The sequence below is a fragment of the Streptomyces sp. NPDC057617 genome (genome assembly GCF_042800555.1).
GTDB lineage: Bacteria > Actinomycetota > Actinomycetes > Streptomycetales > Streptomycetaceae > Streptomyces.
Map to the genome: position 1 here is coordinate 499,357 of NZ_JBHVGV010000002.1, position 112,779 is coordinate 612,135.

Here is a 112,779-nt window from a genome sequence, read left to right on the forward strand (position 1 = left end):
CTGACGGTCAACGACGTGAACGCCATCCTGGAAGTCCAGGGGTACGTCTGCGCCTTGTGCAGTCAGGGATCCCAGGGACACGACGGCCGTTCGTACTGGCACATCGACCATGACCACAACTGCTGTGCCTCTAAAGACTGGACATGTGGCAGGTGCGTCCGAGGGTTGCTATGCATCGGATGCAACTCGCGCGGAGTCGCCTGGTACGAGCGCCTACCGCGCAACCGGCAAGACTGGCAGCGCATGAACGACTACCTGGCGAACCCTCCGGCGCACCGCTGCCTTGAAACTCGGCAGTTCCGTGTGTCCCTGGGGGGAACGCCTCCCGACAGGCGCCGAATCATCTGAGGCCCAGATCCTTCTTGTAGTCGGCGATAGCGAGGACAGCCGCGGACTGCTCCTCGGGCTCAGGCTCATGCAGTTCAATGCGCACACGGCGCCGGTCGCCCTCGGCAACGAGGAGTCGCTCGAAGGCGCCGTAGATGGTCTGGAGCATCTGACCCGACCGCTTCCCCGACTTCTTGTAGAAGGAGAGGTCTTCGCACAGGGAGTAGGCGAGGGCCCAGTCGCTCGCCTGGTAGAAGTCGGCTTGGCCGGACTCCTTCAGGGCGTCCCACAGGCGTTTCGCGATCGGGTGCCAGTTGCGGTCCGCATTCGGCACCTTCGTGGGCCGGGCGACACCTCGCGTTACCGACTGCACATCGCTGCCCTTGCGCTCACGGGGGCGAGCGAGGTCGGCCTCGCGGGCGGGTACAGGACCAGGCAAGCGACACCTCCTACGCTTAAATAGCCTCTGTGGATCAAGGCATAGCTGGCCTCGTTGGGGCCCTATCAGGTGGCTTCATCGGGATCGCTGGCACACTTGGCGCCGCGCGCCTGACCGGACGAGACCAGAGACGCTCACAACATGAGCAATGGCGGCGTCAGGTTCGTCGGGATGCCTACGGGAAGTTCATTGCTTGCGCGTCTCGCGCGTTCCGGGCGGGGGAAGCCGCGCACGAGGCCGCACGCGAGGGCGATCTTAACGAGTCTCACTATCAACAGCTTGCTGTTGTGGCCTCAGAAGTCGAGGAAGCCTTCACCCTCGTAATGCTGGAGGGGCCAGAGGAAGCGGCGATTGCAGCCGACGAGGTGAACAGCCAGGTTCAAGGATGGCGCATCGCCATCGGATGGTTGCTCGGGAAAGGGGGCGGACGTCCTGTCCCCCGCGAACAGGCTGTCAGGCGTTCGGCTGACGCAAGCAATCTGGGCGCTGATCGCCTGCACGAGTTCACCGAGCTGTGCAGAGAACTGTTGGATTAGCAATGGCGGCTGAATCATCGAAGCCCAGGGTGCGGCTCCGTCCTGGGGAATTTCTGTGCATATTGGCGTCGAGCGGCAGCTCGCGCAGCTCCGCCTTCACTGGATGATTTAACCCGGTGATGCCACTCGCAGAGTGATCTCAGGTTGGCCTCTCGATGGTCTTCACCAGGTCGGATGTGGTCCACGTCAGTAGCAGGCTCGGCACATCGCACGCCGTACTGATCTCTGGCTGTGCACTGATGGCCGTCGCGGCGCAGAATCCGGAGACGTAGTTGAGGCCAATTCGCCGGTAGGCGCTGCCTGCGGTCGGAACTCGACCAGGACATAAAGCCTCCAGGCGTACAGATAAGAGGCTTTAGGCACCGGCGAAGAAGCATCAGAAATGGGCCCCCGGAGGGGGCCCACTGTCGAAGGTCTCAAGCCGTTGAGGCTCAACCTTCTACACATATATACGGAGCCTGACGGCGATACCGGAACGCAGTCAGGCGTGAGCCACGCCACACTCTTGCAGCCCAAGGTCCGAGGGGGTTGCTGGATCAACTCTTGCAATGTGGCCACACTCTTGCGTATGGTGCACGGCACAGCAAGCAAACGACCCCGGCTCGACGGTGCGCAAACACTGGCCGGGGTTGTCGACCGAGAGGGGTATCTCTCGATGCGAGTGCATCGCAATCGGCATGACCGGGCCTTCGTCGTCGTCCCCAACGCCGCCGCCCGCCACAACGCCCTGTCCTTGTCCGCCCGAGGACTGCTCGTGACCCTCCTGTCGCTCCCGGACGGCACCCGCGCCACCGTCGACACCGTGACCGATCAGGTCGAGGAAGGCCGTCGCGCCGTGGCCAAGGCGTTCACCGCGCTTGAGAAGGCTGGCTACCTGCGCCGTGAGCGCGGCCAAGACCCCGACACCGGACTCTGGGGAACGCAGACCCACATCTCTGACCTGCCGATGGACCGCATCCCGGCGGTCGGTGCACCGAAGAGCCGGAGCGTCGGCGATCTTCCCAAGGAGGAAAAGAACCGGGAAAAGGACCTCCTCCCCGAGCCCCGACCCCACGGCGAAGAGGCGGCGCCGCCGCGAGCCAAGGAGGAGGGAGATGCCTCCGACGACAACGACCCCCCCGTGACCGCCCGCGCCGCTGCGACCCTCGCGCAGCTTGGCGACGCGGACCGTCGCCTGGCACTCAGCACCAGCGAAGTTCTCCGCCTGGCCCCGCTCGCCGCCGCCTGGCTCGCCGAAGGCCACAACGCCACGAAGATCGTGGCGGCCCTGACCACCCGCCTGCCGGAGCGCGTCGACTCCGCAGCCGCCCTGGTCTCGTATCGGCTGAAGAACCAGATGCCGGCCAGGCCCGCGCCAAAGGCACCGCCCGCCCCGGACGTCCGCCATCGCTGCCAGTCCTGCGATGTCGTATTCCCCGCCGGGGTCACGCAAGACCTGTGCAAGTTGTGCCGCGCAGAGATGGAACGGGCCACCGCCCACGTCCTCGGAACCCCGGCTCCGGCAGCCGAGGACCAGCCCGCACCCACCAGCGACGAGGCGGCCGGACTGATCGCCGCCATCCGCCAGCGACGTGCCAGCGCGACTGCCACCCACCGCCGCCACGGCCGTCCGGCCTTCGCCGCCGCCTGACCCTGCCAGCGCTCGAACCCAAGGGAACACCCATGTCTACGTCCATGCAGATGCCCTGGTACGCCAAGACCGTCTTCGTGGCTGGCAGGCCGCTCGTCCTGGTGGCGGCACTCGCCATGTCAGTGCCCGGAGAGATCCAGATGGCACAAGCCGCGGGTTGGCACGGCTGGGTCGCATGGCTCATGCCCGTGTGCATCTCCGCCTACGCCGCCGCAGCCGCCGTCATCGCCGAAGTCCGCCGCCGGATGGCACTGCCAGGTCGCGTTACTGCCACCATCGGAGCTGGCGCCGCCCTCGGCCTGGCACTGTCAGCACAGGTCGTGGCGCACCTCATCGAGCAGAGCTACATGCACACTTCGGCCGTCTTGGTGGCGCTTGTCTCCGCCGTGCCGCCGCTCGTCGTGGCACACATGCTGCACATGGCGGCGACCCCGGCTGGCGAGATGACCGCCTCCGCGCAGATCCGCCAACTGGAAGAGCTGGTCGCCGCGCTGGCGGGCGAACTGGCAGATGCCTTCAGCCGCGAGGGGCGGGCGCTGGTGTCGAAGGCTCGCGCAGTGAAGAACTCGTACGATGAGCTGGCCGACGACATCGACGAACTGGTGGCCAGTGCCGACGCCATGGCGGACGAGCTTGCCGGGGAGCTGGCAGCGGCTGAGCGGGCGGAGCCGAATTCGCGCCAGCAGGGCAGTCCGCGGAAGGCCATCCCGCTGACAGTGGTCAAGGAAGCCGTCGCCGCCATGCAGGCCGAGGGGAAGAAGGTCACCGGGCCGACGCTGGCGGAACGGCTCGGTTGCTCCGAGCGCTCTGGCTACCGCTACCTTGGCGAGGCCCTGGCGGCCTGACCCTCGTGACGACCCAATCAAACACCGGAACTTGAGAGTATTAGTTACGCCGAATCGCTATCTTAGCTAAGACGGCACATTGCATAACTGGAAATACAGATGCAATGTGGTCGCCGCCCCGTTGGGGCCGTCTCCTGTCCGAGACGGCCCCAGGGCGGACCCATGCGGTCCGTTTAGAGGGTTTCCGTTCCGGCTGTGGTCAGCGCAACCAGCCTGCCACGCTGCGCAGCCAGTCTGCCGTGAGGCGACCGGCCAGCGACGCGAGGTAGGAGGCGGCGATAGGCCACAGCCGGGCTAACCTCTCCTTCTTCTTACGACGGCGCCCACGAGCCATGCGTGTGCTCCCTTCCGCAGAGGTGGTGCTGCCCTGGCGGCAACGCCGAAGGTGAGGGAGGGGAGAACTGTGCAGCGGTGCGAGGGCACTGCGCAGCATGAAGATAGTCCAACTCCGTTGCCGAAATGGTCGAAACGGTCCAAGAGTGGTAGCAGCGCGTTTCGGTGTTGGGATCTCAAACGACCTTGAAACCGTGGCAACTTCTGAGCTGCTAAGACGTGGCGGTGTCGGCCGTCGCGTACCGGGGGTCATACCCCCACCCCGCCGGGCGTGCTCTAGGATCGCGCGCTCCGCGCAGACGCACCCCCCCCGCACCCCCCAAGGCAGTGTCCGCCCGGATCGCGCCCGGACGCTGCGGAACGGCCGCAATCGGCCCCCAAGACCGGCACTCATGCCCTGCCGTACGGCCTTCGAGCTGCGCTTATGCGATCTGGTTTGCAAGAGTGTGGCTGGTGCCGTAGTGTTCTGCCTGTCGCCGCAACGGGGCGCCAGCCGCAAGGCGGGGCAACGGAGCGGGGGCAGGGACTCGAAGCGATTGCAAGAGTTGCTCACAATGGGATCGACCCGCTAGGGTTGGGACCAACGCCGAACGGGAACACCGGGCAGCGGTCAGGACACTGGGATTGCCTGGCCGACCGGCTCTCATGGCGGGTAGCAACGCAGCGATTGTAAGAGTTGCGCAGAACGGCCGAGGCCCGCTAGGGTCGGAGCCAAGCCAGACCGGCTCAGGCCGGTACGGCGCACGAACTGAGCTTGTCGCTCACCCGGCCCCGCCTCAAAGGCGGATGTCGCAACCGCATCGCGGTGTGGGTGGGTACGCAGGGCGCAGGTGGGCTTGAAGGTGCGTGATCCGGAGGCGGGGCATCCTGCCGATGATGGGAGCGTGTCGGAGACGACGCCGAACCCCTGGGGTACAGCCAACGTAACAGGCAGCGGCGCGGATTCTCCTTGTCCGCAGTCCCGCCCGTACGGTCCTGGTGAAGCCTGCGAACCGCCCCGTCCTCCGGGGTAGGCGCTGGGTGAGAAGCAACCCTCGGATGCCCGTGGGAAGCGATGTCAGGGCAGCCGTGTGGACTTCGGAGGTCAGGGCTCACCGTTCATTCGAACGGGCCGGGAAACCGGCCGGAACGAACCGAACGGGCCGGAGGAATCCGGCCGGTTCGAGAGGTGATGGAACGGTGAGCCCGATGGCTTGAGCAATCCGCCATCGTTACCCGAAATGATCACCTGACTGAACATCCGGCCCCATGGGTCGGGCCTCCCGGACGCCTTGGGCGTAGGTGCGAAGCCGCTGGGAGGCACTGATCGCAGCCCCATTGTAAGAGTGTGGCTGTGACTCATTGTCGCCCGAGGGCGGCGAATCCAATGCTGGACGACCGTCCGGCGAGTCCTGGAAGGGGACCGACATGGCCGTCACCATCAAGCCCGTGAACCTCGTCAAGTCCGACTGCATCGGTACCGGCCCGAGCCTGATCGAGCAGGCCGACAATCTCGCCGGGCGGGCGTTCGGCCTGGCCCTGGAGCTGGACGCCGCGAAGGTCGAGCTGGCGGAGCTGGAGAACGTCGAGATCGCGTGGATCAAGATCGCCCTTGGCCTGATGGTCGAGCGGGACGCCTACGCCGTGGCCCTGTACGAGGTGACGCGGGAGCTGGAAGCGCTGACTGCTTCGTAAGGGCCCATTGTAAGAGTGTGGCGAAACGTGACCCCTCCGGCCTCATGCCGGCCGAGGGGGAACGTCGTCGCGGGGTGGTGCCCGCGGCCTGACGATGCCAGCCGCATCCCTCCGACTGTGGGGAGCACATGTCCCGTACGTTCCGCATCACCCTCGACGAAGTGTTCGGCGGGGAGACGCTCGAAGCGTCGAGCATTCGTGAGCTGTGTGGAGAGGTCGCCCGATACGAACACGGGCAGTGCCAGGACAACTCGTGCGAGATTCCGAGCATGATCGAACACGGCCATTACCTCGCAGCCGTGCACGCCCTTGCCGGTGCCTCGGAGTTCCCGGCCGTCGATGCCCTGTACGCCAAGTACGCCAAATCGCTGACGATCAAGAGGTGCGACAAGGACGCCACCGAGTGGTGGGACTTCGTCTCCCCGTTCAGCGTCAGGTGTCACGACTGCGGCGCGATCGTGTACGGCGATCCGGTGGACGAGACCTTCCCGCAGAACGGCTGCGGTTCGTGCTGGAAGCCGCTCGACGTCGAGTCCTTCATCGACACCTTCCGTGACTCGGTGATCGAGTCGCTGCTCTGGGCCACCCTCGTCTGGAACGCCGAGGGCTGCGACGAAGGCAACGCCGAGGACCACTTCGACGCGAGCGACATCCCCTCCGAGAAGTACGACGAGATCGACGGCATGTGCCGATCCTTCGTCTCTGAGAACTGGGAGACGCTCGGCCACTACCAGCGCGAGGCACACAACCTCGGTCACGAGTACCTCGTGATGGCCGCACACCTGGACTCCGGCTTCTACCGCTACGTGTCCGCTGAACACGGCGAGACCCTGCGCGAGATGGCCAGGGCCGACACCCTTCCCGAGCTGCACGCCTACGTCGGCGACGACGGCGAGCTGTACATCGACTGAGGCAAAGGCGAAACGCCCCACTCGGGGCGTCCGGTCGGGGTGGTGCCCGACTGCTGACGATGCCAGCCAGCATTCATTCCAAGGACGACCCATGAAGATCCTTCGCGCCCTGAACTTCCGCGCCAAGCGCCGCGCTGAGCGCGCCTTCTACGCCGAGTTGCTCGAACTGAGCGGCCAGGTCGCCATGATCCATCAGGAACTCAGCACGGCCGTCGACCACTTCGCCGACACCTTCGACGACGGGATGTTGGCCTCGATGGTAAGCACCTCTTTCACCTGCACGGAGGTTGACGCCATCGCGGGTCTGCTCCTCGCGGCCGGCCGGGAAGAGGCTGGTGTGTCCTGGCTGGAGTGCCACGCCGAGGGTGACGAGTACGGCGACGCACACAACCAGGGCACCGAGGTCTGGGACGACCAGGAAGACTCGTGGCCGACCGCCGTCGATATTCGCGAGTACGCCCACGCCCTCGTGGCCTGAGTCGGGGGAGTCGACCGCAATGAGCGAGTGTGACTTCTGCTGCCTGCCCGGAGCCCGGTGGCTCTACGTGCCCAGGGACAGGGCCCACGTCGCCCTGATGACCGACGACGGAGTGGTGACCCCGATCCCGAACGATGGCCACTGGCGAGCCTGCGACTTGTGCTCGGATCTCGTTGACACGGACGACATGGAGCGCCTGATCGGCCGCTCCCTGAACACGATGCGCGTCCTCGGCGTTCCGCTGCCGGACGACGAAGCGGACCTTGAGGCGCTGGCCATGGTCGTGATGGCCAACTTCGCCACCGTGCTCGCCGGTAGGCCCACGAAGCAACCCCTGTAGGTGATTGGCGAAACCCCCTGTCAAGGGGGTCGGGGCGGGGTGGTGCCCGCTTCCTGACGATGCCAGCCGCATCAAGATCCACGAGGTACACATGAACGACAAGCCGCAGCCTCACCCCAAGCTCGCCCAGATTCGGGCGATGCTGGCGAAGGCCGAGGACCCAGCAGCAACCCCCGAGGAGCGGAAGGCGTACAACGCCAAGGCTCTCAAGCTGATGAGCAAGTTCGGGATCGAGCGCGCCATGCTCGCCGAGAAGGAGCCCGACTCCGACAAGGTGGGCGACCGCGCGGTAACGATCGAGGGCTCGTACGCACTGGAGCGTCGCGCCCTCTTGAACGAGATCGCACGGAGCCTCGGGGCCAAGGTCGTTTACAACCCCATGCGCAAGGTGAACGGCAAGAAGATCTACCGGATCCACCTCTTCGGCTATGCGAGCGACCTCGACCGCATTGAGATGCTCTTCGCGTCGCTGTCTCTCCAGGCCACGAACGGCCTTGTCGACGCCCGGCCGTGGGTGCCTGGCGAGAGTGTGGCCGCGTACCGGCGGTCGTGGCTGCGAGGCTTCACCACCGAGATCGGTGGCCGACTGCGGGGCGCGGAGAAGCAGGCGCAGACGGACGCCGAGGAGGAGCGGAGCGGCGCAGGGCGCTCGGTCGCCCTGGTGCTGGCCGACCGCAAGAGCATCGTCGAGGCCGCGCAGGCACGGGCATATCCGAAGCTCGGCAAGGCTGCGAAGCTCCCGAAGCTGACCGGGACTGGACAGCGCGACGGACGCGCGGCCGGACGCCGTGCCGATATCGGGGGACCGCGCGTCGAGGCCGCTCAGCGCCAGGCGGTCTCGGCGTGAGCGACCGCATCAAGGAGAAGGTCCGCGAGGTGCTGGCGGTCACCCGCGAGGTCGAGAAGTGGCGGGAGGACTACGACCCGGCTACCGACGAGTGGTACACGCTGTGCAACCTCGCCGACCTCACAGAGCAACTCGTGTTCTCGCTGCCGGGTGAGCTGCTGCCCGAAGAGGAGTTGCGTCACCCGTCCGGGCACGAGCACGCAACCGTCGACGAGCTGATGAAGGCGCTGGGGGTCGACTGGTGACCTGGCCTTACGACCTCTACATCTGCGACTGCGGATACGAGAACCCCGAGGACCACGACGGTTCGTGTGGTGCCTGGCGGCACGGCGGCACCTTCCACGACTACGGCTACCGAGAAGCGTTCCGGGCCGCCGCCCGCGAGAAGCACGCCTACGTCGAGTCAACCAGTCCGCACAACGGGGCGAAGGCCGTGGTCTTCCAGCACATCGAAGGCGGAGGGCTCTGCGAGCTGTGCGGTCCGACGACCGGCCGGCGTGGGCCGTGGACCCGATCACCGTCCAACCGCCAGTTCCTGTGTGAGGTGTGCGTCCGCGACCTACAGAGCGCGCTCGATGACCTGCACAAGTCGATCGGCGCCTACCGGTCACGGGACCTGTGGCCTGTCCTCGAAGACGCCGAACGCTGACCGACTCATCAAGGCGAAACCTCCGAAGGGAGGTCGCGGGGCAGTGGTGTGCCCCGCCTGACGAAGCCAGCCGACATCAACAGCGAGGACACATGAACACCCTCACCTCTCTCGACACCCCGCGCGTGTGGATCGGGTGCCTGGCCTGCTATAACGCCGGTCACCTGCAAGGGGATTGGTACGAGGCCGACACGGCAGACCTCGTGACCCCCGCGGACCTCCACGGCCGCGAGACCCAGCACGAAGAGCTGTGGGTCATGGACCACGACAACTTCCACGGCACGATCACCGGGGAGTGCTCCCCGAGCCACGCCGCCGAGATCGCCGAGGCCCTGGCCGGCCTCCGTGACGACGAGGCCCCTGCGTTCGGCGCGTGGTTCTCCGAGTTCGGCTCCGACATGGAGCCCGATCAGTGGGTGGACCAGTTCCGTGACGAATTCCGCGGATTCCACGACAGCGAAGCCGACTTCGCCCGCGAGTGGTTCGAGGCCACCTCCGACGAGGAGGAAAAGGCCCGCTTGACCCAGTGGCCGTTCAACGAAATCGACTGGGAGCGCGCATCGCTCGACCTGTTCACCGGTGGATTCCACGCCGAGGACGCGCTCGGCGGCATCTACGTCTTCATGACCCGATGACCTCCGAACCCTGCGTCGAGTGCGGCGACGTGCCCGTCCTGCTCGACGAAGACCTGACCTGCGGCCCGTGCCGAATCCGAATCCACCTGGGAGCCACTGTCATGAAGAAGATCGTCAAGTTCACGGTCGAAGAGATCACGCACGGAGATGTCGAGATCGAGATCGACGTGCCCGAGGAGTTCCTCGACGAGGACGGCGAGGTCTGCGACGACGACGCCCTCCGTGACTGGCTGGAGGACAACGAGGGCGAGTGGTACGAGTGCGAACCCTCCTTCTGCGAGATCCAGTCGAAGGAAGTCGTCGAGGTCGTCAACACCGTCTGATGCACAAGCGCCCGGCCCCTGCCATCCGAAGTGGCGGGGGCGGGCGCCCGGCGAAACCCGCTTGGTGAGGGCGGGTCGCGAAGCGGTGGTGCGCTTCGCCTGATGATGCCAGCCAGCATCGCCCCCAAGGATACCGATGCCCAACACCCCTGCCCCCGTGCAGACCGAACCACCCGTGAACGTCGTCCGCTGTGTGGAGTGCAGCGGCCCTATCCGATACATCGACCTGAAGCCATACGAGTGCGCCGACTGCGGACGCAACGTCTACATGCGCGACGGCCTGATACGCCCCGGCTACCACTGGGAGATCGTCGGAGACTGGCTGACCAGCGTGGAGACCGTCGACATCGGCTGGGACGGGGACGAGTGATGTCCTTCCGCTCCCTGGAGACGGCCGGTGCGCTCATCCCGACCTCCGAGCTGGACCTCGACCAGCTCTCCGCCGAGGAACTGGAGCAACTCGCCGCGCCTTGGCCGGCGCGGTGGCTCTACCCGCCCGAGGAGGGCGACCCCGACCGTGTGGTCTACCTCTTCTGCGGGCCCGGTGGCCTCGACGTTGGAGTCCGGGACGTTCTCGGCCACCAGCTCGACACCGTGGGCGTCGAACTCAACAAGGACGCCTCCGCCACGGCCCGCGCGGCAGGATTCCAGCGCATTGTCATGGACGTGCGGCTCCTCGACCCCAAGCACCCCGCCCTCCGCTGGGTGCGCGGACTGATCGTCACCGCGCCGTGCCAGTGCTGGACCCCTGCGGGCAAGCGGGCCGGGCAGGACCCGCGCAATCAGGAACTCCTCTTGGACGTGTTCACCGCGGCCTTCGAGGCGACCTTCGGGCACTGGCACGACTCCGGCCCCTGCGAATGGGAAGGCGAGTGCCTGATCTGTGCCGACCCGGAGTGGGACGGGTTCGGTGGGTTCACCGGCCCTCTTCTCACGCTGAACGAGGTTCGGGCACCGATTGCGCAGATGACGGATGAGCGGATCGGCCTGATCGCCGAGGTGCTGATCTGGTCGCTCAGCCTGACCGCGCAGTGGGACAACCTCCGGTGGCTGGCCATGGAGCAGTCCAGCGCACTGCCGGAGCTGGTCCTCGATGGCCTCCGCGAGGAGTTGTGGTCGGCGGACTGGTGCAGTGCGGAGTACCGCGTGCTGGACGCCGTGGACTACGGACTCGCCTCCCGCAGGAAGCGTGTGTTTCTCATGGCTGCCCGGCACTCCTACGTCGACCTCAACGCCCTCACCCCCAAGGCGCCGATGCCGACCACGACCGCAGCCGGGGCCCTCGACTGGCCGACCGGTATCCGGGTCAACACGCGGGGCGTCCGCAAGACGGCCGGCGGGAACTGCTGGAGCGCGGACAAGCCAGCGACCGGCATCACCTCGAAGATCAGGGGTTGGTACTGGGAGCATGACCAGGACCGCCGGTTTAGCCTCGACGAGGCGGCGCTCCTGGTCGGCTTCCGCCCCGGATACCCGTGGACCGGCTCTCGGTCGAGCTGCACCCAACAGATCGGCGATGTGGTCGCCCCACCGATGGGCGGCGTCGTGATCGGCAGTCTGCTCGGCCTTGACTGGGAGCCCCAGCTCCGTGCCTACCTCGCCGAGATCTACTCCACCACCGCAGGACGGCCAGCTCACGCGCTGGCCGCCTGACCCCAACTCACCTGCAAGGAGACACCATGCACGACATCATCGACACGACCGAGGACGGCCGCTTCCGGGTCCGCCTGGTCCAGGACGAGGATGCGATCAACCCGCGCGAGGACTTCGACCACTTGGCGCACGTGATCACCATCGACACCCACCTCGGTTGGTGCGCACCCGTCGACACGGACGGCGGCCCGCTCGCCGACGCCTGGGACCGCGTGAGCTGGAACCGGTGGAAGGGCGTCGACACATTCACGCGCTGGGCCCGAATCTTCCACAACGCCATCGTCATCGAGTCCCGGCCCGAGCGGGGCGCCGTCTCCCTCTGGTACCTGATGGGCGAGGACGCCGAAGATCTCGGCATCCTGCCGGAGGCGTACCTCGACGCCGAACGCGCCGAGTACCAGGCATGGGCCGATGGTGAGGTCTACGGGTACATCGTTGAGGAGGCCGTCGACTGGGTGCGCGCCGACGACGCGACCGAGACCAGAACCAAGTGGGAGGAGGTCGACTCCTGCTATGGCCACTACGGGTTCGAGTGGGCCGCCTCGGCGGCGCGCGATGCGCTCCGTTTCTACACCGCGAAGGCGCTGGTCGCATGAGCACCGTCACCTTGTCGGACGGAGCCGGCCTGCGCGTCCGCATCGAGCGCGGCCTCACCGGGGACGCCGTGTTCCATGAGCGGAACGCCAACAACCCGAGTGGGGGCGGCCGGATCTACTGGCGCGGCGAGCGCCTATACCTGATGTTCAATGACGAGCTGCTGGCCATGCAGGACCCGCGCTTCGAGTTCGCCGTCAGCGAGGCCGACGCCGCCGAGAAGGCCCTCGCCTTCTTCGTCCAGTGCGCCGAGGGCTGCATCGCCCACGCGGCTGAGTGGGGCATCCCCGTCGAGCAGTGCTATTCGCAGACCCCATTGTAAGAGTGTGGCGAAACCTCCTGGGAGGGGAGGTCGTCGCGGGGTGGTGCCCGCGGCCTGATGAAGCCAGCCAGCAACGAGGAGAGCAAGATGACGACGAATCCGCCAGCCACCCGGATCGAGACCGAGTACGGCACCATGCACGTGAGCCGCGTCCCCGACGCCCAGGTTGACTCCGCCAAGAAGGACTGGACCGCCTCGTACGAGGTCGCGGGCCGCCGCGTCACCGGCCTCGTCCACATTCGGCCGCAGTACCACCGAGAGTTCGAGCTGCTGCCCACCTTCTTCGAGGTGTTGGTCGCCGGAGGTGAGTACGAGAAGACCCCGGCCCACTTCACCGTCAACGGCGTCGACATCGACGACATGCGGATGCTCAGCGTCGCCGAGCCCGACGACGCGAGCCGATTCCGGTTCCGCCGCGCTCTGGCGAACTACAGGACCGAGGAGATCTCCGATGCGGCGAGTGCTCGGACGCACGCCGCACTGCGCGCCGTCCTCGAAGTCCACATCACCGACGCCCGTCTGGTCTGGGAGCACGCCACCGCGTACGCCCGCTACCGCCTCCCCTCGCGGCGCCAGGAGGCCACCTTGGCCATGAAGGAGGTGGAGAAGAAGGTCGCCGAGCTGGAGGACGGTATTGAAAGGTACCGCCAGCAGCTCGCCCTTTTGGCGAACTTTGACGAGCTGGCCGACGCGCTCCGGCCGGCCGCTCCCGAGTCCCGGCGGATCGACATCGCCACCCTCGCGGCCGGGGAGCGGGTGACGGCCACCGGCAACGACACCCGAGGGCACAGCGTGACCCGCGTCGGGCGGCTGCTCGCGACCCCCGAGCTGGTGACGGTCCAGGACTGGGGCAAGCGCGTCCAGAAGTGGCGCCTGCACATCTCCGACGAGCCGGACGCCACCCCGACCCGAAGCAACTCGGTGACACTGCACGCAGACGGCGATTTCGGCCGCCTCCCCGCTGTCGCGTGAAACACCATCTGCGGAAGCGGCCCGAGCAGCGTCTTCAGTGTCTGCGCTGCCGGGCCGCCTTCACCGACCACGAATCTGCCCGCGCGTCGACCTTCCCGTGTCCCGGCGGGCCCTTGGTGCACGGACTTCTCGGTCGCCGTGAGCACATCCGCTACCCCACCTGGTCCAAGGACCGGAGCTGCGAAAGCTGGGGCTGCCCGGACCCCGACCCAACCCACCAGTGGCATGGGCCTGACCCGTACTGCGACGAACTCGGCTGCTCGATCTGTCTGCATGACTGCGACTGCGACGTGTGCGAAGGCTCCGTGCACGCCCCCGGCCTGTACCGGCTCGTTGACAGCCTCGAAGGATAAGGAACCCAAATCATGAAGATCCCGCTGCTCGGACTCGCGGGCGCGGCCCGCTCCGGCAAGGACACCGCGGCCTCCTCCCTCGCGGACTGGGGCTGGCAGCGCCGGGCGTTCGCCAACCCCGTTCGAGAGGTGCTGTACCGCCTCAACCCAGTGCTGATCGCCCCTCTGGGTGAGGCCGGCACGACCACCGTCGCGTGGGAGGTCGACAATCACGGCTGGGACTACGTGAAGAGTGAGTTCCCCGAGGTCCGTGGATACCTCCAACGACTCGGCACCGAGGCCGGACGCCAGGTAATCGACGAGCGGATCTGGGTCGACACGCTCTTCAAGGACTACGGGAGCTGGGCGAGTCCGACCGTCATCACTGACGTGCGGTTCCGCAATGAGGCCGAGGAGATCAAGGCCCGTGGCGGCCTGGTGGTCAAGATCGTCAGGCCGAGCCAGGCCCTGATCGACGAGGCCGAGCACATCAGCGAGAACGCCCTCGGAGGGTGGGAGTTCGACGCCACGGTGCTCAACGTCGGCACCATCGACCAGCTCGGCGCCAGCATCCGTTCGATCGCGAAGTCAATGTAAGAGTTGTTCAGTCGGCATCATTGAGATAGTGTGGCATTCTGAAGGAGGGCGCACCCCATGAACGCAACCACCACCCTTATCGGCAGCCCCGCCGTGCTCGATGAACTCCCTGCCGGCACGGAGATCCAGGACGCGGACGGCGACAGCGGAACCAAGACCCGAGACGGCGGCTGGAAGGTCGTCGGCTTCGGCTGGGCTCTGGACCCGGACTGGTTCCGCTTCCCCGTCCGCGTCATCAACCCGACCGCCGCGACCGCTGAACTCGTCGCCGACCTCGCGGGCCCGCAGACGACCCACGTTCTCAAGTCGGAGATCCGCGGCATCCTCGCGGCAGTCCGGAAGCTGTGGGACGAGCAGGAGGCCGAACTCGACGAGCTTCGCGACGAGGACGGAGACGTACCCAGCGGCAACTTCCGCGAATGGGACGGGCTCCGGTACGACGCTCACCCCGAGCAGGACTCCGAGATGCTCGGCACCGTCGTGACCCGCTTGGAGAAGCTCCTCGACCCCGCTGGTGGCGCGTGAGGATCACCCCCCGCAAGGAAGAGGTCGAGGCGGTCAAGGCGCTGCTCGAAGACCCCGGCTTCGACAGCGCCGACCAGATGGCCAAGGCCCTCATCAAGGAGATCGGCGAGATCCTCCAGATGCGCGACTGGGTGGCCCTCGTCCACACCTGGAACGACGGAAGCCGGGGCCTCAACTGGGCCCCGTTCGGAAACGAATCCGAGGCCCGCGCCTTCGCCTCGAAGCTCTCCATCGGCGGCACCGGCCGCCTGGTCAAGCTCTACGCCCCCGGCGTGATGCTCGCCAACGTGGACGGCAAGAAGGGCTGGAAGGGGTACTGCCAGCATCCCGATTGTGCCCATGCACCCTTCACCCACTCCGCCGCCAGCGCTGCCCGAGGCGCCTGCCAGATACCCACCTGCCCATGCGACAAGTTCATGAAGTGAGCAAGGAGAAGCGTATGTCCATCACCACAGTCGAGTTCAGAACGTGTGAATGCGGTGCCAAACGCGGCTACGAGGATGAGCGGCTGGCCTCGAAGGCATTGGGCAAGGCTCAGGCCAAGCGCCACCGCGCGGGAGATCGCAAGGGGACGCGGCGCGGGCTGCTTCGCGAGAACCGCTTCTACGAGTGCGACTACGGCATGTACCACCTGACCTCCCAGTCCCGCGCGGCTCATTTCGGAGCCGCCGCCTGATGGAGTACAGCGAGAAGGCCCTCAAGAACGGATGGGGCTGGGTGCTCGGAGTCTCCGGTCAGGAATGCCGGGTGTACTCGCGCCACGTCCAGCAGTCTCCGGCGGAAGATCCGGCGGAGTTGCTCGGTCGAGTCGCGAAGCTCCTCGGCGTCGAGGACCCCGCACTCGTGCCGGCCGCCATCCGAACCCTTCAGGCGGACCGGAAGAAGGCGCTCGACTCGGCCGCCCTGGCTTGGCGAGCCGTCTATGACCTCACCGCAGCCGAGCAGAACCAGCGGACTGCCGGTTGACGCAAGGCGGAAGTAACCGGCTGCTAACGCCGGAAGAAGTCGCCGAATGGCTCAAGGTCAGCGACACCACGGTCAGAAACAAATACCGGACCTGGGGCCTGAAGGCCCAGAAGGTCGGTCGACTCTTGCGATTCCGCGAACGCGACATCATCGCGTACCTAGAAGACCACTACGAGTGACGGCATCCCCATGCCGAAAACCAGGGAAGGAGGCCCCATGGCCACCGTGTTTCAGCGCTGCAAGGAAGATAAGCGCAGCCCGCTCTACCCGTGCGAGAAGGTTCGCTGCGGCCACGACTGGACCGTGCGATACCGCGAGCCCGGCGGGCGGACTGGCCGACAGCGCGAGTCGAGCTTCCCTAAGAAGACACAGGCCGAGGCTTACGGGAACAAGATGGAGGCCGACAAGGACCAGGGCGTCTACGTCGACCCGAATGCCGGGAAGATCAGTCTGCGGGCATACGCCGAGGACTACCTTGCACGTCGAATAGTCTCCGACGCCACCTTCTCGAACTACAAGGCGTTCATAGACAACCACTTGATACCCCACCTTGGCAGGAAGACCCTGATCGGCATCACCAAGAGGGACATCGAGCACTTCAAAGCGTCCATCAGCAAGGTCCTGGCGGAGAGCACTGTCTACGACCGGATGAAGCTCGTCAAGCACATCTTCTGGACAGCGAAGGAAGACAAGCTGATCCAGGAGGACCCCACCAGAGAAGTGAAGAACACGCCGGCGAACAATGCCGTGGATGAGGACGAGATCCCAGAGCTGTTCGAGGTGAATCTCATCCATCAGCACATCTCGCCGCAGTACAAGTTCACGATTCCGCTCCAAGCAGGAGCGGGGCTGCGTATCAGCGAGGCTCTGGCATTCCATACCGGATGCCTGCGTGGTGACTTCATTCGAGTTCGGTGGCAAATCAGCTCGAAAGCTCATCGCGATGATTGCAAGACGCGGCTCGTGCCGCTCAAGCATAGACAGGAAGGTGAATACCGCGATGTCCCGGTGGCGCCTTTTATAGTCGACGAGTGTCACTCTCACGCAGAAGAGTGGGCGCCGATTCCCCTTGAATTCGAGGACAAGGGGGGCCGGAAACAGGTGGTCGAGGTCTACTTTGCGCCTCGGGAGCGAGGTAAGGGCATCATGCCCACGGCCAACACGTACTCGTACCACTTCCGGAAGGCGTGCAAGGCGGCCGGCCTAGTCAACCCGGACGGGTCCGCGAAGTACACGCCTCACAGCCTCCGCCACTTCTTTGCCTCGACCGCCCTCGCCAACGGGGTACCGATCCACGAGGTCTCCCGCTGGCTCGGCCACAAGTCGATCAAGACGACGGTGGACATCTACGGCCACCTCGTCCCGGAGGCGTGGGACCGCTGCCGCGACATCATGCAGATGGCCATGCGCCCGGAGGGGGAGGCGCCGCAGGACCCATCCCGGTACGGCGCCGCAGCTTGACCGGAGTGACAGAATTGCCCTGTGAGTGACGAGGACATGCCCGGCGATGCTCTTGCCCCGGTCCATGCCGCCCTTGGGCGAATGGTCTATACGGCAGCAACAGTCGAGATGGTGGTAGAGCTCACCGGCCTACTCCTGGCCGCCGATCAGACTCGGGCGGCCAAGCTCAAGGGCAGGACGATCAAGCCGCTCGTCAAGCTCACCTTGGAGTATGCAGCGGTAGCCGCATACCTCAACTCTTCCATGCGGAACGTTCTGGGTGTGATCCTTGCTGACGTGGAGGCTGGCATGGACCATCGCAATGCCTACGTGCATGGGCCTTGGGGGGAACTCGATGGCGTGCTCAGCGCGATGAACAGCAAGCCCTTCAATGTCGAGCCTGGCGGGTTCAGGATCAAGACGGTGAGCGTTGAACACCTTGACCGGCTCACCGCCGAGTTGGTTGAGCTGCGCGAGCGGGTGATGGTGTGGTGGACCCGGGCCTGGGCGCTCAAGCACCCTGACGCGAAGGTTGAGGGGCTGGAGCCCGACACGGCGCCGCCGTACCCGGAATGAGCATCATGGACGGGCGCCGATGAGGACCCTTGGACGATCAGGCGGTACGGCAAGCGGCCTGGTGTGCTGGATGATGTCCTACCGTGCTGGATCCGTGCTGGATCCGATCTTCCAGAACCATATTTTCGCAGGTCAGAGCGCCGCACTCAACGTTCCGCTTCAACGTGTAGCGGTGCGCGGTTCGGAAGGGGGCGGCTGCTCGGGAGCCGCCCCCTTCCGCGTTTCCGTGCCGGCTTTCAGCCGCTCCGGGGAGGGGCGAGTTTCGTCAGGTCGAGGTTGATCTCGAAGGGCACCGGGCGGTGGAGCGAGCCCCGGAAGATGCCGGCGGGAGCGTAGGAGCGGGTCGGCTCGTCGAGTTCGTAGGCATGTACGACGGGTGCGCCGTCCTCGTCCTCGATGCACCAGTAGTGGGGGATGCCGGCTTCCGCGTACTTGCGGAGCTTCACCGTGCGGTCCCGGTGGGCGGACTCGGGGGAGACGACCTCGATGACGAGGCGTACTTCGTCCGGTGCGAACTAGGTCCGGTCGGGGTCATACGAGGCTGTCGTCACCAGAAGGTCGGGCTCGGGGCGGTTGCGGACATCGAGCCGGATGGTCATCTCCCGCGCGGTCGCCATGCCGTCCGCTGTCTGCTCCATGAGAGCGACCGTCAGCCCGGTGACGAGGCGGCTGTGCCACCACCTCTGTGGCGCCCTGAAGACGAGCGCTCCGTCGATCAGCTCGGTATGGCGGGGTGCCTCGGGGAGGCGGTCCAGGTCCTCCGCGAACCAGCCTTCCGCGCGGGGCGGGCGCATCCAGCCGGGCAGTGCGGTCATGGCTTTACGGTAGCGCCGCGTCGACACCCTCGTCGTCCTGGCCGGGCGCTCGGCCGTCCTGGGGCATTTCAGGTGCCGAGATCGGCGAATTCCGGGGTTGATTCTCGGGTGACATATGGCAATGGCCAATGCCCCGGTCCGGAATCGCGGTTGGCGGAAACCTTGTTGCTCAGGGCCTCTCCCGTCCTTCCCGTAACGGATATTCTCGCAACTACCAGCGGGTAAAGGGGGGTTACCTTGACAAAGCGGAGCCGGAGCGTCCCCGGGGAGTGTGGGCAGGGGCATTTGCGGATGTCGTCGCAGGCCGGGATCGATGTTCAGGCGCATGTCGAGACGCTGATCCATGAATTCCGTACCAGTGATCCTTTGATGCCTGTGATCGTTCTGCATGCCGAGGAGTCAGCCCAGGACGAACAGATCGGGAAACTCGTCAAGGAATTACGCCTCGGGCAGGAGGAGCACGGCAGCCGTGTCGCCGAGGTGCCCGGGCAGGCGGCGCAGGTTGCGGGGGAGGCTGTGCCGGCCGCGCGGCTTGTGCGGGAGTTGGGGGAGCCGCGGCGCTGGGACTCGCCGGGGGCGCTGTACCGGCGCTACGCCTTTCCCCGGCTGCGGCTCGTGCGCGCCATCAACGATGCCGTACGGGAGGTGGACAGCGGCGCGTCCGCCGCGCCCGACGCCGAACGTGATCGGGAGCAGCGGCTGCTCGACCAGCTCGCCAAGCAGCGGTGGCGGCCCAAGCCCAAGGCGGGCTCGCCCTGGCGGATCGGTCCCTCCCTCTTCGACACCGCCCATGTGCTCCCGGCCAGTGTTGTCGCCGGACTCGCCGTACTGCTGGCCAGTGTCGAACTCTGGGTGGCGCTCGCCGCGGTCCTCGGCATCCTGGTGCTGCTCACCGCCCTGAACTACTGGCTGCCCGGCCGTGCCCCGATCTTTCTGTGGCTGCGCCGCGAGAGCCGCTGGTTCCTGACCACGACCTTCCTGCTGCCCGTGGCCGGCCAGCAGCCCTCCGAAGTGCGGATGCTGCACCCGGTCCGCTCCTGGAAGGCCATCGCGGCCCGCGCCAACGATGTGGCCGAGAGCCTGCGCGAGGGCGGTCAGGCGCAGCTCCAGCTCCATGTCCTGGCTCTGCTCGAAGATCTACGGGACAACCACCGCCGCCGGAGCTGGGACCTGCGCGGTCTCAAACGCATCCGGCCACCGGTGCTCTTCCTGCCCGGCGCCGATGAGCGGGGCGGCGGTATCGCGCTGATCAAGGCGGTCAGTGACGTACGGAGCGTCCGCAGCGAACTCGACCCGCTCCTGGTCGTGGCCTCCGTCGCCAGGAACGATGTGTATCTCCTCGACGAGAGCCACTCCGGTGCCCCGAGCAACCCGGCCGCTCCGGCCTCCGCCGGACTGCGGGACAGCATCAGACGGGCCCATCAGGCGTGGGAGCACGGGCTGCGGGCCGGCCAGTCGCCCAGCATGTCCGGCGCGGTGCCGTGGGAACTGCGGATCGCGCTGCCCACCGCGGAACTGCGGCAGCTTGAGGAGCAGCGCCGCTGGTGCACCCGGGCTCCGTCGCGGCCCGCCCTCGCCCGTCTCGTCTGGTCGCTGCCCGTCTTCTCCCTCGCCGGACTGATGATCGTGGGCCTGCTCGGGTATTCCTGGTGGGACCTCCGGCACCGTTACTGTTCCGCCGGGATTCTGACCGCGAACCATGACACCCAGCTCGTCAAGGGCGTGCGCGGCAGCGACGAGTGCATCGGGATCGCCACGGGCGGCGTACGGTTCGCCGTCAAAGGCGAAGGCGAAGGCGAAGGCGAAGGCGGCAGCGGGAGCGGGAGCGACGGCGAGAACGCCGACGCGGACGGTCCCCCCAGCCCCGCCGACCTGAGCACCGAGGACAGCTCCGTCCCATGGACCCTTGCGCAGGTGGAGGACCGGATCCACGCCGAGAACGCGAAGGTCGAGCGGAACTACCAGGGCTCCTACGTCACCGTGGTGTACGCCGGACCGCTGAGCAGCGACCCCGAGGACGGCCGCCCGCCCGTGAAGGGGGCCGAGGAGCTGGCCGGGGTCTATCTGGCCCAGGCGGCGATCAACAAGGAGAACAGGGTCAAACTCCGTGTCCTGCCGGCCAATGGCGGGCTCGACATGAGCCGGCAGCGGAAGATGGCCGACCGGATCGCCGAGTACGCGGAGAAGGACCCCACCGTGGTGGGCGTGGTCGGACTGGGGCGCGACCTGGAGACCAGTCTGGCCACCGCCGACCGGCTGGTCGAGGCGGGCCTGCCCGTGGTGTCGGGCACGAACTCGGCCTCGTACCTCCCGCCCCAGATGCCCAACTGGTTCAGCCTCGCCGCCCCCGACAACTGGCAGGCCGAGCAACTCGGCCTCCTCGTCGGCCAGCTCCGTACCCCGGGGAAGCAGCACGCCGTCGTACTCGCCCGGGACACCAGCGGCAGCGACGACCTCTACACCGACGAGCAGGCCTACTACGGCGCCAAGATGCTGAAGAAGCAGGGCTTCATCACGACGGTGGAGCGTTACCAGGTGACCGTCCGGACGGCGTCACTGGAGAACCAGGTCGAGGGGCTCTGCGCACAGGACACCCCTCCGTCCGTCATCTACTTCGCGGGAAGGACCGAGGACGTCGGTCCGCTGATGACCCAGCTCAGTTCGAGATGCGGCGATCAGGAGATTTCCGTGATCACGGGCGACGACCTGTCCAAGGCGGCTTTCGGACGCGGCGCGGACGTGACCAAGAAGGTGACGCTCTACCACGTCTCCCTGACCGATCTCGAAACGGCCGCGGAGGACGACCCTCCCTTCTATACGAACGCCGAGGACTTCCTCCCGGGGCTCCAGGGCAAGGACGTGTCGTACAAGAGCCCCTTTCTCAGCAACGGCCAGACCGCCCTGTCGCACGACGCGACCCAGGCCCTGTACGAGGCCGCGAGCCGCAGCCGCAGTCGGCAGCCGCAGCGGCTCCCGGCCGAAGACACCAGCCGCGGCCTGCGGCGGGAACCGCAGAACCGGGCCACCACCTGGGCGAACCTCAGAACGGTCAAACTCAAGAGCATGGCGACCGGCACCGTCGACTTCACCGAAGCCCCCGTGTACGACGAACGCGTGGGCCACGGAGTCGCGCTGATCCGTGTCCGGCAGGGCGACGACGGCGAGGTCCAGCGCACGAGGCTGTGCGGTAGGCCGGCGGGAGACCGCACCCCTCTCACGCCCCAGGCCTGCAACATCCGTCAACCCGACACCCCGGAATGAACCCTGCCGGGCTACCGCGCGGGCGCGAGGCCTGTCTTCGCGCCCGCGCCGCACAGCGGTACGACAACGGAGCGGCCGGTCCAGCCGCCCACCGCGGCCCAGCAGGCGACGCCGGTCGACTCCACGAAGAGGCCCCGGGCGGCGAGGTCGAGCTGTGCCGCGCGTAGCTGGTCCTCCGTCACGGTGAGGAAGGTGCCGCCGGACTCGCGTACGGCGCGCAGGATCTGCCGGGCGCGCGGCGGGTTCGGGATGGCGATGCCCTCGGCGAGGGTGGGGGCGGTAGCGGATCCGGAGTTGGCGGGCAGCTCGTCGGCGCCCGCGTGGAAGGCGGCAGCCAGCGGGGAGACGGCCTCGGCCTGGACGGCGATCAGCGCGGGGCGTTCGGCGATGAGCCCGTGCCCGTACAGCTCCGCGATGGCGAGCGCGGCGCCCAGCAGCAGGGTGCCGTTGCCGACGGGTACGGCGATCGCCTCGGGCAGGCGTCCGCCGAGGTCCTCCCACAGCTCGTAGACGTAGGTCTTGGTGCCGTGCAGGAAGTACGGGTTGTACACATGGCTGGCATAGAAAGTGCCGGGTTCGCCGGCGGCGGCGCGGGCGGCCAGGGCGGTGGCCTCGCGGTCGCCGGGGACGCGTTCGAGGCGTGCGCCATGGGCCCGGATCTGCTCGGTCTTCTTCGGTGAGGTCGCCTCCTGTACGAACACCGTGCAGGGCAGCCCGGCCCGCGCGCAGTAGGCCGCGACGGCCGTGCCCGCGTTGCCGCTGCTGTCGGCGACGACCCGCTCGGGCTCCAGTCGCCGCGCCAGTTCGGCCAGCATCACCGCGCCCCGGTCCTTGAAGGAGAGCGTCGGCATCAGGAAGTCGAGCTTGGCGGAGACGGACGGCGTCAGCTCGACCAGCGGGGTACGGCCCTCGCCCAGACTGAGGGCGGGCGCGGCGAGCGGCAGCGCCTCCTCGTACCGCCAGAGCGAATTGAGGCGCCCGGAAAGGGACTTCAGGGGTACGGGGGCGGCCTCGAAGCCGAGGTCCCAGGGCCCCCGGCAGACGGGGCAGCACCAAGGCGCCGTCGCGACGGGTGCGCGGGTGCCGTCGGCCGGGCAGAGGTACATCGTCGTCATGGCGGCCAGCTTCGCACTTTCCCAGGTCGGCGCGGGTGCCAGGGCCTTGCTAAACCCCAGGTCATCACATCGAGTGAAACTTTGGCCCATGCTTGCGGTCAACAACCCAGGGTTGTCAGGCTGTTGCTGTCTGTCAACCTGATGGGAGTGCCCGTGGCCTTCGGTGAGCAGCCCGCCTATCTGCGCGTTGCGAGCGATCTGCGCGACAAGATCGTCAATGGAGCGCTGCCGCCGCACACCCGATTGCCCTCGCAGGCCCGTATCCGCGAGGAGTACGGCGTCTCGGACACGGTCGCGCTGGAGGCGCGCAAGGTGCTGATGGCCGAGGGGCTGGTCGAGGGCCGCTCCGGGTCGGGTACGTACGTACGGGAGCGGCCGGTGCCGCGCCGGATCTCCCGGGCCGGGTACCGGCCGCCGTCCGGCTCCAGCCCCTTCCGCCAGGAGCAGGCCGAGGCGGGCGCGCGGGGCACGTGGGAGTCCAGCAGCGAGCAGGCGGAGGCGGGGACGGCGATCGCGCTCCGCCTGGGCATCCAGCCGGGCGACCGGGTGATGCGGACGCGCTATGTCTTCCGGGACGCGGGCGAGCCGATGATGCTCTCCACCTCCTGGGAGCCCCTGGCGGTCACGGGGCGCACGCCGGTGATGCTGCCCGAGGAGGGGCCGCTCGGCGGCTGCGGGGTGGTCGAGCGGATGGCGGCCATCGACGTCGTCGTGGACAACGTGCTGGAGGAGGTCGGCGCACGGCCGGGGCTGGCGGAGGAGCTGTTGGCGCTGGGCGGGGTGCCCGGGCATGTGGTGATGGTCCTGGAGCGTACGTATTTCGCGTCGGGGCGGGCGGTGGAGACGGCGGAGATGGTGGTCCCGGCCGACCGGTACCGCATCGCGTACCACATGTCGGTGAAGTAGCCCCGGCGAGCAGCCGGGCCGCCCGGCCCCGGCAAGGCCGGCGAGCAGCCGGCCCCCGGCCCCGGCGAGCAGCCCGGACGCGGGCGGTCGCGTCCCGGGTCGGGCAAGCGGCGCCCCGGACCCTCCAAGCGGCCCCGGGCCGTCCGGACGGCCCCGGTCCGTCAAGTGGCGCGGGCCGGGTAACTCTCTGTCAGGTAACTGACCGTCAATTTTCCTGTGCGCCGGGCCTGTCGACGGCGTACGCTCGCGCATGCCCCCGGTTTTCGGGCGCATTGTTGGCCGGATAGGTACCTGTTTGTGAAAACCCGTATCCGCTGAGTAAAGGTCAGGCGTAGGCTCGGGCATATGCGGAGTGCGGTTTCCTGGGGATCTTCACAGAGATGCAGGCCGGCGGCGGGAGGAGCTCGATGAACGACAGCACGGTCGCGCTCCCATGGCTGGTCATACGCGAGGACGACAACGGCAACCGCTACCGCGTCGGGCGATACGCCACCGAGGACGAGGCGCGGAAGATGGCCGACAGTCTCGGTGACCGCGGACACGAGGAGCTCTACTCGGTCGAGCACGTCGGCCAGACCACCCACTAGAGCCGCCCACTAGGGCCGTCCGCTGAGAGCCGCGCGCCGTTGCCGGACCGCCTGCTGAGAGCCGTGCGCCGGTGCCGCCGGACCGCCCGCCCGTGCCGGACTGCCCATCGGGCCCGGGCCGCGGTGGCGCTCATACCCGCGTTACGCTCCGGCGCATGAGCGATCGAGTCGTGGTGGCGGGCGCCCTGTGCCACCGGGGGCGGCTGCTGGCGGCCCGCCGCAGCGCGCCGCCCGAGCTGGCAGGCCGGTGGGAGCTGCCCGGCGGCAAGCTGGAGCCGGGCGAGGGTCCCGAAGAGGCGCTGGTGCGCGAGCTGCGGGAAGAACTGGGCGTGGAGACACGGCCCGTGGAGCGGATCCCCGGCGAGTGGCCGCTCAAGCCCGGCTATGTGCTCCAGGTGTGGACCGCCCAGTTGCTCTCCGGCGAGCCCCTGCCCCTGGAGGACCACGACGAGCTGCGCTGGCTGGGCGCTGACGAGATCCATACGGTGGACTGGCTCGACCAGGACCGCCCGGCCGTCGCCGAAGCCGCCCGCCGCCTCCGCGCCGGCCCCGGTGCGCCAGGACGGGGTGGCCCGTGCGTGTGCCGTGGCGATAACCGCCCTGAATATCGGGTATGAGCTGATTGAACCCTTCAGTCTTGAACCCCTTCAGTTCAGTCTTGAACCCCTTCAGAAGGGATGCGGCCCCGCCGTCGGTCTTGGGAAGTGATCGGCTTGCTCGACACAGAGGACGGCGCAGAGGCCGAGTGGACCTTCTCCGCCGAACTCGATTCCGTGCGCGCCGCCCGCCATGCCGCCCGCGACACGCTCCGAGCGTGGAAGGTGCCCCCTGCCGTCTGTGATGTGGCGGTTCTGCTGGTCAGTGAGCTGGTGACCAACTCGCTGCGCTATGCCTCAGGGCCTGTGGGGGTACGGCTCACTCTCCGCGCCCAGGATCCCGCCCCCGGTTCCGACCCCGTTGGCAGCCCCAGGTCCGACCCCGCCGGCAGCCCCGATCCGGTCGGCCCCGGCACCCCCGACCCCGCCCCCCGCCCCGTCGCGCTGCTCGCCGAGGTGTCCGATCCGCTGCCCGACCCCCCGACCGCGCGCCCCGCCGGGCCCGACGACGAAGGGGGCCGCGGGATCCAGCTCGTGGCCCGGTCGGCCCAGCGCTGGGGCACCCGGCGCGGGAAGACGGGCAAGACCGTGTGGTTCGAGCTGCCTCTGCCTGGTTAGAAGTGTGAGGGGACAACGATCACGTTCCGAGTCGGCTCAAAAAGAACGAGACCGTGCTGTGATCGTGAACGGCGTGTCGGCCGGGGCCGTAGTGCTGAATACTGCGGGCATGGCCGGTCCGGTGCGTGAGCTGGAGGGGACGGTCGCGTGAGCGAGATATCTGGGACGGCGGGCGACGTCGTATGGCAGAGCAGTCCGCCCGGCTCGATCTATGACTACGTCAGAGTCGCTTCGTTCTCGATCGGCCCCGACGGGCTGGTCGACCAGTGGAGCCAGCGGGCCGCCGAGCTGTTCGGAGTCGGTCCGCACCAGGTCAGGGGCAAGGACCCGGTCGAGGTGTTCGTACCGGCCGATCTGCGCCCGCGCGGCCACCGCCGGATGAGGGAGATCCTCGACGGCAAGGAGTGGACCGGCCTGGTCCCGTTCCGTAGCCCCGGCGGTCACGGGGCCCGCGCGGAGCACGGGCTCGCCGAGGTCTATGTGATGCCGAGCGAGACGGAGAGTGGCGAGCGGGGCGCGCTCTGTATAGTCGTCGACGTCCGGGCGCTGCGCCGGATCGAAACCGACCTCGCCTCCTCGCAGGCTATTTTCGGCCAATCTCCGTTCGGCTTCCTGCTGTTCGGCACCGATCTCAAGGTGCAGCGCGCCAACGAGCGGTTCGTCACCGTGTTCGGCGGCGAGGCGGGCGACCACCGCGGGCGTACGGTCCATGACTATCTGTCCCGCCCCGAGGCCGAGCGGATGACCGCCGCCCTCCAGCGGGTCCTCAGGACCGGGGAGTCGGTCACCGACCTCCAGATCGTCGGCACCCAGCCCGGCGGCAAGGAACGCAGGCACTGGTCGATCAATCTCTACCGGGTGCACAGCGGATCGGGCCGCCCCATCGGGGTCGCCGGGGTCGGCACGGATGTCACCCGCCGTCATATCGCCGCCCGCGAGGCCGCCAGCGCCCGCCGTAATCTGGCCCTCCTCAATGAGGCGAGCGCCCGGATAGGCAACTCCCTCGATCTGGAGACCACCGCCCGCGAACTGCTCGATGTCGCCGTGCCCGGCTTCTGCGACCTCGCGTCCGTCGACCTCTACCAGAGCCTGCTCACCGGCGACGAGGCCCCGCCAGGACGGTGGGGTTTCTCCGGCGAGGACACGGGCGGCGGCAGCGCGCGGCTGCGCCGGGTCGCCTCCGCGAGCGCCGTGTCCGACGTCCCGCTGACCGGTGCCGGCGGTACGGGGGACGTACCGCCGGAGCTTGGCGCCGTCCACCGGTTCCCGTTCACCTCCCTCACCGCGAACGCCCTGCGCACCGGCCGGGTGCAGTCCATCCCCGGTGAGGCCGGCAGCCTGATCCAGTCCACGCTGGCCGTGCCGATGGTCGCGCACGACACGGTCATCGGGCTGGTCCAGTTCTCCCGTACGAAGGGCAGCGAGCCGTTCGGCGAACGGGACCGGGCGCTCGCCGTGGAACTCGCAGCGCGCGCCGCGGTCTGTATCGACAACGCCCGCCTCTACCGCAGGGAGCACGAGCGCGCGCTGATCCTCCAGCGCAGCCTGCTCCCGCCCGGCGACCCCGAGGCGGCCGGACTGGACATCGCCTGCCGCTATCTGCCGGGCAATACGGCCACCGAGGTCGGCGGCGACTGGTTCGACGTCATCGAACTGCCCGGCCACCGGACCGCTCTGGTCGTCGGCGATGTCATGGGACGCGGGCTGCGGGCCGCCGTCGCCATGGGGGAGCTGCGTACGGCCGTACGCACCCTGGCGCTGCTCGACCTGGAGCCGGCGGAGGTGCTGTCCGCGCTCGACGAGATCGCGCGGGGCCTCGGCACCCCGAGCGGTGCCCAGCAGGCGTCGCGGGTCGCCCACAAGACCCGGGACGCGGACCTGGCCGAGGTCTATCTCGCCACCTGTGTGTACGCGGTCTACGACCCGGTCACCCGGCGCTGCACCTTCGCCAACGCCGGCCATCTGCCGCCCGTCCTGGTCGAGCCGGGCGAAGAGGCGCTGATGCTCGATGTGCCGCCCGGGATGCCCCTCGGGGTGGGCGGTGAACCCTTCGAACAGGTCGAGGTCGATCTCGCGGAGGGCGCGCTGCTCGCGCTCTACACGGACGGACTCGTCGAGTCGCGGGACCATCCGCTCGACGAGGGGCTGACCGCCTTCCGCGCCGCGCTCGCCAACCCCGGCCGCCCGCTGGAGGACGTCTGCGACCATGTCCTCGCCACGCTCGACACCCGGCACGGCGAGGACGACATCGCCCTGCTGATGGCCCGGATCCAGGGGCTGCCCGCCGAGGCGGTCGGCGACTGGCGGCTGCCGCGCGAGGCCCGCTCGGTGGGCCGGGCCCGCGAACTCGCCCGCGCGCAGCTTCTCGCCTGGGACCTCGAACCGCTGGTGGACACGGTCGAGCTGCTGGTCAGCGAGCTGGTCACCAATGCCCTGCGGTACGGCGAGGGCGAGATCAGGCTGCGGCTGCTCCGTGACCGTACGCTCGTCTGCGAGGTGTGGGACGCGGGCCTGGTCCAGCCCCGGCGGCGGCGGGCCCGTGACACCGACGAGGGCGGCCGGGGGCTGCAACTGGTCGGCCTGCTGAGCGCGGCGTGGGGGTCGCGTCGTACCCCGCGCGGGAAGACGGTCTGGTTCGAACTCGCGCTGCCCGGCGGGGACTCGGCGACGGAGCCGACGATCGAGCAGCTCATGAGCATGTTCTGACGGGCCGTCAGTTACGGTCGGGTCGCCTCCGGGCAGGGCCGCCACCCCGCCCGGCCGCAAGCCCTGCCCGTCCGTCACCCCGCCCGGCCGCCGCCCTGCCCGTCCGGACTCGCCCGTGGTGAGGCAGTGCGGTGAGGCAGGCAGTGCGGTGAGGCAGCGGGCTCAGGCCGCCTTCAGGGCCGCCAGCCGTGCCTCCACCTCGGCGCGGTCGCCGACGCTGTCCAGCCGTTCGAACTGCGCGTCCAGCGACGAGGCCGCCAGCTCCTGCTTGCCCATCGCTCTCGCCTCCTCGCGCCGCACCTTGTCCTCGAACCGCCCGATGTCGCTGGTCGGGTCGAGCACATTGATGCTCTTGACCGCGTCCATCATCCGGTTCTGCGCCTCGGCCGTCTTGGCCCGCGCCACCAGTTCGTCGCGCTTCGACTGCAACTGCGTCAGCTTGAACCTCATCCGGTCGAGACCGGTCTTGAGCTTGTCCACGACCTCCGTCTGGGCGGCGATGGCGGGCTCCGCGGTCTTCGCCTCCTTCTCCGACTGCAGCTGGCGCTCCAGTGCCACCTTGGCCAGATTGTCGAAGGTGTCGCCCTCGTGGCCCTGGCCCGACGAGCGCAGCTCGTCCGCCTTCTTGCTCGCCGCGAGCGCCTTCACGCCCCACTCGCGGGCCGCTTCGACGTCCTCGCGGTAGTCCTGCTCCAGCAGGCGCAGATTGCCGATGGTGCCGGCCACCGCCTGTTCCGCCTCGCTGATGTTGTTGATGTAGTCGCGGATGAGCTGGTCGAGCAGCTTCTGCGGATCCTCCGCCTGGTCCAGCAGCGCGTTGATGTTGGCCTTCGCGAGCTGGGTGACCCGTCCGAGGATGGTCTGCTTGGTCATTGGTCTTCTCCTTGTGAGGATCCTTGTGGGGAAGGTGAGTCGAGGGAGCTGAAACAGGGGCACCGCGTCAGAAGCGGCCGCCGCCGCCCATCCGGCCGCGCGTACCGCCGCCGCCGAAGCTGCCGGGACGCCCGCCGCCGCGGTATCCCCCGCCGAAGCCGCCGGCCGTGCCGAACCCCCCTCCGAAGCCGCCGCCGAACAGACCGCCGAGGAGGATCCCGCCGAGCATCGCGCCGCCGACCCCCGCGCCCGGCGCGCCGCGGCCCGCGTACTGGGTCTCGTACGAGTACGAGTACGACTGGACGTCCTGCTCGGCGAGGTACTGGGCCTCCCGCGCCAGCTCGTCCGCGAGCCGGATCTCGGCGAGCGCGGCCTGCGCGTCGACCGACGCCGCCGCGTGCCCGCGCTCCAGCCGCCGCTGCGCCTCCACCAGCCGGGTACGGGCCTGGCTGCCGACGGCGCCGCGATGGGTGGTGATGTAGTCGGTGGCGGCGCCGATGGCCGAGCGCGCGCTGAGCATGGCCTGGTCGAGGAGGGTGCCGGCCCGGCGGATGCCCTGTTCGTGCTCGCGCGCCCCGGTCAGCGCCTCGTCGAGGACCGCGTCCGCCTCCTCGACCCGGCGCAGGGCGTCGATCGGGTCGTACCGTCCGGCGTCGACCGCACGCCGTACCTCCGCCGCCACCGTTTCCGCGCGGCTGATCCGGCCCTGGAGGTCGCCCGTCGACACCCCGGGGGTGGTGCCGCGCAGCAGGCCGCGGGCGTCGGCGAGATCGGTCTCGGTCTCGGTGAGCGCGCCGGGGAGCTTCCCGGCCGCCTCGGCCAGTTCCTGCGCGCGCCGTTCCACGGCCTCGGCGAGGGTGGCGGCCTGGCCGACGGCGCCCTCGGCGGCCCGTACATGCACGGCCGCCCGGCCGTTGTCGCCCGCGCCGATCAGACCGCGCGCCTCGTCGAGGCCGGCGGAGGCGAAGGTCAGCCGGTCCTCGGCCTGCTGGACGTTGTCCGCGACGGGAGCGGAGGCGGAGTCGGCGTACCGTTCGCGCAGCGCGGCCAGCGTGGTGCGGGCCGTGGTGACGCGTCCGCTCAGCTCGCGGAACGCCTCGCCGGCCGACTCCAGGGCCTGGGGCGCGGTGCGCTCCAGGGCCCGCAGCCGGTCGAAGCCCTCGGACTCGGCGTCCAGCCGGTCGCTGGCCTCCTTGCAGCGGGCGAGGATCTCGTCCAGCATCCGGCGGCGGGTCTCGTCGTCCTCCGGAATGGCGTCGTCCAGTTGCTGCCGAAGCCGGAACGCCAAGGTGAGCTGCCCCTTCGCGAAGTGCACGGCGTCGGTGAAGGGCGCGGCGGCCTCCTCGCCGAACTGCGCGGTGGCGAAGCCCAGTTCCTCCTGGCTGGTGCGCAGGGCGTCGTCCGTCTCGACCAGGGTCTGTTTCGCGCGGGCGTCCAGCTCGGGCAGCGGGGTCGGCGGTGGCTGCGGGGCGGTGCCCGGTGAGCCCCAGCCCTGCTGGGCGGCGCGCTGGGAGGTACGGGCCGCCACCCGCCGTTTGCGCTTGCCGTAGACGTACGCGGCGATGAGCGCCGCCGCGACGATGACGGCGATCGGCAGGACCAGATTGGTCGCGGCGCCTCCGTTGGCCGCCCGGCCGCCGGGGTCCGGTTCGCCGGGGGTGATGGCGGGGGTGGGTACGGGCTGTCCCGCCAGTACCGCGCCGTATCCGTCGGCGGCGCCGATCGCCGCGCCCGCCCAGTCGTTCTGCCGCAGCGCGGGCTCGACGGCGGTGCTCGCGACCTCGGCGAGCTGGGTCTTGGAGAGCGGGGCGCCGGGGTCGGCCGAGTAGGCGTACTGCCGGGCGTGGGTGGCGATCGCCAGCAGGATGTCGTCCCGACCGAGGCCATTGCGTACGGCCGTGGTGTCGGCCCAGTTCTGCGGGGTGCGGCCGGAGAAATCGCGTACGTACGCGACGAAGAGCTGGACGCGGGTGTCGGTATAGAGCCGATCGAGTGAATCGCTCACCGCCGATCTGCGGTCGTCGAGCGCCCCCACATGGTCGGTGATCTGCCCCTGCTGGGACAGCGGGACCGGACCCTCCGCCCGTGCGCCCTGGGCCGGGGGTATGACCAGGCAGCAGACCAGGACCAGGACGGTCAGGAAGGCCCGGCCGGCTATGTGGGTCCGGGGCGAACTCACAACAGGCGTCACAATTGGGAGGTTATGTCCGCGATGAACCGTTCGCGACTGGGCCGTTAGTGACCGGACCGTTCGAGACCGGGCCTGACCTCGTGCGATCACTCACGGAATGGATCCTGATCGTCCGGTGCCCGGTTCCGGTGCGTAACCTGGACCCTTCGTGGCCGGTCGGCCACGGCGCCAGGGGGAGGGGACGGCTTTGCGGGGACGGCTGCGTGGATTCGGGCGGACAGCTGTACGGGTCTGGCGGAGCCGGCGTGCGAGATGGCCCAAGCGGATCGCGCTGGCGCTGGCCCTGCTGCTGGTCGTACCGACGGTAACGGCAGCCGTGGCACTGCGGATCGGTTACGCGGGCGACATCGAGGACGGTACACAGACCCGCGGCCGGGACGCGATCTGGCTCGGCCACGCCTGGGTCGACGGCCGCAAGGACGACGCCGATCTCGCGGCCTTCGCGGAGCGCATCCGCGGCACCGGGATACGCGAGCTGTACGTCCACGCAGGACCGCTGGAGCACAACGGCACCCTGCCCGAGGCCCGCTATCCCCGCGCCCGCTGGCTGATCGACGCCGTACACCGCACGATCCCGGGCGTACGGGTGCACGCCTGGCTCGGCGACGAACTGGCCACCGAGGGGCCCGAGGGGCTGCGTCTGGAGCTGGCCGCGTCGCGCGCGGCGGTGGTGCGCTCGGCGGAACAGATCCTGGACGCGGGCTTCGACGGCGTCCACTTCGATCTGGAGCCGCTGCACTCGGGCGACCAGGACTATCTCTCGCTGTTGGACGATCTGCGCGCGCTCACCAAGGCCCGGCAGGTGCCGCTCTCGGTCGCCGCCCATCAGATAGACCCGCTGCCCGCGCTGCACTCCGTCGCCGGAGCCCTCACCGGCCACCCCAAGTGGTGGTCGCAGGCCTTCTTCGCCCAGGTGGCCCGGCGGGTCGACCAGATCGCGGTCATGTCCTACGACACCGCGATGCCGCTGGAGAGCCTCTACGGCGGCTATGTCGCCCAGCAGACCACGCTCGCCCTGGAGGTCACACCCGAGAGCACCGATCTGCTGATGGGACTGCCCTTCTACTACGAGGAGGACATGAGCCATCACGGCCACACCGAGACCGTCGCGGCGGCGGTCCGTGGCATCAGGCTGGGCCTGGGGCGCACGGACCGCGACCGGGAGCGGTTCGGGGTCGCCATCTATGTCGACTTCGCCGCGAGGGAGGGCGACTGGACGGCGTACCGCGCGGGATGGGGCTGCGTCACGGCTGGATGCTGAAGCGCTCCTTCGCCAGCAGCGGCCGTACCCGCGAGGCGAATCCGCCCGTACGGAAGGGCCGCTGGAGCAGGCCCGGACGCAACTCCTGGGCGAGGGCGGCGGCGATCATTCCCTGATCGAGGGCGAGCACGAAGTCGCTGACCCGGCCCGTTCCCACATTGACGGAGTCGCGGAAGCCGTAGCGGTCGTCGTACGCGCCGAAGTCACGTGCGAGCGCCTTCAGATTGGCGAGGGCCTCCGTACGCGCCTGCGGGAGCGCGAGGAAGGAGGCGTGCGGCGTGACGACGCCATTGGTGTAGGCGGAGGCGGGCGGCAGCGGCTCGCCGTACGTGACGAAAGTACGGTCGGTGTTGGAGGCATAGCCGTCGATCTGCATGCCGATCGCGTCGACGCCGTACTCCTGATAGCCGCCCTCGGGCACATTGGAGGGCGAGAAGCCCCAGTAGCCGTAGCCGGTCTCCGCCAGGCCGTGTTCGATCTGGGAACGGACATAGCGGCTGTGGTTGATGCCCCAGGAGCCGGGCGACCACTCGGTCTCGGGTACGAAGAGAGGCACCATCAGCGCCTCGAACATCGAGCCGCCCCAGGTGGGAACGAGCTTGCGGCCCCGGTAGGTGTAGTGGCCCTGCCAGACACGGACACCGTCGATGGTGTCGTACGTTCCCTGCGGCGGCTGCTCCTGCCCGTTCTCGGGAACCAAGGTGCGCAGCATGTGCCAGTAGTGCTCGCCGGGCAGGGTGCCATCGGCTATGCCCAGGTAACTGGCCATGCGCGGCTCGGTGTTGAGGGCTCCGTAATGGTGACCGGTGGGCTCGCCGGTGTCGGTCCAGAAGCCGCCGCGGAGCTGGCCGGGCCGGGCCACCGGGTCCGCCGGGTCGTACGGCGTGTAGTAGTACGACCAGTCCGCGGTGGCGAGCAGCGCGGCGACGCGAGGGCGCAACGACGGATCCGCGTCGGCGGCGATACGCAGACCGGTGATGAGCCAGGCGTTGTCGACGGAGGAGAGGAAGGGACGGATCGGATCGCCGGTGTCCGGCCAGCTGGTGAGGACGGAACCGTCGTGGGCGTCGTACCAGTTGAGCCAGAAGCCGTGGTGGCGTTCGAGGTGCTCGACGGCCGAGACGGTACGGGCCAGCCGGCGGCGCATGGTGTCCTGGTCGATCACTCCGAGGCCGGCCGCGGCGACGGTGGACCAGAGACCGCAGCCGATATTGGTCGGCGAGGTGTTCCGGGACGGCACGGGCGTACCGGGACCGCTGACGTCGATCTTGTCCGCGGCGAGACCGAGATCGGTCGTCATTGCCTCGATCGAGTGATACGTATCGCGGAACCAGCGGCGCAGCAGCGCTGTGTCGGAGGTGTGGGGGACACCGGCACGCGACGCGGATACGGCAGGCGCGGCGAGTGCAGGTGCGGATACGGCTCCGAGGGACAGGGCGGCGGCCCCGGTCCCCGCGGCGGTGAGAAACGTGCGACGGTCCATAAGAGTCCAGCTCCTCTTGTCGGATGTGGAGTTGTGGCCATGACTGTTCTGTTGGCGGTGCGGTGGCGGTGCGGTGGCCGTGGTGGTGCGGTGGCCGACGGCGGTCGGATGCCGTCGGCCTGCGGATCGGCCGAAGCGCGGATCAGACGCGCGTGAAACGCAGAAAGCGGATGCCCGGATTGGGAAGACCGACGGTCAGCACGGCGGTGCCGTCGGCGTCCGCGGTGACGGGCGCGAGCTCCTCCGCGGGCAGCCGGTCGGCGGCGCGCAGCTTCGCCCACTGCTGCTCGTCGGGCCAGTCGCCGCCGTCCAGGTCCTGCCAGACGGCCCGGATATTGCCGTGCCGTTCATCGACGCGATGCGACTCGACCGTATGGACGGCGCCCGGTTCCAGCCCGCCGATCCGTACGGTCGCGGCGCGGTCGAGCACGGTGGCGCCGTCGAGCTTGGACTGGTCGAGGGTCCCGTTCCAGAGCAGGACGTCCACGGTCGAACGGTCCTCGGCCCGGGTGGCGAGGGACTCCACGAGCCCTTCCGCGCCGTCGCCGGTGACGGCCGCGGGAATCCGGCCGCCGGCCAGCCGGGAGAGGAGATACAGCGCCCAGAAGCGCGGCTTGCGCAGATTGCCGACGGTCAGCAGTCCGAAGCCGCCGTGGAAGAGCCGGGGCGGCCAGCCCAGCTCCTCGAACTGGTCCGAGGCGACCCAGTAGGAGAGACAGTCCGTGGACGACAGAGCGCTCTTCATCCCGCGCAGGACGAAGGGCGCGGCGAAGACGGAGTCGCTGACACGGTGGAAGTGCGTGGGTGTGACGCCCCATTCGGTCCAGAGGATCTCCGGCTCGGGCCTGCCGGTCGCGGCGGCGAAGGCGCGGGTCATCGGACGGAAGTCCAGCGGAGCGTTGCCATAGGTATGGGTGGAGACGAAGTCGACCGGGACATCGCGCTCCCGGCAGTACTCCAGCAGCGCGCCGACCCAGCCGGCCGCGGCGGAGGAGGGCCCGCCGACCCGGATCCGCTCGTCCACGCCCTTCACGGCGCGTACGGCGGTCTCGTAGAGCCGGTGGTAGTCGTCCTGGCTGCCGTTCCAGAACACCTCCAGATTGGGTTCGTTCCAGACCTCGAACTCCCAGCCGGCGACGGTGTCGCGGCCGTACCGCTCCTGGAGATGGACGGTCAGCTCGCGGCAGAGATCGCCCCAGCGCTCCCATCGCGCGGGGGTGGAGACCAGCGCCTTGTAGCCGAAGACGGTGTAGCCGGGATCGGAGGCGAGTTCCCTCGGCATGAAGGAGAGTTCGACGACGGGCCGCAGGCCGGTGGCCAGGAAGCGGTCGTACACCGCGTCGAGGCCGGAGAAGTCGAAGGAGCCGTCGTCCCGGACGGTCACGGTCTCCGGCAGAAAGGTGCCGTGCGCGCGCACGGACCGTACGCCGATCTCGTCGCGAACGATGGCAAGCGCCTCGCCGTACTCCTTCGCCACATCGGAGCCGCCCGCACCGGGCTTCTCCCAGGTGAGCAGGGAGAAGTGCTCGGCGCCGATCATCCGGTTCCAGACACCCGGCAGTTCGGTGGCCGGCGCGGCGGCGTCCACCGCCACGGTGACCTCGGCCGGGCGCGAGCCCGCTGCCCTGGGCGAGCCGGGAACGGCCTCCGACAGCTCACCGGCTCCGCTGTCGGACCAGGTGGCGACCTTGTAGAAATAGCCGCGGCCGGGCACGCCGAGGGTGTCGGCGTACGGCGGATGCGGCACGGCGAGCACATCACCGCCGAGATGGTCGAGCGGCTCGAAGGGCCCTTCGGCGGAGTCGGCGCGGTGCACCAGATAGCCGAGCGCTCCTGCCACCGGCCGCCAGGTCAGCAGCACATGGCCGGTGCCGTCCTCGGCGGACAGACCGAGCGGAGCCGGAAGCTCCCCGATGCCGGTGAGCCGCTCGTCGCTGGGCTTCCCGATGCGCGACTCCCAGTCGGCGCGAGCGGCGGACTTTTCGGTCATGGAAGTACAAACCTTCTGGTAGGGGGGTGCGGAGGTGCGTGTGGAGGTGCGTGTGTGTACGGCGGCGAGCGTGAGCCGCCGGAGGTACGGGCGCGGCGAACGCGGGCCGTTACTTGAGACCGGCCGTGGCGATGCCCTGGGTGAAGTACCGCTGGAGTACGAGGAAGACGAGCAGCACCGGCAGCACGATCAGGAAGGAGCCGGCCATCAGCATCCCGTTCGAACCCGCGGACTGGTTCGGGTCGGTGGCGAAGGTCGCGAGGGCCACCGGAAGCGTGTATTTGTGCGGATCGTTGGTGGCGATCAGCGGCCAGACGAAGTTGTTCCACGAACTGAGGAAGGTGAGGATCGCGAGAGTCGCCAGCGCGGGCTTGACCAGCGGCATCACGATCCGCCAGAAGATGTACCACTCGCCCGCGCCGTCCAGCCGGGCCGCTTCGAGGAGTTCGTCCGGGACCGAGAGCATGAACTGGCGCATCAGGAAGACACCGAAGGCTCCGGCGGCGAACGGCAGGACGAGCCCCGCGTACGAATCGATGAGCTGCAACTTGCTCATCAGGACGAAGAGCGGCAGCAGCATCAGATTGCCGGGCACCATGAGCGCGCCCAGCACCAGGGCGAAGACCTTGTTCCGGCCCGCGAACCGCAGCTTGGCCAGGGCGTAGCCGAGCATCGAGCAGAACACCAGATTGGAGACGGTCACCAGCACGGCGACGACCACGGAGTTGAAGAAGTGGAGCGGAAGGTCCAACCGGTCCAGCAGCCGGGTGAAGTGATCGAGGGTCCACTCCGTGGGAATCCAGACCGGGGGACTGGCCCGCAGCTCACGGTCGGTCTTGAAGGCGGAGAGCGCCATCCAGAGGAACGGCGTGGCCATGAGCAGCAGTCCGAGCGACAGCAGCACATAGGCACCGGGCCTCTTGAGCCGCTCGGTGCGCGCGCCGCCGCGTCCGGCCGGCGCGGAGGCCTTGGTCGCGGCCGACGTGCGGGTCGGCGTCGGCGGGGCCGGGTCCGGGGCCGGGGTCCGGGGCGGCGTGTGTGCGGCGCTCATTTCGTGTTGTCCTTCAGCAGACGGAGCTGGAGCACGGTGATGCCCATGATCACGACGAAGAGCACATACGCCATGGCGCTCGCATAGCCCATGTGGAAGAAGTTGAAGCCCTGGCGGTACATGTTCAGGGAGACGGTGAGCGTGCTGTCCGAGGGCCCGCCCTGCGTCATCACGAACGGCTCCTCGAAGACATTGAGATAGCCGATCGTGGTGATCACCGTGGCGTAGAGCGTGGTGGGCCGCAGCATCGGGAGGGTGATCCGGCGGAACTCCTGCCAGGCACCGGCGCCGTCCAGCCGCGCCGCCTCCCGTACGTCGGTGGGGACGGCCTGGAGACCGGCGATGAAGAGCACCATGACCGTACCGAGATTGCGCCAGACCGCCATGAGGATCAGCGACGGCATGGCGAGCGCCTCGGAGCCGAGGAAGTCCGGTCCGGTGAGCCCGACTTCGGAGGCCAGGCCCGCGATCAGTCCGTCGGACGGGTCGAGGACGAAGCGCCAGACGACGGCGACCGCGACGATGCTGGTCACCACCGGTGCGTAGAAGCCGACCCGGAAGACGGTACGTGCCCGGTCGATACCGCCGTTCAGCAGAACGGCGGCGGCGAGCCCCGCGCCGATGGTGAGCGGCACGCCGACGACCACGAAGTACGCCGTGTTGAACAAGGACTTGAGGAACTTCTCGTCACCGAACAGCTCGGTGTAGTTCCGGAAGCCGATGAACTCCGCGGAGAACGGATCCGTCACATCGCGCAGCCCGAAGTCGGTGAAGCTCATGGCGAGCGTGGCGACGATCGGGAAGGCCATGAAGACGGCGAACAGCACCAGAAAGGGAGTGGAGAAGAGCCACCCGGCCAGATTCTGCACACCCATCGGGCGGTGCCGGCCGCCGCCCGCCCGGCGGGCCGGAGGACGGGCCTCCGGCCCGGACTTCACCGGGACCGCGTGGGCCCCTCGGGCGGCAGGCTCGGTCGAGGTGCTCATCGCGCTTGCTCCACGAGCCCTTCGATCTCGGACTGCGCCTTCCCGGCGGCCTCCTGCGGCGAGGACTTGCCCTGAGTCACCGAGGCGATGGCGTCATCGACCTTGGAACTTATCTCGCTCCACCGGGGCTGGACCGGCGTGATTTTGGAGGACTCCATCTGCTCACGGAAGACCTGGAGGGCCGGATCGTCGGCGAGCCTGCCGGAGTCCCAGGCCGCGGTATTGGCGGGCAGATCGCTGGAGCGTGTGAACCAGTCCCGCTGGCCCTCGGTGCCGGTGAGATAGGCGATGAACTCCTGGGCCGCGGCCTTGTGTTCGCTGTCCTTGGAAACGACGAGGCTGGAGCCGCCCGCCATGGAGACGGAGCCCTGGTCGGCCGGGACCTTCGCGACGCCCCACTTGTCCTTGAGTTCGGGATAGCCGTCATTGATCAGGGTCATGATCCAGGGACCGGAGAAGAACATCGGCGCGTCACCGGTGTTGAAGTCCTTCAGTACGTCATAGCCGGGCGCGACGCTCTTCTTGGCCAGGCCCTTGTCGAAGTACCAGCCGTACTCCGCCAGGGCGCGGACGGAGGCCGGGCTGTTGACGACCGCCTTGCCGTCGTCGGTGACGACCTCGCCGCCGGCCGAGTAGAGGAAGGGATACCAGCTCTGTACGGTGTCCAGGCCGCTGGGCTGGATGAAGATGCCCCATTCGGTGCCGGCCTTGTCCTGGTAGGCGCTGGCGAGCTGCCGTAGCTCCGGCCAGGTGGCGGGCGGCTTCTCGACACCGGCCTTCTTCGCCAGATCGGTGCGGTAGTAGAGGACACGGGAGTCGACGTACCACGGGACGCCGTACACCTCGCCGTCGATCTCGCCCTGCTGCCAGGCGGCCGGGAAGAAGGTGTCCTTCTTGAAGACCGTGGTGTCCACCGGTTCCAGCACGCCGAGTTCGGCGAACTCGCCCATATAACTGCCGCCCATCTGGGCCACATCGGGCAGATTGCCGGCGGCGGCGGCCGAGACCAGCTTCTGATGGGCGACGTCCCAGCCGACCGGAGTGACCTTGACGGTGATGTGCGGGTTGGCCTTCTCGTACACCGAGGCCACTTCCGCGAGCTTCTCGCCCTCGGCACCCATGGCCCAGACGGTGAGCGTCTGCTTCTTGTCGGCGGCGGCTCCCTCACCGCCGGAGCTGCCGCACGCGGTGATTCCGAAGGCCAGCGCGAGCGCGGTGGCGGCAGAGGCTGTTCTGGCGGTGCGGTGCATGGACGGCTCCTCCTTGAGCTCTCCGATGTATGCGCTACCTGTAAGCGCATACATCACTGTGCCGCCGCCTTTCCGGAATCCGCAAGAGGTCCTTTGGTCACGCTCGTGCAACATGTGTGACATCTGGGAATACGGTGCCCGGACCGGGTGCGGGTACGGAGCCGTCAGCAGCCGCAGCTGGCGCGGCGGGCCACCGAGACCGGCAGCATCAGTGAGACCGGCTCGCGGTCCCGGTCGCCGAGCCGCTGTACGAGCAGCTCCACGGCCTCCTCGCCCAGCCGCCGGATCGGCTGCCGTACGGTCGTCAGCGCCGGCCGCACCATCCGGCTCAGCGGAATCCCGTCGAAGCCGGTCACCGCGATGTCCTCGGGCACCCGCACGCCGCGCCGCTCCAGGGCGTGCAGGGCGCCGATCGCCATCTGGTCGTTGGCGAAGAGCATCGCCTGCGGCCTGCGGCCATGCGGGCCGCCGCGCTCCAGCAGCGTCTCGGCCGCCCGTCGGCCCTCTGCCTGTGTCATCATCCCGGCGCGCAGTCCGGGCTCGTCCGGAACCGGCAGTCCCGCCTCCGCGCACGCCTCCCGGAAGCCGCGGAACCGTGCCTCGGCGTCCGGCGACTCCTTCTCGCCGCCGATGAAGACCAGCTCGCGCAGCCCGTGGTCGCGGATGAGATGGCGGGCCAGTTCCCGTTCGCCGTCGGAGTTGGCCACCTCGATGTGGTCGAGATGGTCGATCTCGCGCGGCCCGGCCAGCATCACCACAGGCAGTCGCCGTGAGATCACCTCAAGGTCCTCGGTGGGAACGGTCCGTGCCAGTACGGCGAAGCCGTCGACCCGGCCCGCGACCTTCGCCACCAGCGACTCGGGCCCGCCCTTCAGGGACGCGGCGATCAGCAGCGCGTACCCGTGCCGCCGCGCGGCCCGCTCCATTCCCCGGATGATCTGGTCGGAGTAGAGCATCACGGCTGAGTCGTCGTACGTGTCGTCCGCCTCGGCATCGGTCTCGGCGTCCGGATCCGCGTAGTCCGGGAAGCAGAGCCCGAGCACTCCGGTGGTCCTGCTGGCCAGACCGCGCGCGTTTCCGCTGGGTACGTAGCCGAGCGTACGGGCCGCCGCGAGCACCCGGTCGCGGGTCTGGGCGCGGACCGAATCCGGGTTCCGGTAGACCCGTGACACCGTCGCAATGGAGACGCCGGACCGCTCGGCGACGTCGTACACCGTGGGGACACTCACCCGACCGACCGCCCGCTTCTTGTTCTTGTTCTGTTCGGTTCTGTCAATGAAAGCGCATTCACCCTAGGCGCCGCGCTGTCCGGGGAGCAAGGCGGCCCCCCCCCGTGACGGACGGCCGCGGACGCGAGGGCACACAGCAGGGCCCGCGTCCGGGAGGGGACACGGGCCCTGCTTGCTGCTCTGTGCGCGGATGTGCGCGGATGTGTGCGGCCTACTCGCCCCGGCGCCGGATCTTGTTGCCCAGCCACACCAGCGGGTCGTACTTCCGGTCCACCGCCCGCTCCTTCAGCGGGATCAGCGCGTTGTCGGTGATCTTGATCTGCTCGGGGCACACCTCCGTACAGCATTTGGTGATGTTGCAGTACCCGAGCCCGTGCTCGTCCTGCGCCGTCTTCTTCCGGTCGAGCCCGGACTCCGCGGCGGCGTCCAGCGGATGCATGTCCAGCTCCGCCACCCGCATCAGGAAGCGCGGCCCGGCGAAGGCGGCCTTGTTCTCCTCGTGGTCCCGCACCACATGGCAGGTGTCCTGGCACAGGAAGCACTCGATGCACTTGCGGAACTCCTGCGAGCGGTCCACATCGACCTGCTGCATCCGGTACTCCCCGGCGGCCACCCCCGGCGGCGGTACGAAGGACGGCACCTCCCGCGCCTTGGTGTAGTTGAACGACACATCCGTGACCAGGTCCCGGATCACCGGGAAGGCGCGCAGCGGGGTGACCGTGATCGTCTCCTCACGGGAGAAGACCGACATCCGGGTCATGCACATCAGCCGCGGCCGGCCGTTGATCTCCGCGCTGCACGAACCGCACTTGCCCGCCTTGCAGTTCCAGCGCACCGCCAGATCGGCCGCCTGGGTGGCCTGGAGGCGGTGGATGATGTCGAGGACGACCTCGCCGTCGTTCACCTCGACCGCGAAGTCCTTCAGCTCTCCGCCGTCGGCGTCGCCGCGCCAGACCCGGAACTTCGCCTCGTACGCGGAAGCGGCCGAAGCAGGCGCCGACGCTGCCGACGGGCTCGTATCCGTACCGCCGCTCGTACCCGCGCTGCTCGTACCCGCGCCTGCGCCTGCGCCCGCATCCGCACTTGTACCCGTACTCGTACTCACTCGTGAAGCTCCTCTTCGGCGAGGTACTTGACCAGCTCTTCCTTGTCGAACAGGGCGAGCAGATCGGGACGGACGGGCTCGGTCGCGCGGCGCGTCAGCGCGATCCGGCCGTCGGCGGGACCGGTGGCCCCGGTGAGCGTGCAGTGGAGATTGACCCGGCGCCAGTCGCGGTCCATGCCCGGCCAGTCCTCGCGGGTGTGGCCGCCGCGGCTCTCCGTACGCTCCAGGGCGGCCCGTGCCACACACTCGCTGACCAGCAGCATGTTCCGCAGATCGAGCGCGAGGTGCCAGCCGGGGTTGAACTGCCGGTGCCCCTCGACCACCGCGCGCGACGCCCGTACCCGCAGCTCGGCCAGCTTCTCCAGCGCCTGCTCCATCTCGTGCTCGCGCCGGATGATGCCGACCAGGTCGTTCATCGTCTGCTGGAGTTCCTGATGGAGGGTGTACGGATTCTCGACCGGCCCGCCCGCCGGGCCCTCCGCGCCCTCGTCACTGAACGGGCGCAGCGCCTCGGCCGCCGCCGCCTCGATCTGCGCCTCCTCCGGTACGGGCCGGTCCCCCGCCCCCAGCGTGTGCTCGGCGGCGTGCAGCCCGGCCCGCCGCCCGAAGACCAGCAGGTCCGAGAGGGAGTTCCCGCCGAGGCGGTTCGAGCCGTGCATCCCCCCGGCGACCTCGCCCGCGGCGTACAGGCCCGGCACCCCCAGGGCGGCGGCGGTGTCCGAGTCGACCGCGATCCCGCCCATCACATAGTGGCAAGTGGGCCCGACCTCCATCGCCTCCGCCGTGATGTCGACATCCGCCAGCTCCTTGAACTGGTGGTACATCGAGGGCAGCCTGCGCCGGACGACCTCGGGCGACATCCGGGTCGAGACATCGAGATAGACGCCGCCGTGCGGGGAGCCGCGGCCCGCCTTGACCTCGGAGTTGATGGCGCGGGCCACCTCGTCGCGGGGGAGCAGCTCGGGCGGGCGCCGGTTGTGGTCCGGGTCCTTGTACCAGCGGTCGCCCTCGTCCTCCGACTCCGCGTACTTCTCCTTGAAGACATCGGGGATGTAGTCGAACATGAACCGCTTGCCCTCGGAGTTGCGCAGCACCCCGCCGTCGCCGCGCACCGACTCGGTGACGAGGATGCCCTTCACCGACGGCGGCCAGACCATCCCGGTCGGATGGAACTGCACGAACTCCATGTTCAGCAGGGGAGCGCCGGCGAGCAGCGCCAGGGCGTGGCCGTCGCCGGTGTACTCCCAGGAGTTGGAGGTCACCTTGAAGGACTTGCCGATACCGCCGGTGGCGAGGACGACGGAGGGGGCCTCCAGGACGAAGAAGCGCCCGGACTCGCGCTCGTAGCAGAACACCCCCGCGACCCGCCCGGCGCCGTCCTCGCCCTGCCCGGTCCCGCCCTCCTCAGCCCCTTCGGGAGACTTCAGAATCCGGGTGACCGTGCACTCCTGATAGACCTTGAGGCGCGCCTCGTAGTCCCCGTACTCCTCGTAGTCCTCCTGCTGGAGCGAGACGATCTTCTGCTGGAGGGTACGGATCAGCTCCAGACCCGTCCGGTCGCCGACATGCGCGAGTCGCGGGTATTCGTGCCCGCCGAAGTTGCGCTGGGAGATCCTGCCGTCGGCCGTACGGTCGAAGAGCGCGCCCCAGGTCTCCAGCTCCCAGACCCGGTCCGGCGCCTCCTGCGCGTGCAGCTCCGCCATCCGCCACTGGTTGAGGAACTTCCCGCCGCGCAGGGTGTCGCGGAAGTGCACCTGCCAGTTGTCGCCCGCGTTCACATTGCCCATGGAGGCCGCGATCCCGCCCTCGGCCATCACCGTATGGGCCTTGCCGAAGAGCGACTTGCAGATCACGGCCGTACGGGCGCCCCGCTCGCGCGCCTCGATGGCGGCCCGCAGTCCCGCACCGCCCGCGCCCACGACCACCACGTCCCACTGACGGCGTTCGAGTTGCGTCATATCTGAACGGTCTCCCTGTTCCTAGAAGAAGCGCGGATCGTCGAAGGCCCCGGAGGCGAGCAGATAGACATAGAAGTCGGAGGCGGCGACGCTGATCAGTGAGGCCCAGGCGAGCTGCATATGGCGGCCGTTGAGCTTGCCCGCCCAGCCCCAGAGCCGGTAGCGCACAGGGTGTTTGGAGAAGTGCCGCAGCCGGCCGCCGATGATGTGCCGGCAGGAGTGGCAGGAGAGGGTGTACGCCCAGATCAGCCCGATGTTGACCAGGAAGATCAGCGAGCCGAGGCCCATGTGTCCCCAGGCGTAGTGCTCGTCGCGGAAGGCCAGCACGGTGTCGTACGTGAGGATGCCGGCGACCGGGACGGCCGCGTAGAAGAAGTACCGGTGGATGTTCTGGAGGATCAGCGGGAAGCGGGTCTCACCGGAGTACTTCGCGTGGGGTTCGGCGACGGCGCAGGCGGGCGGGGAGGCCCAGAAGCCGCGGTAGTAGGCCTTGCGGTAGTAGTAGCAGGTCAGCCGGAAGCCCAGCGGGAAGATCAGGATCAGCAGGGCGGGGGAGAGGCCCCACCAGCTTCCGAAGATCTCCCAGTTGGGGCCACCGCGCATGGGGGCGCAGTTCTCCGCCAGACAGGGCGAGTAGAACGGTGAGACATAGGGCGCCGCGTAGTAGTCGTCGTTCGCGAAGGCCCGCCAGGTCGAGTAGACGATGAAGGCGAGCAGTCCCGCGGCGGTCGCGGCGGGCGCCAGCCACCAGCGGTCGGTCCGCAGATGGCGGGGCGCGATGGCGGCACGCGAGGGGCCGCGCACGCCCGTACTGGCTGGTGGGGGCTGGGTACCGGTGGCCAACGAGATCTCCTGACATGGTGCACGGCGGGGACAGGCCCTAAGGCGCTCGCCGGTCGCGCACACCCAGGCCCTCGTCGTCCGAGTCCGTCCACAGCGCGCTGTCGTACGGAGTGTCGGGGATGGTCACCAGGTCGTCGGCGCGGCCGGCCGGCTGGGGCCGGGATTCGTTCTCGCGTACCTGCGCGAGACTCTGCTCCAACCGTCCGACCGTACGGACCAGGTCGTCCAGGCAGCGTTTGACCGCTGCCACATCGTCCTGCAGGGACATGAGTTGCCCTCACTTCCGCGGTCGCGGGTGGCATGCGGGGAGCGTGCGGTCACCCTTGGACGGCTGCTCTCTGTACGCGCCTGAGAGTGTCGCGCGTCACACCTGTATTTCACAAGACCGGGTACGAGGTCGCCCACGCGGCCGTGCGGTTGGCCCGAGCGGGTGGGGTTTGCCCGCCAGGTTGACGTGTCGCCGGGCCGGTTCCGCGGCTTTCCACTTCAGTGAGTGGGCAATAGGTGTGATCATCTATAAATTCCACAAACAGGACGAAGAGGTACAAGCCATGTCCCACGTCGGCGCCCCACGCGGGAGGACATGCTCCCGAACGCTCCGCTCCCTCGCGCTCCTCACCACCGGTGTGCTCGCCCTGCCCGTCCTGTCCGCGTGCACCTCGGACGACGACACGAGCGCGGACGCCGCCCCGGACATCGCCCCCGCCGGCCGCGACCATGTCACCGCGGGCGGATCCATGCGCTGGGCGATCGACACCATGCCCGCCACGCTCAATGTCTTCCAGGCCGACGCGGACGGCTCCACCGCCCGGATCGCCGCCGCCGTGCTGCCCTCCCTCTTCACCCTCGACAAGCGGGGCCGCCCCCAGCGCAATCCGGACTATCTGGAGTCCGCGAAGGTGGTCGAGCGCGAGCCGAAACAGGTCGTCCTCTACAAGCTCAACCAGGAGGCGGTCTGGAGCGACGGCCGGGAGATCGGGGCAGCCGACTTCGTCGCCCAGTGGCGCGCGCTCAGCGGCAAGGACTCCGCGTACTGGACCGCGCGCAACGCCGGGTACGAGCGGATCGAGAAGATCGAGCGCGGGGCCAACGACCTGGAGGTCAGGGTCACCTTCAACAAGCCGTACGCGGACTGGAAGTCCCTCTTCACCCCCCTGTATCCGAAGGATGTGACGGGCAAGCCCAACTCCTTCAACGACGGGGCCAGGGCCAGCCTCAAGACCACGGCCGGGCCCTTCAGCGTCAAGAAGGTCGACCGCAAGGGCAAGGAGGTCACCCTCGTCCGCAGCGCCCGCTGGTGGGGGGAGCCCGCCAAGCTCGACTCGCTGGTCCTGCGCGCCGTACCGCGGAGCAAACGCGCGTCGGCCCTCGCCGACGGCAAGCTCGACCTCGCCGAGATCGACAAGAGCGCGGCGGACCGTATCGCCCTGGCGGTCCGCGACCGCGACGCCGGGACCACCGGGCAGAAACTCACCCATGGCCCCGGCACCAAGATCACTCCGGCCTCCGCGCTCCGCTCCTGGGCGCTGGCCCACGGCTCCGACGAGGACGTGGCCGAGGAGGCGCAGGAGGCGCGCGAACAGACGGTCGCGTCCATCGCCCGGTACGCCAAGGAGCAGAAGACGCTCGACGGCTTCGTCGTACGCAAGTCCCTGGAGCCCGCCTACACACAGCTCGCGCTCAACGGCGAGTCGGGGCCGCTCGCCGACGAGCGGGTACGGCGTGCTGTCGCCCGGGCGCTCGACCGCCAGGAACTGGCCGACGTCGTGCTCAAGCCGCTGGGGCTGCCCGCCAGGCCGCTCGGCAGCCATCTCGCGCTGGTCGGCCAGGAGGCGTACGCGGACAGCAGCGCGGCGCTCGGCAAGCAGGACACGCAGGAGGCGCGGGCGCTGCTGGGCGACGCGGGCTGGGTGCCGGGCGGCGCCCTGAAGAAGGACGGCGCCAAGGCGGGCAGCAAGCCCGTCAAGCCGGACCCGGACGAGGACGAGGAGGAGAACGAGGAGGAAGAGGAGGAGAAGCCCAGAGAGAAGTCGATCTACGAGCGGAAGTACGACGCGCAACAGCTCGAACTGCAGAAGAAGGAAGAGGCGGAGGCCAAGCGGCAGGAGGCCCAGGAGAACCGGGAGAACGCCGCGGAAGGAGCGGAGGGCGACAACAAGCGCCCCCGCCCGCGCGCCTCGGCCGGACCCTCCGCCGAGGACGCCGAGGCCGAGGACGTACCGTCCGACGAGGGCGAGTTCATCGTCGGCGACGACAGCAAGCCGGGCCAGCGCGCCCCCCGCCCCGAGTCCGCCACCCATGTCCTCGCGCCCGCCCCCGCCGCCGCTTTCCAGGGCTTCACCCTGCTCCGCCAGGCCGCGGTCCTCGACGACTCGGCGCGGCCGCAGGCGAGGGTCGCCCGGGACAACCAGGACAAGCCCGGTTCGGCCGGTGCGTACGCCCCGCGCGGTACGGCCGCCGCCCCCACCCCCACGCCCTCCGGCTCCGCCGCACCCCCCAGCGGCCCGCTCGGCAAGGACGGCAAGCCGCTGAGCCTCCGCTTCGTCCTACCCTCGGGCGAGGGCTCCGAGGCGCTGCGCTCCGTCGGTGAGCGGATCGCGCGGATGCTCGACCGCATCGGCATCAAGACGGAGATCACCAAGGTGCCGGACGCGAACTACTTCAAGGACCACATCGCCGCCGGCGACTACGACCTGGCCCTCTACTCCTGGCCCGCCAGCGCCTACCCCGCCACCGACGGCCGCCCCATCTACGCCAAGCCCGTACCCGCCAGCGACGGGACCCTGCTGGTGGAGCAGAACTACACCCGCGTCGGTACGGACCACATCGACCAGCTCTTCAACCGCGCCGTCGCCGAGCTGGACGAGAAGGCCAACCGCAAGCTGCTGAAGCAGGCCGACGCCCGGATCTGGGCCGCCGCCGGCTCCATCCCCCTCTACCAGCGGCCGGAACTGGTCGCCGCCAAGCCGGAGGTGGCGAACGCCGGCGCCTTCGGCCTGGCGGCCGCGCGCTTCCAGGACATCGGCTTCACCAACACCGCGGCCCCGGACTCCGGCGGCAACGAGAAGAAGAAGTAGCGAAAGTACGGTGAGCGAAGCATGAAGCAGCGGAAAAGCCCCATGTGAGACCCTCCGCAGCAGCTCACCGCCCGATCAATTCGCTTGCCCGCCGGCCTGCCCGGCGGGCAAGCTCGTACCCGTCCCTGACCCGGGCAGCTCCACACCCCCAGCACCACCCCTCATTACCAGCGACTCCCAGAACCAGCCTCTTCGATCGGGCCGGGAAGCCCATGACACCTCGGCCCCGTACCATGGGACAAGCCGTGGCGTGTCAGCCCGGCGGGCGTACGAGGAAAGAACGCCGCATCCCACGATCGAGAGAAGCGCCAGCCAGCATGCCCACGCGCCACGACATCCGTAACGTCGCCATCGTCGCCCACGTCGACCATGGCAAGACCACTCTGGTCGACGCCATGCTGAAGCAGGCCGGCGCCTTCGCCGCGCACGCCGCCGAGCACCTCGACGACCGGATGATGGACTCGAACGACCTGGAGCGTGAGAAGGGCATCACGATCCTGGCCAAGAACACCGCCGTGAAGTACCACCCCAAGACCGGCGGCGACCCGATCACCATCAACATCATCGACACCCCCGGCCACGCCGACTTCGGCGGTGAGGTCGAGCGCGGTCTCTCCATGGTCGACGCGGTCGTGCTGCTCGTCGACGCCTCCGAGGGCCCGCTGCCGCAGACCCGCTTCGTGCTCCGCAAGGCGCTCCAGGCGAAGATGCCGGTCATCCTCTGTATCAACAAGACGGACCGCCCCGACTCCCGGATCGCCGAGGTCGTCGACGAGACGTACGACCTCTTCCTCGACCTGGACGCGACCGAGGAGCAGATCGAGTTCCCGATCGTCTACGCCTGCGCGCGGGACGGGGTCGCCTCGCTGACCAAGCCCGAGGACGGCACGGTCCCGGCCGACAGCACCAGTCTGGAGCCGTTCTTCCACACGATCCTGTCGCATGTCCCGGCTCCGGAGTACGACGAGACCGCGCCGCTCCAGGCGCATGTCACCAACCTGGACGCCGACAACTTCCTCGGTCGTATCGCACTGTGCCGCGTCGAGCAGGGCGAGCTGAAGAAGGGCCAGACCGTCACCTGGATCAAGCGTGACGGCTCCAAGTCCAATGTCCGCATCACCGAGCTGCTGATGACCGAGGCGCTCACCCGCAAGCCGGCCGAGAAGGCGGGCCCGGGGGACATCTGCGCCATCGCCGGTATCCCGGACATCATGATCGGCGAGACCCTCGCCGACACCGAGAACCCCATCGCGCTGCCGTTGATCACGGTCGACGAGCCCGCGATCTCGATGACCATCGGTACGAACACCTCGCCGCTGGTCGGCAAGGGCGGCAAGGGCCACAAGGTCACCGCCCGCCAGGTCAAGGACCGTCTCGACCGCGAGCTGATCGGCAATGTCTCGCTGCGGGTCCTGGACACCGAGCGCCCCGACGCCTGGGAGGTGCAGGGCCGCGGCGAGCTGGCGCTGGCCATCCTGGTCGAGCAGATGCGCCGGGAGGGCTTCGAGCTGACCGTCGGCAAGCCCGAGGTGGTCACCAAGCAGATCGACGGCAAGACGTACGAGCCGATCGAGCGGATGACGATCGACTCCCCCGAGGAGCACCTCGGCGCCATCACCCAGCTCATGGCGACCCGCAAGGGCCGTATGGAGACCATGACCAACCATGGCTCGGGCTGGATCCGCATGGAGTGGATCGTTCCTTCCCGTGGCCTGATCGGCTTCCGTACGGAGTTCCTGACCCAGACCCGCGGCACCGGTATCGCCCACTCGATCTTCGAGGGCCACGAGCCGTGGTTCGGCGAGCTGCGCACCCGTAACAACGGCTCGCTCGTCGCGGACCGCGCCGGTACGGTCACGCCCTTCGCGATGATCAACCTCCAGGAGCGCGGGGTCATCTTCACCGAGGCCGGCACCGAGGTATACGAAGGCATGATCATCGGTGAGAACTCGCGCTCCGACGACATGGACGTGAATATCACCAAGGAGAAGAAGCTCACCAATATGCGGGCCGCCTCCGCGGACTCCACCGAGAATGTGGTGCCGCCGCGGAAACTCTCGCTGGAGCAGTCCCTGGAATTCTGCCGGGACGACGAGTGCATCGAGGTGACCCCGGAGACGGTACGTATCCGCAAGGTCGTCCTGGACCAGAAGGAGCGCGGCCGCGCCGCCTCCCGCGCCAAGCACGGCTGACACCCCGCCGAGCACAGCCATGAACGGCCCGGGCCCCGCGGATCCCCGCGGGGGGCGGGCCGTTGGGCTCTGCGGTGGTCCGCCGCCCCGCCGGGGACCGGACGCGGTCGTCCGGTTCTGGAGGGTGACCGCCGGGGACACTTCCGGCCGCCTTGACGTCAAGTCCGTTTTTGCGGATCGCGTCCGATTATCGGTGGGTGGTCACCGGATGGTGTGTTAACGGTCCGTTTCGCGGGTGTCTGCCTGGGATAACTTTGTCCGGATTTCGGGCGGACGGGGGGTGTCGATGTTGCCAAAACGAGACCCTTTAAGTGTGGTTTACGGCCCGGTCGTACTTAATAGTTGGCCATTGAGCTCGGGTCAATGGGTCAAGCGCTATGGGGAGCGTCGACTCACGAGCACACTCGGGGTACCACCAACGCGCACTGTCAGGGGTGTCAGCGCGCGTAGACAGTGCCCCGTCTTGTAGTGACAAGTGGACTCATGAGGAGGAACCCCGTGCGTGGTGCCAAGAGCGCCAAGTGGGTGGCGGGCGCGATCATCGTCGCCCTGGCCGCCACTGCCTGTGGCGGCAGCGACAGCAGTGACAATGAGAGCAAGGACGCCGGTTCGGTTGATCCGAACGGTACTTTCTCCGTCGAGGTGGGCGAGCCGCAGAACCCGTTGCAGCCTGCCAACACCATGGAGTCCAACGGCAGCATCGTCGTGGGCGCGCTGTTCTCGCAGCTCGTCGACTACGACGCCAAGGGTGCGATCGTGATGTCCAACGCCGAGTCGGTGGACACGACGGACAACAAGCTCTTCACGGTGAAGCTGAAGGACTGGAAGTTCCACGACGGCACTCCTGTGACCGCCGAGTCCTATGTCAAGGCGTGGAACTGGGCCGCGAACATCAAGAACAACCAGACGAACTCCTTCTGGTTCTCCGACATCGCCGGCTTCGCGGATGTGCACCCCGAGAAGGGTGAACCCACGAAGACCGAGATGTCCGGTCTCAAGGTCGTCGATGACAAGACCTTCACCATCGAACTCTCGAAGCCCATTCCGTACTTCGTCTACAAGCTGGGTTACGAGGTCTTCTCGCCGCTGCCCGAGTCCTTCTACAAGGACCCGGCCGCTGCGGGCGAGAAGCCGGTCGGCAACGGCCCGTACTCCTTCGTGAGCTGGGACCACAAGAAGCAGATCGAGGTCAAGGCGTTCAAGGACTACACGGGTGCGGACAAGGCCAAGAACGGTGGTGTGCTCTTCAAGAACTACACCAACCTGGAGACGGCCTACGAGGACCTGAAGTCCGGCAACGTCGACGTCCTTCGCCAGATCGCGCCGAAGGACCTGTCGGTGTACCGGGACGACCTCGGCGACCGCGCCGTGGACAAGGCGTACTCCGCCGTCCAGTCGATCGTCCCCGCCTTCTACACCGCGCAGTGGAAGGGCATCGACCCCAAGGTTCTCCAGGGTCTGTCGATGGCCATCGACCGCGACACCATCACCAAGACCGTGCTCCAGGGCACCCGTGAGCCCGCAACCGGCTTTGTCGCCAAGGGAGTGCTGGGTTACCAGCCCAACGTCGGTGGCGATGTCTTCAAGTACGACCCCGCCAAGGCCAAGGAACTGATCAAGGCCGGCGGTGGCGTCCCCGGCAACAAGATCTCCATCCAGTTCAACGCCGACGGTGGCCACAAGGACTGGGTCGAGGCCGTCTGCGGCTCGATCACCAAGGCCGTCGGCGTCGCCTGCACCGGCGACTCCAAGCCGGACTTCCAGGCCGACCTGGACGCCCGCGACGCGCAGCAGGTCAAGTCGATGTACCGCGGTGGCTGGGTCCTCGACTACCCGGTGATCGCCAACTTCATCCGTGACCTCTACGGCTCCAAGTCGGACGGCAACCAGAGCGGCTTCTCGTCCAAGAAGATCGACGGCCTGATCTCCAAGGCGGACGCTGCTCCGACCCTGGACGAGTCGGTCAAGCTCTACCAGGACACCGAGAAGGAGATGGTCAACGAGATGCCGGCCATCCCGCTCTGGTACTACAAGGTCAACGCCGGTTACTCGGAGCGCGTCACCGGTGTCGACTACGCCCAGGACGGCGACCCGATCCTGACCGGCGTCCAGGTCAAGAAGTAGCATTCATCGCGCATTGCGGCGTCCCTCTCTGACGTAAGTCAGTAGTGCGGGAAGCAGCCAGCGGCCGGGGGGCCTCTCTTCCGTGAGGACGGAAGAGAGGCCCCGTCGGCTGCCGCAGTGACTGACATGGAGGAAACATGGGGCGCTATGTCGCGCGGCGACTGCTCCAGATGATCCCGGTCTTCATCGGGACAACTCTGCTGATTTTCCTTATGGTTTACGCCCTGCCCGGCGATCCCGTGCGCGCGCTCTTCGGAGACAAGGGTGCGGATCCGGCCACCATCGCCAGCATCAAACATGATCTGGGCCTCGACCAGCCGATCCTGGTGCAGTACTGGCACTATCTGACGGGTCTGCTGCAGGGCGACTTCGGCACTCAGATCGCGAGCCGGCGGCCGGTGACCGATGTGCTCGGCGACGCGTTCCCGGTCACCATCCGGCTCGCGTTGTTCGCGTTCGCCATCGAGATCGTCTTCGGTATCGGCCTCGGCCTGCTGGCCGGTATGCGCGCCGGGCGGCTCGGCGACTCGCTGGTGCTGATCTTCACCCTGCTGCTGATCTCGGTCCCCGTCTTTGTCCTGGGCTTCATCTTCAAGACCGTCTTCGCCTTCCAGCTCGGCTGGGCGGCCCCCAACGTGTCGATCGATGTCACCTGGGGCGAGCTGGTGATGCCCGCGACCGTGCTTGCGGGTGTCTCGCTGGCATACGTCGCGCGACTCACCCGTACGTCGATAGCCGAGAACCTGCGTGCCGACTACATGCGTACGGCCATCGCGAAGGGGCTGCCGAAGCGGCGGGTGATCGGGTTGCACCTGATGCGGAACTCGATGATCCCCGTCGTGACGTTCCTGGGCACCGACCTGGGCGCGCTGATGGGCGGCGCGATCATCACCGAGGGCCTGTTCAACATCCACGGCATCGGCGGCACGATCTTCGAGTCCATCCAGCGCCGCGAAGGCACCACCCTGGTCGGCCTGGTGACGGTTCTCGTCCTGATCTATCTGGCCACCAGCCTGATCGTCGACCTGCTCTACGCGGTCCTGGACCCGAGGATCCGTTATGCCTGACATGACCAAGACCGCAGTGGACAAGGCCGTACCCGAGACCGCCGCCGCGCCGGCCGTGACCCCTTCCGGGAACGGCGCGGAGAAGCCACGCTCCCTCTGGGGCGACGCCTGGAGCGATCTGCGCCGCAACCCGTACTTCGTGGTTTCCGCGATCCTCATCCTGCTGCTTCTGACGATCACCGCGTTCCCCGGGTGGTTCACCGGCGCGGACCCCGTCACGGGCGACCTCAAGGAGCACTTCCTCCAGAAGCCCGAGCTGGGCAAGGCCTTCTCCGACGGCTGGCTCGGCTACGACGGCCAGGGGCGCAGCGTCTACGGGCGCCTCATCTACGGCACGCGCGCCTCGGTGATCGTCGGTATCTCGGTGACCGTGCTGGTCACGATCGTGGGCGGCATCGTCGGGATGCTGGCCGGCTACTTCGGCGGTATCACCGACTCGATCCTCTCCCGGATCACCGACGTCTTCTTCGGCGTTCCCTTCCTGCTCGGCGCGATGGTCGTCCTGAACTCCTTCACCGAGCGCAAGGTGTGGGTCGTCGTGCTGGCACTGGCCTTCCTCGGCTGGACCCAGGTCGCGCGTGTCATGCGCGGTTCGGTCATCACCATCAAGCAGTCCGACTACGTGCATGCCGCGAAGGCCCTCGGCGCTGGCACCGGCAGGATCCTGCTCAAGCACATCCTGCCCAACGCCGTCGCCCCCGTGATCGTCGTCGCGACCATCGCCCTCGGCGGGTACATCTCGGCCGAGGCCACCTTGTCGTACCTCGGACTTGGCCTCTCGGCGCCGACCGTCTCCTGGGGCATCGACATCTCGGACGGCGCCAACCAGATCCGCGTGGCGCAGCACATCCTCATCTACCCGTCGATCATGCTCAGCATCACCGTGCTGGCATTCATCATGCTCGGCGATGCGGTACGCAACGCCCTCGACCCGAAGTTGCGCTGACGGAGGCGTACGTGACCATCATCGACAAAACCGCGGCGGTTCCCGCCCCGGGCGACGGAAGTTCCGACGGTCCGCTGCTCGAAGTCCGTGACCTGCATGTCGAGTTCGCGACCCGGGGCGGTGTCGTCAAGGCCGTCAACGGCGTCAACTACAGCGTCTCCGCCGGGGAGACGCTGGCCGTCCTCGGCGAGTCGGGCTCCGGCAAGTCAGTGACCGCCCAGGCGATCATGGGCATCCTCGACATGCCTCCCGGCCGTATCCCGCAGGGCCAGATCCTGTTCCAGGGCCAGGACATGCTGACCATGAGCAACGAGGAACGGCGCAGGATCCGCGGCCGCAAGATCGCGATGATCTTCCAGGACGCGCTCTCCTCGCTGAACCCGGTGCTCACCGTCGGCTACCAGCTCGGTGAGATGTTCCGGGTGCACCAGGGCATGTCCAAGAAGGAGGCCAAGGCCAAGTCGATCGAGCTGATGGAGCGGGTGAACATCCCGGCGGCCAGGGAACGGGTGAACGACTATCCGCACCAGTTCTCCGGCGGGATGCGTCAGCGCATCATGATCGCGATGGCGCTTGCCCTGGAGCCCGACCTGATCATCGCGGACGAGCCGACCACCGCGCTCGACGTGACCGTCCAGGCCCAGGTGATGGATCTCCTCGCCGAGCTCCAGCGTGAATTCAACATGGGGCTGATCCTGATCACCCACGACCTCGGCGTCGTCGCGGATGTCGCGGACAAGATCGCCGTGATGTACGCGGGCCGCATCGTCGAGACCGCGCCGGTCCACGAGATCTACAAGCGCCCGGCCCATCCGTACACGCGGGGGCTGCTGGACTCGATCCCGCGCCTGGACCAGAAGGGCCAGGAACTCTTCGCGATCAAGGGCCTGCCGCCCAACCTCCTGAAGATTCCCAGCGGTTGCGCGTTCAACCCGCGCTGTCCCTCGGCACAGGACATCTGCCGTACGGAGGTCCCGGCCCTGTCGCCGGTGACCGAGCGGGACGGCAGTGAGCTGCCTGGACGCGGCAGCGCGTGCCACTTCTGGAAGGAGACGATCCATGGCTGATCTGGCGAATTTCGACGAGGCCGGGGAAGCCACCCCGAATGTCACCGACGTAGAGGTGGTCGGGGCGGAGACCGAGTCGGCGGCTGTCGCCGCCATCGAGGCGCCGGTCGAGCGGGGCGAGCCGATCCTCCAGGTCCGTAACCTCGTCAAGCACTTCCCGCTGACGCAGGGCGTCCTCTTCAAGCGGCAGATCGGCGCGGTCAAGGCCGTGGACGGCATCTCGTTCGACCTTCACCAGGGCGAGACCCTGGGGATCGTGGGCGAGTCCGGCTGCGGCAAGTCCACCGTCGCCAAGCTGCTGATGATGCTGGAGACGGCCACCGCCGGCGAGGTCTTCTTCAAGGGCCAGGACATCACGAGGCTCTCGGGGCGTGCGCTGAAGGCGGTCCGGCGCAATATCCAGATGGTGTTCCAGGACCCGTACACCTCGCTCAACCCGCGTATGACGGTGGGTGACATCATCGGGGAGCCGTACGAGATCCACCCCGAGGTGGCGCCGAAGGGGGACCGGCGGCGCAAGGTCCAGGAGCTGCTGGACGTGGTCGGACTCAACCCCGAGTACATCAACCGCTATCCGCACCAGTTCTCCGGCGGCCAGCGCCAGCGCATCGGCATCGCCCGCGGCCTCGCGCTCAACCCCGAGATCATCATCTGCGACGAGCCGGTCTCGGCGCTGGATGTCTCCGTCCAGGCGCAGGTCATCAACCTGATGGAGAAGCTCCAGGACGAGTTCAATCTCTCCTACATCTTCATCGCGCACGACCTGTCGATCGTCCGGCACATCTCCGACCGGGTGGGCGTCATGTACCTCGGCAAGATGGCCGAGATCGGTACGGACATCCAGATCTACGACCACCCGACGCACCCCTACACCCAGGCGCTGCTCTCGGCGGTCCCCGTTCCTGATCCGGAGGCCCGGGAGACCCGCGAGCGGATCATCCTCGCCGGGGACGTTCCCTCCCCGGCGAACCCGCCGTCCGGCTGCCGCTTCCGGACCCGCTGCTGGAAGGCGCAGGACAAGTGCGCCACGGATGTTCCGCTGCTGGCCGTTCCCGAGCGCTTCAAGGGCACGGGCGGGCAGGCGGCCCATGAGTCGGCGTGCCACTTCGCCGAGGAGAAGGACATCGTCCACGCGGCGTGACCGCGGTCGTATGCCGTACGAGCGGCGCCCGGAACCGAGTGGCTCCGGGCGCCGCCGTGTGTGATGCCGGTTCCCGCACGGTGCCGGTGAGCCTCAGATGCCCTCGCGCTTGTCCGACAGCCTGCCGATCATCCGCCGGACGCGCTGACCATGTGTCTTCCACCAGGTTGTCACCCACAGAAGCTGCAATCCGGCCACGACAAGGAATGTGGTCGTGGCGTCGACCGCCTCCAGCCAGTTCCGCGGCTGTGTGAGATGAGCGAACGAACGGCTCAGCAGGGCCCAAGTCACCTGTGTGGTGACGAAGAAGGCCAGCGTGAGGCAGCCGGCGGTGCCGACCGCGAGAAGGACCGTGTAGGCGCGCAGGGCGCGTCGTTCGCCGGAACGGAGACCGATGAGGGGATCGAGCGACTCACGGCCGGTCGAACGGGCGCAGAGGTGCCGCAGATATCCGAGGGAGTCCCGGTACATGTTGCGGCAGCGCGCCAGGTCCTGGAACACGAAGTAGATGTCGGTACGGGTGAACACCATGAACTGGAGTGAGACGGCCACCAGTCCGGTCAGAGCGATCAGCGACAGCAGAGGATGCGTACCGAAGACCGCCATGACCAGGAGGCACGCGCCGCTCAGCGTCAGATCCAGCACCATGCCCGCCAGATAGACCGTCAGCCGCGTCCGGCGGTCCGACAGCCAGACTCCGGAGACATCGGTCTGTACGACCAGGAACTGCAGCCTCGTACCGAGTCGGATCGTCCCCGGCACACCCGCCGCGCGTGCGGTCAGCAGATGCGCCAGCTCATGGAAGGCGATGAACAGCCAGGTCATCGCCGACTGCCCCAGCAGGACGAAGGTGCCGTGGCTGCTCCAGAGGGCATCGTCCCAGCGCGGGAGGATCCGGGGGTACGTGACGGCGGCCACCAGCCCGGAGAGCCCGACGGCCAGCAGAGCGCCGTGGAGGAGCGGGTGGAGAGCCCAGCGGACATGGTGCGGCTGAATGCCGGGGAGAGTGGGCGCCGCCGGGGCCTGTACGGAGGCGGCGCGACCGTCGATGGAGGAGACAAGCCCTAGGTCGGACAGCGCCCGGACGAAGCCGTCGACGTCCATGTCCCGCCCCGTTTCGGCGCGCAGGCGTTGCCGCGCGTCATCCACGGTGGCGCCGGATGCGAGCAGGCGGACGGCGAGGACGCCCTCCCAGGGCAGCGCGACGAAGATTCCCGCATCTCGTCGGCCCACGATCCACTCGTCGCCGTCCTCACGGAACCCCAGCGGGTGGAAGGCCACCTGAGTGATCCGGCCGTCCGGCGCTTTCTCGCCCGGCCCGGTGTCAGCCACGGCACGTTTCACAGTCCGCGAGCGCGGGGTGCCGGACATGGATCAGTTGATCGGGAGCGATCAAGTTGATTCCCCGCACATAGCCGGGCGGTTGCCGGGCGACGCCGGTGAGGAGCGAGATGATCTCGTACGCGAGCAGATGGCCGGAGATTCCGGCCGAGGGGGCGATGACACCGGGACCGCCGAGATGAGGGACCGGCCCTTGTCGCAGACGGGCCTCCTCACCGGCGGCGACGCACTCGAAACAGGGTCCCCCCGGACCGTAGACACCCACTGTGACCAGCGGTCCGTCGTAGCCGGCGCCGACCCAGGGGAGACCGGCCGCGGCACATGCCCTGCTGGTCATTCTGTTGATTCCGTCGTCCCGGGGTTCATCCGCGCACAGCGCGAGCACGTCGAAGCCGGAAACCAGGTCCTTCAGATCCTGTTCCGTGGTCACCTTGCGCTGTTCGTACGTCACGGTCGTCCCGGAATTCACCGCTCTGAGGGCAGCGGCGGCCGCCGCTGCCTTCGGGCGGCCGATGTCGGACTCCGTGTAGAGCGTCTGCCGGGTCAGATTGGAGACCTCGACGACGTCGGGGTCCACGCAGTGCAGACGCCCGACCCCGGCGGCCGTCAGGGCCCATGCCGTGTGACTGCCGGTGCCGCCCAGACCGAGCACGACGACCCGGGACTCCCTGAGCCGGGTCTGCGCCTCCCAGGCGCTTGCCCCGGGCCGCAGGTCCACCCGCCGGAAGAACGCGTGATTGCGGCCGTACCGCTCCCTCGCCGAGGCGTCCAGGTCAGCGGGTGCCGGGGCCGCCGCGTCCTCCACATAACCGGTCGCCATGAGCTGATCGAGCAGATCCGTCGCATGGGACCGGCTGAGCGAGGCGTACCGGGCGCCCAGCTCCGAGACGATCTCGGCCGCCGCGCGGTGCCCGTTCATGAGACCGAGCGCCGCCCAGACCCAGCCGTGCGGGTCCTTGATCTCGGCGGCGACGGGGTACAGCTCGCCGCCGATACGAATCGTCCCGTCGTCGTACCGGTAGGGGCTGTGTTCGGGTTTCACTCGTGGAAACAGCATGGCTCAACACCCATCCGTAACCGATCCGTATTCTGCCGCCGCCGGGGCGGGCGGCCCCTTCCGCTCCGCCCGCCCCGCCGGCCGTTCCGGGCTGTGATCAGCGCGCGGGCGCCTTCGCCTGGATTGTCTCGATCTTGTCGAGAATCCTGATCTCGATCACGCCGGGCTGCTTTTCCTCGGCCTTCTCTACCGGCTGGTGCTTGTTCTCCTCGTGCGTCATTTCGGCACTCCTTTTTCTGACGGTTTCCATCCGTGAGCGACATGGTGGCACTGGGATCTTTCACGCATCTTTCTCAGGCACGGCCGGGGCCTCGGTTGCGGCCATGCGGTTTCCATGCGCCGGCCATGCATCCGATTGCGACGATCCCCGTGATCTCGGCAGAGGGCCGAACTGGGGGAGGTTCGATGAGGTTTCAGATACTGGGGCCCGTGAGTGTCTGGAAGGGCGATGTCCCATCGGCGCCGCATGCCGAAAAGGTGCGGCGCTTCCTGGCACTGCTCGCCTGGCAGCCCAACGAATTCGTCGCCGACGACTTCATCATTGACCGAATATGGGAGGATATTCCGCCTGTGCGGCCGAAGGACACGCTCTACACGTGCGCCAGCAGACTCCGCCAGGCGCTCGGGTGCGGCGCCGGACCGGAGCTGCCCGACCTCATTTCCCGTCGGAGAGGCGGCTATGTGTTCCACGTCGATCCCGAGGCGATCGACGTGCACCGGTTCCGCCGCCTTGTCCGGTCGGCACGCGACGCGGACCGGACCGCGGACTGGTCGGGAGCCGTCGACCTCTTCGACTCCGCGCTGGCCCTGTGGCGTGGTGCGCCCATGTCCGACCTGGGATCGTCCTGGGCGGGCCGTGTCCGGGTGACTCTGGAGCGCGAGCGGCTGTCGGCACAGATCGAGTGTGCCCAACTGGCGCTGAGTCTCGGGCGCCATATGGAGACGGTCCCGCTCCTGTATCAACTCGCCGAGGATCATCCGCTCGACGAGAAGATCGCGGAACTCCTGATCCAGGCGCTCTACCTCAGCGGCCGACAGGCGGAGTCCCTGGCGCGCTTCGCCAGTATCCGCAACCAGCTCGTTCTGGAACTGGGCAACGAGCCCGGCATGGCCCTACGCCATCTGCACAGTCAGATCCTCCGACGCGACCCCACTCTCACGGCGGCAACGCTCAGAGTCTGAACCACACCGTGCCCAGAAGCTGTCGCGTGGAGAAGTAGCCGATCTGCCGTGAGTCCATGCTCAGCTTCCGGTTGTCCCCGAGCAGAAACAGCATTCCTGGCGGAACGATCTCACCCCGGACACCGGCACGGCTCTCTTCATCGACCCGATCGCCTGCTACCGCGACCGCACGCTTGATCAGCCATCGATCGCCGGTGTCTCCGGACGACCGCATGGCGGCGGGTGATTCGACGACAACCACCTCACCACGGGCAGGTTCGGTCCCCCGTCTGACCAGAACCCGGTCGCCAGGGTTGTAGGTCGGCAGCATGCTCAGTCCGCGCACGGTCACGACGATCAGACGTCTGGTCAGCATTCGGTAGCCGGCACCGAGTGAGAGTGCTACAGCGCATGCTCCGGCCACCCATGTACCGATCACTGCGGACCCACCTTGACCGGCATGTCGTCCGAAGGCTCTTCGGAATAGCCCGACGCCTGCAGATGAAAGAGCCGGGCGTACTCACCGGCGACGCGCAGCAGCTCTTGATGGCTGCCGTCCTCGACGATCTTCCCTTCGGACAGGACGACGATGCGATCGGCTTCGCGGACGGCCCCGAGACGGTGTGAAATCAACAGGCTTGTGCTGCCTTTCCGGTGGAGAGTGAGGGCCGAGTGGACCTCGTGCTCCGATTCCGCGTCGAGACCGGACGAAGGTTCGTCGAGGATGACGAAATCCCTGTTGGTCCGCAGAAACACCCGAGCGATGGCGATGCGCTGCTGCTGCCCCCCGGAGAGAACCACGCCCGTCTCGGGATTGGTCTTGTCCGATTCCGCGAAGAACATTCTGGTGAGAAGAGTGTCGTAGCCGTTCGGCAGTTCCTCGGCGGTATCGGCGATCCCGGCGCGATCCGCCGCCTGCTCGATGCGGTCATTGTCTTCCAGTGCCGTCAGATCGCCCAGCCCGATGTTCTCCCTGAGCGTCATGTCGTACTGCATATAGTCCTGGAAAACCGCCGCCATACGTGAGCGCAGTTGCGCGGCATCCACCTGGCGGATATCCACACCGTCCCAGAGGATCGACCCCCGAGTCGGATCGTAGAAACGGCACAACAGCTTGACGAGTGTGGACTTTCCGGCGCCGTTCAGCCCCACCAGCCCCAGGGATTTCCCCTGCTCTATCTTCAGATTCACACCACGAAGAATCCAGGGATGGTCACTCGAATACCGGAACCAGACATCCCGCAGTTCGATCGAGAAACGCAGTGGAGGGAGATCCTGTGGATCGGCGGCGACCACCAGCTCCGGGTCCTTCCTGGTGACCGTCAGGTAATGTTTGTACAGAGTGAGTGACTGATGAGTGAACCCCACCTCGGATGCCAACTGTGTCAAAGCGCCCTGGACCCCCGCCACCGCGGCCACAAAAATTGTGATGTCGCCGATGGAGAGTGCTCCTTTTTGCGCCGACTGCACGGCCCAGATCAGACCGCCACCGCTTACCGTGGCCGCAAGGAGAGCGAGGCCGAACTGAGTGCGGGCCTGACGGATGTCCATTGCCCGTTTCGCTCGGTCGGCAGTTCTCCTCTCACTTCTCATGCGATCCAGCAGGAAATCGCCGATACCGAAGAGCCGGACTTCTTTGGCCGCATCGACGTTCGACAGCAATTCGTTGTAGAAGAATTCACGCCGTTCGGCGGGGCTGATGCTCCAGAGCATCTTCCCCCTGCTACGGGAGAGCGAAATCTCGGCAAAGACGATCGGGACGGCGAAGAGCAGGACGAAAATCGCCATGACCGGACTCAGCAGAACAAGCGAACCCAGGAATCCGACCACCGTCACCACGGATTGAAGCGCCCCGATCAGGCTATTGATGACCTGGTTGGGGGCGGCGCTTCCTGATTGCTTCGCGAAGCGGAGTTCATCCAGGAATTCGGGGTTCTCGAACGGGCCGATCCCGACAAACCGGTTGATCGCGGTGAAGAGTTCCTCCAGTGCTACCAGGCTCACCCTTCGCCCGAACTCCGCCCGCACGAACTGACTGATGTGCGGCAGTGCCCCTTGACCTACGCTGAGTGCCGCCAGGAAGCTTGCGAGACCGATCAGAACGCCCGCCCCGTCGCCACTGACCAGCCGGTCCAGAATAAGCTTCATAAGCCAGCCGACGGCTATCGGAAACGCGCCCCCGAGCAGGGCAAGTCCGGCGTACACGCTGATCAGTCCAGGTGCTGTGCGCCAAGCCAGTGCCATCGCTGCCACGCCGTACCTGGCCATCGGGGGCAGGGCGTTCACTCTTCTCATGGCGTCAGCCCGACCGCGAATATCGGGGGGAGAAAAAGCGAGTTATCTCATCCAGCCAGAGCATGCCTGCTCCGAAAAGCATGGCCGGGCCCGCCACCGTCAACTGAATTGCGACGGACGCGGCTGGGCGGAACGACATCGATGCGATGCCGGCGAGTGCCACTCCGATCAGAATCGCGTTACGAACCACATGGACCGCGGAGACCGTGGATTCGGAACTTCCCGCACAGGCACACGACGTGGCCACTCCGGATGCGACAACTCTGCTCAAGTGCACGGTGAAACAGGCGAGCAGCACGAGTGAAACAATGAAACCGAGGAGCGGAAAAACGAACAGGGCGACCACGGCGAGCGACTCGGCCGCAACTGTCGCCAGGGCGAGCATGCGGGCGGGCCGGTTGCTCAGCGGCATGGTGAGGGTTATGTGGGTGACGAGCGGGGTGAGGTCCCTCGCCTTCGTCGCTGCTGATACGCCGAAGAGCGAGATGAGCGACAGTTTGCTGAATGCCAAAAGGAGTTCCAACGATCTCTCGCGATCTTCGTTTTCTGCGGAAAGTTGTCTGTGGAAAAGTGAATCGGCAAGGCCGGCCGACAGAAGTTTCGGCTTCTATCGGCCGGCCTTGTCGGCTAGGTGACGACGCAAGAGGTCCCGCAGGTCGGCGTGTAGCAGCAACGTACTACGCAGCGATTGCCGCCGGTGACGACGCCGCTGGGATTGCAGTTCGTGCCGCCCATCGAGCACTGCTTGCAGTAGCAGTCGGGAGCACATCCGGCATCGGCCTCCGTCTTCGGAAGAAGAAGATCGGCCACCTTCGCGCCCAGAGTGTGAAGAATTCGCATTCTGTTCACCTCCTTTCTTTTTGGATTGCCGCGGGGATCGGCCGTCGCGTCTGAGCGATATCGACCGTCCCGCGGAGTCAGGGTTTGCGCCCGGGACCGACGGCCCCGAGAGCTAGCTCATCTGCAACGTGGACAACCGGCTCGCGCTCAGCGTCGAGTGGACGACGGTGGCGTCGCGTCCGACGACCAGATAGACAGGCCATGTGCTGATCTGAAGGTCCAGCAGGATCCGCGAGTCCTGCTGGACATGGACAACTTGGCCGGCGCCTTCCAGTCCGTCCTTCAGCCAGTCCAGTTCGGACGGTTCGCCAATGGCGACGGAGACAGCACGTTCCCTGGGAATGCCCTGCGCTGCGAGAAATTTCCGATAGCCGGGAAGTTGCCGTCGGCAGCCACCGCACTCAAGGGAATGGAAAGCGAGAACCCACGGCTCCGTGGAGTCGGTCGGCAGCGAGAACGGGCTGCCGTTCACGTCGACGAGATCCTGGTGGTCCGCGATCCGTGTGCCCGGAGCCACCGGGGCGGCGGAGGCCGAACGGATCGCGCTGATGTCCGGGGCGGCCCCGACGGTCTTCTGTACCCGAATCGTCAGGGCCAAGGAGAGCGCACACGCTGCGCATGATGCGAGCAACGCAATGATGGAGAGGAAATAGAGCACCGTTTGCTGCTCCCGTGGAGAGGGTTCGGAGAGGCGGGGACGGCGTCAGGGCGTTGCCAGCGCCTTCGTCTCCCGGGTGACGAGTTCGGGAAGGCTGGAAATGCTTGTGGTGGAGAATTCCACTGCGCGCTCGGAATTGACGAGCAGATACGTGGGCCAGATGTACACATTGAGATCGGATCCGATGGTCGACGAGTCGTCCGCGTGCACGATTCGACTCATCTCGCCGATCTCGGCCGTATACATCACGAGGTCCGCGGCTGCTCCCGAAACCACGGTGATCAGCCGGTCCGGAGAGACGCCCTGCCGCTTGAGGTATTCCCGATAGACGGGAAGCTGGGCCTTGCATCCACTGCATGTCGTGGACAAAAAGGCCAGAATCCAGGAATCGCCGGAGCCGGTGGCCAGTTCAACGGTGTCTCCGTTGACGTCGGTCAGCTTCCCGTAGCCCGGGACCTCCGTGCCGATCGGTACCGTCGGTGGCCGGTCGTTCTTGAACGCGCCTTCCTCGATGAGTGGATCGAGCAACTTTTTCACCCTGAGGGAAACCGCGAGAGAAAGAGCACATGCGGCGCAGGCGGCAAACAGGGAAAGGATGACGATGGGGTAGAGCGCCATGGCTCATCTCCGATTGGGTGAGTGGGGATCTTTTCGTCGCGCGGCAACCGCATGTTGCTTTCCGAGTCTTGCAGCGATGTTTGTCGTGGATCATTCGCGGATCTTTCATGGGATCTCACCGACCGGACAGCCCGGGATGTATATGCAAATTTGTTCCGATGTGTCCGCAATCCTCGTGAGAAGAGGCGCGATTGCCGGGCCGCCCCTCCGGCTCGGTCACGATTTCGATTAGAGTGACCCGCGTGACCGTGACCTTGCGCTTTCTCCTGCTTGGTTCCGTAGAGACCGACGTGGGCGGCCGAGAGGTGGCGCTCACCGCCAGGCAGCGGGCTCTGCTCTCTGTCCTGCTGCTCCGGGCCAATCGCGTGGTTTCGGTGGATCACCTCATGGACTGGCTCTGGGGCGAGAATCTTCCGGTTTCCCCCGGCGCCCGGGTACGAGCCCTGATCGCGGAGGTGCGCCGGGCTCTTGGGCCCCATGGCCAGGAGCGCGTCATCACCACGAACCCCGGCTACCTCATGCGTGTCAGCCCCGGAGAACTCGACATCGAAGAGTTCGAGACCCTCGTGGACGAGGCCCGTCTGGCGACGGTGAGCAGCCGGTACGAGGAAGCGATCACGCTGTACGACCGAGCTCTGGCGCTCTGGCGAGGCGACCCCTTCCCCGACTTGACGGGCCCTGCCGCCGAGTCGGAGAGACACCGTTTCGCGGAGATCAGAACCGGGGCGATCGAAGGGTTTGTCGACGCGAATCTGGCATTGGGCCAGGACCGGGTCGTCGTCGCCGAACTGACGCGACTGGTCATGGAGCAGCCCCTGCGGGAAAGGCCCCGGGAACAGCTCATGCTGGCGCTCCACCGCACCGGTCGTCTCCCTGACGCCCTTGAGGTGTACCGGGACTTCCGGACACGTCTCATGCACGACGTCGGTGTGGAGCCGACCCTGGAACTGCGCCAGCTCCACCAGCGGATGCTGCGGGGCGATTCCGGACCTGAGACGGGCGGCGACGGTGGGCCGGGGCCGGGGCAGGAGCCGCGGTGGGCGGTTCCCCGTCAGCTTCCCGCTTCCAGACGATTCGTCGGCCGTGCGGAACAACTGCGTCGGCTCGATGAGTTCCTGGCTGAAGCGGACCGGATCCTGCTTGTCGTCGGTCCCGCCGGTGTGGGCAAGACGTCGCTGGCCGTCCACTGGGCACACAGCGTCGCCGCGCATTTCCCGGACGGTCAGCTGTTCCTCGACATGCGTGGGTTCGACACGTCGGAGCCGATGTCGATGTCCGAGGCGTTGTCGCTGCTGCTGCAAGGAATGGGGCAGACACCTCGCGATATCCCGGTCTCGCTGGACGCCCAGATCGCCCTGTACCGCTCGCTCCTGGCCGACCGCCGTGTGCTGCTCGTACTGGACGACGTCGCGGATCCCGCGCAGGTCCGTAAGCTGCTGCCACCGAATCCGAAGAGTCTGGCTGTCATCACCAGCCGCGACCGGATGGGCGGCATGGTCGCGCTCGACGGCGCGAGGCGCCTCGCACTTGATGCCCTCGATCAGGAGGAAGCTCTCGGTCTGATCGCCCATGGGATCGGTGACGACCGGCTGCGCGCCGAGCCCGAGGCGGCGGTGGCGCTGGTCGAGCTCTGCGACCGGCTGCCGCTGGCCCTGTGCATCGCCATGTCATGGCTGGCCGATCACGAGCACCGGAAGATCGGCCCCTATGTGAGCGAACTGGCCGACCAGGGCCGGTTGGCGAGGCTTCGCGTGGAGGGCGACGAGAGTGCGGCAGTGGACGCCGCGCTCCACCTGTCGTACGCCGCGCTCCAGCAGCCGGCCCGACGCGTGTTCCGCTTCCTCGGTCTCGTTCCCAGTGTCAGCGTCTCCGCGGCGGTCGGCGCGGCGCTGACGGGAGCGGACGTCACGGAAACCGAAGCCCTGCTGCGCGTGGTGGCCAGGGTGCATCTCGTCCAGGAGATGAGCGCCAACCGTTTTCTCTGTCATGACCTGGTACGGGAGTACGCGGCCGAGCGCGGCCGGGAAGAGGACACCGGCGCCGAACGCGATGCCGGTGTCCGGCGGCTCATGGACTACTACCTCGCGTGTGTGGTGAACGCGACGAAGGTGTACGGCCTTCAGCCGCCCAACCTTCCGCACGATGCCTCCGGGCGGGCGGACGTTTCACCGGTGGACTTCCGCGATTCGGCGGAAGCCGGCGCCTGGTTCGAGGAGGAGTGGGGAAACATCGCGGTCGCCGTCTCGTACGCGGCGGAGCACGGACCCCGCCGGTACTGCTGGCTTCTGGTCGAGGCGATGCAGGACCTCCTCCATCACAGCAGGACGTATGCGGAGTGGTTGCGCGTCGCCGGAATCGCGTTGGCCGCGGCCGAGCAGGAAGGCGATCCGCTGGGGCAGGCCGCCATGCACCATTCGCTGGGGATCGCCAGATGGCGCATGGCCGATCTGAGAGCGGCGCTGACGGAGAGCGAGCGTGGTCTGGCTCTCGCGCGCCGCGCGGGCTGGAGAAGAGGGGAGGCCATGACGCTCCAGCTCTGCGGCGTCGTGCTGAAACAGCTCGGCGAGCCCCGTCGAGCCCTCCCCTACTACCGGAAGTCTCTTGTCCTCAACCGGGAGCTGGGCTACAAGCGTGGCGAAGCGGGAGGCCTGAACAATATGGCGTCCGCTTATCTGAGACTGGCCCGGCTCGACCGTGCCGAGGAATGTCTGCTGGCCAGCCGACCGCTGGCCGACGAATCGGGTGATCGTAATCTGCAGGCGCTCACCCTGGTGAACCTTGGGCTCGTCTGGCAGCAGCAGGCGCGTTTTCCCGACGCCTTGCTGGTGCTTGACGAGGCGTTGGGCGTCTCGCGTGCCGCCCGTCTTCAGTACGCCGCGGCCGTGACACACGAGACCTTCGGCTGGGTGCACAGCGAGGCGGGCCACCACGCGCAGGCGATGGACGCCTTCGACACGGCCCTGCGGCTGGCCCGGGAGGTCGAGAACAGAAACTGCCAGATCGCCTCGCTCACCGGCATGGCGGGCGTCGATCTGAAGACCGGCCGGACGGACAGCGCCCTTGAGCGGCTCGTCCCGGCGAGGGAGATCGCCGAGGACACGGGCACGGAACTCGTCGGTGTGCTGTGGGTTTCCGCGCATGTCAACTGCCGGCTCCGCCGTTACGACGAGGCGTACGAGGAGACGGACCGGGCTCTGGCGCTGGCGGCCGACGGCGGCCGGCTGGATCTGCCGCGGCTCTACGGCCTGCTCGCCGCCGTCCACCTGGCGGCCGGTGACAGCGCACGGTGCTTCGACGCGTGCGAAGAGGCGTTGAAGCTCGCGAAGCGGTCCGGACAGAGGCTTGAGCGGGCACGCGTTCTGATCACTCTTGGGCACGCACAGCAACGGACGGGGAACGAGCGGGCCGCTCGGAGCACCTGGCGGCGTGCGCACGGACTCTTCACCGCGCTGGGCACGCCTGAGCAGGACGAGACGGCCGCCCTGCTGGCGTGACCTCTGCCGCTCGGCTGCCCCGGCACAGCACAGGCCTTCGGCTGCCCCGGTGACTCCTCCGTCTTCCTGAGACCGTCCATCCGAGATCGTCCATTTGCGCGGGCTGGATGTGCGGATCCTGCCCCGGCGCTCGATCTTTGGTCTCAGCGGGTCACGCACGGAGGACCCGCCCGACGAGGAGGCACTCTGGGATGCGCCCAGCCGCACACGCCAAGCGCACCGCCCGCGCGGTGGCCTTCGCCCCCGCCGTCGCCCCCGCCTCCGCCGTCGCCCTCGCCGTCGTCCTCACCGCGACCGCCTGCGGCGGAGGCGGCGCCGCACCCGCCGGGGGCCCCGACGGAGTCCTCTCGTCCTCCTGGGGCGACCCGCAGAACCCCCTCGAACCGGCCAACACCAACGAGGTCCAGGGCGGCAAGGTCCTCGACATGATCTTCCGGGGCCTCAAGCGGTACGACCCGAAGACCGGCCAGGCGCGCGATGTCCTCGCCGAGCGCATCGAGACCACCGACTCGACGCACTTCACCGTCACCGTCCGGGACGGCTGGACCTTCAGCAACGGCGAACCGGTCACCGCGAAGTCGTTCGTGGACGCCTGGAACTACGGCGCGCACCTGAAGAACAACCAGAAGAACGCCTACTTCTTCGAGTACATCGAGGGGTACGACCAGGTCCACCCCGTCTCCGGCAAACCGACCGCCGACACCCTGTCCGGCCTCCGCGTCACCGGCCCGCGGACCTTCACCGTCACCCTCTCCCAGCGCTTCTCGACCTGGCCCGACACCCTCGGCTACGCCGCCTTCGTACCCCTGCCCCGGGCCTTCTTCGACCATCACGCCGACTGGCTCGCCAAGCCGGTCGGCAACGGCCCGTACACCGTCCTGAACTACACGCGCGGCGCCCAGATGTCGCTCCGTACCTGGAAGGGCTATCCGGGCAGCGACAAGGCCCGTAACGGCGGTGTGGACCTCCGGGTCTACACGGACAACAACACCGCCTACACCGATCTGGTCTCCGGCAATCTCGACCTCCTCGACGACGTCCCCGCCGCGCAGCTCAAGAACGTGAAGGCCGATCTCGAAGGCCGCTACATCAACAGCCCCGCCGGCATCCTCCAGACCCTCGCCTTCCCCTACTACGACCCGGCCTGGAACACCCCGGGCGCCGTCAAGGTCCGCACCGGACTCTCCATGGCCGTCAACCGCCGCCAGATCACCGAGACGATCTTCCGCTCCACCCGGACCCCCGCCACCGACTGGACCTCCCCGGTCCTCGGCACGGACGGCGGCCACAAGGCCGGACTCTGCGGCAAGGCCTGTCACTTCGACCCGGCCGCGGCGAAGAAGCTGATCGCGGAGGGCGGCGGCATCCCCGGCGGCCGGCTCACCATCACGTACAACGCCGACACCGGCTCCCACAAGCAGTGGGTCGACGCGGTCTGCAACAGCGTCAACAACGCTCTGGGCAACGACAGATCCTGCGTCGGCAGCCCGGTCGGCACCTTCGCCGACTTCCGCGACCGGATCGGCAGGAAGAAGCTGACCGGCCCCTTCCGGGCGGGCTGGCAGATGGACTATCCGCTGATCCAGAACTTCCTCCAGCCGCTCTACTACACCAACGCCTCGTCCAACGACGGCAAGTGGAGCAACGCCAGGTTCGACCGGCTCGTCAACGAGGCCAACGCCGATACGGACATGGCGACGGCGGTCCGTACGTTCCAGCGCGCCGAAGCGGTCGTACGGGACCAGATGGCGGCCATCCCGCTCTGGTACCAGAACGGCAGCGCCGGGTACGCGGCCCGGCTCTCCCATGTGGAGCTGAACCCCTTCAGCGTCCCGGTCTACGACCGCATCACGGTTGCCTGACCCCATGGGACGTTACGCGCTCCGCCGCCTGCTCCAGATGGTCCCGGTCTTCGCCGGTGCCACCCTGCTGGTCTTCCTGATGGTCCATGTGATGGGCGACCCCGTCGCGGGTCTCTGCGGCGAGCGGCAATGCGACCCGGCGACCGAGGGCCGGCTGCGCCAGGAGTTCGGCCTCGACAAGCCGGTGTGGCAGCAGTACGCGACGTATATGGCGCATGTGTTCACGGGGGACTTCGGGACCGCCTTCAACGGGCAGAAGGTCATCGACCTGATGGCGACGGCCTTCCCGGTCACCATCCGTCTCACCCTCGTGGCCGTTGTCTTCGAAGTCGTCATCGGGGTCGCGCTCGGTGTGGTCATGGGGCTGCGCAGGGGCCGCCCGGTCGACACCTCCGTACTGCTGCTGACCCTGGTCGTCATCGCCGTACCGACCTTTGTGACCGGTCTGCTGGCGCAGCTCGTGTTCGGGGTGGCCTGGAAGCTCGTCCAGCCGTCCGTCTCGTACACCGCGCCGCTCGGTGAACTGCTGCTGCCCGGGCTGGTGCTGGCCTCGGTCTCGCTGGCGTACGTCACCCGGCTGACCCGTACCTCGATCGCCGAGAACGCGCGCGCCGACTATGTGCGTACGGCCGTCGCCAAGGGACTGCCCCGGCACCGGGTGATCACCCGGCATCTGCTGCGCAACTCGCTGATCCCGGTGGTCACCTTCATCGGCACGGACATCGGCGCGCTGATGGGCGGCGCCATCGTCACCGAGCGGATCTTCAATATCCACGGGGTCGGATTCCAGCTCTACCAAGGCATTCTGCGCCAGAACACCCAGACCGTCGTCGGCTTTGTCACCGTACTGATCATTGTCTTCCTGCTGGCGAATCTGCTGGTCGACCTCCTGTACGCCGTACTCGACCCGAGGATCCGGTATGCCTGAGCCCGAGCACGCGTGCCCTGCCGGAGCTGTTGTCGCCACCTTGGAGCAGCCGCTGCCGCACTCCGGCGGTGGTGTTTCCGCCGCCGGGAAGCCGCGCGGACTCCGGTCCGACGCCTGGCACGATCTGCGCCGGAACCCCGTCTTCGTCGTCTCGGCGCTGGTGATCCTCTTCCTGCTGCTCATCGCCGCCTGGCCGTCCCTGATCGCGAGCCGCAACCCGCTCTCCTGCGATCTCGCGCTGGCCCAGGAGGGCGCCAGGCCCGGCCACCCCTTCGGCTTCAACGGGCAGGGCTGCGACGTCTATACGCGTACGGTCCACGGCGCCAGGACCTCGGTCGTCGTCGGGGTGCTCGCCACCCTCGGGGTCGCGGTCACCGGTTCCGTACTCGGCGCCCTGGCGGGTTTCTTCGGCGGGACCTGGGACGCGGTGCTCTCCCGGATCACCGACGTCTTCTTCGGGATCCCGGTGGTGCTCGGCGGTCTGGTCCTGCTGTCCGTGGTGAGCAGTTCGACGGTCTGGCCGGTGATCGGCTTCATGGTGCTGCTGGGCTGGCCGCAGATCTCGCGGATCGCCCGCGGCTCCGTCATCACCGTCAAACAGAACGACTACGTCCAGGCGGCACGGGCGCTCGGCGCCTCTTCCGCGCGCATCCTGCTCCGGCACATCCTGCCCAACGCCGTCGCGCCCGTGATCGTCGTGGCGACCATCGCGCTGGGTACGTTCATCGCGCTGGAGGCGACCCTCTCGTACCTCGGTGTGGGGCTGAAACCGCCGACCGTGTCCTGGGGGATCGACATCTCGGACGCCTCGCCGTACATCCGCAACTCCCCGCACATGCTGCTCTGGCCGGCCGGCGCGCTGGCGGTCACGGTGCTCGCGTTCATCATGCTCGGCGACGCGGTGCGCGACGCCCTCGACCCCAAGCTGCGCTAGCGGAGGGAGCCGGCCCCGTGCTGCTCGAAGTGCGCGATCTGTCCGTGGAGTTCCGCACCCGCGACGGGATCGCCCGGGCCGTCAACGGTGTCGGCTTCGGCGTGGACGCCGGCGAGACGCTCGCGGTGCTGGGCGAGTCCGGCTCGGGCAAGTCCGTCACCGCCCAGGCCGTCATGGGCATCCTGGACACCCCGCCCGCCCGGATCTCCGGCGGCCAAGTCCTCTTCCGGGGCCGCGATCTGCTCACACTCCCGGAGGAGCGGCGGCGCGGGATCCGGGGCGCCGAGATGGCGATGATCTTCCAGGACGCGCTGTCCTCGCTCAACCCGGTGCTCAGCGTGGGCGCCCAGCTCGGCGAGATGTTCATCGTGCACCGGGGGATGTCCCGCAAGCGGGCGCGCGCCAGGGCGGTCGAGCTGATGGAGCGGGTCGGGATCCCGGCGGCGAAGGAGCGGGCGGGCGACTATCCCCACCAGTTCTCCGGCGGGATGCGCCAGCGCGTCATGATCGCGATGGCCCTCGCCCTGGAGCCCGCGCTGATCATCGCCGACGAGCCGACGACCGCGCTCGATGTGACCGTCCAGGCCCAGATCATGGATCTGCTCGCGGAGCTGCGCCGGGAGCTGGACACCGCCCTGATCCTGATCACCCACGATCTGGGCGTGGTCGCGGACGCGGCCGACCGGATCGCGGTGATGTACGCGGGGCGGATCGTGGAGACCGCGCCGGTCCACGCTCTCTACAAGGCGCCCGCCCACCCGTACACCCGCGGTCTGCTGGACTCGGTCCCGCGGCTCGACCGCAAGGGCCGGGAGCTGTACGCGATCAGGGGCCTGCCGCCGAATCTGCTCCGTATCCCGCCCGGCTGCGCCTTCCACCCCCGCTGCCCGATCGCCCGGGACATCTGCCGTACGGACGAGCCGCCGCTCTTCGAGGCGGGCGAGGGACGGCGCAGCGCCTGCCACTTCTGGAGGGAGACCCTCGATGGGTGAGACGGTTCTGGAAGTGACCGGCCTGGTCAAGCACTATCCGTTGACCCGGGGGATCGTCTTCAGAAAGCGGACCGGGGCGGTACGGGCCGTCGACGGGGTCTCCTTCTTCCTGGCCCGCGGCGAGACCCTCGGCATCGTGGGGGAGTCCGGCTGCGGCAAGTCGACCGTGGCGAAGCTGCTGGTCAGCCTGGAACGGCCGACCGCGGGCCGGATCCGCTACAAGGGCGAGGACATCACCCTGCTGTCCGGGCGGGCGCTGAAGGCGGTGCGCCGCAACATCCAGATGGTGTTCCAGGACCCGTACACCTCGCTCGACCCGCGGATGACCGTCGGCGACATCGTCGGGGAACCGTACGAGATCCATCCCGAGGCGGCCCCGAGAGGCGACCGGCGCCGCCGGGTCCAGGAACTGCTCGACGTGGTCGGGCTCAGCCCCGAGCACATCAACCGCTATCCGCACCAGTTCTCCGGCGGGCAGCGCCAGCGCATCGGGATCGCGCGCGGACTCGCCCTGCGGCCGGAGGTGATCGTCGCCGACGAACCGGTCTCCGCCCTCGACGTCTCGGTGCAGGCACAGGTCGTCAATCTGCTGGAGCGGCTCCAGAGCGAGTTCGGGCTGTCCTATGTGTTCATCGCCCACGACCTGTCGGTCGTACGGCACATCTCCGACCGGGTCGCGGTGATGTATCTCGGGCGGCTGGCCGAGACCGGCACGGACACCGAGATCTACGACCACCCCACGCACCCCTACACCCAGGCGCTGCTGTCCGCCGTGCCGGTGCCCGATCCGGGGGCGCGCGGGCGGCGGGAGCGGATCATCCTGGCGGGCGAGGTGCCGTCCCCGGCGGCTCCGCCGTCCGGCTGCCGGTTCCGTACGAGGTGCTGGAAGGCGCGGGAGCGGTGCGCGGTGGAGGAGCCGGAGCTGGCGGTTCCGGCGGCCCTTGCATCGCGGGGACCCGCCGCGCATCCGTCGGCCTGTCACTTCGCGGAGGAGCAACGGACCGTACCGGCGATGGGGAGCGAAACGTAATAAAGCGCATCAATTTCGTTAACACACAGGCAACTTGACGGACCCGGCACCGATATACGAACGCGTCAGGCTGGACAGCGTACGGCCGTGCGGGTGCCGTAGAACGGCCGGGACTCTGGGAGCCCCGGCCGGTCGCCGTATCGCCGAGCCCGGTCGGTCAGCTCATTCCGGCGATCAGTTCATTCCGGCGGTCAGCTCATTCCGAGCGACCGCTTCAGGAAGTCGACCTGGAGCAGCAGCAGATTCTCCGCGATCTGCTCCTGCGGTGTCATATGCGTCACACCCGTGAGCGGCAGCACCTCATGCGGCCGCCCGGCGGCGAGCAGGGCCGCGGAGAGCTTGAGCGTATGTGCCACCACCACATTGTCGTCCGCCAGCCCATGGATGATCATCATGGGTCTGGCCGGCTCCTCCGGCGCCGACAGCCCCTCGTCCGTCACCAGTGAGTGCCGGGCATACACCTCGGGCTCTTCCTGTGGGGTCCCGAGATACCTCTCCTGGTAGTGGGTGTCGTAGAGCCGCAGATCGGTGACCGGAGCGCCCACGACCGCCGCGTGGAACACATCGGGGCGGCGCAGCACCCCGAGCGCGGCGAGATAGCCGCCGAAGGACCAGCCGCGGATCGCCACCCGCCCCAGATCCAGCGGGAAGCGCTCCGCGAGGGCGTGCACCGCCTCGACCTGGTCGTCCAGGCTGAGCAGCAGATTCCGGCTGACCGACTTCTCCCAGGCCGGCGAGCGGCCCGGGGTGCCGCGGCCGTCCGCGACGATCACCGCGAACCCCTGGTCGGCGAACCACTGCGAGGTGAGATACGCGTTCTGCGAGGCGACCACCCGCTGGCCGTGCGGGCCGCCGTAGGGATCCAGCAGAACCGGCAGTTTCCCCTCCGACTCCTGGTATCCGGTCGGCAGCAGCACCGCGCTCGGAATCCGGTGCGCCCCCGCCTCGGTGAGCCGCGCCCGGGCCGTCAGCACCGGCTTCTCGGCGTACGAGGCGACGGCGACGGGCGGCCTGCCCTCCCTGAGGACCTGTACGGACGAGCCCGGTGTGTCCGGCACGGACGAGACCAGTACGGTCACCCCGCCGGCCCGCACGGCCGAGTGCACGCCCGTTTCCGAAGAGACGCGCTCAACGCCCAGCTCGTTGACCCGGTACACATGAATCTGGCCAATTTCTGGATCACCCGCCTCCTCGCCGGCCGACGCCGAAACCAGGACATCCTGCTCACCGATGTCCAGGACGGCCCGCAGATGGAGTTGTGGACCTGTCAGGGCCCGGTCACCCACCACCAGGATCCGCGCGCCCCCCTCGTCGGCGAGCCGTACCAGCCGCCCGTCCGGTGCCCAGGCGGGCACTCCGGGTGACAGTTCGAGCCACGCCGGGTCCTCGTCCTGGTGCACGGTCCTGGTCGCGCCGGTCTCCGTGTCCACCGCGAGATAAAGCTGTCCGCGCTGGTCACGGCTCTGTACGAGCAGCAGCGGGGCGCCCGCGGACGACCAGTGGACCCGGGCCAGATACGGATAGCGCGCCCGGTCCCAGACCACCTCCGTACGCTCCGTGTCCGCGCCGCCCGCCTCCTGCGCTCCTTCCACGCCGATCAAGAAGAGCCGTACGTCGGCATTGGGCGTGCCCGTGGCGGGATAGGCGACCCGGACCGGCTCCCGGTCGGGGTGCGCCGGATCGGAGATCCACCACCGCTGCACCGGCGAGGTGTCCACCCGCGCGACCAGCAGCCGGTCCGACTCGGGCGACCACCAGAAGCCGCGCGTACGGCTCATCTCCTCGGCGGCGATGAACTCCGCGAGCCCGTACGTGACATCCTCGCCCTCGCCGGGTCCGGGCCCCGCGAGCTCGCGGTCGCCCTCGCCGTCCGCGCCGGTCACCCGCAGCGCGCCCCCGGCCGCGTAGGCGATGTGCCGCCCGTCGGGCGAGGGCCGCGGGTCGATCACCGGTCCCCGTACGGGCAGTTGGCGCGCCGTACCGGCCCGCAGCTCGGCCGCGTACAGCCGCCCGGAGAGCGCGAACGCGGCCAGTTCGACCGCGCTGTCCACCGCGTAACCGACGATTCCGCCCGCCCCTTCGCGGCTCCGCTCGCGCCGGGCCCTTTCCTCCGCGGAGAGTTGCTCCTCCGCGCCCGCCAGCAGGGCCGTGGGGTCCGCGGCGATCCGCTCGTGGCCCGCGGGGCCGGGGCCTTCGAGATCGAGCACCCAGAGGGCGTTGGCGCGGTCCGTCCCCGAGGCTGACCGCAGGAAGACGGCCCGGGCGCCGTCGGGGGAGACCGTGAACGCCCGGGGAGCGCCGAGCGTGAACCGCTGGGTCCTGGCGTACTGACGTGGGAACGAGTGCTCTTGGCTCAAGGTCATACGACCGAAACTAGTGCTTGTGCGCCCCCCTGTGCTGCCGTGCACCGATCGATGCGTACGCACGGATAGTTATGATCCGTAGCGCAAGGTGGGTAGGAATCCGCTGGCACATGCATGCTGCGATTTCCCGACTGAATATTTATGGAGGTGAACCGCCGTGGCACTCTCGATTTCGGCGGTGGTGCTGCTGGCGATCATCGTCTTCCTGCTGGTCCGGAAATCCGGGCTCAAGGCCGGTCACGCGGTGGTCTGCATGCTGCTCGGCTTCTACATCGCCAGTTCGTCCATCGCGCCCACCATCAGCGAACTCACCACGAATGTGGCGGGGATGATCGGCGGGATCAAGTTCTGACGGCCCTCTGACGGCTCTCCGGCGCCCCTCTGGCATCCCTCTGAGGGCGCCCCGCCCGCCGCGGCCGGCCCGCTCCGGCCGCCGCCCCACGACTGCCGCTCCGCCTCCTGATCACCGACCGCCGACCACTGACAACCGACGGCCTTCGCGGGCCGCCAGGCCCTGTCCCGTCGCCTCCCGGCCGTTGTCCACAGGCCGGGAGGTTTTTTCGCTTGCCTCGTAGGCTGTGCCCATGACCGATCTACCCGCCCGCCGTCTGCTGCTGGTGCACGCCCACCCCGACGACGAGTCGATCAACAACGGCGCCACCATGGCCAAGTACGCGGCCGAGGGCGCCCTGGTCACCCTGGTGACCTGCACCCTCGGCGAGGAGGGCGAGATCATCCCGCCGGAGCTGGCCCATCTCGCGGCCGGCCGCGAGGATCGCCTCGGCGCCCACCGTATCGGTGAACTCGCGGCGGCCATGCGGGAGTTGGGTGTCTCCGACCACCGCTTCCTGGGCGGTCCCGGCAGATTCCGCGACTCCGGGATGATGGGCCTGCCGGAGAACGACCGCGAGGGCGCCTTCTGGCACACCGAGGCCGACGAGGCCGCCCCGTATCTCGTCGAGGTGATCCGCGAGGTCCGCCCTCAGGTGCTGGTGACGTACGACCCCAACGGCGGCTACGGCCACCCCGACCACATCCAGGCCCATCGCGTCGCCATGCGCGGCGCGGCCCTGGCCGCCGACCCCTCGTACCGCCCGGACCTCGGCGCCGCGCACACGGTCGCCAAGATCTACTGGAACCGGGTGCCGCGCTCGGTGGCCGAGGCGGGCTTCGCCAGGATGCGTGCGAACGGTACGGACTTCCCGGGCATCGCCGAGGTCGGCGACATCCCGGGCGTGGTGGACGACTCGGAGATCACCGCGGCGATCGACGGCGCGCCGTACCGGGAGCGCAAGGCCGCCGCGATGCGCGCCCACGCCAGCCAAATCGCCGTGGACGGGCCCTTCTTCGCGCTCTCCAACGACCTCGGCCAGCCGATCTTCGCGGCCGAGTACTACCAGTTGGTGCAGGGCGTGCCCGGAGTCTCCGCCGGCGAACGCGAGAGCGATCTCTTCGCCGGGATCGGTGTGGCCGCCGGGACCGACGGAGCCGCGGAAGCCGAGGCGGTCGCTGAAGCCGGAGCCGGAGCAGAGGCCGAAGCCGAGGCGGGCGCATGAGCGGCAGCGGCAAGGAGCCTCAGCGGCCGCCCCTGGGCCCGTACATGACCATGCCGGGGCCCGGCCGTATCGCCGCATATGTCGGCCTTGCCGTGCTCGGCGCGCTGGTCGCGCTCGCGGGCTCGCTCGTCCAAGGCGGCTGGTTCCCCGGCGGTTTGGTGCTCGCGCTGCTCGCCACCGCCGGAGTCTTCCTCGGCGGACTGCGCGCCACCGGTACGCAGATGGGGGTCGGGGCGCCCGCCGCGGGCTGGCTGATCGCGGCCGTTCTGCTGAGCATGGGCCGCCCGGAGGGCGACGCGGCCTTCTCCGCGGGCGTCGGTCCGCTCATCTATCTGCTGGGCGGGATGGTGCTGGCTGTGATGTGTGCCACCATGTCGCGGTTGCCGCAACCGGGCACGAAGTCCGGCCGACTTGGGAAGTGACGCGCCCGCCATCCACTGAAATGCCCCCCGTCCGCACCGCCCGCGAACCATAGCTTCACACGGTCGCCGGGTGTCCGTCGGCGGAGGCCAGTATGGTGGTGCGCGCTCCGGGCCTTCCCCTCGCCTTCGGCATGGGGGACCTGAACAGTTGAGTACCAGTAAGAACGGGCGGCGGAGCCAACCGGGAGAACCTGCTTTGAGTCGTGAAACTGACAGTTCGTCCTCCGGGCCCCAGGGGCGCGGCGGAGCCGCGTACCCCTCGGGAACACCGCCGTACGGATCCCGCCAGTATCCGTCGCTGCATCCCCAGCAGGACCCTCCGGAGGAGACCGGCATAGCGGCCGCCGCTCAGCCGGACGAGCCCAAGACCGAGACCACCCTGACCACCCGCATCCGGATCAACATCCCGGGCTCGCGGCCGATCCCGCCGGTGGTGATGCGTACGCCCATGGGCGACGCCGACACCGCGGGCGGCCGGGGCGTCAAGACGCCGGAGCTGACGGGCGGGGTCCCCGCGCAGGACGCGGGCACGGACACCGCCGGCGCCCCGGGGCCTGAGGCCGCGGACGAGAAACCGTCCGGGGACAAGCCCGCGAGCGACTGGTTCGCGCCACGCAAGTCCGCCGCGGGCGCGCCCGGCGGTGCGGGTACGGGCATGGCCGCGGGCATGGGTGCCGGGGCGGCCGCCGTCTCGGGCACCTCCGTACCGCCGCAGACGGCCCCGGGAGCCGACCGGCGCACGGACACTCCGTACTACGGCGACTACTCCGAGGCCCCGCGCCAGCACCCGCCGACCGGAGGCGGCTCGCTCAGCGAGCTGGCCGCCGGAGCCGGTCTGCCGCCCGGCCAGGGCACCAGCGCCTTCGCACCCGGCGGCGGTCCCACCACCCCGGCGCTCGGCATCCGGCCGCCGGGACCGGCCGGCGGCCCCAGCGGCCCGACCGCCGGACCCGTCACCGGCAGCACACCACTGGGCACCCCGCCCCCGGCCCTCGGCGCCCCGCCCGGAGCCGGCCAGGGCGGCCCGCCCCGGATGTCCGACGACACCGCGGAGCTGACCCCGCAGCAGCACGCGCCCGGTCCCGGGCCCGGCGGGCATGTCTCCGGCGACACCCTGACCAGCGGAATCCCGGTGGTCCCGGCGGAGCAGCGGTCGCCGTTCCCGGGCTCGGGCCCGGGGACCGACCAGGCGCACCGGCCGGGCGGACCGGGCGCCCCCGGCCAGGACCAGGGCTTCTCGGCGCCGGACTTCCCCGGCGCGGTGGGCTCAACCCAGGGCGGCGGCCCGGCGCCCGTACGTACCGCGCCCCCGGCCGCTGCCGCACCCGCCGCACCCGCGCGCAAGAAGGGCCGCTCCAAGCTGACGCTGCTGGTCGGCGTCCTGCTGGTGGGGGCGGGCGGTGTCTATGGCGCGGGCCTGCTCATGAACCACTCCGACGTACCGAAGGGCACCACCGTCCTCGGTGTGGACATCGGCGGCGGCACCCGCGACGCGGCGGTCATCAAGCTCGACGCCGCCCTCGGCGAGCGCGCCTCGCAGCCGCTGCGGCTCAGCGTCGGCGGCAAGACCGAGGAGCTGGCGCCGGACAAGGCGGGCCTCAGCCTGGACAGCCAGGCGACCGTCCGCGCCGCGGCCGGCAGCGACTACAACCCGGTCTCGGTGATCGGCTCGCTCTTCGGCGGCGAGCGCATCGCCCAGCCGGTCATCCCCGTCGACGAGGAGAAGCTCAGCGCGGCGCTGACCGATCTGGCGGGCATCTCGGGCTCGGCCACCGAGGGAACGATCCGGTTCGAGCCCGGCCGCGCCGTCGCCGTACCGGGCAAGTCGGGCCAGTCCCTGGACGTCAGCCACTCGATCATCTCGGTACGGGACGCCTACCGCGCCCAGGTCCAGACGGGCCGTACGAACACCGTCGAGCTGCCCATCGCGCCCCGCGACCCCACGATCAGCCAGGCGGAGCTGGACCGGGCGATGAACGAGTTCGCCAAGCCCGCGATGTCCGACCTGATCACGATCAAGGCCGGGGGCAAGGAGATCCAGTTCGGTCCTGCCAAGTCGCTGCCGAAGATCCTCTCGATGAAGGCGATCGACGGGCGGCTGGTGGAGGTCTACGACAAGAAGGCGATCGAAGAGCTGCTGGACGGAGTCTTCGACGGCATCACGATCACCAAGGGGGACGGGAAGGAGCACCCCGTCTCCGCGGACGATGTCGCGCAGGCGATGCAGAAGGCGCTGCTGGGCAAGACGCCGGCGGAGCGCACGCAGGTGATCAACCTCGACCCGAGCTAGTCGCCGCGCGTTGTACTAGAGCAGTCCTCAAGCGCCGGACGGGCTTCCCCACCCGTCCGGCGCTTCGGGTTTCAGTTGAGCATTGCCCGGGCCGCGCGGGCCCGGCGGCGGATCGCCTCCGCCGTGGACGGCTCGACCGCGGCCACGACCCGTGCGTACTCCTCCATCTCCGTCGCGCCCTGGAGGAACTCCCCGCGCTGTACGAGGAGTTGGGCGTGCTCGTAGCGCAGCCTGGCCGGATGCGCGGGGAGCAGCAGGGAGAGTTCGACCGCCCACAGCGCCACATCGGTGCGCTCGGGGCGGGTCGCCGCCCAGGCGCGGATGTTGTTCAGGACGCGCAGCACGATGTCGAGCGGATCGGCCGGTACGAACAGTGCGTCGTCCGGCGGCCCGCCCGTCGCGTCGCCCACCAGCCGCGCGGTGTCGGCGCTGGTCAGCAGGCGCCCGCCGGCGAAGGGATCGGCCAGGATCCGGTCCCGGGGGTCGCCGAAGCCGACCACGAAATGGCCGGGGAGGGCCACCCCGTACACCGGCGCTCCGGCCCGTCGCGCGACCTCCATCCACACCACCGAGAGCAGGATGGGCAGCCCGCGCCGCCGGTGCAGTACCACCGGCAGCAGTGAGGCGTCGAGCCGCTGGTACTCGGCGGGCGAGCCCTCGAAACCGCACCGCTCGCCCAGCAGCTCCGCGAGCGCGACCGCCCAGGCGCGCGCCCCCAGCACCCCGAAGGGCAGCAGCCCCGCCAGCCGGTCCAGCTCGGCCTGGGCCGCGTCGAGCGAGGCCTCGCCCAGCTCGGGGTCGGCCTCCGCGCCCACCAGCAGGCAGAGCGTCGCCAGGTCGGGGCTGGGAGCGCGGGCCTCCTCGGCGAAGCGCCGGCGCAGGTCGTGGGAATCCGGTCGCATATCGGCCTCGTACCCGCTCAGGGGGCTCGGAAGTGGTGGTAGCGGTGGTGGACGGCGAAGCCCATGCCTTCGTACAGCGCCCGCGCCGCCTCGTTGTCCGTCTCGACCTGGAGCCAGGCGGCGGACGCGCCCTCCTCCAGCGCGCGCCGGGCGAGCGCGGTCATCACGGCGGTGGCCAGCCCCTGGCGGCGGTGCTCCGGACCGACCTCCACCGCCATGAACCCGGCCCACCGTCCGTCGACCACACACCGTCCGATGGCCGCGGGCACCTCCCCTGCCCCGGCCACGGAGGCGAACCACACAGAAGGCCCGCTGCCCAGTACGTGCAGCACATGGGGTTCGGCCACATGGGCCCCGGCCACATGGGAGCCCGCTGCATGGCGCCCGGCCACATGGGGGCCTGCCACATGGGGCTCCGGCCCATGGTCTTCCGCGACATGGAGTTCCGGGCCATGTGCGTCGGACCCATGGGGGCCCGCCACATGGGGCTCGGCCACATGTGGCCCCGACCCACCGAACCGCTGGTAGCGGCGCAGCCAGCCAGGGCTCACCGTGCGCTCCAGTCGTACCCCGGAGATGTCGGTGTCCAGGTCCCCGACCGGCGCCAGCGCGGCGATCCGTACCTCCGCCGCCACCTCCGGCCGCCAGCCGTGCCCCTCCAGCTCCGCGCACAGCCGCTCCTGCGTACCCTCGGCGCCGGTCGCGGCCTGGATGTACGCGGGCAGCCCCCGCTCCCCGTACCACTCCCGTACCCGCGCCAGCGCCTCGTCCGGCGGCATCCCGGGGTCGCCGAGCGGCAGTACGGAGTTGGCCCGCCGGGTGAAACCGGACGCGGCCCGCAGCAGCCACTCGCCCAGCGGCTCGCTCTCCACCGGCTGCCAGGCCCGGGCGCCGGCCCGCGCCAGCTCCTCGAAGTCCGCCGCGGGACCCCGGCGCCTGGCCGGGGCGGCCGGTACCACCTTCCCCGCCACCAGAGCCGCCTCCGGCACCCGGACACTCTCCCCGGTGCGGCGTGTGATGAGCAGCACACCGTTGTCCCACGATGTGAGAACGCCAACCGTGTCGGTGAACTTCTCCGCCCCCGCACCGCCCCCCGTCAACTGTCTGACTGATACACGTTTGCCCACGTCAGCCGGGGTCACCCGGACCCGGAGCCGTCCGCCCGCAGTGAATTCCACAGCTCAGTCCGCCCCTCCTGTTCGGATCGTGCTCAAGAACGGAGATACTAGATGCGGGCATCGACGACGCCGCGCTCCCGCGCGCCCGTGGACGGAGCCGCAGATCGGCCCGCCGCGCCCTATCGAGGAGGAACGACAGCGTGACCTACGTCATCGCGCAGCCTTGTGTCGACGTCAAGGACAAGGCGTGCATCGAGGAGTGCCCGGTCGACTGCATCTACGAGGGCTCCAGGTCCTTGTACATCCATCCGGACGAATGCGTCGACTGTGGAGCCTGTGAGCCGGTCTGCCCGGTCGAGGCCATCTTCTACGAGGACGACACCCCGGAGGAGTGGAAGGACTACTACAAGGCGAATGTCGAGTTCTTCGACGAGCTGGGCTCGCCCGGTGGTGCTTCCAAGCTCGGTCTGATCGAGCGCGACCACCCCTTCATCGCCGCGCTGCCGCCCCAGAACGGCTGACAGCGCGCCCCCCGGTCCCGTACGGCCCGCCGCCGTACGGGACCGAGGCGTTTCGCAGGTAGCAGCAGGTAGCAGGTGTCTCGCAGGTACGAGCGCGGTGCGCGCCCAGTGCGAGCGAGCGCCGAGCGCGTACGAGAAAGAGTGAGCACGTGTCCGCTGTCTCTTCGAGCCTCCCCGTCTTCCCCTGGGACCGGCTGGACCCCTACAAGGCGCAGGCCCAGGCCCATCCGGACGGGATTGTGGACCTGTCCATCGGCACGCCCGTGGACCCGGTCCCGGAAGTGATCCGGCGGGCGCTGATCGCGGCGGCGGACTCACCCGGGTATCCGACGGTGTGGGGCACGGCCGCGCTGCGCGACGCGCTGACCGGCTGGGTGGAGCGGCGGCTCGGCGCGCGCGGGGTGGCGCACGAGAACGTACTGCCGGTGCTCGGCTCCAAGGAACTGGTGGCCTGGCTGCCCACCCAGCTCGGCCTCGGCGCGGGCGACCGGGTCGCGTACCCGCGGCTCGCGTACCCGACGTACGAGGTGGGGGCGCGGCTGGCGGGCACCGAGCCCGTGCCGTACGACGTGGAGACCTTCGCCGCCGACCCCGGGTCCGCGGGCCTGGACGGGGTCAAGCTCCTCTGGCTGAACTCGCCGTCGAACCCGACCGGGGCGGTCCTGCCGAAGGACGCGCTGACCCGGATCGTGGCCTGGGCGCGGGAGCGGGGTGTGCTGGTCTTCAGCGACGAGTGCTATCTGGAGCTGGGCTGGGAGGCCGAGCCCGTGTCCGTACTGCACCCGGACGTGAGCGGCGGTACGTACGAGGGGATCGTGGCCGTCCACTCGCTCTCCAAGCGTTCCAACCTCGCCGGATACCGCGCGGCGTTCCTGGCGGGCGACGCGGCAGTCCTGGGCGAGCTGCTCCGGGTCCGCAAGCACGGCGGGATGATGACCCCCGCTCCGGTGCAGGCGGCGACGGTGGCGGCGCTCGGTGACGACGCGCATGTACGGGAGCAGCGCGGGCGGTACGCGGCCCGGCGCGCCGCCCTGCGGGCCGCACTGGAGGCGCACGGCTTCCGTATCGACCACAGCGAGGCGAGCCTCTACCTCTGGTCGACGCGCGACGAGCCGTGCTGGGACACCGTGGCGCACCTCGCGGAGCTGGGCATTCTGGTGGCGCCCGGCGACTTCTACGGCCCCACGGGGGACCGGCACGTACGGGTGGCGCTGACGGCCACGGACGAGCGGATCGAGTCGGCGGTCAAGCGGCTGGGCTGACGGACGCCGACGGATCCCACATGGATCCCGCACCGATGTGGGGAGGGGGAGGGGGGGGGGGGGGGGGGGGAAGGGGGGGGGGGGGAGGGACGAAGGAGGCCCCAAGGGGACCCCAACCCGGGGGGGGGGGGGCCCGGGGAACCATCTCCCCCCCGGCCCCTCCCCACATACACCTCTGCGTGTCTCTATGGTGCGCGCCTATGTGGTGCGCGCCTATGTGCGCGCGGATCAGCCGCCGATCGGCATTCCGACCGGCAGACCGCCCACGAGCGAACCGGCCGAGCCGGCCGGGGCGGAACCGGCGGTCTTCGTGGCGGTGGAGGTGGTGTCGCCCACCACCTGACCGGCGGTTCCCGCGGCGTCACCGGCCAGCTTCTGGACGGCCGGGGTCGCCGTCCTGCCGACCGAGCCGACGGCCTTGCCCGCTGCGGGGACGCCCTTCTTGACGGCCTTGCCGCCGAGGTCGCCCGCCACCTCGGTGGTCTGCCGCGCTCCGCTGTCCAGGGTGCCGCCCACGGCGGCGCCGTCGAGCTTGCTCATCGCGCCCAGATCGGTGGGCTGCGGCAGCGCCGCCGCGCTCGCGGAACCGGCCGCGCCGACCACGGGGGCCGCGCCGACGGCGACGAGCAGCGCGGCACGGGCGATCCGGCGGGTCACGGGGAGGGACATGATGCTCCTTTGACGGGAGGGAAACAGTGCTTGTCCGTCGGTCGGACGGTGTGACAACCGCTCGGAGGGCCGCGGAAGTTGCGGCGGGCGAGGGTAAAGAGTTGGTAATGCGTCGTATTGTCACCAGGGAACGAAAACGGGCAAACACCAGCGTTCCGAAATGGCCGACGAACCGTCACTTCCCTTGCCGACCAGGGGATTTGGCGCGCGGCACGGGCTCGGGCGGGGCTCCAGGACCGTCGGGAGGAAACGCGGTCGGAAGAGCGGAGGACTCGTCCGTACGGGTGACGGGCCGCACGGCTGAGCGATGCCCGCTATGGGGTGTTATGGAGGCCGGCCCGGCCGTGATGAGCTAGCGCGCGGTGCGCAGGCGGACTTCCTCCGTGGCCGCTGTGGACGGGTCGGCGCGCCGCCAGCCCTTGTCCGCCTCCTCCGCGCTCCACACCCGGTCCGCGTACGAGACCTCCTCGATCCGCAGGACCGCGGCCTGGGCCACCGCCCAGTGCGCCAGCTCCCAGCCGCGCCGGGACGCCGAGTCCTCGCCGGGCGCCGGATCCTCGGACGGGCCGGCCTCCGCCTCCGCGCCCGTGGTGACGGACACCGGTACGGACACCTCGGCGCCCGAGCCGGCTGCCCGTACCCCCGGTCCGAAGGAGCGCTCCAGGGCGGCCCGTACCTTCGCCGGATCGCCGGGCCGGGCGCTGTTCGGCGCCGAGCAGGTCAGCGAGGCGGCCGACCGGCCGGTGAGCGCGGCGGCCAGCAGCGCCGCGTCCGGCTCGTGCTTCGCGTACGCCTGCGGGAAGCCGCTGCGCTGGACGCGCTGCGCGGCCTCGGTGAGCGGCAGCCGGGAGTAGCCGGGAACCTTGGCGAGATGGTCGTAGAACTGCCCCGCCGAGTAGACCGGGTCCTGGATCTGAGCGGCCGTGCCCCATCCCTTCGAGGGGCGCTGCTGGAAGAGACCGAGGGAGTCGCGGTCGCCGTGGTTGAGATTGCGCAGCGCGGACTCCTGGAGGGCGGTGGCGAGCGCGATGGTGACCGCGCGCTCGGGCAGCCCGCGGGTGGTGCCGACCGCGGAGATCGTCGCGGCGTTCGCGGCCTGCTCCGGGCTCATCTCGTACGAGGGACTGTCCCCGGAACCACTGTCGCCACTGTCGCCGCTCGCGTCCTGTGCCCGCACCACACACCGAGGAGCGCCACCGCCGCCGGACAGGTATTGCGCCACCACATACCCGGCCAGAGCGAGCAGGACGACAAGGGCGGCGGCGATACGCAGGAGGCGGCCGCGACGGGAGGGGGAAGCGGTCTCGGACACGCGCCCACCGTACTCATGCGCGGCCGGTACGAGATACCAGGGGCGGACCACCGGGTACGGAGTACGAAGGGCCGTGGCACCAGGGACGGAGCAGTCGGGACGCCGGGGACGGAGTACTAGGGTCGGACCATGTCCGAGAATGTGCTCGACCTCACCCTGGACGGCCCGGCGCTCACCGCCCGGCTGGTCGACTTCCCGTCGGTCAGCGGCGAAGAGAAGCCGCTCGCCGACGCCATCGAAGAGGCGCTCCGTGCCCTGCCCCATCTCACCGTCGACCGGCACGGCAACAATGTCGTGGCCAGAACGCGCCTGGGGCGCGACGAGCGGATCATCCTGGCCGGCCATATCGACACCGTGCCGATCGCCGGCAATGTGCCCTCCCGGCTGGACGCCGATGGGGTGCTGTGGGGCTGCGGCACCAGCGACATGAAGTCCGGGGTCGCCGTACAGCTCCGGATCGCGGCCACGGTCCCCGAGCCCAACCGCGATCTGACCTTTGTCTTCTACGACAACGAAGAGGTCTCCGCACATCTCAATGGACTGGGGCATGTGGCGGACGCACACCCCGACTGGCTCGAAGGCGATTTCGCCGTCCTGCTGGAGCCGTCCGACGGGCAGGTCGAGGGCGGCTGCCAGGGCACGCTCCGGGTGCTGCTCCGTACCAGTGGGGAGCGGGCACACTCCGCGCGGAGCTGGATGGGGTCCAACGCCATTCACACCGCGGCACCGATCCTGGCCCGCCTCGCCGCGTACGAGCCGAGGCGCCCGGTGATCGACGGGCTGGAGTACCGCGAGGGCCTCAACGCCGTACGGATCGAGGCCGGCGTCGCCGACAACGTCATCCCCGACGCGTGCACCGTCACCGTGAACTACCGCTACGCCCCCGACCGCGGTCCCGACGAGGCCCTCGCCCATGTCCACGAGGTCTTCGCGGACTGCGGGGTCGAGGAGTTCGTCGTGGACGACCACTCGGGCGCGGCCCTGCCGGGCCTCTCGCACCCCGCCGCTGCCGCTTTCATGACGGCCGTCGGCGGAACGGCACAGCCCAAGTTCGGCTGGACGGATGTCTCGCGGTTCGGCGGACTCGGGGTGCCCGCGGTCAACTACGGCCCCGGTGACGCCCTGCTCGCACACAAGCGCGACGAACGGGTGGCCGTCGAGCGGATCACCCACTGCGAGGAGCGGCTCCGCAACTGGCTGACCAAGTGAACCGTCTCACCAAGTGACGGTCTGATCGTCTGCCGGAATTTCGCCGATTGTCACGCGCGGGGACCTACTCTGGCGCAGAACAACGCACAGTAGCGGAGGGAGCGGGTCATGAGCATGCCTGACGGAGCGCGGAGGCCTGAGGAACAGCGGCTCGGACCGGTGATCCGCCGTCGGGAGCAGGTGCAGCCCGGGACGACCGACCAGCGGCTGCTGGACACCGAGGGCGACTCGGAGTGGGTGCACACCGATCCCTGGCGGGTGATGCGCATCCAGTCGGAGTTCGTCGAGGGCTTCGGTGCCCTCGCCGAACTGCCCAGCGCCATCAGCGTGTTCGGCTCGGCGCGGACCCCCGTCGGCTCACCGGAGTACGACGCGGGTGTCCGGATCGGGGCGGCGCTCGTCGACGCCGGGTTCGCGGTGATCACGGGCGGTGGCCCCGGCGCGATGGAGGCGGCCAACAGGGGGGCGCGGGAGGCCGAGGGGATCTCGGTGGGCCTGGGTATCGAGCTGCCCTTCGAGCAGGGCCTCAACCCGCATGTCGACATCGGTGTCAACTTCCGTTACTTCTTCGTCCGCAAGACGATGTTCGTGAAGTACGCGCAGGGCTTCGTGGTCCTGCCGGGCGGGCTCGGCACGCTGGACGAACTGTTCGAGGCGCTCACCCTGGTCCAGACCCGCAAGGTCACCCGCTTCCCGATCGTCCTCTTTGGCACCGCGTACTGGGGCGGTCTCATCGAGTGGCTGCGGACCACGGTCGTCGCGCAGGGCAAGGCCTCCGAGAAGGACCTGCTGCTGTTCCATGTCACGGACGACGTGGACGAGGCGGTCGCGCTGGTGACCAAGGAAACGGGAAAGTAGCGGCGGATCGGGACGGCGGATCGGGAACGCACCCGGCCCGGCGGCCAGCACGCCCCGAGGCCTCCGGCGCCCCATGGTCCCGGGCGTCCTGAGGTCTCCGGCGTCCCAGGGTCCCCGGCAGTCCCGCACGCTGGATCTCTGCCCGAGCCTCAGCCCGGGTTCCCGGCGTCCCAGGGTCCCCGGCAGCCGGTCAGGCCAGGCCCCGGCGGGCCACCGCCGGGGGCCGGTGGCCCGCGATGGACGCCACCATGTCCAGCACCTGCCGGGTCTCCGCGACCTCATGGACGCGGTAGATCCGCGCCCCCAGCCACGCCGAGACCGCCGTCGTCGCCAGCGTGCCGATCAGCCGCTCCTTGACCGGCCGGTCGAGCGTCTCGCCGACGAAGTCCTTGTTCGACAGCGAGACCAGCACCGGCCAGCCCGTCTCCGTCATCTCGCCCAGCCGCCGGGTCGCCTCCAGCGAGTGCCGGGTGTTCTTGCCGAAGTCGTGCCCCGGGTCGATGACAATCCCGTCCCGCCGCACCCCCAGCTCCAGGGCGCGCTCGGCCAGCCCCAGCGTCGTCCGCAGGATGTCCGCCATCACGTCGTCGTACGCGATCCGGTGCGGCCGGGTCCTCGGCTCCGCCCCGCCCGCGTGCGTACAGACCAGCCCCACGCCGTACCGCGCCGCCACCTCGGCCAGCTTCGGGTCCACCCCGCCCCACGCGTCATTGAGCAGATCCGCGCCCGCCTCGCAGACCGCCTCGCCCACCTCGTGCCGCCAGGTGTCCACGCTGATCACCACATCCGGGCAGCGGCGGCGCACCTCGGCCACGAAGCCGACCGTACGACGCGCCTCCTCCTCGGCCGTGACCTCCTCCCCGGGCCCCGCCTTCACTCCGCCGATGTCGATGATGGCAGCACCCTCGGACACCGCCCGCTCGACGCGGTCGAGGGCGGGCCCGTCACGGAAGGTCGCGCCCTGGTCGTAGAAGGAATCCGGGGTCCGGTTGACGATCGCCATGATCACCGGCTCGTACGGTCCGAATTCCCGCCGCCCCAGCCGCAGAGTCCCGCCGCTCATCCGCTGTCTCCTTCTCGCACTCGCGCCCGTCTGCGACCTTAGGGCCTCTTCCTCCCCCAAGCCCTGCCGAGGTCCGTCGCCCGATCCCCTGCCGCCTGGGGCCTTGTCGCCCGGAGGCGACCTGACCGGCCCGGCATGGCACGATCGGCACCGGACGTTTTCCTGCCCGGGGAGAAGCTCGTGTTCTTGTTCTTGCTCATCGCGATGGTCGTGGTCGTCGCCGCGGTCACCCTCGCGGTCATCGGCGGCGGCGAGCACGCGGTCCTGCCGGAGGCCGCCCCCGAGCGGCTGGTGGACCCGCTGCCCGTGACCCGCCCGGTCGGCTGCGCCGATGTCGAGGCCCTCCGGCTGCCCCTCGGCCTGCGCGGCTACCGGATGGCGGACGTGGACGACGTCCTCGGCCGGCTCGGCGCGGAACTGGCCGAGCGGGACGCGCGGATCGCGGAGCTGGAGGCGGCGCTGGCCGGGGCCCAGGCGACCGCGGTCTCCTCCCCCGACCTCTTCAAGAAGCCGGGAGAGGACAGCGGCCGATGACCGGCGGCACGGTGGAGGGTCCCGACGGGCGGCCGCGCTGCCCCTGGGGCATGTCCACGGAGGGCTACGTCGCGTACCACGACTCCGAGTGGGGCCGGCCGGTCCGCGGCGACGACGCGCTGTTCGAGCGGCTGAGCCTGGAGGCGTTCCAGTCGGGGCTGTCCTGGATCACGATCCTGCGGCGGCGCGAGGGCTTCCGCGCCGCGTTCGCCTCGTTCAAGATCGCGTCCGTGGCGGAGTTCACCGACGCGGACCGCGAGCGGCTGCTCGCCGACCCGGGCATCATCCGCAACCGCGCCAAGATCGACGCGACCCTCGCCAACGCCCGGGAGCTGGCAAGCTGGCCGGCCGGTGAGCTGACCACCCTGATCTGGTCCCACGCCCCCGACCCGCCGCGCCCGGCACCCAGGACGTCGGCCGACATCCCGGCGGTCACGGACGAGTCGACGGCGCTGGCGAAAGACCTGAAGAAGCGGGGCATCCGCTTTGTGGGCCCCACCACCGCCTATGCCCTGATGCAGGCCTGCGGCCTGGTCAACGACCACCTGGCCGACTGCGCGTTCCGTACGCGCTGAGGACGCCCTGAGGTCGGCCACTTCAAGCCCGTCCGGCGATCGAGGACGAACCGGCAGCCGGCCGGACCCGGCGACCCGGACAGGGCCCGCCGCCGTCAGTGGCCCACGTACACCGGCTTCTGCTTCGCCAGGAACGCCCGCACCGCGATCGCGTGGTCGTCCGAGGCGCCCGCCTTCGACTGGAGCTCGTCCTCCTTCTCCAGCGTCTCGGCCAGCGTGTGCGCCGCCCCGTACGCCAGCGATTCCTTCAGCGCCGCGTACGCGAAGGTCGGGCCCGAGGCCAGCGCGCGGGCCACCGCGGCGGCCTCGGCCGCCAGGTCGGCCGCCGGGACCAGCTTGTTGACCATGCCCCACTCGTACGCCTCAGCCGCCGCGACCGAGCGCGGGAACAGCAGCAGATCCGTCGCCCGGCTCCGCCCGACCAGCCGGGGCAGGGTCCACGAGACGCCCGAGTCCGCGGTCAGCGCGACCCCCGCGAAGGCCGTGTTGAACGAGGCCGTGTCCGCCACCACCCGGTAGTCCGCCGCCAGGGCGAAGCCCAGTCCCGCGCCCGCCGCGACCCCGTTGACCCCCGCCACCACCGGCTTGGGCATCCCGGTGATCGCCCGCAGGATCGGGTTGTAGTGCTCCCGTACGGTCGTCATCGTGCCGCCGGTGCCCGTGGCCCGGTCCGCTTCGAGCAGGGTGGTGTGCTCCTTCAGGTCCTGCCCCACACAGAACGCCCGGTCGCCCGCGGCGGTCAGCAGCACGGCCCGTACGGAGGTGTCGTCGGCGGCGGCCGCCAGCGCGTCCCTGAGAGCGGCCTTGGCCTCGACATTCAGCGCGTTCATGGCCTCGGGCCGGTTGATCGTGATCGTTGCCAGTCCGTCAGTCACGTCGTGCAGCACGGTGTCGGCCATGATCGGGTTCCCTTCGGGGCTCGGGCAGTCCTGTCCGGCCCCAGCATGGCGGAGATCACCGGCGCCGGGCATGTGACCTGCGTCTAAGAATGCCGGGCCGCCGTCGGGCGGACGGTGGCGAAGTATCGCAGGCGGATCGCCGAATTGAGTGGTTTTGCGGGAGCGCGTTGCACAAGCGATGCCGCCCGATGTTGGTCATCGGGTCCCGCCATGCGGGATAATGGGCTGGAAGCAATGTGTTCGATGCCGGTGACACAGCGCCTGTGATGGGGCCGCCGGCTGCGATGAGCTGGTTTCAGGAAGGGGAACGAGCATGGCGGCCATGAAGCCGCGAACGGGCGACGGCCCGCTCGAGGTGACCAAGGAGGGGCGGGGCATCGTCATGCGCGTTCCGCTCGAAGGCGGCGGTCGGCTTGTCGTCGAGCTGACTCCGGACGAGGCGGATGCGCTGGGCGACGCGCTGAAGAAGGTCGTCGGCTGAGCGAGAGGCTCACAGTCTTCGGGGTGCACGGCCACCCGCGGACCGGCACCGGCTCTGCCCCGGCACGGACGAGACTCCGTACCGGGGCAGCGTCATGTCCCGGTGTCTCATTTCGTACGTACGGTGACTGCCCACCGGGTGCGTACGGTGACCCGCGTCAGCCCCGCCGTACCGCGCACAGCAGCCCGTCGCCCACCGGCAGCAGCGACGGCAGCAGCTCCTGGCTCTCCCGTACGGTTCTCAGCAGCTCCCGCAGCCGCAGCACCTCCGCCGGCTGGGCCGCCGAGTCGACCGTCCTGCCGTCCGCGAAGACCCCCTCGAAACAGACGAGTCCGCCGGGCCGCAGCAGCCGCAACGATTCAGCGAGATAGTCGAGGCACTCCAGCCGGTCGCCGTCGCAGAAGACCAGGTCGTATCCGCCGTCGGCCAGCCTCGGCAGTACGTCGAGGGCCCGGCCGGGGATGAACCGCGCGCGGTTCCCGGCGAAGCCGGCCGCGCGGAAGGTCTGCCGGGCGAACTGCTGCCGCTCGGGCTCGGTGTCGACCGTGGTCAGAACGCCGTCCGGACGCATGCCCAGCAGCAGATACGTCCCCGAGACCCCGGTGCCGGTGCCGATCTCGGCCACCGCCTTCGCGTCCAGTGTGGCGGCCAGCAGACGCAGCGCGGCTCCGGTGCCTGGTGACACCGAGCGAAGCCCTGTCTCACGGGCCCGGTCCCGGGCCCAGCGAAGTGCTTCGTCCTCGGCGACAAAGGCGTCGGCGAACGCCCAGCTCGTCTGCCGGTTGGCGGTAATGTCCCTCTCCTTGTCCCCGTTGGCGGCGCAACGGTGACTGTATCCGCTGCGCCCGGGAACCCGCAGATGGGACCGGGCGTTATGCAGGGGTGTGGCCCCCTCGTGATCAGCGCGGTTCGGCAGGGGGAGCCGGTCCGAATTTCGCGTAAAGATTCTTATCCGGAGCTAACGGGCGGAGTGGCTATGGTAGGGGCTCCACTGGACACCACCAGAGCCGATAGGGGAGGTGCGGCTGAGCCTGTGGATCGGGGAGGAGTGCTCACGCGCTGTCTCAGGTCGGCCGGCAAGCCGAAATCCGTGACCAACTTCGCTGACCGTTCTCGCTCTACCGACTCCGCAGTTACCGCGACCTTCGCATCGGATGCGGAATCGCTGGCGTGGACGCCTCCCACCTGGGAGGAGATCGTCAGCACGCACAGCGGACGCGTCTATCGCCTCGCCTATCGTCTCACGGGCAATCAGCACGACGCCGAGGACCTGACCCAGGAAGTCTTCGTCCGGGTGTTCCGCTCGCTGTCGACGTACACCCCCGGCACCTTCGAGGGCTGGCTGCACCGGATCACCACCAATCTCTTCCTCGACATGGTCCGCCGCAAGCAGCGGATCCGGTTCGACGCGCTCGGGGACGACGCCGCGGAGCGGCTGCCCAGCCGCGAGCCCTCGCCCCAGCAGGCCTTCCACGACACCCACTTCGACGCGGATGTGCAGCAGGCGCTGGACACCCTCGCGCCCGAGTTCCGCGCCGCCGTGGTGCTCTGTGACATCGAGGGCCTGTCGTACGAGGAGATCGCGGCCACGCTCGGCGTGAAGCTCGGCACGGTACGGAGCAGGATCCACCGGGGCCGCTCGCATCTGCGCAAGGCGCTCCAGCACCGTTCGCCCGAGGCCCGAGCCGACCAGCGCGCCTTTGTGAGCGTGGCCGGGGAGGGCGGAGCGGCGTGAGTGGCACAAGTCCGACCCCCGCCGAACAGCACCTGGGCGACCGGCTCGCCGCCCTGGTGGACGGAGAGCTGGACCATGACGCCCGCGAGCGGGTGCTGGCCCATCTCGCGACCTGTGCCAAATGCAAGACGGAGGCCGACGCTCAGCGACGGCTCAAGAGTGTCTTCGCCAAGACCGCGCCGCCCGCGCCTTCCGCGGGACTTCTCGCCCGCCTTCAAGGACTGCCCGGCGGGGCTCCGGGAGATGATGACAGCGGAAAGGGGCTGTTCGACGGGGGGCGCTTTGGTGAGGGCGTCTTCGGTGTGCGGACGGACGGCTTCGGTTATGTCCCGGCGGGTGCGCATGCCGGCGCGCTGTCCGGCGGCTCCGGTTTCCGTATCCATGAGGTCGCCCGCCAGGAGGCCGAGCGCTCGCCGTGGCGCGGACGGCGCTTCGCCTTCGCCGCCGCCAGCGCGGTGTCCTTCGCGGCGATGGCCCTCGGCGGCACGATGCCGCTCGGTACGGCTGCCGATGCCCTGCCCAGGGGTACGGGGAACAATGTGACGCCCATGCGGGCCCCCGGCACCACCCCGGCGGGCACCGAGCCCGGCCGGCGCCAGGGCGGCGGACTTCTGCCGTATTCGCTGGACCGCCCGACTGGAGCGGCTCCTCCCGGTGTCTTCCAGACACAGACCCTTGCCGAGCACGCCTTCCCGACGGGCTTTCTCGGGGGCGGGGCGCAGTCACCGCTGATACGGCCCGCGGGCCCGGCCGTCCAGATCGACGCGGCCTCCGGGATCAGCCCCACCGCCACCCCGAACCCCACCCAGCTCGCGGCGCCCACACTGCCCGCGAGCGCGCTCTCGGCCCGGCGCTGAGCGGACCCCTGCGCGGACCTTCGTAAACCTGGTTGAATCCTTGCAGGGGTGCCTCTCGCGGGGCGCGGAACGGCAGTTGCGGGGAGAGCATGGACGACGGGAAGCCCACCGGACCCAAGGCGAAGTGGTGGAGCCGTCCGCCGGAGGGGCGTGCGGTACCACAGGGCCCGGAGGTGCCACCGGCCCGGAGCGGCGAGGCGGCAGCCGGGGCGGCCGAGGTCACGGCGCAGTTGCCTCCCGTTACCGACGAGGCGTCAGCGCCCGGTGCGCACACCGCCGGGCATGCCCCGCTCCCCGCCGAGCGCGCGCCCATGCCCGTGGACCATGCGCCGATGCCCGCCGAGCAGGCTCCGGCGCCCGCCGACGCGGCTCCGGCTCCCGCTTCCGTACAGCAGGCGCAGGGGCGCCCGCAGCCGCTGCATGAGCCCGACGTGTACAGCACACCGCCCTACGGCGGTCCCGGCCCCTGGGCGCCCGCACCGCCCGTACAGCTCCCGACCCCGGCACACGGCACCCCGCTGCCGCCGCCGTACGCGAGCCCCCAGAACCACCAGAGCGCGCAGAGCGGGCTCAACTACCCGCCGCCGCAGCCGCCGCACCAGGGGCAGCACCCTGCCCCCACCCAGCCGCTCCCGCAGCCCGCCCAGTCTGCCCAGGCTGCCCAGTCCGGGCAGTGGCTCCAGTACGACCCGTGGAACACCGCCGCCCCGGTCCAGCCCCTCACCCACCCCGGCGAGCCGCGCAGGACCAGGCGCCGCCGGGCCGGTGCCGCGGGCGCGGTCCTGCTCCTGCTCTGCGGCTGTGTCCTGGGCGGTGCGGTCGGCGCGTACATCGAGCGCAACGGCGGCTTCACCACCGTCGAACTCCCGCAGGCCGACCGGGAGTCCGGCGGCCGCGCCCCCGACAGCGTCGCGGGCATCGCCGCCAGCGCCCTGCCCAGCGTCGTCACCCTGCATGTCAGCGGCAGCGACGAACAGGGCACCGGCACCGGCTTTGTCCTGGACCGGCAGGGCCACATCCTGACGAACAACCATGTCGTCCAGCCCGCGGGATCCTCCGGCGAGATATCGGTCACGTTCAGCGGCGGCCAGACCGCCAGAGCCGAGCTGGTCGGCAAGGACAGCGGTTACGACCTCGCCGTGGTCAAGGTCACCGGAGTCTCCGGGCTGAAGCCGCTCCCGCTGGGCAACTCCGACAATGTCCGGGTCGGCGATCCGGTCGTGGCCATCGGCGCCCCCTTCGACCTGTCCAACACCGTGACCTCCGGGATCATCAGCGCCAAGGAGCGCCCCATCACCGCGGGCGGCGAGAGCGGCGACGGCAGCGATGTGAGCTATGTCGACGCCCTCCAGACCGACGCCCCCATCAACCCGGGCAATTCGGGTGGCCCGCTGGTCGACACCCGGGCCCGGGTCATCGGTATCAACAGCGCCATCCGCGCCGCCGACAGCGGCACCGGCCTCGGCGGCGGCCAGTCGGGATCCATCGGCCTCGGCTTCGCGATACCCATCAACCAGGGCAAACGCGTCGCCGAGGAGCTGATCAACACCGGCAAGGCCACGCACCCCGTGATCGGGGTCAGCCTGGACATGGAGTACGCGGGCGACGGCGCCCGGGTCGGCACCGAGGCAGCCGGCGGCGGCCCCGCGGTGACCGCCGGCGGCCCCGGCGCCAAGGCCGGCATCAAGCCGGGCGATGTGATCACCCAGGTCGACGGCCAGCGCGTGCACAGCGGTGAGGAGCTGATCGTCAAGATCCGCGCCCACCGCCCCGGCGACCGGCTGGAGCTGACCCTGCTGCGCGGCGGCAGGGAGCGGACCCTGACGGTGGCTCTGGGCTCGGCGGACGGGAGCTGACGGTGGTGCGGCCGGCCGGTGACGTGCGGACGGCACCTGCCGGTCACCCGAAGGTACCGCCCGGACAGGTGCGCCAGGTACCGTGGAGCGGCCCGGACCTCGACCACTTCAGGCCAGGACGGCCCCCGCTTCCGTCCGCGGACATGGAGAACAACAAGGAGCAGCAAGGTGTTCAATGACATCGGCGCACTTGAGCTGGTCACGATCGTGGTCCTCGCCGTGCTCGTGTTCGGTCCTGAGAAGCTGCCCAAGGTCATCCAGGACGCCTCCCGCTTCATCCGGAAGATCCGTGAGTTCTCCGAGAGCGCCAAGGAGGACATCCGCTCCGAGCTGGGCCCGGAGTTCAAGGACTTCGACTTCGAGGACCTCAACCCCAAGACGTTCGTCCGCAAGCAGCTCATGGACAACGACGAACTGGGGCTGAAGGAGATCCGCAGCAGCTTCGATCTCCGCAAGGAGATGGCGGATGTGGCCGACGCGGTGAACGGCCATGAGAGTGGCCCGGTGAAGGACGCCCCGGTGGCCCCCGTCGGGTCGGCGAACGGTTCCTCCGGCACTCCCGACCTGCTCAAGAAGCGTGAGACGCCGGTTCGCGACGACCGTCCGCCCTTCGACGCAGACGCCACCTGAGCGCCTTCAATCCCAGCGCGCCGCCATGGGGTGGCTATCCTCCATCTGTCCGGCAGTGAGGCGCCCGTAGGGGGCGGGCCGCTCCGGACGCACGAGATCGAGGAGGCGCCGGCCAGATGGAGACGACGAGCCGGGCTGGGGCGTGGAGCGCCAGCTCATCCACCGTCGGGGGAGTGGCGGCGGTCGCCCGCCGCACGGTCGCGGAGTATCTGCGCGCGCCGTTCCCGTGGTACGGACTGGATGAGGCGTTCACCGGGCCCCGCTGGCTGATGCAGGTCGGAGCCACGGCCGACGGAACGGTTCGCCACGGCGCCACCGGCCATGGGGAGGAGCCGTCGATAAGGCCGGACCCCGCGGTGGACACGGACCGCTTCGCGGTGGTGATCACGGTCGCCACCAGCCCCGAGCGCCGCAGCGGTGACGGCGGCCACCTGGACGCCACCACGGCCTCCTCGGCCGCCTGGCTGGCTGGCTCGGGGCTGCTGTCCTCGACCTGGCCCCCGCAGCTCGACCACGCCCTGCGCGACGACTGGCTGAACCAGCAGACGGAGATCGCGTTCGAGCTGGCCGACGATCTGGAAGGGTCCGCCTGGTCGTCCCTGGCGCTGCCGGTCGACGGGGTGCCGACGCCCTTCCACTACCGCGAGTCCGAGTACGGCTGGGTGCTGGCGGGGTCGACGGGCGGCCAGGTGCATCTGGGGGCCTACGGCCGTGGGATGAGCGCGTACGGCCTGGGCTTCTCGGTGATCGAGGACATCCGCGCGTACGACGAGTAACACCGGGCACGAGCACGCATGTGTAAGGGGCGACCGCAAAAGCGGCCGCCCCTTACACATGGACTGCACACAGGCCTATGGAGCCTCAGAACTTATTGCGCGGGGTGATCCCCAGCGACATGCCCGCGAGCCCGCGCTGCCGCCCGCCCAGCGTCGCCGCGACCTCCCGCAGCGCCACCGCCGCGGGCGAGTCCGGGTCCGAGAGCACAATGGGCTTGCCCTCGTCGCCGCCCTCCCGCAGCCGTACGTCGATGGGGATCGCGCCCAGGACCGGCACCGTCGCGCCCGTCGTCTTCGTCAGCCCCTCGGCGACCAGCTTGCCGCCGCCGGTGCCGAAGACATCGATGATCTCGTCGCAGTGCGGACAGGGCAGACCCGACATGTTCTCGACCACGCCGACGATCTTCTGATGGGTCTGTACGGCGATGGACCCGGCCCGCTCCGCCACCTCGGCCGCGGCCTGCTGCGGGGTCGTGACCACCAGGATCTCCGCGTTCGGCACGAGCTGCGCCACCGAGATCGCGATATCGCCCGTCCCCGGCGGCAGATCGAGCAGCAGGACATCCAGATCGCCCCAGTACACATCCGCGAGGAACTGCTGGAGCGCGCGGTGCAGCATCGGCCCGCGCCACACCACCGGCGAGTTGCCCGGGGTGAACATCCCGATCGAGATCACCTTCACACCGTTCGCCGACGGCGGCATGATCATGTTCTCGACCTGGGTGGGCCGGCCGTCCGCGCCGAGCATCCTGGGCACGCTGTGGCCGTAGATGTCCGCGTCGACGACACCGACCTTCAGCCCGTCGGCCGCCATCGCCGCGGCGAGATTGACCGTCACCGAGGACTTGCCGACGCCGCCCTTGCCCGACGCCACCGCGTACACCCGGGTCAGCGAGCCCGGCTTCGCGAAGGGCACCTCGCGCTCGGCGGTGCCCCCGCGCAGCGACGACGTCAGCTCGCGCCGCTGCTCGTCGCTCATCACGTCCAGCGTCACGGCGACCCGGGTGACGCCCTCGACCCGGGCGACCGCGTCCGTCACGCTCCGGGTGATGGTGTCCCGCATCGGGCAGCCGGCCACCGTCAGATAGACCGTGACGGCCACCGTGCCGTCCTCGGCGATCTCCACCGATTTGACCATGCCGAGATCGGTGATCGGCCGGTGGATCTCGGGGTCGTTCACCGTCGCGAGCGCCGCGCGCACCGCCTCTTCGGCGGGGACGGAGGTTCCGTACGTGTCGGTAGCCATACCGAGATGGTACGGCGCCGGGTGCCACCGGGGGAAAGGCCGCCCGCGCGGCCCGTGCGAAAAGCCCTCACGGTCGCCGGCGACCGGTCTCAGTGATCGGAGTCCTCACGGCCGCGCACGGTCTCGGGCGGGAACACCACCCGGTGCTCCACCATGTCCCGTACCAGATCCTGGAGTTCGGAGCGGATCCAGTCCCGGGTGGCGACCTCGCCCAGGCCCATCCGCAGCGCCGCGATCTCCCGGGTCAGATACTCCGTGTCCGCGATGGAGCGCTCGTTCTGCTTGCGTTCCTGCTCCTGGGTGACCCGGTCCCGGTCGCCCTGGCGGTTCTGCGCCAGCAGGATCAGCGGCGCGGCGTACGAGGCCTGGAGCGACAGCATCAGGGTCAGGAAGATGAACGGATACGGGTCCCAGCGCAGCCAGTGCGGCGCGGTGACGTTCCAGACCAGCCAGACGATGATGACCAGGGTCATCCAGACGATGAAGCGGCCCGTCCCCAGGAACCGCGCGATCCGCTCCGACAGCACCCCGAAGGCCTCGGGATCGTACTCGGGCAGCAGTCTGCGCCGGGGCGCCAGCGGCTGGTCGAGCCGGCTCCGGCCGCCCCGCGACAGCGCCGTCGAGCCGCCGACGGTCCTCGCCCGCTCCCGGACGCCCTCCTTCTCCGAACGCTCACTCGCCACCGGCCACCGCCTCTTCCACCCCGCGGTAGTCCGTCTCGCGCCAGTCCTCCGGCAGCAGGTGGTCGAGTACGTCGTCGACGGTCACCGCGCCCAGCAGCGCCCCGCTGTCGTCCACCACCGGCGCCGAGACCATGTTGTACGCGGCGAGGAAGCTGGTGATCGCCGAGAGCGGGGTCTCCGGGTCGAGCGGCGGCAGATCGCTGTCCACGATCGAGCTGACCAGGGTGTACGGCGGGTCCCGCAGCAGCCGCTGGAAGTGCACCGTCCCCAGATACCGGCCCGTCGGCGTCTCGTCCGGCGGGCGGCACACATAGACCTGCGCGGCGAGCGCGGGGGAGAGGTCCTGCTGCCGCACCCGGGCCAGCGCGTCCGCGACCGTCGCGTCCGGGCGCAGCACGATCGGGTCGGTCGTCATCAGCCCGCCCGCGGTCCGCTCCTCGTATGCCATCAGCCGCCGTACGTCCGCCGCGTCGTCCGGCCGCATCAGCGTCAGCAGCCGCTCCTTGTCCCCCTCGGGCAGCTCGGAGAGCAGATCGGCCGCGTCGTCCGGGTCCATCGCCTCCAGGACATCGGCCGCGCGCTCCTCCTCCAGTTTGCCGAGGATCTCCACCTGGTCGTCGCCGGGCAGCTCCTCCATGACATCCGCGAGCCGGTCGTCGTCCAGTGCCGCGGCCACCTCCACCCGCCGCTTCGGGGTGAGATGGTGCAGCGCGTTGGCGAGGTCCGCCGGGCGCAGCCGCTCGAAGGTGGCGACCAGGCTCTCCGCGCCCTGCCCCTCCTCCTCCAGCGAGAAACCGGTGACCGCCGACCACTCGACGGTCAACGCCTCCCCGCGCCGCCGCAGCGCGCCGCCCTTCCTGCCCCGCCGTACATAGACCTTGTCGATCTCCCAGTCGCGGCGGGCCGGGAGCTGCCGGACCGCCACATCGAGGACCGTCACCTCCTCGCCGCTGTCCGCCAGCCGCACCCGCCGGTCGAGCAGCTCGCCGAGGACCAGCCGCTCGGTGGGGCGCTGCTCGAAGCGCCGTACGTTCAGCACGCCCGTGGTGATCACCTGGCCCGACTCGATCCCGGTGACCCGGGTCATGGGAAGGAAGATCCGGCGCCGGCTGAGCACCTCGACGACCAGACCGAGCAGCCGCGGCGGCCGGCGGCCGACCCGCAGCATCGCCACCAGATCGCGGACCCGCCCCACCTGGTCGCCGTTGGGATCAAAGACCGGCACACCGGCGAGATGCGAGACGAAGATCCGAGGGGCGCCGGCAGCCATCGCACGCGCCTCCTTGTTTCCTGAACGGTCCCTGAATGTCCTTCTATCCAGCGCGATTACGGGTTCAGGCTAGCCCGTACCAGTGCGCCGCGCCCTGGCGGAACGGTCCGTACGGCGTGCGTACGGCTCTCTGTCGAGCGGCCGGGACAGCCCGGGTACGCTGCCGTCTGCCACCCGCCACCGCGTATGAGAGGCAGTGCGTCTGTGTCCCTTCTCCTGTCGTCCGGCCGTTCGCGCCGGGCCGCTCTCCCCGTCGCGCTCTGCGTGGGGCTGGCCGCGGTACTCACGGCGTGCGGTGAGGATCCGGACAAGGGAACCAACGGCCTGGGGAAGCTCTCCGCCACCGAGATCGAGAGAAAGGCGCAGTCCGCGGCGGCCACCGCGACCGCGGTCCGGCTCTCCGGCTCACTGGTGACCGGCGGCGAGACCTACAAGCTCAATATGCAGCTCAAGAAGAGCGGCGGTATCGGGACCGTCACCTCGAAGGACAGCACCTTCCAGCTCCTGCGCATCGAGGACGAGCTGTATCTGAAGGCCGACGCCGGCTTCTGGAGCCACGCGGACGGCGGCGGCGAGGGTGAGGAGCCCACCGAGGAGGATGTCTCGGCGGCCGAGAAGCTGAGCGACAAGTACGTGAAGGTCCCGGAGGACGACTCCTCGTACAAGCAGCTCAGCGGCTTCACGGACAAGCGGGTGCTGCTCGACGGGATACTGTCGCTGCACGGCAAGCTGACCAAGGGCGACCGCGCCAGGATCGGCGGCCTGCGGACGATCAAGGTCAACGGCGGCGAGGGCGACGGCGGGACGCTGGACGTCTCGCTGGAGGGCGTGCCGTACCCGCTGCAACTGGTACGCGCGGGCGGCGCCGGTACGGTCACGCTGTCCGACTGGGGCAAGGACTTCGTGCTGGAAGCGCCGTCCAAGGGGGAGACCGTCGACTACGGCAGCCGCCTGCCGAAGACCGACGAGCAGAACTAGAACGAGCGCCGGGCGGGACCAGGACTCAGACCGGCTTCGGCTGCTCACTCGTCTTCGAGCGCCGGGCGGACCGGTTCCTGACGGGAGCGGATTGGCGAGTGGTCGCCACTGTCGGCAGCGGCACCGCGGCCAGCGAGCCCGACGGCAGCTCGGTGATCACCTCGCGGGGCGTCAGCCGCAGCACCCGGCACTCACGCGCCCACCGTTCCGGCATCCGCTCGGCGTCCGGAGCGTTGAGCCGCTTGCTCTTGAGCTCGGCGACGGCCGCCTCCCAGGCCTCCGAGCGCGGCGCCAGCTCCGTGATGTCCGCCGTCCAGGCCACCAGCCGGCCGCCCTTGTCCTTGCTGCGTACGGTCACCTCGGCCGTGGAGCCGTCGGCGAGGCCGGGCAGCGGCTGCTCGCCGGCGCCGTCCCCGACCAGATAGGCGGCGCCCTCGTACCAGATGTGCCACAGCGCGCGGCCGGGCCCCGGACCCCGTACCCAGATGAGGCCGGACTTCTTGGTGGCCTCCTCGACAAGCGCCTGGCCGAGCCGCGGATCTGTCATGCCCGCAGCTTAGCCAGCACGCCGGACCCCCCTCTACAGCCAGCCGTTGCGCTTGAGGGTGCGATGGATCGTCACACAGACGACCGCGATCGCGCCCAGCACCATCGGGTAGCCGAACTTCCAGTGCAGCTCCGGCATGTGATCGAAGTTCATGCCGTACACCCCGCAGATCGCCGTCGGTACGGCGATGATGGCCGCCCAGGACGTGATCTTGCGCATGTCCTCGTTCTGCGCGACGGTCGCCTGCGCGAGATTGGCCTGGAGGATCGAGTTCAGCAGTTCGTCGAAGCCGATCACCTGCTCGTGCACCTGCGCGAGATGGTCGGCGACATCGCGGAAGTACTTCTGGATGTCGGGGTCGACCAGCCGCATCGGCCGCTCGCTCAGCAGCTGCATCGGCCGCAGCAGCGGCGAGACGGCCCGCTTGAACTCCAGCACCTCACGCTTGAGCTGGTAGATCCGCCCGGCGTCGGAGCCGCGCGGACTGCCCTTCGCGGGCGCCGAGAACACATCGATCTCGACCTCGTCGATATCGTCCTGGACGGCCGACGCCACCGCGATGTACCCGTCCACGACATGGTCCGCGATGGAGTGCAGCACCGCCGAGGGCCCTTTGGCCAGCAGTTCGGCGTCCTCCTCCAGCCGGTGGCGCAGGGCGCGCAGCGAGCCCTTGCCGCCGTGCCGGACGGTGATCACGAAGTCCCGTCCTGTGAAGCACATCACCTCACCGGTGTCCACGACCTCGCTGGTCGCCGTCAGTTCGGTGTGCTCGACGTAGTGGATGGTCTTGAAGACGGTGAACAGGGTGTCGTCGTACCGCTCCAGCTTGGGCCGCTGATGCGCCTGCACCGCGTCCTCCACCGCCAGCGGGTGCAGCCCGAACTCGGCCGCGATACCGGCGAATTCCTCCTCGGTCGGCTCATGGAGGCCGATCCAGGCGAAGCCGCCGCCCTCCCGTACCCGCAGCATCGCCTCGTGCGGCGTGACACACGGGTCCTCCATCACCCGGCGGCCCTTGCGGTAGACCGCGCAGTCCACCACCGCGCTGGAGGCGGACGGGTCCCGGGTGGGGTCGTACGAGTCGTACTTGCTGTAGGCGGCGGCGGTCCTGCGCAGGGCCGGGCGGACCGCTGCGCGCAGGTCTCGGATCATCGACATGGCGGGCTCCTTCACGGAGAGGCCGTCGGCGAGGTGGCACAGCCCGGAATGGGGACGTGGTGCATACGTCCGCAAAGCGGGCGGCACCGCGGGGTCGCGGTGACGGCGTTCGCTACAGACAGGCTGAAAACACAGGCGAGAGGGCAAGAGCGTGAGAACGAGAGGAAAGGACGCTCTTCCGTCGTGCGGGAGGCCGTGCCTGGACTGCCGGGGCCTCAGATCCCCGGGACCCGGATCACCGGGAAGAGAGCGGGGCGGAAGAGCGGTTGGTACTGGCCGGGTGACTTCGATCCACCGCAGCCCCACCTCCTCCGGCCGGTCCCCCGTGGGGGACGACGTGTCATCGGGACTTGGAGAGCGGCGCTCTGCGCACACTGTCCCGACCAGCGGCCAAGACTATCAGCCGACAGACGTCAATCTCTTCCTCTGCCCGATTCCGTAGCGATCTATGCTCCGCGTATGGCAGAAATTCTCGCTCTGGTCGAGGCCAGGCTGCGTACGGCGCTGGGCGAACCGGACGCGCGGGCCGCGGTCACCTTCCTGGGGACGGACCGTATCGAGGTGCTCCGCTTCCCGGACTCCGGGAGCGGCTCCAGTGGCTCTCATGGCTCCCATGACGGCGCTGATGTGGTGCGGTACGTCACACTCGGAATGTCGGCGCAGCCCATGGCCGACCCCTCCGCCGTACTGGCCGACCTCGTGAAGGGCCCCCGCGCCGAGCTGCTCCTGACGGTACGGGCCGGGCTCGCCGACACCGACCGGGTGCTGCGCCCGCTCGCCGTACTCGCCGCGTCACCGCAGGTCGAGGGCGTGGTCATGGCCTCGGGCGGCTCCCTGGACCTGGGCGGACCGCTCTGGCCGGGGGCGCCCTTCCACTCCGTACTGATCGGGGAGTCCGGCGGGCTGGTGCCGGATCTGGAGCTGGACGCGCCCCTGGAGCCCGTACGGTTTCTGCCGCTGCTGCCGATGACACCCAACGAGGCGGCGTGGAAGCGGGCACGGGGCGCGCGGGAGCTTCAGGAGCGCTGGCTGGCGCACGGCACGGATCTGCGCGATCCGCTGCGCCGTTCCGTACCGTTGGACTGATGCTGGACTGATGGCGATGTGTGGACCGGCGGTGCGACCGATGGACCGGATCATGGCGCTCATGGCGCGCGGAAGACTTTGTATCGTTCCACCGGGACGTACTCGGTCCGGACGGGTGATCGTCCTTGACGCGACGTCGGCCGGGGAGGACCGTGGGGCGCTATGAGGGGCGAACCCAGTTGCCCGAAGTGCGGTGGCCGGGTCAGGGCGCCCGGTCTTTTCGCCGACTCCTGGCAGTGTGATGTGCACGGCACCGTGCATCCGCTCCAGCCCGTGATACCGCCCAGCGTCGAGGCCCTCGGTGTGGTGGTGCACCGTGCGCGGGTCCCGGTGTGGATGCCCTGGCCGCTGCCCGTCGGCTGGCTCTTCACCGGAGTGGCGTACGCGGGGGACGACCGCAGCGGGGGCCGGGCCACCGCCGTCGCCTGCTCGGGTCCAGGACCGCTCGGCGGCATGGGGGAGCTGCTGCTCGTCGCGGAGGAGCTGGGGGTGGGGCTGGGGGCGCGGTACGCCGGGATGGACGGCCCCGATCCCGGACCGCACATCGGAGTCGACAAACCCCCGCAGGCCAAGCTGCTCGCCGCGGGCCGGCCCACCCCTCTGTGGCATGTCGCCCAGGCCCCCGACGACCGGGCGGTGTTCGCGGGTGAGGCGCTCGGACTGTGGCTGTGGGCGATCGTCTGGCCGGAGCAGTCGGGGCTGCTGCTCTACGACGAACTGGTGCTGACCGACCTGCGGGACGCGGGCGCCGAAGTGGAACTGCTGCCGTGCGGGGCGCTGTCACCCCGGCTGTTGTCCTGACCGCCGCGTTCCCTCGTGCCTCCTGTCGCCCTGTGTGCCTCGGGCGGCATCGTGGACGGCAGCGATCCGGGGGTGTCCGAGCCCCCCCGTTATCCTTGAGGTCCTTGAACGCCCGATGTGAGCGCCCGTTGTGAGCGCCCGCACGGGTGTCAGCCCGGGAATGTCCGTCCCAGCCTCCGGAGTCCGCCTCGTGCGCATCGATCTGCACACCCACTCCACCGCCTCGGACGGTACGGACACCCCGGCCGAGCTGGTCCGTAACGCGGCCGCGGCGGGGCTCGATGTCGTCGCGCTCACCGACCACGACTCCACCCGCGGCCATGCCGAGGCGACCGCCGCGCTCGCGGACCTCGACCGGGACCTCACTCTCGTCACCGGCGCCGAACTCTCCTGCCGGCTCGACGGCATCAGCCTGCACCTGCTCGCGTATCTCTTCGACCCGTACGAGCCCGAGCTGCTGCGCGAACGCGAGCTGGTACGGGACGACCGCATACCCCGGGCACGCACCATGGTCGGCAAGCTCCAGGAGCTGGGCGTCCCGATCACCTGGGAGCAGGTCGCCCGGATCGCCGGCGACGCCTCGCTCGGCCGCCCGCACATCGCCACCGCGCTCGTCCAGCTCGGTGTGGTCGAGACCGTCTCCGACGCCTTCACCCCCGAGTGGCTCGCCAACGGCGGGCGCGCGTACGCCGAGAAGCACGAGCTGGACCCGTTCGAGGCGATCCGACTGGTCAAGGCCGCGGGCGGAGTCACGGTCTTCGCGCATCCGCAGGCCGTCAAGCGTGGTGAGGTCGTGCCCGACTCGGCCGTCGAGCGGTTCGCCGCCGCCGGTCTCGACGGCATCGAGGTCGACCATGTCGACCACGACGCCCCGACCAGGGCCCGGCTGCGCGCCCAGGCCGCCGATCTCGGGCTGCTGGTCACCGGCTCCAGCGACTACCACGGCAGCAGGAAGCCCGTACCGCTCGGGGCGTACACCACCGATCCGGAGGTCTACGCCGAACTCACCCGGCGCGCCTCCGGCGCCCTCCCGGTCCGGGCCGCGGGCAGCCACCCGTAAGGGGCCGCGCACAGGCTCCCGCAAGCGTGCCCGTACAACAGCCGGCGCCCCCGTACGGGTGATCCGTACAGGGGCGCAGTGTCGGCGTTGTGCGAAGTGGATGCGGGGTTACGAGGCCGTGGATTCGGCGGGGCGGATATAGATGCGCTGGCCCTCGGCGGCGGCCTGCTGCACGATGCGGTTGACGGAGGCGGCGTCCACGACAGTGCTGTCGACAGCGGTGCCGTCGACATCGTCGAGGCGCATGATTTCGAAGCGCACGGGCTTCTCCCTTCGTCTGATCCTCCGGCTGGAGAACTGTGGGTGACGGGATGTCCGTCGATCGGTGCGTGAACGGTTACGTGTAGCTTCAACGGGTTGCCTACTGCAAATATTCCTTAGGCTAAGGAAATTCTTTGGGAGGCTAACTACTGGCGGGTACGGTGTCGTCCACAGAGAATGAAGCGCGTATGAACGAGGCAGAGACCAACCCAGAGAGCACCCCGGAGACCGGCCCCGGGATCGCCGAGATCGCAGCCCGTCTGGAGCGGACGAACGAGCTGCTCCAGCGCATGCTCGCGGAGGTCGCCAAGACCCCGTCCACACATGCCATCTTCGTCGACGCCGGTTACGTCTATGCTGCGGCCGGGTTGCTTGTAGCGGGCACGGAAGACCGGCGCGCCTTTGATCTCGACGCCGAGGGGCTCATCGAGGCCTTCATCGACAAGGCCAGGATCATCTTCGCGGACAGCAGGCTGCTGCGGGTCTACTGGTACGACGGCGCCAGGCGGCGGATCCACACCCCCGAGCAGCAGGCCATCGCGGAGCTGCCCGACGTCAAGGTCAGGCTCGGCAATCTCAACGCCAACAACCAGCAGAAGGGCGTCGATTCACTGATCCGCACGGATCTCGAATCGCTCGCCCGGCACCGCGCCATCAGCGACGCGGCCCTGGTCGGCGGGGACGAGGACCTGGTGTCCGCGGTCGAGGCCGCGCAGGGGTACGGGGCACGCGTCCACCTCTGGGGCATGGAGGCCGGCGAGGGGCGCAACCAGGCCGAGCCGCTGCTCTGGGAGGTCGACAGCCAGCGCACCTTCGACCTGGAGTTCTGTAAGCCGTATGTCACCCGGCGCCCGGTCACCACGTACGAGCACGAGGGCGAGCCGCCGCCCTCCCGCGACCAGGTCCGCTTCATCGGCGCGCAGATCGCGGCGACCTGGCTGGCGGAGCGCGGCCGGGAGTCGATGGTCGAGCTGCTGCCGGGCCATCCGTATCTGCCGGGGCCGGTGGACCAGGACCTGCTGATCGAGGCGGAGAGACTGCTCCAGCGGTCGCTGAGGGGGCATGCGATGCTGCGGCGGGCGCTGCGGGACGGCTTCTGGCAGCACCTCCAGTCGCAGTACTGACCTTTACGCGACTGAACCCTTCGCGGCTCTTGGGGCCCCGGCCGGGTGAGTGCCGGCCGGGTCAGTAGTGGCCGTCCCAGAAGTCCGTCAGCGCGGCGGCGGTCTCCAGCGGCCGGTCGGTGTTGGGGGAGTGCTGCGCCCCCGCGATCACGGTCCTGCGGGCCTTGAGCCGCTCCGCCATCGCGTCGAGCAGCGGCAGCGGCCAGGTGTCGTCGCGCTCCCCGGACAGCACATGCTTGGGCAGCGGCTGTACGGCGGCGAGTTCGGCGACCCGGTCGGGTTCGACGGAGAGCTGGCGGCCGGTGGCGATGAGCTGCGCCGGACTGGTCCGCAGCCAGCGCCTGCGCAGATCCTCGCCGTCGACAGGGGTTTCTTCCGGAGGATCCATCGCACGCATGGCCTCCCACACCTGCGCCATGGACATCGTGGCGAGCGCGTCGCTGAGCAGCTTCACCCGCTCCCGCTGGGCCGGGGCGACCTGCGCGGGCCCGGAGGACATCAGGGTCAGGGTGAGGAACGGGCTCCGGTCCAGCAGCACCGCGGCGCGGGCGATCTGGCCGCCGAGCGAGTGCCCGAGCAGATGGACCGGAGTGCCGACCGCCTCCGCCTGCGCCAGCACATCGGCCGCCAACTCGCCCTGGGTGTACGCCTCTTGGGTGTCCGGCCCCTCGGTCTCGTACTGTCCGCGGCCGTCGACGGCGAGGGCGCGGTAACCGGCCTCGGCGAACGGTTCGAGCATCGAGTTGAAGTCCTCCTTGCTGCCGGTGTACCCGGGCAGCAGAAGCACGGTTGCCTGCGGCTCTCCGGCCGGTCGGCTGTCGAGCACGGCGAACCGGCCGCGCCGGGTCGACAGGGTGCGGGCACGGGCACAGGAGGGCGGGACAAAGCTGGACGGCCGACTCATGCGACGAGGCTAACCGCGCGGCGCAAGCCCGGTGCGATCAGGTCCGTGCCCGACGGGAGAGCACCGGCCGGGCTCCTGGCCGTACGCCGATGGCCCGGCACCCCTTGGTGGGATGCCGGGCCATCGGGTGCTACGGCTGCTGGATCAGCTTTCGGTCTTGGCCGCGGTCGTACGCGTACGGCGGCGGCGCGGCTTCGGTACCGCCTCCGCCTCCGGGGCCTCGGGCCCGTCGGCGGCGGGCTCGACGGCCTTGGCGACGCGGGTACGGCGACGGGGCCTGGCCTCCGCCACCTCCGCCACAGGAGCCTCGGCCGGGTCGGCCACCGCCTCGGCCACGGGCTTGGCGGCCCGGGTCCGTCTGCGCGGCGCGGCCTCGGCGACGGGCGCCTCGGCGGTCACCACCGCCACAGCCCCCTCGGCCGCCTCTCCCGCCTCCGCCACCGGCTTCGCGGCCCGGGTGCGGCGGCGGCGCGGCTTGGGCGCTGCCTCGGCCTCCGGCTCCGCCGGAGCGAGCACGTCCGCCGCGGGGCCCGCCGGGACGGTCTCCAGGACCGCAGCCCCGGCCTCGGCCGCCGCCAGGGCGCCGCTCCGGGTGCGACGGCGGCGGCGCGGAGTGCGCGGCTCGGCCGGCTGCTCCACGGTCACGTCTGCCGGCTCGTCCACCGGAACGGCCGTCTGGAACTGCGGTTCCGCCGTGGCTCCGTCCAGCACGGCCCCGCCACGGGTGCGGCGCCGCTGGCGCGGAGTGCGCGTACGGGCCGGGCGCTCTTCCCGTACCGCGGAAGAGGCCGCCGACTTGCGGCCCCGGCCGCCCGTCTCGCCCAGGTCCTCGACCTGCTCGGCCGAGAGCCCGGCACGGGTGCGCTCGGCGCGCGGCAGCACGCCCTTGGTCCCGGCCGGGATCTTCAGCTCCTCGAACAGGTGCGGGGACGTGGAATACGTCTCCGGCGGGTCCGGGAAACCGAGGTCGAGCGCCTTGTTGATGAGCTGCCAGCGCGGGATGTCGTCCCAGTCGACCAGCGTCACCGCCGTACCGGACGCGCCCGCGCGGCCCGTGCGGCCGATGCGGTGGAGGTAGGTCTTCTCCTCCTCCGGAGACTGGTAGTTGATGACATGCGTCACACCCTCGACATCGATACCGCGAGCGGCGACGTCCGTACAGACCAGGACATCCACCTTGCCGTTGCGGAACGCGCGCAGCGCCTGCTCGCGGGCGCCCTGGCCGAGGTCGCCATGGACCGCGCCGGAGGCGAAGCCGCGCTGGGCGAGCTGGTCGGCGATGTCGGCGGCCGTACGCTTCGTACGGCAGAAGATCATCGCGAGTCCGCGGCCCTCGGCCTGGAGGATGCGGGCGACCATCTCCGGCTTGTCCATGGAGTGCGCGCGGTAGACCCGCTGGGTCGTGTTGGCGACGGTCGCGCCCTCGTCGTCGGGCGAGGTGGCGCTGATGTGCGTGGGCTGCGACATGTACCGCCGGGCGAGCCCGATGACCGCGCCCGGCATGGTCGCCGAGAAGAGCATCGTTTGGCGTTTGGGCGGCAGAAGCTGGATGATCTTCTCGACATCGGGCAGGAAGCCCAGGTCGAGCATCTCGTCGGCCTCGTCGAGCACGAGCGCGCGCACATGCGAGAGGTCGAGCTTCTTCTGGCCCGCCAGGTCGAGGAGGCGGCCCGGAGTGCCGACAATCACATCGACACCCTTCCTGAGGGCCTCGACCTGAGGTTCGTACGCCCGGCCGCCGTAGATGGCCAGCACGCGTACGTTCCGCACCTTGCCGGCCGTGAGGAGGTCATTGGTGACCTGCGTGCACAGCTCGCGGGTGGGGACGACGACAAGCGCCTGCGGTGCGTTGGTGAGCAGTTCGGGCACGGCCCGGCCGGACTCGACGTCGGCGGGGACGGTGACGCGCTCCAGCAGCGGCAGACCGAAGCCGAGCGTCTTGCCCGTGCCGGTCTTGGCCTGTCCGATGACGTCCTTGCCGGACAGTGCGACGGGGAGCGTCATCTCTTGGATGGGGAACGGAGACAGAATGCCGACGGCTTCAAGCGCCTCGGCCGTCTCGGGGAGGATTCCGAGTTCTCGGAAAGTCGTAGTCAGGGTGCTGCCTCTTCTGTGAGACGCGGCGCGAGGCGAACGCTGGGGGTCGTACCGCACCTGGGTACTCGGCCGGCCGTGGGTTGGCCGGATGGCGCGGGACCACTGCCGTCGCTCGAGCGCTCGTGCCGCTGAGGGGGCCCCTCATCTGCGGTCATACGCTGCTGTGCGTACGATCCGCGTGGAGGGCGGTCGGGTCGGAGCCGATCGGGCCACCGACCGGGCATCCTCATGGGGCCTGTCCGAGGAATGGACCCTCGGTCAAAACACTTCCACATACTGCAAGGGCCCGCCGAACGATCAGCAGGCTCTTTATCACTGTACCCCGGAATCGCGCATGTGTGTCGGGGAAAGTTCATGGAGGGCCCGTCCACCAGTGCTGGACAGGCCCTTCCTCCATGCTCACGGCGGACTATTGTGCCGTCCGTGACTCCTCCCCCACAGGGGCTTCTCACCTGGCCGCACAGCGGTCTGATGACGGACGAGCCCTGCCCGGCGCAGTGACGCGCAGTGGTTAGTCTATCGCCACATGTGATGTAAGACAGACGAACTGGAAGGTTGCCGTGGCAGACAGCGAGAACCGAGACAGCGCGAACACGGGGATCGCCGCCCAGAACTGGGACACGGCCTCCGCGCAGCCGCAGTACCGCGCCGCGGTCGTGGATCTCCTCGGGGCGCTCGCCTATGGCGAGCTGGCGGCCTTCGAGCGGCTCGCCGAGGACGCCAAGCTGGCGCCCACCCTCGCCGACAAGGCCGCGCTGGCGAAGATGGCCTCCGCCGAGTTCCACCACTTCGAGCGGCTCAGCGACCGGCTGAAGGCCATCGACGCCGAGCCGACCGACGCGATGGAGCCCTTCGCCAAGGCCCTCGACGACTTCCACCGCCAGACCGCGCCGTCGGACTGGCTGGAGGGCCTGGTCAAGGCGTACGTGGGGGACTCGATCGCCAGCGACTTCTACCGTGAGGTGGCCGCGCGGCTCGACACCGACACCCGCTCCCTGGTGCTCGCGGTGCTGGACGACACCGGCCACGGCAACTTCGCCGTGGAGAAGGTACGGGCCGCGATCGAGGCCGAGCCCCGGGTCGGCGGGCGGCTGGCGCTGTGGGCACGGCGGCTGATGGGCGAGGCGCTGTCGCAGGCACAGCGGGTGGTGGCCGAGCGGGACGCGCTCTCCACGATGCTGGTCGGCGGGGTGGCCGACGGGTTCGATCTCGCGGAGGTCGGCCGGATGTTCTCGCGGATCACCGAGGCGCACACCAAGCGGATGGCCGCTCTGGGACTGGCCGCCTGAGCCCTGGGCTCACCGGACTCTCCGGGCCGTGCGTCAGGACGGCATGGCCCGGTGCAGCGGGCGGCCCGTGGGGCGGATCAGCAGCGACAGCAGGACCGCCCCCACCAGCAGCGCGCCGCCCAGTGTCAGCAGGGTGTGGCCGGGGCCGAGCGCCATGTGCGTCAGATAGGCACCGAAGAGGGCGCCGAGCGGACCGGTGGTGAACACCGTCCGGTACGCGGGGAGCCGGTCGGACAGCAGGTGGGACGCGACCCAGGAGAGACCGAGCCCGAGCAGGGCCGATCCAAGAGCTACCCAGAACACCGCTGATCACCTCACGACACCAGAAAGCACATGGTGGTCCGGACCTTTTGGCCCAGCACGTCACTACCCGCGGTGCACGGAACGCAACCCTCCCGAGATCCCCCGGACACGATCACCGGCACGGTCAGTCGGGTGCCGGGCGGCCGTCCGTACGGCGCAATCCCGGCGCGTACTCCCGTATCAGGGCCCGTACAGCGCGATGGCCCGGCGGGGAGTCCCGCCGGGCCATCACGAAAGTGATCCTCAGAGCGCTACAGCGCGCCGAATCCGACCCGCCGGGTCGTCGGCTCACCGATCTCCACGTACGCGACCCGCTCGGCCGGTACGAGCACCTTGCGCCCCTTGTCGTCGGTGAGGCTGAGCAACTGCGCCTTGCCGGCCAGCGCGTCGGCCACGGCGCGCTCGACCTCCTCGGCGGACTGCCCGCTCTCCAGAACGATCTCCCGGGGCGTGTGCTGCACGCCGATCTTGACCTCCACGGCTATGTCCCTC

At 69.2% G+C, this 112,779-nt stretch carries 108 protein-coding genes, 6 other RNA genes and 2 pseudogenes (1 of these 116 only partly in view); 74 read left to right on the forward strand and 42 right to left on the reverse strand.

The features are described 5' to 3' along the window. On the forward strand, positions 1-348 hold the 3' portion of the coding sequence (locus ACFU9P_RS07745; RefSeq protein ID WP_384078381.1) for an endonuclease domain-containing protein. Its footprint begins 27 nt before the window's first position; 348 of the gene's 375 nt are visible here — the last part of the coding sequence; the start codon falls outside the window, past its left edge; it ends in the stop codon at positions 346-348. On the opposite strand, the gene ACFU9P_RS07750 is transcribed toward ACFU9P_RS07745, so the two are convergent. Beyond that, positions 341-766 (reverse strand): hypothetical protein, encoded by a 426-nt coding sequence (locus ACFU9P_RS07750; protein ID WP_384078216.1) that lies wholly within the window; start codon positions 764-766, stop codon positions 341-343. The genes ACFU9P_RS07745 and ACFU9P_RS07750 overlap by 8 nt on opposite strands. 293 nt (positions 767-1,059) lie before the next feature. Beyond that, on the reverse strand, positions 1,060-1,320 hold the full coding sequence (locus tag ACFU9P_RS07755) for a hypothetical protein (protein WP_384078217.1): 261 nt from the start codon (positions 1,318-1,320) through the stop codon (positions 1,060-1,062). A gap of 550 nt (positions 1,321-1,870) precedes the next feature. Between ACFU9P_RS07755 and ACFU9P_RS07760 the strand changes: the two genes are divergently transcribed. The 30 genes from ACFU9P_RS07760 to ACFU9P_RS07905 all read left to right on the forward strand — a co-directional run bounded on the left by ACFU9P_RS07760 (position 1,871) and on the right by ACFU9P_RS07905 (position 17,944). Further along, complete coding sequence (locus tag ACFU9P_RS07760; protein WP_384078218.1) at positions 1,871-2,932, forward strand: hypothetical protein; 1,062 nt, start codon at positions 1,871-1,873, stop codon at positions 2,930-2,932. Positions 2,933-2,964: 32 nt separating this feature from the next. Further along, positions 2,965-3,777: a hypothetical protein gene (locus ACFU9P_RS07765; protein WP_384078219.1), complete on the forward strand. Its 813-nt coding sequence runs from the start codon at positions 2,965-2,967 to the stop codon at positions 3,775-3,777. A 1,740-nt stretch (positions 3,778-5,517) separates the two neighbouring features. Then, the gene (locus ACFU9P_RS07770; RefSeq protein ID WP_384078220.1) at positions 5,518-5,784 is read left to right on the forward strand and encodes a hypothetical protein; all 267 of its coding nucleotides are present in this window, start codon (positions 5,518-5,520) and stop codon (positions 5,782-5,784) included. A gap of 18 nt (positions 5,785-5,802) precedes the next feature. Then, positions 5,803-5,891: hammerhead ribozyme type II (locus ACFU9P_RS07775), an RNA gene on the forward strand. A gap of 21 nt (positions 5,892-5,912) precedes the next feature. Continuing rightward, positions 5,913-6,695: a hypothetical protein gene (locus ACFU9P_RS07780; protein WP_384078221.1), complete on the forward strand. Its 783-nt coding sequence runs from the start codon at positions 5,913-5,915 to the stop codon at positions 6,693-6,695. Positions 6,696-6,700: 5 nt separating this feature from the next. After that, positions 6,701-6,767: hammerhead ribozyme type II (locus ACFU9P_RS07785), an RNA gene on the forward strand. A gap of 19 nt (positions 6,768-6,786) precedes the next feature. After that, the gene (locus ACFU9P_RS07790; RefSeq protein WP_384078222.1) at positions 6,787-7,173 is read left to right on the forward strand and encodes a hypothetical protein; all 387 of its coding nucleotides are present in this window, start codon (positions 6,787-6,789) and stop codon (positions 7,171-7,173) included. A gap of 19 nt (positions 7,174-7,192) precedes the next feature. Further along, positions 7,193-7,513, forward strand: coding sequence for a hypothetical protein (locus ACFU9P_RS07795; protein ID WP_384078223.1), 321 nt, complete (start codon positions 7,193-7,195; stop codon positions 7,511-7,513). Positions 7,514-7,518: 5 nt separating this feature from the next. Further along, positions 7,519-7,585, forward strand: an RNA gene (locus ACFU9P_RS07800) — hammerhead ribozyme type II. Positions 7,586-7,604: 19 nt separating this feature from the next. Continuing rightward, complete coding sequence (locus ACFU9P_RS07805; protein WP_384078224.1) at positions 7,605-8,360, forward strand: DUF2786 domain-containing protein; 756 nt, start codon at positions 7,605-7,607, stop codon at positions 8,358-8,360. Continuing rightward, the gene (locus tag ACFU9P_RS07810) at positions 8,357-8,605 is read left to right on the forward strand and encodes a hypothetical protein (RefSeq protein ID WP_384078225.1); all 249 of its coding nucleotides are present in this window, start codon (positions 8,357-8,359) and stop codon (positions 8,603-8,605) included. Before ACFU9P_RS07805 ends, ACFU9P_RS07810 begins: the two co-directional genes overlap by 4 nt. Then, a complete protein-coding gene (locus tag ACFU9P_RS07815) occupies positions 8,602-9,009 on the forward strand; it encodes a hypothetical protein (RefSeq protein WP_384078226.1) in 408 nt (135 codons plus the stop codon). The genes ACFU9P_RS07810 and ACFU9P_RS07815 overlap by 4 nt, the downstream gene beginning before the upstream one ends. Positions 9,010-9,020: 11 nt before the next feature. Continuing rightward, positions 9,021-9,085: hammerhead ribozyme type II (locus ACFU9P_RS07820), an RNA gene on the forward strand. A gap of 16 nt (positions 9,086-9,101) precedes the next feature. Further along, positions 9,102-9,644 carry an antirestriction protein ArdA gene (locus ACFU9P_RS07825; RefSeq protein WP_384078227.1) on the forward strand — a complete coding sequence of 181 codons (543 nt, stop codon included), beginning with the start codon at positions 9,102-9,104 and terminating at the stop codon, positions 9,642-9,644. A 101-nt stretch (positions 9,645-9,745) separates the two neighbouring features. Beyond that, positions 9,746-9,967 (forward strand): hypothetical protein, encoded by a 222-nt coding sequence (locus tag ACFU9P_RS07830; RefSeq protein ID WP_384078228.1) that lies wholly within the window; start codon positions 9,746-9,748, stop codon positions 9,965-9,967. Positions 9,968-10,015: 48 nt separating this feature from the next. Then, positions 10,016-10,085, forward strand: an RNA gene (locus ACFU9P_RS07835) — hammerhead ribozyme type II. A gap of 18 nt (positions 10,086-10,103) precedes the next feature. Beyond that, the gene (locus ACFU9P_RS07840) at positions 10,104-10,337 is read left to right on the forward strand and encodes a hypothetical protein (RefSeq protein ID WP_384078229.1); all 234 of its coding nucleotides are present in this window, start codon (positions 10,104-10,106) and stop codon (positions 10,335-10,337) included. After that, a complete protein-coding gene (locus ACFU9P_RS07845) occupies positions 10,337-11,620 on the forward strand; it encodes a DNA cytosine methyltransferase (RefSeq protein ID WP_384078230.1) in 1,284 nt (427 codons plus the stop codon). Before ACFU9P_RS07840 ends, ACFU9P_RS07845 begins: the two co-directional genes overlap by 1 nt. Positions 11,621-11,646: 26 nt before the next feature. Continuing rightward, on the forward strand, positions 11,647-12,216 hold the full coding sequence (locus ACFU9P_RS07850; RefSeq protein ID WP_384078231.1) for a hypothetical protein: 570 nt from the start codon (positions 11,647-11,649) through the stop codon (positions 12,214-12,216). Further along, positions 12,213-12,536: a hypothetical protein gene (locus ACFU9P_RS07855; protein ID WP_384078232.1), complete on the forward strand. Its 324-nt coding sequence runs from the start codon at positions 12,213-12,215 to the stop codon at positions 12,534-12,536. Before ACFU9P_RS07850 ends, ACFU9P_RS07855 begins: the two co-directional genes overlap by 4 nt. A gap of 5 nt (positions 12,537-12,541) precedes the next feature. Then, positions 12,542-12,609: hammerhead ribozyme type II (locus tag ACFU9P_RS07860), an RNA gene on the forward strand. Positions 12,610-12,623: 14 nt separating this feature from the next. Continuing rightward, positions 12,624-13,508, forward strand: a complete 885-nt coding sequence (locus ACFU9P_RS07865) for a hypothetical protein (RefSeq protein ID WP_384078233.1) — start codon at positions 12,624-12,626, stop codon at positions 13,506-13,508. 365 nt (positions 13,509-13,873) lie between these two features. Continuing rightward, positions 13,874-14,437: a hypothetical protein gene (locus ACFU9P_RS07870; protein WP_384078234.1), complete on the forward strand. Its 564-nt coding sequence runs from the start codon at positions 13,874-13,876 to the stop codon at positions 14,435-14,437. 57 nt (positions 14,438-14,494) lie between these two features. Further along, complete coding sequence (locus ACFU9P_RS07875; RefSeq protein ID WP_384078235.1) at positions 14,495-14,962, forward strand: hypothetical protein; 468 nt, start codon at positions 14,495-14,497, stop codon at positions 14,960-14,962. Beyond that, a complete protein-coding gene (locus ACFU9P_RS07880; RefSeq protein ID WP_384078236.1) occupies positions 14,959-15,387 on the forward strand; it encodes a hypothetical protein in 429 nt (142 codons plus the stop codon). The genes ACFU9P_RS07875 and ACFU9P_RS07880 overlap by 4 nt, the downstream gene beginning before the upstream one ends. 14 nt (positions 15,388-15,401) lie before the next feature. Next, positions 15,402-15,638, forward strand: coding sequence for a hypothetical protein (locus ACFU9P_RS07885; protein ID WP_384078237.1), 237 nt, complete (start codon positions 15,402-15,404; stop codon positions 15,636-15,638). After that, positions 15,638-15,928, forward strand: a complete 291-nt coding sequence (locus ACFU9P_RS07890; protein ID WP_384078238.1) for a hypothetical protein — start codon at positions 15,638-15,640, stop codon at positions 15,926-15,928. Before ACFU9P_RS07885 ends, ACFU9P_RS07890 begins: the two co-directional genes overlap by 1 nt. Then, positions 15,925-16,107, forward strand: a complete 183-nt coding sequence (locus ACFU9P_RS07895) for a helix-turn-helix domain-containing protein (protein ID WP_384078239.1) — start codon at positions 15,925-15,927, stop codon at positions 16,105-16,107. Before ACFU9P_RS07890 ends, ACFU9P_RS07895 begins: the two co-directional genes overlap by 4 nt. A 37-nt stretch (positions 16,108-16,144) precedes the next feature. After that, the gene (locus ACFU9P_RS07900) at positions 16,145-17,389 is read left to right on the forward strand and encodes a tyrosine-type recombinase/integrase (RefSeq protein ID WP_384078240.1); all 1,245 of its coding nucleotides are present in this window, start codon (positions 16,145-16,147) and stop codon (positions 17,387-17,389) included. Between the two features lie 21 nt (positions 17,390-17,410). Next, a complete protein-coding gene (locus tag ACFU9P_RS07905; RefSeq protein ID WP_384078241.1) occupies positions 17,411-17,944 on the forward strand; it encodes a hypothetical protein in 534 nt (177 codons plus the stop codon). Positions 17,945-18,180: 236 nt separating this feature from the next. Here the strand turns inward: ACFU9P_RS07905 and ACFU9P_RS07910 are convergent. Further along, a pseudogene (locus ACFU9P_RS07910) lies at positions 18,181-18,759 on the reverse strand (Uma2 family endonuclease). 291 nt (positions 18,760-19,050) lie between these two features. On the opposite strand from ACFU9P_RS07910, the gene ACFU9P_RS07915 reads away from it, so the two are divergent. Next, positions 19,051-22,020 carry an ABC transporter substrate-binding protein gene (locus ACFU9P_RS07915; protein ID WP_384078242.1) on the forward strand — a complete coding sequence of 990 codons (2,970 nt, stop codon included), beginning with the start codon at positions 19,051-19,053 and terminating at the stop codon, positions 22,018-22,020. 11 nt (positions 22,021-22,031) lie between these two features. Here the strand turns inward: ACFU9P_RS07915 and ACFU9P_RS07920 are convergent, their stop codons facing one another. Further along, the gene (locus tag ACFU9P_RS07920; RefSeq protein WP_384078243.1) at positions 22,032-23,135 is read right to left on the reverse strand and encodes a threonine synthase; all 1,104 of its coding nucleotides are present in this window, start codon (positions 23,133-23,135) and stop codon (positions 22,032-22,034) included. Positions 23,136-23,288: 153 nt separating this feature from the next. Between ACFU9P_RS07920 and ACFU9P_RS07925 the strand changes: the two genes are divergently transcribed. From ACFU9P_RS07925 to ACFU9P_RS07945, 5 genes are all read left to right on the forward strand, one after another. Continuing rightward, the gene (locus tag ACFU9P_RS07925) at positions 23,289-24,041 is read left to right on the forward strand and encodes a GntR family transcriptional regulator (RefSeq protein WP_376378383.1); all 753 of its coding nucleotides are present in this window, start codon (positions 23,289-23,291) and stop codon (positions 24,039-24,041) included. Positions 24,042-24,448: 407 nt separating this feature from the next. Beyond that, positions 24,449-24,628 carry an SPOR domain-containing protein gene (locus ACFU9P_RS07930; protein ID WP_376378241.1) on the forward strand — a complete coding sequence of 60 codons (180 nt, stop codon included), beginning with the start codon at positions 24,449-24,451 and terminating at the stop codon, positions 24,626-24,628. 155 nt (positions 24,629-24,783) lie between these two features. After that, positions 24,784-25,245, forward strand: a complete 462-nt coding sequence (locus ACFU9P_RS07935) for a (deoxy)nucleoside triphosphate pyrophosphohydrolase (RefSeq protein ID WP_384078244.1) — start codon at positions 24,784-24,786, stop codon at positions 25,243-25,245. An 87-nt stretch (positions 25,246-25,332) separates the two neighbouring features. Beyond that, entirely contained in the window at positions 25,333-25,842 is a 510-nt protein-coding gene (locus ACFU9P_RS07940) for an ATP-binding protein (RefSeq protein WP_384078245.1), read from the forward strand. 147 nt (positions 25,843-25,989) lie between these two features. Next, complete coding sequence (locus ACFU9P_RS07945) at positions 25,990-28,548, forward strand: SpoIIE family protein phosphatase (RefSeq protein WP_384078246.1); 2,559 nt, start codon at positions 25,990-25,992, stop codon at positions 28,546-28,548. 162 nt (positions 28,549-28,710) lie between these two features. On the opposite strand, the gene ACFU9P_RS07950 is transcribed toward ACFU9P_RS07945, so the two are convergent. Further along, positions 28,711-29,421: a PspA/IM30 family protein gene (locus tag ACFU9P_RS07950; protein WP_376378253.1), complete on the reverse strand. Its 711-nt coding sequence runs from the start codon at positions 29,419-29,421 to the stop codon at positions 28,711-28,713. A gap of 67 nt (positions 29,422-29,488) precedes the next feature. Beyond that, positions 29,489-31,600, reverse strand: coding sequence for a TPM domain-containing protein (locus ACFU9P_RS07955; protein WP_384078382.1), 2,112 nt, complete (start codon positions 31,598-31,600; stop codon positions 29,489-29,491). 199 nt (positions 31,601-31,799) lie between these two features. On the opposite strand from ACFU9P_RS07955, the gene ACFU9P_RS07960 reads away from it, so the two are divergent. Continuing rightward, positions 31,800-32,873, forward strand: coding sequence for a glycoside hydrolase family 18 protein (locus ACFU9P_RS07960; RefSeq protein WP_384078247.1), 1,074 nt, complete (start codon positions 31,800-31,802; stop codon positions 32,871-32,873). Here the strand turns inward: ACFU9P_RS07960 and ACFU9P_RS07965 are convergent. The 10 genes from ACFU9P_RS07965 to ACFU9P_RS08010 form a co-directional block, all read right to left on the reverse strand. Continuing rightward, positions 32,857-34,356, reverse strand: a complete 1,500-nt coding sequence (locus tag ACFU9P_RS07965) for a glucoamylase family protein (RefSeq protein WP_384078248.1) — start codon at positions 34,354-34,356, stop codon at positions 32,857-32,859. The two genes, ACFU9P_RS07960 and ACFU9P_RS07965, sit on opposite strands and share 17 nt — an antisense overlap. 142 nt (positions 34,357-34,498) lie before the next feature. After that, the gene (locus ACFU9P_RS07970; RefSeq protein WP_384078249.1) at positions 34,499-36,346 is read right to left on the reverse strand and encodes a glycoside hydrolase; all 1,848 of its coding nucleotides are present in this window, start codon (positions 36,344-36,346) and stop codon (positions 34,499-34,501) included. A 109-nt stretch (positions 36,347-36,455) separates the two neighbouring features. Further along, the gene (locus ACFU9P_RS07975) at positions 36,456-37,397 is read right to left on the reverse strand and encodes a carbohydrate ABC transporter permease (RefSeq protein ID WP_384078250.1); all 942 of its coding nucleotides are present in this window, start codon (positions 37,395-37,397) and stop codon (positions 36,456-36,458) included. Then, on the reverse strand, positions 37,394-38,383 hold the full coding sequence (locus ACFU9P_RS07980) for a carbohydrate ABC transporter permease (protein WP_384078251.1): 990 nt from the start codon (positions 38,381-38,383) through the stop codon (positions 37,394-37,396). Before ACFU9P_RS07980 ends, ACFU9P_RS07975 begins: the two co-directional genes overlap by 4 nt. Then, a complete protein-coding gene (locus ACFU9P_RS07985; protein WP_384078252.1) occupies positions 38,380-39,633 on the reverse strand; it encodes a sugar ABC transporter substrate-binding protein in 1,254 nt (417 codons plus the stop codon). Before ACFU9P_RS07985 ends, ACFU9P_RS07980 begins: the two co-directional genes overlap by 4 nt. A 164-nt stretch (positions 39,634-39,797) precedes the next feature. Further along, positions 39,798-40,862, reverse strand: a complete 1,065-nt coding sequence (locus ACFU9P_RS07990; RefSeq protein WP_217306827.1) for a LacI family DNA-binding transcriptional regulator — start codon at positions 40,860-40,862, stop codon at positions 39,798-39,800. 211 nt (positions 40,863-41,073) lie between these two features. Continuing rightward, complete coding sequence (locus ACFU9P_RS07995) at positions 41,074-41,967, reverse strand: succinate dehydrogenase/fumarate reductase iron-sulfur subunit (protein WP_384078253.1); 894 nt, start codon at positions 41,965-41,967, stop codon at positions 41,074-41,076. Further along, positions 41,964-43,925, reverse strand: a complete 1,962-nt coding sequence (locus tag ACFU9P_RS08000; protein ID WP_384078254.1) for a fumarate reductase/succinate dehydrogenase flavoprotein subunit — start codon at positions 43,923-43,925, stop codon at positions 41,964-41,966. The genes ACFU9P_RS07995 and ACFU9P_RS08000 overlap by 4 nt, the downstream gene beginning before the upstream one ends. Positions 43,926-43,946: 21 nt before the next feature. Continuing rightward, complete coding sequence (locus ACFU9P_RS08005; RefSeq protein WP_384078255.1) at positions 43,947-44,768, reverse strand: hypothetical protein; 822 nt, start codon at positions 44,766-44,768, stop codon at positions 43,947-43,949. A gap of 37 nt (positions 44,769-44,805) precedes the next feature. Continuing rightward, on the reverse strand, positions 44,806-45,036 hold the full coding sequence (locus tag ACFU9P_RS08010; RefSeq protein ID WP_376378282.1) for a hypothetical protein: 231 nt from the start codon (positions 45,034-45,036) through the stop codon (positions 44,806-44,808). Between the two features lie 283 nt (positions 45,037-45,319). Between ACFU9P_RS08010 and ACFU9P_RS08015 the strand changes: the two genes are divergently transcribed. The 7 genes from ACFU9P_RS08015 to ACFU9P_RS08045 all read left to right on the forward strand — a co-directional run bounded on the left by ACFU9P_RS08015 (position 45,320) and on the right by ACFU9P_RS08045 (position 56,382). Beyond that, complete coding sequence (locus ACFU9P_RS08015; RefSeq protein ID WP_376378285.1) at positions 45,320-47,845, forward strand: ABC transporter substrate-binding protein; 2,526 nt, start codon at positions 45,320-45,322, stop codon at positions 47,843-47,845. 317 nt (positions 47,846-48,162) lie between these two features. Next, the gene (gene typA / locus ACFU9P_RS08020) at positions 48,163-50,037 is read left to right on the forward strand and encodes a translational GTPase TypA (RefSeq protein ID WP_384078256.1); all 1,875 of its coding nucleotides are present in this window, start codon (positions 48,163-48,165) and stop codon (positions 50,035-50,037) included. 498 nt (positions 50,038-50,535) lie between these two features. Then, the gene (locus ACFU9P_RS08025) at positions 50,536-52,161 is read left to right on the forward strand and encodes an ABC transporter substrate-binding protein (RefSeq protein WP_376378290.1); all 1,626 of its coding nucleotides are present in this window, start codon (positions 50,536-50,538) and stop codon (positions 52,159-52,161) included. Between the two features lie 137 nt (positions 52,162-52,298). Then, a complete protein-coding gene (locus ACFU9P_RS08030; protein WP_384078257.1) occupies positions 52,299-53,228 on the forward strand; it encodes an ABC transporter permease in 930 nt (309 codons plus the stop codon). Then, complete coding sequence (locus tag ACFU9P_RS08035) at positions 53,221-54,174, forward strand: ABC transporter permease (RefSeq protein ID WP_376378295.1); 954 nt, start codon at positions 53,221-53,223, stop codon at positions 54,172-54,174. Before ACFU9P_RS08030 ends, ACFU9P_RS08035 begins: the two co-directional genes overlap by 8 nt. Positions 54,175-54,185: 11 nt before the next feature. Continuing rightward, entirely contained in the window at positions 54,186-55,241 is a 1,056-nt protein-coding gene (locus ACFU9P_RS08040) for an ABC transporter ATP-binding protein (RefSeq protein ID WP_376378298.1), read from the forward strand. Beyond that, positions 55,234-56,382, forward strand: coding sequence for an ABC transporter ATP-binding protein (locus tag ACFU9P_RS08045; RefSeq protein WP_376378301.1), 1,149 nt, complete (start codon positions 55,234-55,236; stop codon positions 56,380-56,382). The genes ACFU9P_RS08040 and ACFU9P_RS08045 overlap by 8 nt, the downstream gene beginning before the upstream one ends. 93 nt (positions 56,383-56,475) lie before the next feature. Here ACFU9P_RS08045 and ACFU9P_RS08050 read toward each other — a convergent pair whose 3' ends face one another. The 3 genes from ACFU9P_RS08050 to ACFU9P_RS08060 form a co-directional block, all read right to left on the reverse strand. Next, positions 56,476-57,714: a hypothetical protein gene (locus ACFU9P_RS08050; protein ID WP_384078258.1), complete on the reverse strand. Its 1,239-nt coding sequence runs from the start codon at positions 57,712-57,714 to the stop codon at positions 56,476-56,478. After that, entirely contained in the window at positions 57,707-58,780 is a 1,074-nt protein-coding gene (locus ACFU9P_RS08055) for a HesA/MoeB/ThiF family protein (RefSeq protein WP_384078259.1), read from the reverse strand. Before ACFU9P_RS08055 ends, ACFU9P_RS08050 begins: the two co-directional genes overlap by 8 nt. Positions 58,781-58,877: 97 nt before the next feature. Continuing rightward, positions 58,878-59,000 (reverse strand): hypothetical protein, encoded by a 123-nt coding sequence (locus ACFU9P_RS08060; protein ID WP_384078260.1) that lies wholly within the window; start codon positions 58,998-59,000, stop codon positions 58,878-58,880. A gap of 209 nt (positions 59,001-59,209) precedes the next feature. Here ACFU9P_RS08060 and ACFU9P_RS08065 point away from each other — a divergent pair, with 209 nt between their 5' ends. Further along, entirely contained in the window at positions 59,210-59,962 is a 753-nt protein-coding gene (locus ACFU9P_RS08065; RefSeq protein ID WP_376378312.1) for a BTAD domain-containing putative transcriptional regulator, read from the forward strand. Here ACFU9P_RS08065 and ACFU9P_RS08070 read toward each other — a convergent pair. From ACFU9P_RS08070 to ACFU9P_RS08090, 5 genes are all read right to left on the reverse strand, one after another. Continuing rightward, positions 59,952-60,380, reverse strand: coding sequence for a S26 family signal peptidase (locus tag ACFU9P_RS08070; RefSeq protein WP_384078261.1), 429 nt, complete (start codon positions 60,378-60,380; stop codon positions 59,952-59,954). The genes ACFU9P_RS08065 and ACFU9P_RS08070 overlap by 11 nt on opposite strands. Further along, on the reverse strand, positions 60,377-62,236 hold the full coding sequence (locus ACFU9P_RS08075; RefSeq protein ID WP_384078262.1) for an ABC transporter ATP-binding protein: 1,860 nt from the start codon (positions 62,234-62,236) through the stop codon (positions 60,377-60,379). The genes ACFU9P_RS08070 and ACFU9P_RS08075 overlap by 4 nt, the downstream gene beginning before the upstream one ends. A 4-nt stretch (positions 62,237-62,240) precedes the next feature. Next, complete coding sequence (locus ACFU9P_RS08080; RefSeq protein WP_384078263.1) at positions 62,241-62,747, reverse strand: MauE/DoxX family redox-associated membrane protein; 507 nt, start codon at positions 62,745-62,747, stop codon at positions 62,241-62,243. 441 nt (positions 62,748-63,188) lie between these two features. Continuing rightward, positions 63,189-63,734, reverse strand: a complete 546-nt coding sequence (locus tag ACFU9P_RS08085; RefSeq protein WP_376378324.1) for a TlpA family protein disulfide reductase — start codon at positions 63,732-63,734, stop codon at positions 63,189-63,191. Positions 63,735-63,779: 45 nt separating this feature from the next. Continuing rightward, positions 63,780-64,352, reverse strand: coding sequence for a TlpA family protein disulfide reductase (locus ACFU9P_RS08090; protein ID WP_384078264.1), 573 nt, complete (start codon positions 64,350-64,352; stop codon positions 63,780-63,782). Positions 64,353-64,594: 242 nt separating this feature from the next. Between ACFU9P_RS08090 and ACFU9P_RS08095 the strand changes: the two genes are divergently transcribed. From ACFU9P_RS08095 to ACFU9P_RS08120, 6 genes are all read left to right on the forward strand, one after another. Then, positions 64,595-67,846, forward strand: a complete 3,252-nt coding sequence (locus ACFU9P_RS08095) for a BTAD domain-containing putative transcriptional regulator (protein ID WP_384078265.1) — start codon at positions 64,595-64,597, stop codon at positions 67,844-67,846. 191 nt (positions 67,847-68,037) lie between these two features. Next, a complete protein-coding gene (locus tag ACFU9P_RS08100; protein ID WP_384078266.1) occupies positions 68,038-69,708 on the forward strand; it encodes an ABC transporter substrate-binding protein in 1,671 nt (556 codons plus the stop codon). Between the two features lie 4 nt (positions 69,709-69,712). Then, positions 69,713-70,636, forward strand: coding sequence for an ABC transporter permease (locus ACFU9P_RS08105; RefSeq protein WP_376378336.1), 924 nt, complete (start codon positions 69,713-69,715; stop codon positions 70,634-70,636). Next, positions 70,629-71,570 (forward strand): ABC transporter permease, encoded by a 942-nt coding sequence (locus tag ACFU9P_RS08110; protein ID WP_384078267.1) that lies wholly within the window; start codon positions 70,629-70,631, stop codon positions 71,568-71,570. Before ACFU9P_RS08105 ends, ACFU9P_RS08110 begins: the two co-directional genes overlap by 8 nt. A 17-nt stretch (positions 71,571-71,587) precedes the next feature. Next, on the forward strand, positions 71,588-72,562 hold the full coding sequence (locus tag ACFU9P_RS08115) for an ABC transporter ATP-binding protein (protein WP_384078268.1): 975 nt from the start codon (positions 71,588-71,590) through the stop codon (positions 72,560-72,562). After that, entirely contained in the window at positions 72,555-73,592 is a 1,038-nt protein-coding gene (locus ACFU9P_RS08120; protein WP_384078269.1) for an ABC transporter ATP-binding protein, read from the forward strand. The genes ACFU9P_RS08115 and ACFU9P_RS08120 overlap by 8 nt, the downstream gene beginning before the upstream one ends. 191 nt (positions 73,593-73,783) lie before the next feature. On the opposite strand, the gene ACFU9P_RS08125 is transcribed toward ACFU9P_RS08120, so the two are convergent. Then, on the reverse strand, positions 73,784-75,955 hold the full coding sequence (locus tag ACFU9P_RS08125) for a prolyl oligopeptidase family serine peptidase (protein WP_384078270.1): 2,172 nt from the start codon (positions 75,953-75,955) through the stop codon (positions 73,784-73,786). Positions 75,956-76,112: 157 nt separating this feature from the next. Between ACFU9P_RS08125 and ACFU9P_RS08130 the strand changes: the two genes are divergently transcribed. The 4 genes from ACFU9P_RS08130 (at position 76,113) to ACFU9P_RS08145 (ending at position 80,223) form a co-directional block, all read left to right on the forward strand. Continuing rightward, on the forward strand, positions 76,113-76,307 hold the full coding sequence (locus tag ACFU9P_RS08130) for a hypothetical protein (protein ID WP_046497980.1): 195 nt from the start codon (positions 76,113-76,115) through the stop codon (positions 76,305-76,307). Positions 76,308-76,539: 232 nt separating this feature from the next. Continuing rightward, positions 76,540-77,511: an N-acetyl-1-D-myo-inositol-2-amino-2-deoxy-alpha-D-glucopyranoside deacetylase gene (mshB, locus tag ACFU9P_RS08135; RefSeq protein WP_384078271.1), complete on the forward strand. Its 972-nt coding sequence runs from the start codon at positions 76,540-76,542 to the stop codon at positions 77,509-77,511. Then, positions 77,508-77,933: a DUF6113 family protein gene (locus ACFU9P_RS08140; RefSeq protein WP_384078272.1), complete on the forward strand. Its 426-nt coding sequence runs from the start codon at positions 77,508-77,510 to the stop codon at positions 77,931-77,933. The genes mshB and ACFU9P_RS08140 overlap by 4 nt, the downstream gene beginning before the upstream one ends. Positions 77,934-78,129: 196 nt before the next feature. Next, complete coding sequence (locus tag ACFU9P_RS08145) at positions 78,130-80,223, forward strand: hypothetical protein (RefSeq protein WP_384078273.1); 2,094 nt, start codon at positions 78,130-78,132, stop codon at positions 80,221-80,223. A gap of 71 nt (positions 80,224-80,294) precedes the next feature. On the opposite strand, the gene ACFU9P_RS08150 is transcribed toward ACFU9P_RS08145, so the two are convergent. Both ACFU9P_RS08150 and ACFU9P_RS08155 read right to left on the reverse strand, forming a co-directional pair. Next, positions 80,295-81,125 (reverse strand): transglutaminase-like domain-containing protein, encoded by an 831-nt coding sequence (locus tag ACFU9P_RS08150; RefSeq protein WP_384078274.1) that lies wholly within the window; start codon positions 81,123-81,125, stop codon positions 80,295-80,297. Between the two features lie 17 nt (positions 81,126-81,142). Beyond that, positions 81,143-82,303: a GNAT family N-acetyltransferase gene (locus ACFU9P_RS08155; RefSeq protein WP_384078275.1), complete on the reverse strand. Its 1,161-nt coding sequence runs from the start codon at positions 82,301-82,303 to the stop codon at positions 81,143-81,145. A 140-nt stretch (positions 82,304-82,443) separates the two neighbouring features. Between ACFU9P_RS08155 and fdxA the strand changes: the two genes are divergently transcribed. Further along, complete coding sequence (gene fdxA, locus ACFU9P_RS08160) at positions 82,444-82,764, forward strand: ferredoxin (protein ID WP_003985062.1); 321 nt, start codon at positions 82,444-82,446, stop codon at positions 82,762-82,764. A gap of 149 nt (positions 82,765-82,913) precedes the next feature. Continuing rightward, complete coding sequence (gene dapC, locus ACFU9P_RS08165; RefSeq protein WP_384078276.1) at positions 82,914-84,026, forward strand: succinyldiaminopimelate transaminase; 1,113 nt, start codon at positions 82,914-82,916, stop codon at positions 84,024-84,026. A gap of 228 nt (positions 84,027-84,254) precedes the next feature. Here the strand turns inward: dapC and ACFU9P_RS08170 are convergent, their stop codons facing one another. After that, a complete protein-coding gene (locus ACFU9P_RS08170) occupies positions 84,255-84,695 on the reverse strand; it encodes an ATP-binding protein (RefSeq protein WP_376375373.1) in 441 nt (146 codons plus the stop codon). A 352-nt stretch (positions 84,696-85,047) separates the two neighbouring features. After that, positions 85,048-86,007 (reverse strand): hypothetical protein, encoded by a 960-nt coding sequence (locus ACFU9P_RS08175; protein WP_384078277.1) that lies wholly within the window; start codon positions 86,005-86,007, stop codon positions 85,048-85,050. Between the two features lie 129 nt (positions 86,008-86,136). Here ACFU9P_RS08175 and dapE point away from each other — a divergent pair, with 129 nt between their 5' ends. Further along, the gene (dapE, locus tag ACFU9P_RS08180; RefSeq protein WP_384078278.1) at positions 86,137-87,216 is read left to right on the forward strand and encodes a succinyl-diaminopimelate desuccinylase; all 1,080 of its coding nucleotides are present in this window, start codon (positions 86,137-86,139) and stop codon (positions 87,214-87,216) included. Positions 87,217-87,324: 108 nt separating this feature from the next. Next, positions 87,325-88,074 carry a TIGR00730 family Rossman fold protein gene (locus tag ACFU9P_RS08185; protein WP_376375380.1) on the forward strand — a complete coding sequence of 250 codons (750 nt, stop codon included), beginning with the start codon at positions 87,325-87,327 and terminating at the stop codon, positions 88,072-88,074. A gap of 190 nt (positions 88,075-88,264) precedes the next feature. Here the strand turns inward: ACFU9P_RS08185 and folP are convergent, their stop codons facing one another. Continuing rightward, complete coding sequence (gene folP, locus ACFU9P_RS08190; RefSeq protein WP_376375382.1) at positions 88,265-89,137, reverse strand: dihydropteroate synthase; 873 nt, start codon at positions 89,135-89,137, stop codon at positions 88,265-88,267. 135 nt (positions 89,138-89,272) lie between these two features. Here folP and ACFU9P_RS08195 point away from each other — a divergent pair, with 135 nt between their 5' ends. Further along, positions 89,273-89,671 (forward strand): hypothetical protein, encoded by a 399-nt coding sequence (locus ACFU9P_RS08195; RefSeq protein ID WP_384078279.1) that lies wholly within the window; start codon positions 89,273-89,275, stop codon positions 89,669-89,671. Then, positions 89,668-90,246, forward strand: a complete 579-nt coding sequence (locus tag ACFU9P_RS08200) for a DNA-3-methyladenine glycosylase I (RefSeq protein ID WP_384078280.1) — start codon at positions 89,668-89,670, stop codon at positions 90,244-90,246. The genes ACFU9P_RS08195 and ACFU9P_RS08200 overlap by 4 nt, the downstream gene beginning before the upstream one ends. Before the next feature lie 95 nt (positions 90,247-90,341). On the opposite strand, the gene ACFU9P_RS08205 is transcribed toward ACFU9P_RS08200, so the two are convergent. Next, positions 90,342-91,145 (reverse strand): enoyl-CoA hydratase/isomerase family protein, encoded by an 804-nt coding sequence (locus tag ACFU9P_RS08205; protein ID WP_384078281.1) that lies wholly within the window; start codon positions 91,143-91,145, stop codon positions 90,342-90,344. A gap of 313 nt (positions 91,146-91,458) precedes the next feature. On the opposite strand from ACFU9P_RS08205, the gene ACFU9P_RS08210 reads away from it, so the two are divergent. Then, complete coding sequence (locus ACFU9P_RS08210) at positions 91,459-91,626, forward strand: DUF3117 domain-containing protein (RefSeq protein WP_003966491.1); 168 nt, start codon at positions 91,459-91,461, stop codon at positions 91,624-91,626. Between the two features lie 157 nt (positions 91,627-91,783). Here ACFU9P_RS08210 and ACFU9P_RS08215 read toward each other — a convergent pair. Continuing rightward, positions 91,784-92,450: pseudogene (locus ACFU9P_RS08215) on the reverse strand (O-methyltransferase). Positions 92,451-92,602: 152 nt separating this feature from the next. On the opposite strand from ACFU9P_RS08215, the gene sigE reads away from it, so the two are divergent. From sigE to ACFU9P_RS08240, 5 genes are all read left to right on the forward strand, one after another. Further along, positions 92,603-93,361 (forward strand): RNA polymerase sigma factor SigE, encoded by a 759-nt coding sequence (gene sigE, locus ACFU9P_RS08220; RefSeq protein WP_376375395.1) that lies wholly within the window; start codon positions 92,603-92,605, stop codon positions 93,359-93,361. Further along, the gene (locus ACFU9P_RS08225; RefSeq protein WP_376375398.1) at positions 93,358-94,218 is read left to right on the forward strand and encodes a zf-HC2 domain-containing protein; all 861 of its coding nucleotides are present in this window, start codon (positions 93,358-93,360) and stop codon (positions 94,216-94,218) included. Before sigE ends, ACFU9P_RS08225 begins: the two co-directional genes overlap by 4 nt. Positions 94,219-94,307: 89 nt before the next feature. Further along, positions 94,308-96,074, forward strand: coding sequence for a S1C family serine protease (locus ACFU9P_RS08230; RefSeq protein WP_384078282.1), 1,767 nt, complete (start codon positions 94,308-94,310; stop codon positions 96,072-96,074). Positions 96,075-96,242: 168 nt separating this feature from the next. Continuing rightward, positions 96,243-96,704, forward strand: a complete 462-nt coding sequence (locus tag ACFU9P_RS08235) for a sec-independent translocase (protein ID WP_376375404.1) — start codon at positions 96,243-96,245, stop codon at positions 96,702-96,704. Between the two features lie 116 nt (positions 96,705-96,820). Further along, complete coding sequence (locus ACFU9P_RS08240) at positions 96,821-97,480, forward strand: hypothetical protein (protein WP_384078283.1); 660 nt, start codon at positions 96,821-96,823, stop codon at positions 97,478-97,480. 85 nt (positions 97,481-97,565) lie between these two features. On the opposite strand, the gene ACFU9P_RS08245 is transcribed toward ACFU9P_RS08240, so the two are convergent. The 3 genes from ACFU9P_RS08245 to ACFU9P_RS08255 form a co-directional block, all read right to left on the reverse strand. Then, positions 97,566-98,726, reverse strand: a complete 1,161-nt coding sequence (locus ACFU9P_RS08245; RefSeq protein WP_384078284.1) for an Mrp/NBP35 family ATP-binding protein — start codon at positions 98,724-98,726, stop codon at positions 97,566-97,568. 89 nt (positions 98,727-98,815) lie between these two features. Then, complete coding sequence (locus ACFU9P_RS08250) at positions 98,816-99,340, reverse strand: DUF1003 domain-containing protein (RefSeq protein ID WP_376375778.1); 525 nt, start codon at positions 99,338-99,340, stop codon at positions 98,816-98,818. 58 nt (positions 99,341-99,398) lie between these two features. After that, positions 99,399-100,679: a magnesium transporter MgtE N-terminal domain-containing protein gene (locus tag ACFU9P_RS08255; RefSeq protein ID WP_376375413.1), complete on the reverse strand. Its 1,281-nt coding sequence runs from the start codon at positions 100,677-100,679 to the stop codon at positions 99,399-99,401. A gap of 186 nt (positions 100,680-100,865) precedes the next feature. Between ACFU9P_RS08255 and ACFU9P_RS08260 the strand changes: the two genes are divergently transcribed. Beyond that, complete coding sequence (locus tag ACFU9P_RS08260; RefSeq protein ID WP_376375415.1) at positions 100,866-101,657, forward strand: hypothetical protein; 792 nt, start codon at positions 100,866-100,868, stop codon at positions 101,655-101,657. Between the two features lie 25 nt (positions 101,658-101,682). Here the strand turns inward: ACFU9P_RS08260 and ACFU9P_RS08265 are convergent, their stop codons facing one another. Together ACFU9P_RS08265 and ACFU9P_RS08270 are read right to left on the reverse strand one after the other, a co-directional pair. After that, on the reverse strand, positions 101,683-102,204 hold the full coding sequence (locus ACFU9P_RS08265) for a hypothetical protein (RefSeq protein ID WP_384078285.1): 522 nt from the start codon (positions 102,202-102,204) through the stop codon (positions 101,683-101,685). A gap of 33 nt (positions 102,205-102,237) precedes the next feature. Beyond that, a complete protein-coding gene (locus ACFU9P_RS08270; RefSeq protein WP_376375421.1) occupies positions 102,238-103,362 on the reverse strand; it encodes a magnesium and cobalt transport protein CorA in 1,125 nt (374 codons plus the stop codon). A 459-nt stretch (positions 103,363-103,821) separates the two neighbouring features. Here ACFU9P_RS08270 and ACFU9P_RS08275 point away from each other — a divergent pair, with 459 nt between their 5' ends. From ACFU9P_RS08275 to ACFU9P_RS08285, 3 genes are all read left to right on the forward strand, one after another. Then, entirely contained in the window at positions 103,822-104,448 is a 627-nt protein-coding gene (locus ACFU9P_RS08275; protein ID WP_384078286.1) for a suppressor of fused domain protein, read from the forward strand. 162 nt (positions 104,449-104,610) lie between these two features. Further along, the gene (locus ACFU9P_RS08280; RefSeq protein ID WP_376375426.1) at positions 104,611-105,249 is read left to right on the forward strand and encodes a DUF6758 family protein; all 639 of its coding nucleotides are present in this window, start codon (positions 104,611-104,613) and stop codon (positions 105,247-105,249) included. Between the two features lie 190 nt (positions 105,250-105,439). Further along, on the forward strand, positions 105,440-106,309 hold the full coding sequence (locus tag ACFU9P_RS08285; protein WP_376375429.1) for a PHP domain-containing protein: 870 nt from the start codon (positions 105,440-105,442) through the stop codon (positions 106,307-106,309). Positions 106,310-106,417: 108 nt separating this feature from the next. Here ACFU9P_RS08285 and ACFU9P_RS08290 read toward each other — a convergent pair whose 3' ends face one another. After that, entirely contained in the window at positions 106,418-106,570 is a 153-nt protein-coding gene (locus ACFU9P_RS08290; protein WP_376375432.1) for a hypothetical protein, read from the reverse strand. Between the two features lie 188 nt (positions 106,571-106,758). Here ACFU9P_RS08290 and ACFU9P_RS08295 point away from each other — a divergent pair, with 188 nt between their 5' ends. Then, complete coding sequence (locus ACFU9P_RS08295) at positions 106,759-107,694, forward strand: NYN domain-containing protein (protein ID WP_376375434.1); 936 nt, start codon at positions 106,759-106,761, stop codon at positions 107,692-107,694. Between the two features lie 61 nt (positions 107,695-107,755). Here ACFU9P_RS08295 and ACFU9P_RS08300 read toward each other — a convergent pair whose 3' ends face one another. After that, on the reverse strand, positions 107,756-108,598 hold the full coding sequence (locus ACFU9P_RS08300) for an alpha/beta fold hydrolase (protein WP_376375437.1): 843 nt from the start codon (positions 108,596-108,598) through the stop codon (positions 107,756-107,758). Between the two features lie 144 nt (positions 108,599-108,742). Then, positions 108,743-110,602, reverse strand: a complete 1,860-nt coding sequence (locus tag ACFU9P_RS08305; protein WP_384078287.1) for a DEAD/DEAH box helicase — start codon at positions 110,600-110,602, stop codon at positions 108,743-108,745. Between the two features lie 653 nt (positions 110,603-111,255). Here ACFU9P_RS08305 and ACFU9P_RS08310 point away from each other — a divergent pair. Beyond that, positions 111,256-111,984 carry a ferritin-like fold-containing protein gene (locus tag ACFU9P_RS08310; protein ID WP_376375442.1) on the forward strand — a complete coding sequence of 243 codons (729 nt, stop codon included), beginning with the start codon at positions 111,256-111,258 and terminating at the stop codon, positions 111,982-111,984. A gap of 33 nt (positions 111,985-112,017) precedes the next feature. Here the strand turns inward: ACFU9P_RS08310 and ACFU9P_RS08315 are convergent, their stop codons facing one another. Then, positions 112,018-112,287, reverse strand: coding sequence for a hypothetical protein (locus ACFU9P_RS08315; protein ID WP_376375444.1), 270 nt, complete (start codon positions 112,285-112,287; stop codon positions 112,018-112,020). A 251-nt stretch (positions 112,288-112,538) separates the two neighbouring features. Beyond that, on the reverse strand, positions 112,539-112,766 hold the full coding sequence (locus ACFU9P_RS08320) for a DUF3107 domain-containing protein (RefSeq protein WP_376375446.1): 228 nt from the start codon (positions 112,764-112,766) through the stop codon (positions 112,539-112,541). Positions 112,767-112,779: the final 13 nt, after the last annotated feature.

Bases quoted from the DNA above. Each gene is read 5' to 3' on its own strand.
- ACFU9P_RS07755 (WP_384078217.1), bottom strand. From the start codon at position 1,320: ATGATTCAGCCGCCATTGCTAATCCAACAGTTCTCTGCACAGCTCGGT.
- ACFU9P_RS07760 (WP_384078218.1), top strand. From the start codon at position 1,871: ATGGTGCACGGCACAGCAAGCAAACGACCCCGGCTCGACGGTGCGCAA.
- ACFU9P_RS07765 (WP_384078219.1), top strand. From the start codon at position 2,965: ATGTCTACGTCCATGCAGATGCCCTGGTACGCCAAGACCGTCTTCGTG.
- ACFU9P_RS07770 (WP_384078220.1), top strand. From the start codon at position 5,518: ATGGCCGTCACCATCAAGCCCGTGAACCTCGTCAAGTCCGACTGCATC.
- ACFU9P_RS07780 (WP_384078221.1), top strand. From the start codon at position 5,913: ATGTCCCGTACGTTCCGCATCACCCTCGACGAAGTGTTCGGCGGGGAG.
- ACFU9P_RS07790 (WP_384078222.1), top strand. From the start codon at position 6,787: ATGAAGATCCTTCGCGCCCTGAACTTCCGCGCCAAGCGCCGCGCTGAG.
- ACFU9P_RS07795 (WP_384078223.1), top strand. From the start codon at position 7,193: ATGAGCGAGTGTGACTTCTGCTGCCTGCCCGGAGCCCGGTGGCTCTAC.
- ACFU9P_RS07805 (WP_384078224.1), top strand. From the start codon at position 7,605: ATGAACGACAAGCCGCAGCCTCACCCCAAGCTCGCCCAGATTCGGGCG.
- ACFU9P_RS07825 (WP_384078227.1), top strand. From the start codon at position 9,102: ATGAACACCCTCACCTCTCTCGACACCCCGCGCGTGTGGATCGGGTGC.
- ACFU9P_RS07830 (WP_384078228.1), top strand. From the start codon at position 9,746: ATGAAGAAGATCGTCAAGTTCACGGTCGAAGAGATCACGCACGGAGAT.
- ACFU9P_RS07840 (WP_384078229.1), top strand. From the start codon at position 10,104: ATGCCCAACACCCCTGCCCCCGTGCAGACCGAACCACCCGTGAACGTC.
- ACFU9P_RS07845 (WP_384078230.1), top strand. From the start codon at position 10,337: ATGTCCTTCCGCTCCCTGGAGACGGCCGGTGCGCTCATCCCGACCTCC.
- ACFU9P_RS07850 (WP_384078231.1), top strand. From the start codon at position 11,647: ATGCACGACATCATCGACACGACCGAGGACGGCCGCTTCCGGGTCCGC.
- ACFU9P_RS07855 (WP_384078232.1), top strand. From the start codon at position 12,213: ATGAGCACCGTCACCTTGTCGGACGGAGCCGGCCTGCGCGTCCGCATC.
- ACFU9P_RS07865 (WP_384078233.1), top strand. From the start codon at position 12,624: ATGACGACGAATCCGCCAGCCACCCGGATCGAGACCGAGTACGGCACC.
- ACFU9P_RS07870 (WP_384078234.1), top strand. From the start codon at position 13,874: ATGAAGATCCCGCTGCTCGGACTCGCGGGCGCGGCCCGCTCCGGCAAG.
- ACFU9P_RS07875 (WP_384078235.1), top strand. From the start codon at position 14,495: ATGAACGCAACCACCACCCTTATCGGCAGCCCCGCCGTGCTCGATGAA.
- ACFU9P_RS07885 (WP_384078237.1), top strand. From the start codon at position 15,402: ATGTCCATCACCACAGTCGAGTTCAGAACGTGTGAATGCGGTGCCAAA.
- ACFU9P_RS07890 (WP_384078238.1), top strand. From the start codon at position 15,638: ATGGAGTACAGCGAGAAGGCCCTCAAGAACGGATGGGGCTGGGTGCTC.
- ACFU9P_RS07900 (WP_384078240.1), top strand. From the start codon at position 16,145: ATGGCCACCGTGTTTCAGCGCTGCAAGGAAGATAAGCGCAGCCCGCTC.
- ACFU9P_RS07915 (WP_384078242.1), top strand. From the start codon at position 19,051: ATGTCGTCGCAGGCCGGGATCGATGTTCAGGCGCATGTCGAGACGCTG.
- ACFU9P_RS07920 (WP_384078243.1), bottom strand. From the start codon at position 23,135: ATGACGACGATGTACCTCTGCCCGGCCGACGGCACCCGCGCACCCGTC.
- ACFU9P_RS07930 (WP_376378241.1), top strand. From the start codon at position 24,449: ATGAACGACAGCACGGTCGCGCTCCCATGGCTGGTCATACGCGAGGAC.
- ACFU9P_RS07935 (WP_384078244.1), top strand. From the start codon at position 24,784: ATGAGCGATCGAGTCGTGGTGGCGGGCGCCCTGTGCCACCGGGGGCGG.
- ACFU9P_RS07950 (WP_376378253.1), bottom strand. From the start codon at position 29,421: ATGACCAAGCAGACCATCCTCGGACGGGTCACCCAGCTCGCGAAGGCC.
- ACFU9P_RS07965 (WP_384078248.1), bottom strand. From the start codon at position 34,356: ATGGACCGTCGCACGTTTCTCACCGCCGCGGGGACCGGGGCCGCCGCC.
- ACFU9P_RS07970 (WP_384078249.1), bottom strand. From the start codon at position 36,346: ATGACCGAAAAGTCCGCCGCTCGCGCCGACTGGGAGTCGCGCATCGGG.
- ACFU9P_RS07975 (WP_384078250.1), bottom strand. From the start codon at position 37,397: ATGAGCGCCGCACACACGCCGCCCCGGACCCCGGCCCCGGACCCGGCC.
- ACFU9P_RS07980 (WP_384078251.1), bottom strand. From the start codon at position 38,383: ATGAGCACCTCGACCGAGCCTGCCGCCCGAGGGGCCCACGCGGTCCCG.
- ACFU9P_RS07985 (WP_384078252.1), bottom strand. From the start codon at position 39,633: ATGCACCGCACCGCCAGAACAGCCTCTGCCGCCACCGCGCTCGCGCTG.
- ACFU9P_RS08000 (WP_384078254.1), bottom strand. From the start codon at position 43,925: ATGACGCAACTCGAACGCCGTCAGTGGGACGTGGTGGTCGTGGGCGCG.
- ACFU9P_RS08010 (WP_376378282.1), bottom strand. From the start codon at position 45,036: ATGTCCCTGCAGGACGATGTGGCAGCGGTCAAACGCTGCCTGGACGAC.
- ACFU9P_RS08015 (WP_376378285.1), top strand. From the start codon at position 45,320: ATGTCCCACGTCGGCGCCCCACGCGGGAGGACATGCTCCCGAACGCTC.
- typA (WP_384078256.1), top strand. From the start codon at position 48,163: ATGCCCACGCGCCACGACATCCGTAACGTCGCCATCGTCGCCCACGTC.
- ACFU9P_RS08030 (WP_384078257.1), top strand. From the start codon at position 52,299: ATGGGGCGCTATGTCGCGCGGCGACTGCTCCAGATGATCCCGGTCTTC.
- ACFU9P_RS08035 (WP_376378295.1), top strand. From the start codon at position 53,221: ATGCCTGACATGACCAAGACCGCAGTGGACAAGGCCGTACCCGAGACC.
- ACFU9P_RS08045 (WP_376378301.1), top strand. From the start codon at position 55,234: ATGGCTGATCTGGCGAATTTCGACGAGGCCGGGGAAGCCACCCCGAAT.
- ACFU9P_RS08055 (WP_384078259.1), bottom strand. From the start codon at position 58,780: ATGCTGTTTCCACGAGTGAAACCCGAACACAGCCCCTACCGGTACGAC.
- ACFU9P_RS08060 (WP_384078260.1), bottom strand. From the start codon at position 59,000: ATGACGCACGAGGAGAACAAGCACCAGCCGGTAGAGAAGGCCGAGGAA.
- ACFU9P_RS08075 (WP_384078262.1), bottom strand. From the start codon at position 62,236: ATGAGAAGAGTGAACGCCCTGCCCCCGATGGCCAGGTACGGCGTGGCA.
- ACFU9P_RS08090 (WP_384078264.1), bottom strand. From the start codon at position 64,352: ATGGCGCTCTACCCCATCGTCATCCTTTCCCTGTTTGCCGCCTGCGCC.
- ACFU9P_RS08100 (WP_384078266.1), top strand. From the start codon at position 68,038: ATGCGCCCAGCCGCACACGCCAAGCGCACCGCCCGCGCGGTGGCCTTC.
- ACFU9P_RS08105 (WP_376378336.1), top strand. From the start codon at position 69,713: ATGGGACGTTACGCGCTCCGCCGCCTGCTCCAGATGGTCCCGGTCTTC.
- ACFU9P_RS08110 (WP_384078267.1), top strand. From the start codon at position 70,629: ATGCCTGAGCCCGAGCACGCGTGCCCTGCCGGAGCTGTTGTCGCCACC.
- ACFU9P_RS08120 (WP_384078269.1), top strand. From the start codon at position 72,555: ATGGGTGAGACGGTTCTGGAAGTGACCGGCCTGGTCAAGCACTATCCG.
- ACFU9P_RS08125 (WP_384078270.1), bottom strand. From the start codon at position 75,955: ATGACCTTGAGCCAAGAGCACTCGTTCCCACGTCAGTACGCCAGGACC.
- mshB (WP_384078271.1), top strand. From the start codon at position 76,540: ATGACCGATCTACCCGCCCGCCGTCTGCTGCTGGTGCACGCCCACCCC.
- ACFU9P_RS08140 (WP_384078272.1), top strand. From the start codon at position 77,508: ATGAGCGGCAGCGGCAAGGAGCCTCAGCGGCCGCCCCTGGGCCCGTAC.
- ACFU9P_RS08150 (WP_384078274.1), bottom strand. From the start codon at position 81,125: ATGCGACCGGATTCCCACGACCTGCGCCGGCGCTTCGCCGAGGAGGCC.
- ACFU9P_RS08170 (WP_376375373.1), bottom strand. From the start codon at position 84,695: ATGTCCCTCCCCGTGACCCGCCGGATCGCCCGTGCCGCGCTGCTCGTC.
- dapE (WP_384078278.1), top strand. From the start codon at position 86,137: ATGTCCGAGAATGTGCTCGACCTCACCCTGGACGGCCCGGCGCTCACC.
- ACFU9P_RS08185 (WP_376375380.1), top strand. From the start codon at position 87,325: ATGAGCATGCCTGACGGAGCGCGGAGGCCTGAGGAACAGCGGCTCGGA.
- folP (WP_376375382.1), bottom strand. From the start codon at position 89,137: ATGAGCGGCGGGACTCTGCGGCTGGGGCGGCGGGAATTCGGACCGTAC.
- ACFU9P_RS08195 (WP_384078279.1), top strand. From the start codon at position 89,273: ATGGCACGATCGGCACCGGACGTTTTCCTGCCCGGGGAGAAGCTCGTG.
- ACFU9P_RS08200 (WP_384078280.1), top strand. From the start codon at position 89,668: ATGACCGGCGGCACGGTGGAGGGTCCCGACGGGCGGCCGCGCTGCCCC.
- ACFU9P_RS08205 (WP_384078281.1), bottom strand. From the start codon at position 91,145: ATGGCCGACACCGTGCTGCACGACGTGACTGACGGACTGGCAACGATC.
- ACFU9P_RS08210 (WP_003966491.1), top strand. From the start codon at position 91,459: ATGGCGGCCATGAAGCCGCGAACGGGCGACGGCCCGCTCGAGGTGACC.
- sigE (WP_376375395.1), top strand. From the start codon at position 92,603: ATGGTAGGGGCTCCACTGGACACCACCAGAGCCGATAGGGGAGGTGCG.
- ACFU9P_RS08230 (WP_384078282.1), top strand. From the start codon at position 94,308: ATGGACGACGGGAAGCCCACCGGACCCAAGGCGAAGTGGTGGAGCCGT.
- ACFU9P_RS08240 (WP_384078283.1), top strand. From the start codon at position 96,821: ATGGAGACGACGAGCCGGGCTGGGGCGTGGAGCGCCAGCTCATCCACC.
- ACFU9P_RS08245 (WP_384078284.1), bottom strand. From the start codon at position 98,726: ATGGCTACCGACACGTACGGAACCTCCGTCCCCGCCGAAGAGGCGGTG.
- ACFU9P_RS08255 (WP_376375413.1), bottom strand. From the start codon at position 100,679: ATGGCTGCCGGCGCCCCTCGGATCTTCGTCTCGCATCTCGCCGGTGTG.
- ACFU9P_RS08260 (WP_376375415.1), top strand. From the start codon at position 100,866: ATGAGAGGCAGTGCGTCTGTGTCCCTTCTCCTGTCGTCCGGCCGTTCG.
- ACFU9P_RS08265 (WP_384078285.1), bottom strand. From the start codon at position 102,204: ATGACAGATCCGCGGCTCGGCCAGGCGCTTGTCGAGGAGGCCACCAAG.
- ACFU9P_RS08270 (WP_376375421.1), bottom strand. From the start codon at position 103,362: ATGTCGATGATCCGAGACCTGCGCGCAGCGGTCCGCCCGGCCCTGCGC.
- ACFU9P_RS08275 (WP_384078286.1), top strand. From the start codon at position 103,822: ATGGCAGAAATTCTCGCTCTGGTCGAGGCCAGGCTGCGTACGGCGCTG.
- ACFU9P_RS08280 (WP_376375426.1), top strand. From the start codon at position 104,611: ATGAGGGGCGAACCCAGTTGCCCGAAGTGCGGTGGCCGGGTCAGGGCG.
- ACFU9P_RS08295 (WP_376375434.1), top strand. From the start codon at position 106,759: ATGAACGAGGCAGAGACCAACCCAGAGAGCACCCCGGAGACCGGCCCC.
- ACFU9P_RS08300 (WP_376375437.1), bottom strand. From the start codon at position 108,598: ATGAGTCGGCCGTCCAGCTTTGTCCCGCCCTCCTGTGCCCGTGCCCGC.
- ACFU9P_RS08305 (WP_384078287.1), bottom strand. From the start codon at position 110,602: ATGACGCTCCCCGTCGCACTGTCCGGCAAGGACGTCATCGGACAGGCC.